The sequence below is a fragment of the Rhodococcus sp. ACPA1 genome, from assembly GCF_002300195.1.
Taxonomy (GTDB): Bacteria; Actinomycetota; Actinomycetes; order Mycobacteriales; family Mycobacteriaceae; genus Rhodococcus_F; species Rhodococcus_F opacus.
Map to the genome: position 1 here is coordinate 1 of NZ_NSDX01000004.1, position 115,343 is coordinate 115,343.

Genomic DNA, 115,343 nt, shown 5'->3' on the forward strand with positions numbered 1-115,343 from the left:
CGGAGTACCAAAAACATTTGGCACTGACATTCATCGACACACTGTTGAGTTCTCAAAGAACACGCACACACCATCACTTCTGGCACATTCGCCAGCCGCTCCGGGGCAACCGTTCCATCTTATCCTACCAGCCTCACCGGCGCAAGCCGAGACGCTGATCAGAATCTAACCGGGATGGAAGCACCACCGTACACGACGGTGAACTTCCGATTTACCAGGCGCCTTCGTCCAACCTCGTGTCCCCTGCCTTCCGGCCGGGGTCGGTGTCCGTGTCGCTCTGACCTGGAATAAGTTACGCGAAGGGAAACAAGAACACCAAATCGCCAGGTCAACGTCGCGAAACCGCCGATTCAGGGTACCCAGTACTTGGCAGCCAGCTCCTCGATCACCACATCACCGTCCGAGGCCTGCTCCAAAGCCGCGAGGTCGGAGTCGATGGAAACCAATCGTGGATCGTCCCCCTCCGCCTCCTGGACTGGGTGCCCCCCGTCCTCGGCCAGCTGGCGCAACAGCTTCTCGCGCACCCGGTCCTTCAGCGAATCGCTCATATCGAAATCATGACCGCGCGGCGGTGGGTTGTCGAGAGTGCACCGAACTCACTCCTCGGTCTCGTCCGGCGCCTTCACGTTGTCGCTCTTGCCGAAGACTCGCAGCGCGGTCGGAATGAGGACGATCAGCGCGCCCAGGATCGCGATCAACGAAAAGACCTGCATTGCCATCTGTGAACCGACTCTCTGTTTCGTGCCCGCGGCGACCAGGTGTCAGACCGGCGCGAGCCAGCTTCCCCAAGATGTGTTCCTGGTGACGGTAAACGCCGCAAGGAAAATGAGCACACCGACTGTCACTCGCGGACCGAACACGATCGTGCGATCGCGTCGTCCTCGCCAACGGCGACGTGCCCATCCGATCCAGGCGAAGACCATCACCGCGATGAAGGGGACGATCAGAACATTGCCGGCCACAGCCGCGCCGATGTCGAGGTTGGTGAGGTCGTGCACCGCCCTCAACCCACCACAGGCCGGGCACCACCACCCGGTCAGGGCGTAGACCGGACAGAAGCCGTACGAACCGGGCTCATGCGGATCCCGGAAGTGGAGGATCGCGGCAGCGACAACGGCACCGGCGGCCACAGCGGCGGGCGCACCGAGTGCGCGCAGACCGATCGCCGGCGTCGTCGGAGTTCCGCTCTGGGTGTCCACGTGTCCAGTGTTCACGATTCTTCCGGTCTCCGGTGCCGACAGTCAGGCGGGAAGCGAGTAGTCCAGCCACAGGCGGTGGGTGCCGTCCTCGTCGACGCGAATCCCACCCGCACCGGCAAGTCCCGCCAAGCCTCCGGTACCGCTGCTCGGCACGATGTGCAGCGCCATCGTCTCGACTGTGCTGTCCGACAGCACCTGCATGTGCACGAAGGCGAAGGAGCCGGCGATACCGTCGATCGAACCTTCGAAGCTCTCCCACGCCGCGTAGGCGCCCGCACTCTGATCCTCGGTGAGACCGCCGACGAATCTGGTGACCGACCGGCCCTCGATGTCGCCGGAGAAGTTCTTCACCATGTCGATGTCGGCCGGGGTGACGCCGGTGGCGACGGACGGAGACCAGTCCCGCGGGCTGAAATCACTGACGTCGAACGTGCTGGCGGCCTGACGAGCGGACATGGTGTGCCTTCCGGGACGGAGAAGTGAGTCGCCCCAGCATCGCGTGAACGATCCCGAATTTCTTGTACATATCCGACACGGCGAAGGTGTCCGGCCCCGGAGACGACTCTGGCCCTTCCCGACTGATCGGGAAGGGCCAGAGAAGCGCTGAGCTGCCTGAGAGAATCGAACTCTCGACCTTTTCATTACGAGTGAAATGCTCTACCGACTGAGCTAAGGCAGCGGTGCCTTTCGGCGGTGGCGAGTCTAGCGCCTCAACCCCGAGTATGCGAAAACGGCTCCCTGAACGCGTCGCCGAGAGTGGCCACCATGGCATCGACAGCCCACTGCGGCTTGACGTTGACGGTGATCGCCTCTCGGCACTCGAGGACGGCTTCGATGCACTTCAGAAGGCCTTCCGGGGTTGTTCGCGAGGCGAGGTCGGCCGCGCGATCCGCCATGTCCGGGTGGTTCGCGGCCGCGTTCGATTTCCATGCGACGGCGAGCGCGTCGCGGTAGAGACCAGCCAGATCGATCAGTGCACGGTCGAGTGCGTCACGGCCCGTGCGAGTGGCCCGGGACTTCTGGCGCTTCTCGAGATCCTTCAGCACGCCGGCCGAGCCTCGGAGGGCCCCGGCCGCTCCCTTACCAGTGCCGCCCGCCCCCAGAGCCGTGCGCAACTCCTCGGTCTCCTGCTCGTCCCTGGCCGCGCTCATTTCCTTCGCCTCCGCGTCGGCGGAACGCACCAGTTCCTCCGCCGCGGCGAACGCGGTGGCGGGCCGCAGTGCCGCGACAGCGAGATCCAGAGCGTCCTTGCGACGCACCTTGGCGTTCAGATCCGTCGCCAGACGCCGGGCTCGCCCGACGTGACCGCCGCTGATCGAGGCCGCCAGTTGCGCATCGGCGGGGTCCAGGCCGTCCCGCTCGCGCAGGACCTTGGCGATGGAGTCGGCCGACGGGGTCACGAGATGGACGTGCCGGCAGCGCGACCGCAGCGTCACGGAGATGTCCTGCGGGTCGACGGAGGGCGCACACAACAGGAACACGGTGCGGTCCGGCGGCTCCTCCACCACTTTCAGGAGAGCGTTGGCCGCACCCTCGGTGAGCCGGTCCGCGTCCTCGACGACCACGATCTGCCAGCGCCCGGTGCTCGGCCGGCGGGCCGCCGTCTGCACGATGGCGCGCATTTCCTTGACGCTGATGCTCAGGCCCTCGGGGACGACCTGCCGGACGTCACCGTGGGTACCGGCCATCGCGGTGGTGCAGGCGTGGCACACGCCGCAGCCGGGAACGCCGTCGCTGGTGCATTGGAGTGCGGCGGCGAAACACTGCGCCGCCACCGATCGACCCGATCCCGGTGGGCCAGTGAAGAGCCATGAATGCGTCATCGAGGAGCCCATCGCACCGACTCCACGACGGGCGGCAGTCGCCGCGGCCGTCAGCTCGACCTCGACGTCCTCCTGGCCCACCAACCGGTCGAATACCGTCACCGCGCCAGCCTAACCGGCACGTGCGACAACCCGACCGGCCCGAGGTACCGGCTCACGCCTTCTTGTCCGCTGCCTTCTTCGAGGCCGCTTTCTTGGCCGGCGCCTTCTTGGCGGCGGTCTTCTTTGCAGCCTTCTTGGCGGGCGCCTTCTTCGCGGCGGCCTTCTTCTTGACGGGACCGCGGGCACGCCGATCCGCCAGCAGTTCCGAAGCGCGAGCGTCGGTGATGGACTCCACCTCGTCGCCCTTGCGGAGGCTGGCGTTGGTTTCACCGTCGGTCACGTACGGCCCGAACCGGCCGTCCTTGATCACCATCGGCTTCTCGCTGACCGAGTCGACACCCAGCTCACGCAGCGGCGGGGTGGCGGCGGCCTGACGTCCGCGACGCTTGGGCTCCGCGTAGATCTTCAGAGCCTCGTCGAGGGTCACCGTGAACATCTGGTCCTCGGTGGCGAGGGACCGCGAATCCGTCCCCTTCTTCAGATACGGGCCGTAGCGACCGTTCTGCGCGGTGATTTCTTCCTTGGACTCCGGATCGACACCCACCACGCGCGGCAGCGACAGCAGCTTGAGGGCGTCGTCGAGAGTCACCGTCGCCAGGTCCATCGACTTGAGCAGCGAACCCGTCCGCGGCTTCGGACCGGTGGCCTTCTTCGCCGCCTTCTTCGCCGGCGCCTTCTTGGCAGCCGTCTTCGTCTTGGTCGTCCCGTCGCCCGATTCGTCGGTCACCGGCACCACTGCCGGTTCGGGCTCCGGTTCCGGCTCGGGAAGGATCTCGGTGACGTAAGGGCCGAAGCGGCCCTCCTTCGCGACGATCTCGTGCCCGGTCAGCGGGTCGACGCCCAGCTTGCGACCCTCCTGCGGGGTCGAGAACAGCTTCTCCGCGTACTCCGGAGTCAGCTCGTCCGGGGGAAGGTCGTCGGGCAGGTTGGCCCGCTGGGAGATGAGGTCGCCGTCGGGGTCGTCCGGGTTCTGGACCATACGCTCGAGGTACGGACCGAACCGTCCGACGCGGACGTGCACTTCCCGGCCCTCGGCGTCGTCGAAGAGCCTGATCGAGTTGACCTCGCGAGCGTCGATCTCCTCGAGGTTGACGCCGACCATCTTCTTCAGGCCGCCCTCACGGGCAACCGACCCCTCGGCGCCGTGATCGCCGCCGAAGTAGAAACTGCTCAGCCAGTTGCCGCGCTGTTCCCGGCCACCGGCGATCGCGTCGAGGTCGTCCTCCATCCCGGCGGTGAAGTCGAAGTCGACCAACCGCCCGAAGTGCATCTCGAGGAGGCCGATGACCGCGAACGCCACCCAGGACGGGACCAGCGCGCTGCCGCGCTTGTAGACGTATCCGCGATCGAGAATGGTCTTGATGATCGACGAATAGGTGGACGGGCGGCCGATGCCCAGCTCTTCGAGGGTCTTGATCAGGCTCGCCTCGGTGTAACGGGCGGGCGGGTTGGTGGTGTGGCCGTCGGGATCGAGCTTGGTGGCGGTGACCGCCTGGCCCTCGACGAGCACCGGCAGGCGCGACTCGGCGTCGTCGGACTGGCCGCCGGCCTCCTCGTCGACACTCTCCACGTAGGCCTTCAGGAATCCGGCGAACGTGATGGTGCGGCCCGACGCGGAGAAGGTGCACTCCTCGCCGGTGCCCGCGGTTCCCGTGATCCGCAGGGTCAGCGTCGTGCCCCGCGCGTCGGCCATCTGCGACGCCACGGTCCGCTGCCAGATCAGCTCGTACAGACGGAACTCGTCTGTGTCGAGGCGGGAGTGCAGCTGACCAGGGGTCTGGAACACGTCGCCGGCCGGGCGGATGGCCTCGTGCGCCTCCTGCGCGTTCTTGACCTTGCGCGTGTACTGGCGCGGTGTGTCGTGCACGTACTCGGCGCCGTACAACTCGGTGGCCTGCGCGCGGGCGGCAGCGATCGCCGACGACGACAGCGTCGTCGAGTCGGTACGCATGTAGGTGATGTAGCCGTTCTCGTACAGCCGCTGCGCGATGCGCATTGTCCGCTCGGACGTGAACCGGAGCTTGCGGCCCGCCTCCTGCTGCAGCGTCGACGTCATGAACGGCGCGTACGGCTTGCGGGTGTACGGCTTGCTCTCCGCGGAGGAGACGGTCAGATCGACACCGGCGAGGGACTCGGCCAGACGCTGCGCCCGCGCCTCGTCCAGAACCGTGACGGTGCTCGTCTTCAGCCGGCCGTCCGCGCCGAAGTCGCGGCCGGTGGCCACCCGGGAGCCGTCGACGCTCACCAGACGCGCCCCGAAACTGCGGGGGCTGGCCTCGGCGCCGGCATCGAGGGTGGCGGAGATGTCCCAGTAGGACGCCGAGCGGAAGGCCATCCGCTCGCGTTCGCGCTGCACGATGACGCGGGTGGCGACGGACTGCACGCGGCCAGCCGACAGCCTCGGCATGACCTTCTTCCACAGCACGGGGCTGACCTCGTAGCCGTACAGACGGTCGAGGATGCGGCGGGTCTCCTGCGCGTCGACCAGGTCGTTGTCGAGTTCGCGGGTGTCCTCGGCCGCGGCTCGGATGGCCGGCTCGGTGATCTCGTGGAAGACCATCCGGCGAACCGGGATCTTCGGCTTGAGCGTCTCGAGGAGGTGCCAGGCGATCGCTTCGCCCTCGCGGTCGGGGTCGGTGGCGAGGAAGAGTTCGTCGGCGTCCTTGAGCAGGCTTTTCAGCTCCGTGACCTTGGACTTCTTCTCCGGACTGACCACGTAGAGCGGTTCGAAATCATGGTCGACGTTGACGCCGAGCCGCGCCCACGACTCACCCTTGTACTTGGCCGGGACGTCTGCGGCTCCGCGCGGAAGGTCGCGAATGTGGCCGACCGACGCCTCGACGACATAGTTCTTTCCGAGGTACGGGGCGATCTTGCGGGCCTTGGTCGGCGACTCGACGATCACGAGGCGGCGAGGCTGGCCGGACGCTCCCGCCGCACCCTGTGCACTGCCGTTGTCCCCTTTAGCCACCTGTAGCCCGAGCCTTCCTGAAGTCGATCGCTGCCACTCGACAGTTGTGCAGACAAACCCTTTTATACCCGGTTCGTCTATTACTAGAGTGACATACCCGGAACCCATCCTCGCAGATCAGTACCGTCTACGCGGCTCTACACGTGGGGCCAACCGGTACGGTCGTCCAAATTTCCGGGCGCCTCACCGATGCTCTCGACGAGTCTGCCGAGCCTACGCCGACCCGAGATTCGGAGCCCCGGACCGGAGCCACGGGTACCGATCAGCGTCGGCGCGATGCCCGCTCTCATCAATGCCTGAGCCAACGGCGCGTGGGTATCCGGGGCGTGCGGATCGAGTCCGAGGACGAACCGCTCCCCCTCCGCTTCGCTCCTGCCGGACGCGAGAGCCCACACTCTCAGCTGACGCCCCGACGGCACCCAGCCGGAGGGCACCGCCTTGACCGCTCCCCTCGTCCACTGGTCCGCGAGAGGCCGCAAATCGACGACCGATGCGGTGCGGACCAGCGGGCTGCCCTCGTCGCTGCGCGTGATCTCGACCTCGAGTCCGGCCTGGGCGATCAACTCCGCAATCGCCTCCGCCCGCCACTGCGCGTCGACCACGATCGAGATGCGCGCACGCCCGGCCGATGTGACCACCTGACCCGTCGCAGCGAGAAGACCGCACAGATCGGTGACTGCCGGCGGCATCGCCTCCGCAGAGAAGAAGGAGAGCTGGCTCACTGAAGTACCCCCTTATGCCACGGCACCGTTGCCGTGAAAACGACTCGTCCCCCACCGCCTCAGGCGATGGGGGACGAATCAGACGCGGCCACGAGGACCCCGCCTATCTGATTTACGTGTTCACGAATGTGAACGGCAGAATCAGACTGCGCGAACGCCGGTAGCCTGGGGGCCCTTGGTGCCCTGGCCGACCTCGAACTCCACGCGCTGGTTCTCCTCGAGGGTGCGGAAGCCGCTGCCCTGGATCTCGGAGTAGTGAACGAAGACGTCAGCGGAGCCGTCTTCGGGTGCGATGAAGCCGAAGCCCTTTTCCGCGTTGAACCACTTCACAGTGCCCTGTGCCATGCTTTTCCTTCTCTTTCTAACACCGGATTCGGCGGACAGCACATACAGTCCGCCGGGCCGGTTCCGACCGCTGTACTTCTAGATTTCCCCCTCAGGAAAAGCAGAGCACCGCGTTCGCAACATCGATCCTGCGAACGTTCACTCTTTCAAGCCTACGAACACAGAAGCTGCGACCAGTTGTAGTCAACCATGAACTCCGCGAACGCAACAGTCGAAATCCGAACAATTCACACAAAAAGTTGATCTTGTAGCGAACAGGCACGAAACAGCGGATTCACGAGGGGGTCGCGACACCCCGGGCGACAGCCCCGGAGAGGCACTCGTTATCATCAAATGCGCAGGTCGTGGCGGTGTGGAAGCTACTCGCCCGTCCCCTACGACAGCCCGGAGACATCAGTGAGCACACCGTTTTCACCACGTGACGACAGTGGAAATACGGGCGAAACATACGGCCGAACGCTGCTCAACCGAGTCCTCGAGGGAGTTCCCCGAGACGAAAACCCGCTCACTTTTGCCGCGGAAATGCCGGCCCGGACTTCTCGACTGTCGGAATGGCCCACGTGGGCGCACCCGAGCGTCGTCCGGGCCATGCAGGAGAACGGGATCCCCCGTCCCTGGACCCACCAGGCCGCCGCCGCCGACCTGGCCCGTCACGGGACGAACGTCGTGGTGTCGACCGGCACCGCCTCGGGCAAGTCGCTGGCCTACCAGCTTCCGGTACTCACCACTCTGGCAACGGATCCGCGGGCGACCGCCCTCTATCTCTCTCCGACCAAGGCGCTGGGCGCAGACCAGCTACGGGCCGTGACCTCGCTCATCGACTCGGAAGTGCTGGACGCCGGGGACGACCTCCGGGGTGTGTGCCCGTGCGTGTTCGACGGCGACACGCCACTCGAGGTGCGGCACTGGGCAAGGGAGAACTCGCGGTGGCTCTTCACGAACCCCGACATGCTGCACATCTCCCTCCTCCGGACCCATCAGCGATGGGCGCACTTCTTCCGCAATCTGGCCTACGTGGTGATCGACGAATGCCACTCCTACCGTGGCGTCTTCGGCTCGAATGTCGCGCTCGTGCTGCGGCGGCTCCGGCGCATCGCGGCACGGTACGGCGCCGAACCCGTATTCGTCCTCGCGTCCGCTACCACGGCGGATCCCGGGGCGGCGGCGTCGCGGCTGATCGGAGCGCCCTGCGCCGAGGTCGTGGAAGACGGTTCACCACACGGCCCCCGGACGGTCGCGCTGTGGGAGCCCCCGCTCATGCGGGAGGTCACCGGAGAGAACGGAAGCCCCGTTCGACGGCCCGCCGGTTCGGAGGCCGCGCGCATCATGGCCGACCTGATGGTCGAAGGGGCCCGCACGCTCACCTTCGTGCGCTCCCGCCGGGGCGCGGAGCTGACCGCGATGGCGACCAAACGCCTACTCGGGGAGATCGATCCCGAACTCTCGGCGCGAGTGGCGTCGTATCGAGCCGGGTACCTCGCCGAGGACCGGCGTGAGCTCGAGGCCGCGCTCGCCGACGGCACGCTTCTGGGGGCGGCGACGACGAATGCGCTGGAACTCGGCGTCGACATCGCCGGCCTCGACGCCGTCGTGGTCGCCGGGTTCCCCGGCACGGTGGCGTCGTTCTGGCAACAGGGAGGCCGGTCCGGCCGACGCGGCGAAGGTTCGCTCGTAGTCCTGGTCGCGCGTGACGATCCCCTCGACACCTACCTCGTCCACCACCCGTCCGCGCTGCTCGACAAGCCCGTCGAGGCGACCGTCACGGACCCGAGCAATCCCTACGTCCTCGGACCGCAGTTGCTCTGCGCGGCAATGGAACTACCACTGTCCGACGCCGAGGCCGAGGCGTTCGGGGCAATCGACGTTCTCGGGAAGCTGGCGGAGCAGGGCCTGATCCGCCGGCGGGCCCACGGCTGGTTCGTCACCGCCGGCACAAATCCTCATGGCGCAGTGGATATCCGGGGTGGAATCGGAACCCAGGTGGCAATTGTCGTGTCGGAATCCGGACGCATGCTCGGAACCGTCGACACCGGCCGCGCTCCCGCCACGGCGCATCCCGGCGCCGTCCACATCCATCAGGGTGAGTCGTACGTCGTCGACGAACTCGATCTCGACCAGGGACTCGCCCTCGTGCACGCCGAGGACCCCGACTGGACGACCTCGGCCCGCGAGACCACCGAGATCACGGTCACCTCGGTTCTCGAGCAGAAGCAGTTCGGCGACGTCGAGGTCGCGCTCGTCGAGGTCGAGGTGACCCATCAGGTGATCGGATACCTCCGACGACTGTCTTCGGGCGAGGTTCTCGACGCGGTCGAACTGGACATGCCGAGGCAGACCCTCCCCACCCGCGCGGTGATGTACACGATCACCCCGGAACTTCTGCTGCAGGCTGGCGTTCCGGCCGAGCGCGTGCCCGGTTCGCTCCACGCCGCCGAACATGCCGCGATCGGGCTCCTGCCTCTCGTCGCGGTGTGCGATCGAGGCGACATCGGCGGCGTGTCGACCGCGTTGCACGCCGACACCGGACTTCCCACCGTGTTCGTCTACGACGGTCACGCAGGCGGCGCAGGATTCGCCGACCGAGGTCACGCCGAACTCACCCGCTGGCTCGACGCGACCCGCGAGGCGATCGAATCGTGCGAATGCACCTCGGGGTGCCCGTCCTGCGTGTACTCGCCGAAGTGCGGAAACGGCAACGATCCCCTCGACAAGGACGGCGCGATCCGGGTCCTCACGGCGGTACTGGCCTCGCTCGGCTGACGGTCCCCCGATCAGCGCAGATACAGCCGAACCTTGTCGATCACATCGCGGAGCAGGTGAATCTCCTCGCCGGTCGGCGGGGCGGTGACCGTGAGATCGTCCGCGACCTTCAGTTCCCAGCCGGTCTGCGCTCGCACGTCGTCGACGGTGACCCCCTCGTGCACGCTGACCAGCTCGAGTTCGTCGAACGGACCCTGCCGCGACAGCACCCCGAGGTTCGTGAACACCTTCGTCACCCCTCGGCCGCGAGGCATGATCCCGTCACCTGCCGCCCGGGCCCGGACGGGACTCGGCGACGTGCAGAAGTCGAGTTCCGCGGGGAAGGCGCTCGGGTCGTGTCGCCGCATCACCACGAAGATCTCGCCGGCGTTGGGCATGATCTCCACGGCGCCACCGGCACCGGGCAACCGGACCGTCGGCTTGTCCCAGTCTCCGATGATGCTGGTGTTGAGGCTCCCGTAGCGGTCGATCTGGGCCGCGCCGAGAAATCCGACGTCGACGTTGCCGCCCTGCAGCACGTAACCGAACAACGCCGACATCGACACCACCGACTCCGCGCCCGACACGACGACCGAGTCGGCGATGCCCTCGGCCATCGCGGCGGGGTGGGCGCCGCACACTCCCGATTCATAGATCAGTTCGACGTCCGGGTTGCTGGTCCGCTTGGCCAGATCGACGGCGAGCGTCGGGAGTCCGACGCCGGCGAAGACGCGCCCCTTCCCGGCGAGTTCGCGGGCCGCAACGGACACGATGACCTCGGTCGCCGAGATCGCTCCGACTGGTGCTGTGGTCATTTCCGGCTCCCGTAGTCGACTGGTTCGGAGAATCGAGGCTCGACGGCGAGGTCGTTCCAGTAGTCGCCGCCGAGTTTGTCCAGGTACTCGTCGTGATTCGCGGTGCCGTGGATCCACTCCTTCAGCCACGCCTGCAGGAGTGCGGAGTCCTTGCTGATCGCGGTCCAGCGCCGGTAGAACGCGCAGTCCCGGTCGTAGTAGCCCTGGACGTAGGAAGGATGCGCCCCGCGCGGACAGACGACGACGGCATCGACCGCGTGGGAAGGGATCAGCGTGCGGCTGGGGTCGGAGCGGACGACCTCGTCGTCGACGATCTCCTCGACGACCACGATCGCCTTCCCCGCGGCGTACACCGCTTCCTGCTGGACCCCGGAGATACCCCAGATCTGCACGTTGCCGTGACGGTCGGCGCGCTGCGCGTGAACGATGGTGACGTCCGGGTTCAGCGGAGGCACGACGTACACGGTGCCCTCGCCGTAGGGATCGTCCACGAGTCGAATTCGGGGATTGAGCCGCGGAAGGTCGCTTCCGGCGTAGGAGCGCAGCGGAAAGAACGGGAGGCGGGCGGCCCCCGCCTGATAGCGGCAGACCATTCCGTAGTGGCTGTACTCCTCGACCTCGAGGGCCACCGGATCGTGGTGCTCGATACGGCGTCGCAACTCGTGCAGGGATCCGGCGGAGCCGCTCGCGAAGAACGAGGCCACGAGTTTGGTGACACAACCGGCGGCCACGAGTTGATCCGACACGATGTCGGGAGTCATCCGGCACAGCGTGAGGTTCTGCCGCTGCTGCCGGATGATCTCGTGCGCAGCCGCGAACGAGATGAGATGCGAGAAGCCCTCGAGGCACACGGTCATGCCGTCTTCGACGTACGTTCCTATGGCTTCCGCCATGCTGACCACTTTGCTCATCGCCATGCCCTTCTCCGGAACGACGGGAGGTCGCCTCGGGACCTTCCCCACCGGATTACCGCCGTTTGACTCAATAGTGTTGACAAATCTGTTGCCGGAACTGCAATAGTTCTCCCGTGGAGATTTCTCAGATCACTGCCTTTCTCGCGGTCGCCGAGGAGTTGCACTTCGGCCGCGCCGCACAGCGCCTGCACTCGGCCCAGCCGCCGCTGAGCCGAACGATTCGGCAACTGGAAAAGCAGCTCGGAGCAACTCTTTTCGAAAGAAACACGCGGAACGTCCGGTTGACCTCCGCCGGTGAGGCACTGCTCGGCCCGGCGCGCGAGATCCTGGACGCGTGCCGGCTCGCGGAGATCGCCGTCGCCGCGGCCGGGCGCGGACAGGTCGGCCGGGTGCGTATCGGCTTCGCCGGAGTCTCGTCCCACCTGCTCATCGGGCGGTGGGCGAAACTAGTCCGGCACACCCACCCGGGGATCGAATTCGTTCTGGACAGTTCCGCTTTCGCCAGCGAAGCGCTGAACAAGCTCCTCGACGGAACCCTCGATATCGGTCTGGTCCGGTGGATCTTCACCCCGCCGGGCATCGCGTCCCGCGTCATCCTCAACGAGGACTTCGTGGTGGCCCTGCCCACCGACCACCCGCTCGCAGGCAGGGACGGCGTTCGCATCGAGGAACTGGCAACCGAGCCCTGGGTGACGCTGCCCGCCGATCCCGGATCGGCGCTGCGTGACTCCCTGCAGAGGGCGGCCCACGACGCCGGTTTCACGCCCCGGATCGTGCAGAGCGCCCCGGACTCGATGGCGCTGATGGCGTTGGTGTCCGCGGAGGTCGGCTGCGCGTTGACCGTCTCCTCCGTGGCCGAGAACGTGAACAACCCGGATGTCGTGTTCCTCCCGCTGGTCGGCGGTCCCAGCACCCTGCAACTGCGGATCGCGTGGCGAGCGGACGACGACAACGCCGCGTTGCGGGAAGTCCTCCGGCTGTCCGAGGAGGCATTACCCACTCCGGAATGACCTGCGCGGTCAGTTGCGGGCCGTCGCACGGGCCTGTCCTGCACTCGGAGCGGTGTCCACCGCATCGTCCTCATCGATGTCGAGCTGCAGTTCGTCCGCGTCGGATTGCTCCGCGGTCGACAACCGGCGCGCGTCGAATCCGGTGCGGTTCAGCAACAACAGAGTGCAGACCAGGGAGACGGCGGCATAACCGGCCGACACGAATGCAACACCGACGATGTTCCCGGACGTGTTGAGCATCCACTGCGCCAGCACCGGGGTGCCGCCGCCGACGATCAGCGAACACAGCTGGTAGGCCGCGGAAAGACCGGTGTAGCGAATGTTGGCGGGGAAGGCACGCGCGAGCACTCCGGCGATGGCGCCGTAGAACATCGAGTGCGGAATGGTCGCGAGGCACATCGCGACCACGGCAATGGCGAAGTCCTCGGTCCGGATCGCGAAGAACATTGCCGGCATCAGGACGAACTCGGGAATCACCATGATGCACATGGCTTTCCGCATGTCGATCCGCGACACCAGGACGGCGCCGAACGGCTGCACGATGAACTGGACCACGAGGGCGATGGCGATGGCGCCGAGGAACGCGCCCCGGTCGTAGCCGAGTTCGCTGGTGGCCCAGGACAACGCGAAGGTGTTCTTGAAGTACGTCACCTGGGCCAGGGGCAGCGCGCCCGCACCGAGGAGGACGAGGACCCAATGCTTGCGCAGCACCTCACCGATCGGCAGTGCGACGGTCTTCTTGCGCTTCAGCACGGTCTTCATCGCGTCCGACTCTTCGAGTTTGAGACGGATGATCATGCCGACGATCACCAGGGCCGCGGAGATCAGGAACGGGATGCGCCAGCCGTAGAGCACGAACGCCGGGGTGGGCATGGCGGAGAGCAGGAAGAACGCCATCGTCGCCAGGAGGTTTCCGGCGGGCGACCCCTGCTGGGCGAACGCCGAGTACAGAATCCCCTTCCCCTTGGGTGCGTTCTCACTGGCTATCAGGACCGCCCCGCCCCATTCACCGCCCACTGCCACACCCTGAACGACCCGGAGGAACACCAGCGCGGCGGGCGCCCATATCCCGATCTGCGCGTAGGAGGGCAGGAGTCCGATTCCGACGGTGGCGGTGCCCATCATCATGAGTGTGATGACCAGGGTGTTCTTTCGACCGATCTTGTCGCCGAGATGGCCGAAGACGATGCCGCCGATCGGGCGGGCGAGGAACCCGGCCCACAGGGTGACGAACGCGAGCAAAGTGCCCATGCCCGCCGGCAGGGTGTCGGAGAAGAACACCTGACCGAAGACCAGCGCCGACGCGGTGCCGTAGATGTAGAAGTCGTACCACTCGATCGTGGTGCCGATGAACGAGGCGATGCCCGCCCTCCGCGCCTTCGTCTCGGCCTCGGTCCGCTTCGGTGGTGCCGTGGTCATGTAATGCCCTCTCTCGCCAAAGGGAGTGGTGTGGATGAAAACCAGCTCGCATCAGTGAGACTCGCATCACAGGATCCATGCCGTCCAATACTTCCTGAGCGGGTGATTATTCCGAATCTGGTCATAATTGCCGAAACCTCCCACACGCTGGCGTGATGCGAGTCACCGGCCCGCCTCCTCGATTCGACATCACTCGGCGGGACCTGCCCTCGCCACGGCGCGGGCATCCCGGACACCCAGCGAGGACAGAAGCACCGGTGCGGTGACCGCGACCTCGACGTCCCAGCCGTCGACCTCACAGGACACGACTTCGGTGCGCATTCGCCCCGCGACCTCCCGGGCCGCGGCACACGCCGCGTCGGTGCCGCGGTCCAGCCCGACGGCCGCGGCGAGGGCGGCCAGATCTGCGGCGGACTGCGCCCGGTGCCGCACCGACACCGCCGAGCCGACATGCACCAGCAGCGCCGTGACCACTACCAGCGCCGCGAGCGCACAGCACGCCGTCACGGTCGCGGAACCGCGATCGTCGGTGACCCTCGAACTCACCGCCCTCCCCCGCTCCACCCGGGCACCGTGGGTTCGAGAGCCGCCACCGCCTCCGCGGAGATGTTCACCAGCGGAAGGAGTGGACTGCGCGCCCGCACGGTCGCGACGACGAACTCCCCCTCGGTCCGGACCGACACGTCCGCGCCGTCGGGTGCCACTCTCGCCGCCGTGGAAATCGCCGACTCGCGATCTCCACGGGCAGCGAGCCGCGCTGCCTCGCGGGCCGAGTCGACGCACCGGACGTGCAGTGTCGCCGCGGTGATCGCGCCGACACACAGCACGACCACCGCCACGATCGATGCGATTGCGATGGCAGCCTCGACCGTCACGCCGCCGGCCTCCGACCGGCGCAGGTTCTCGACAGAACTCATCACACCGCGGTGTTCAGCGCTTTGTCGATGATGTTCGTCAACGCCGTCACGATGCTGTCGCCGGTGACTACGAAGGTATGACTTGCACTGTCTAAATGACAACGGCCCCAGAGAGTGCGCCAACACTCGTCCAGGGCCTCAGCTTCTACGGAAAGTGCGTTTCCCGATGAGCCGTTCCCGAATCATATCTCTATCCACCCCCGCCGACAGGCTCGAGCTACTGCTCGCCTTCGTCGGCATCGTCGCCCTGATTGGGCTGTACGCAGCGACCATCGCCGTCCTGCGCCTGTGCATCGCACTCGGTTGGTACGTCTCATGAGCGGCCACACCGACGCCCAACTCGACGGATGGGCCTGCATCAAATGCGGGACCGACCTCCGCACGGTGGCCAAGTCCTACGCCATTGGGCACGGCCCGCGCGGGCAACTCTTCGCCTGCCCCGAGCACGCATCCCCCGCCGACCGCGCCCTTGACGCGTGGCGGTCCCTGTCTGACGACGAGCAAGCACGCGCGGTCGGCTACCTCTGCGCCCGCGTCCCCGATGCCGTGATCGAAGCGGCCACAGCAGCAGTCACGTAGCCACCCCGCCCGACGTCGTTTTCTGCGCGAGCCCGACGGTAACCAGCCGCGCCCAGTTGACAGTGCTGACAATCCCCCGCGACCTGGCCGGGGGAGCTTCCCGACCGACTGATCATCGGGTGGGAGGTCAACCGACAGCTCCCCACGCTCACAGCGACGGGGGGCTAGAGGTCGTGGGACGGACGACGGTCAGCGGAAATTGGGGCTCAGGCCTTGGGGGGTCCAGACCAAGCCGGGCCTTCAGTCCCGTCGTCTCTCGGTGCCGGCTGCCCGCTCAGGGTCGCCGCAGACTTTCAACGATCTGTTCGAGTGCGGCGACGCGTTGCTTCAGCCTCCGCACTTCAGATTCAAGGTTGCTGGCTTTCGCTCTCGGCCCGTCAGACGTGTAGGTATTGGTTTCCGGATCAAATTCCATGCAGGCGATCATCTCTGAAATTTCGACCCGCCGGCCGAGTACCGCAAAATCGAATCAGCGATCGTGAGTCCGAAAGCGCCCGGGGGTTCCGGCTCGCATCAAATGGAAAGCGCGCAAGCGCATAAGTCACCCGCGACGACGGCACATGCACATCGTGCGGTTCATCCCCGAACCCCATCCTGTGCCAGCGGTTCAAAGGGCAACAGCTATGCCGATGCCTCGAAGCGCCTGCTGGTGGTGATGACGACTCGGTCGCCTTCGCCACGCTGTGTGGATGTCGCAGGCGCGTACGGCGAGTTCGGCGACGGCCATCTCGTCACCGGGGTTGCCGCTACTGTACGGATTCAAAGGACTGGTCGACCCCGCGCCGTGCAGGACGAGCAGTCAGGCGATCACCGATTTGTATGCGACCGTCCCTGCCACGATCAGCAAACCGACCACTGCAATGATGGTGACCACCATGTCGAACGTCACGCACGTCCAATAGAACCACTTGCTGTCCGCCCGAAGCTTCGACACCCGGGTCTCGGGGCGATGATGCGAAGGGAACTGCGCGTGGGCGATCCAGCAGAAAAACCCCATGAACGGGTGAAATTTCATGAACGCGGACAACGCCATGGAACCGGCGTCGAGATTAGGCGCGAGATCGCCGTCCACGTCAGCCGTCCGCGGTGCATGCGTCATCGGTTGGCGCTCAGTGGGAATCGGCAGGGCGTCGGACTTCTTCACTTTCGGCGACGGTGGATCGTCCTCAGATTCGCTCGTCGCTGTAATTGCCTCACTCACCGCGCGCTAGACCGCCACCAGGGTGCGACGATACCTAAGCGCCTGCAACGAGACATCGAAGTGTGCCGCCATCGCGAAATCGTCCATACCGGCTTGCACACATGCAGCCATCTCGGACTGAGGCATCAACAGGCTCCCCGCGAACTCATTGGCATAGACCTCGGCAGGCTCCCCGCGAGTGTCATCGCTGCGCTTGTCGACGTAGGCCTCTTCCGGACTGAGCTTCGACGTCTGATCAACGTAGTGTCCGATTTCGTGCGCGCAGGTAAAGCGGAATCGTGCAGGCGCCTGATCCTTGTCCAGATAGATGTCCGCGCCAGCAGTCGAACCGACGAGCATCCCAAAGACGTCGTCACCCAGCTGAGCTGAGAACACCTCCAGCCCCAGGTCCCGCGCGATCGTTACCGGATCGACAGGCATCGGCTTATCTTCCCAATGGAGGCTGAGCACCGCATCCGCATCGCGACGAGCGCGATCGCGGATCTCCGCAACCGTACCTGCCATCTCAACCTCCCCTTCGAATCAGCTGCTGACCTGTCGCTTTGTCCTAAGTATGCACTACGCGCCCACGGTCGGACGTCACCCGGGCAACTCTCGTGGTCAGTAGTACCAGAGGCGTACGACAAATCCGCGCAGGAAGGGCAGCAACGCTGCAAGGCCGTCGTTCTCGTTTAGATGGCGTCGGGGGGCCTCGCGCCCATGCCAGCTCGCAAGCTCGCATGGGCTGATCGATCGATTTGTCGGTGAATTCTCGATCAACACGCCGGGTACGTCGTCGGGTGCCGCACCATCACGGCCGCGCCCGGGGGAAAGATCGCCAGAAACCGCGCCCACGGCGTTTACTCCCGGTGTCCAGAATCTACTGGGGAGAGAAGGGTCGTTGTGGCGGTTGGTTGCCCGTCGAAGCGGTGAGGGGGTACCCCCCCAGGGGGTCGTCGTCATGGCAGTACCGGCTCGGGATGCTGCCGCTTCGCTGCGGCGCGTCGCTGTGCGTGTTCGCGTTCGGCGGCGAGGCAGGCGTCGCAGGCTTGCTCTCCTGCCTTCCAGTGACGTAGGTACGCGGCGTGTGTCCCGCAGGGTTGTAGTGGCGGTCGGGGCTTCATTCCCTTGCGCCGACGCTGTGTGTCGTATTCACGCCGCGCTTGCTTGCAGGCTTCGCAGGCGGTTTGGCCGTAGTAGCGGTGACGGTAGAAGCCGGCCATTGTGCCGCATGGTTGTGGTGCTCGCATCGGATGAGGGCGACCTTCCGCATCGGGGGGTTGATGGGGGTCCAGAGTCCCCGGGGTGCTTCGATACGACGGGCCATCGTCGTTGTTCGAAGCTTCGCGCTCATGGCCGTGCGCTCGATGGGACGACCCCGGGGCTCTGGAAGTCAGTGCTGCATTGCGAAGGGGTTCGTGGGACCTTCGGGGAGCGAGTGGTTCCGATGTTCGAGCACTTCGCCGATGCGCAGGGGCGCCTCTGTTGTGGGCGGGTCGTAGCGTATTTCCTCGCGGTTCTCGCAGGGTTCTGCGGCGCAGAGCCTGATGAACTTGTGCACCTGTTCGCGCGGGCTTTGCCCTGGTTCGGGCAGTTTGTCGGGTCGCGCGTAGTGCAGACGATCTGGGTGAGCGTCGCGGGGGGTGTTGATGAGGCGGTACGTGCGGAGGTCGTCGGCAAGGACTTGCACCGTGGTCAGCCGGGTTGCTGCGGTTGTCAGTTCGGACCAGGCAGCCGCGACGGCGGCGCCGCTTCGCATCGCTTCCGTGGCGTTCCGTACGTCTTCGACGAGGTACGCATTGGTGCGGCCTGTTTCGCCGAGCCGTTTCGCTTCGTCGTCGAGCGCTGCCAGCAACGCGGCAGCTGCACCACGGATCTCGGCGAGCGCGAGCCCGTTCGCTTTGGTGGCGGCGGTGTCGAGCAGTTCGGTCACGGTCGCAGACATCTGAACCAGGTTCTGCTGTTCGATTGCCTGCGCGATCCCGTCGTCGAACGTCACGCGACCGTAGGCGACTTCAGCTGCGATTTCTGCCGTGCGGGAGGCGAGCAGCTGCGGCCTGCTGGTCGATTCGGTGGCGCACCGCTCGGCGTGCGCGATCTTCTCGCTGACCGCTTTTAGTGCCCGCGGCCGCAGCCCGAGCGCTTCGAACGCGTCGACGATGCCGCGTGCATGCCGTAACTCGAGGCGGGTGGTCGATTGGTAGCTTCGCATCGGTGCGATCTCCTACTGTCGGTCGTTGTGTTGGGTCAGCGTCCGATTCCGCGGGGGATCAGCGCTGCCAGCTGCTTCGGGTCGGACTTGCTACGCGTCTTTGCTGCGTCGTTTCCTCGCGGCGCATCGATTTCACCTGCAATGGTGGACTTTTCGTCATCCGAAAGTTCGGGGAGCAGGGTGAGAATCGCTTCGAGTGCAGCAGAGTTGTTGTCAGCCATGATGTTTCCTGTCTGTGAGTTCGTTACTTCTATGCCCAGCGTAGGAGTGAAATCGCGTTATGGGCCTTCGAGAGGCGTAGGTGTCACCCAAGTTGCGCTTCGACCTCGGCTGCGGCGGCAGTGTGCACCTCGAGCAGCACTTCCCGCGGAACGGCTTCGACATCGGGGTTCGCCGCCAACCACTCGTCGAGTAGCCGAGTGTGAGCGCTGCCGGCCAGCGTGTCGACGATCGCATCGATGTCGTCGAGCACCGTCTGCGGGACGCTGCCTGTACCGGGGTTTCGTCGCAGCCATTCGTTCATCAACTGTTGCCGGTCGTGCCGCTGCGCTGGTGTGTGGCTCATGACTTCACCAGCCGAAGTCGGCGGGGGTTCTCGATCAGATGCCGTATCGCACTGCGCCCCGGTCGCGCTTCGATCGCACCATCGGGCAGCAGCACCAGGTGATGGTCTGCCCGCCACAGCGAACGGTTGTCGGGGTCGCCTGCCCATCGGTTCAGTGCTTCGATGGTGGCGTCCGTCGACGTGCCCGCGTGAGCGAACAGCTCTAGGTGTGCGGCGAGCCGTTCGGCGTCGGTGAAGTCGTGCGTGTTCTCTGTCATGGTCAGCTCCTTGTAGATCGTGTGGGTTCGCCGTCGCGCTTCGTTGCGCGGGCGGGTGCAGCAGGTGGCCGGAACGTGGGGGTGCAAACGTGCAGCGGCCGCCCTGTCGCGGCGTCGGGGATGCGCTCAGCGGGCACGTACGCGCCGGTGAGCCAGTCGTACGCACCCGGCAACACTTCGGTGCGTGTGCGCCCCGTCGCGGGGTCGTAGTGCTCCTGCAACAGCACGACGGGTATCGGAATCGTCGCGCCCCGGGAACCGTCCCTGCGGATGGTCTCCGCTTCGTACCCGGGTGGGAGCGCGATCACGTTGATCGTGCGGTCGTTGTCGCTCATCGGTCGTTGGTTCCTCTCAGTTGGAGGTTGTGGCACCAAGCGGGACTGGTCGCGTCGCGGTGCACACAGGGTGGTTAGAGCCACTGAAAAGCGTCGGAAAGTCGGAACGAATTCCGACCCCGTGCGTGCGATTGCGCGTCCGCGCTCACTCGCCTCGAGTCTCGAAAACACTCTGACCTGTATAAACACACACACTCTCTCTTTCATATAGCGCGCGCGTGGGCTCTCAGAGTCGAAGGGTGTTCCGACATTCCGACGTTCCGACGCTTCTCGTCAGCAGCGCTCGTAGTTCTTGTCGTCGCGCAGCCGGATCAGTCCGTCGTCGACGAGAGACGCGAGCGCTGCGTCGAGTACCTGCCGTTCAGACCCCGCCAGCCGATTTCTGATTCCGCGACGGCCGCCCAGTTCCAGCGGGCCGTTGTCGTCGAGCAGTTTCAGCAGCCGACGGGTGACGCGCTGATGCAGTCGTTGCTCGGCGGCGTCCTCGGCGGATGCGTTCTCGATGCCCTTGAGCTTCCCCACTGCGGCCGCACGCTTCTCTGCGACCGCGGAGAGCTTGGACTGCACCCCGCCGCGCGTGTTCGCACTGACCGCCATGAGCACCGCCGACAGTTCCCAGTCCTGCTCGTTCATATCGGTGCGCCCGTCGAGCAGTGCCAGTGCGAACGCCACTTTCTCCCGCACGAACAGTGCGTGCCCGTCGAGTGCGTTCCCTTCGCCGCGGGAGCGTGCGACGTGCGCGTCCAGGATCGTCTGCTCGGCGGCCGGCGGGATGGTGATGCTGCGCGCCGAGGTCGCCCACACACTGCCGGCGGGGATCGTCAACGGTGCGGGTTCGGCGGGTCGCCGGCTACTGATCGTGGGGTCGGTGGTGGGCATCCACAGGAACCGCTGCGGGGTGCCGCCCCCGGCATCGTCGAGCAACGGCCCCGCCTTCTCGGGTTGCACACCGATCGCGACTGTCAGCCGGTAGTTGTGCTTTCCGACCTGCGGCCGCTTCGACGCGTCAGCATAGGAGAAGCCGATCTCTTCGCCACTGAACGCGTTGCGGAGTTTCGGCATAATGGTCGACCCGCTACGCCCGCCGATGCCGACGAGGGTGTCGACTTCGGCGATCGACAGCATGACCCCGTTGCGCATGCTCACCCATTCGCCTTCGTGCCCCTGGTTGCGGTCGCGTTGCTCCGCTTTCCGCATGAACAGGTGCGCCAACCCCTCCCCTGACCCTTCTGGTGCGACGTACACGTCGACGGGCAGCGCGTCCTCGGCGCAGGCTTCGGCTGTGCCCTTGCCCCCGCCGCTGTTGCCAACCAGGGCGACGAAGAAGTTCAGCGACCCGCGACCACCGATGATCGGGGGCAGTGTGATCCAGGACGGCACGGTGGTCAGCGCACGGCACAGCACCACGCCGAGGACCGACCAGGGTGAGCACATGCGGGCGGCCGCCCACTGTTTCACCGTGCTGAGACTTTCCCTGGACGACCAGAACTGTTCGATCGGATCATCGGCGGGGGTCACCCCGCCCGCCCGCTGTGTCAGAGCTGCCGCAATCTGCTGTGTGTGCCGCTGTTCTGTGGTGGTGCCGGCCATGTCGAGTAGCTGCGCGTTCAGTTCGGCGCCGTGATCGTCGGGGGTCGGGTCAGCCTTTACCGTGCGCAGCGCACCCCGCAGCATCGATAGGAATTCGTCCTCGGCGGCTGTCTTTCCACCGGGGCGCGAGTCGGCGAGCTTGTCTGCGAATGCGTCACCGAGTCGGTTCAGCGCATCATTGACACCGGGGCGTCCCTGTTCGGCGAACCGCACCAGCGCTTGCACGTGCCGCACCGTGCTGTCGTGGCGACTGCCGGCCGCGCCTGTCAGGTCGGCCAACGCGTCATCGAGTCGTTTTGCGACCGTCGCGTCCGGGGTGCCCGTGGGCATGCTTTCCAGAGCGGTGCGGATGTTCAATGGCCCCGACCATGCGGCCTTCGTGTGCGGTTCGACAGCGACCAGGTTCTGCAACCACAGCGGAGGCAGGTCGGGCAGGTCAGCAGGCTTCGGGACCCCGTCAGAGTTGAACCCGTCGGGTTCCACCCACTGATATGCGCGTCCTTCGGGATGGATCGACGGTGCAACGATCGCGTACCGGTGGGTGCGCTGCACGATGTCGATATGCCCGAGTCCTTCTGCGCGGAACTTGATCTCGTTCAGCAGTCGGGTTCCCGCAGGGACCCGGTAGAAGCGGATGCCTGATACGCCGTCGACGCGTGATGTGCTGATCCACGTCGGCGGTAGTGCACCCCACAACTGTTCTGCGTGGGCGAGTGTGCGGCCACCTGTCTTGTCCCCGTAGGCGTCGACATCCAGGCCGACCAGGTCATGTGGCATTCGCAGGGCGATGTTCGATGCTGGTTTGTCCTCGGTCCACGCGATGACATCGGGGTAGGACGGGTCTGCTCCGTCGTGCCCGGTGTATCCGCTGGGGATGGGGCTCTTCGTCCGGGGCTTGTTCGTGGGGAGCACACCCCGGAATCCCGCATCCCAGTACTTCGCCGCTGTGGCTGCGTACGGCTGTGTGTCACCGCGGACTGCGCTGGTCGCTGATAAAATCGACGCTGCGTTCTCAGTGCACGTCGGCAGCAGGGGCCCCGCTTCGGTGGGGCCTTTGGTGTCAGAAGGCATCGTTACCGACCCCCGGCCTGCAAGATGCCCGCGATTCGATCCCGCTGTTCAGCGGTCAGTGCGGGCGCTTTGGCGACGAGTTCGGCGATATGCGCGTCGATCGCATCTGCGGGTGGACTGACCGGCTGAAGCAGTTCGTCGAGTTCGTCCAGGTTTACGCGAATCAGCTTGGCCCCGAGTCGATGTGCGGTCAGCCGTCCGCTAGCAATGTAGCGACGAATGGTGAGGACGGACAGCCCAGCCCGTTCGGCGGCTTCAGCGACCGTGATGTATTCCCGCGATTCTGTGCGGGTACTGCGGTTCGGGGTGTGCGCCCACGATTCGTGGGCGTCGATACGGGAGAGGGGGGAACGCACAGCGGCGTCACGTGCGGGCATGGGAGACCTCCACAGCGATGTTTCGACTGTGGCGCGGCTCCGAGAGCGTGGCCGCCGACTCGACCGTTCTCCGTGATGCGCCGGGAATGCCTTCACGTCCCGTGGGTTACGTTCCCACCCCCTAGCGTCGGCTGCGTCAAAACGGGGGTGCTACCTGTTGATGCCAACCGTAATCGTAAGATCGCGAAAGCACAGTTGGATAGGCGTGGGTGTCACGTTAGCTACGCCACTCAATCGCCACGCGACCCACATCCAATCCCCCGCCCTTCGGGCGCTGCCCACTGCCCACCGGCAGAATCGTCACACTCATCAGGTGCGCGATCACCTTCCCGCGCACGTCGGCCGACAGCCGCTCCCAAACGGCTTGCAGCTCGTCGCCGGCCAGCACCAAGTCAGCGAGCGGCGACGACTGCCGCGCCGACGCCAACTTCCCGTCCAGCTCATCAATCTTCGCCTGCAAGTCAGCGCTTCCAGCCTTCAGCTGCATACCGTCGATCGCACCGCCCGTGAACAGCGTCGCCAGCTGATTCTTGCGAGACTGCAACCCGTCACGCTCCGCTTGCAAGGCGACGACATCGACACCCTTGCCGCGATCCAGGACCAGTGCGGCGTCTTCACGGGATAGACGCGCAACCACCACCCGGTCGATGTAGTCGTCGAGCGGCTCTTTACGTTGCGACAGATGCGGTTTCGCCGAGCACCGATAACTCTTGTACGACCCGGTCCCACCACCGCGCATGGTGTAGACCTTCATCGGCTCACCGCAGACACCGCAGCGGTAGATGCCCGCCCCCTGATGCTTCCGCTCGTAGGACGTGCTGACCCGCCGCGACGGGTCCGCGATAACCGCCCGGATCGCGTGCAACGTGTCGGCGTCGAAGATCGGGGGCCATTGTGCAGGGCCGACGATGCGATCACCCTGCTCGACGAGTCCCGCATTGCGCGCACGGCTGAGCACCTTGCGCAACGCTGTCACCGTCCACCTGGCGCCCCCGCGAGCGGTTCTGATCTCCGACTCTTCCCACTGCCGCGCGATCGACATCAGCGACACGCCGCGCAGGAACTGTTCCGCCGCATTGCGCAGCGCGTCGGCCTCACGCGGCTCGAGGTCCATGCCGCCGTCCTTGTACCCGAACGGTCGCGGACCGCCACGGAACTTCCCGTCGAGTGCCTGCTGCTGCTTCGCGCTCTTGATTCGTTCCGCCGACCGCTCGACCTCGTACCGCTGGATGCTCGCGAACATCGTGGCGTTCAGCCGACCCGTCGACGTTGAGAGGTCAATCTGCCCTGCCTTGACAGTGCGGATTTCGACATTGTTCGAGTCGCAGACTTCGACGAGCTTGGACAGGTCGGGGATGGAGCGGTACAGCCTGTCGGTGTGCCAGCTCAGCAGACCCTGATACTGCCCCGATTCGAAGGCCTCGAGCATCGCGACGTACTGGGGTCGCGGCTTGCTGCCGTATGCGCTGACGTCGTTGTCGACGTAGACGTGCGCGACGTTCCAGCCCAGCTGATCAGCGAGCACCCGGCAGTCGGCCTCTTGCCGTTCTACGCCGAGACCTGCCCCGGCGCGATCCTGGGAGATCCGGCAGTAGATCGCTGCGTCCATGCCGCTGACAGTATCAGTTGACATTCCGTGACGACCGAATACAGCACGGCGCCGAAGGCCGCGGCCGCGATGGTGCCGATGGCGTACTCCGCCGTCGACATACCGTCCTCGTCCGTCGCGAGCAGCGTCAAGCGAGCCGTCAGTGCCCGAACTCCCGCAAAGGCCCGAACTCCCGCAAAGGCCCGAACTTCCGCCAAGGCACGAACTCCCGCCAACGCCCCGATTCCGTGTTCCATGGTGTTCCCCCTTCAGAGTGTCCGGCGCAGCGGTTCTGCGCCGGAAGTGTCGATGCGTCACAACAGCCCGCCGTCCAGCACCCGCGAGGCCAGCCCGACGACGACCGGGATGATGCCGAGACAGATGAATGCCGGCAGGAAGCACAACCCGAGGGGGCCACTGATCAGCACCCCCGCGCGTTCTGCCGACGCCGCCGCCAGATGCTCGACCTGGATTCGGCCGTCTGCGGCGAGTTCCGTCATCGAACCGGCGAGCGACGATCCCGATGCGGCCGACCGGCGCGCCATGCGGGCAAGGGATTCAGTGGCCGGGTCCGACGCCGCCACCTCCCATGCGGTCGCCGCATCCGCCCCTAACGACAGCAGGTCTGCGGCGCGGCGAAGCGATTCCGACAGCGGCGCGGGCGCCGACCGCGACACGGCCTGCGCCGCGGTCGCGACGGGCAGTCCGGCGCGCAGGCACGCTGCCAGCAGGTCGAAGGCCGCGGCGATCGCGAGCGGGTCCTCGCGGCGCGCGCCGTCGTCCACCGCGGACGCCGCGTCACCCGGGCCGACGCCGTCGCCGCGCAGTCGCTGCGCCGGCGATCTAGGTGTGGGGAGGACCAGCACGGCGCCGGCGAGGAGAAGCACCGCACACCAGATCATCCCGTCACCCGTCCGGTGATCCGGTCGGTCCACAACAGGCCCGCGCACACCAGCCCCGCACCGAGCAGCAACAGGATTCCACCCACACCGCCGCCGAACAGCACCGTCAGAGGGGACGCCCCCATCATCTGGCCGAGACCGACACCCAGGAGCGGCAGCCCGGCCAGTACGGTCGCCGTCGCCCTCGCCCCGGCCAGCGACGCCTCCGTTCGCCGACGGAAGCGACTGCGCCCCAACAGGTCCGTCCGTGCCGCCTCGAGCAGTTCCGCCAGTGCGAGACCGTGCGCGTCGGCCACCGCCCAGATATCGGCGATCCGCTCCAACTCGGTACCGACGCGGGAGTCCGCGATCCGGAACCCGTCGGCGGCCGACCCTCCGAGCCGCGAGCGCGCCGACGCGGCCCGGAATGCTGCCGACACACTGCCTGCGGACTCGTCGGCCGCCGTCTGGCATGCAGCAGCCGGATGGGCGCCCACCCGAAGTTCCGCCGTCACCACTTCGAGAATCGACAGTACGACACGCAGATCGGCGTCCTTCGCTTTCGCCGCCTTGCGTCGAGACGACCTGAAACGCACTGTTGCACAGACGATCGTCGCGGCGAGGACCGCGCACAGTCCGCCCAGTGCGTACATGATCGGAATGCCGGCCAGCGCCGCCGGAACCACCCAGGGCAGACGCAACCGGCGACGGGGACCTCCCCTGCCCGACACCGCGAGCAACCGGGGCCGCGATCTCGCGGACGGCACCGTCAGCACCGCGCAGGCGAGCACCACCAGACCGGCGATCACGACGGCACCTCCGTTCCCGAATCCGCCGGTCCACGGCGAGAACACAAGCGGCGGAGCCGATCCACCGCCGGACCCTCACCCGTGTCGTGGCTCCAGGCGGGCACGATCGTGACGTGCCCGTACTCGTCGCGGGTGACGACACCGATCTGCGTCAGCCGACGCGCCCCGCTCGAGGCCCGGTGGACGTGCAGGACCACCTGCACGGCGGCGGCCAGCTGACTGTGCAACGCCGAGCGGTCCATTCCGCCCAGTGCCGCAAGCGCCTCGAGCCGCGCCGGAACCTCCTCGGGTGAGTTGGCGTGCACCGTTCCGGCACCGCCGTCGTGACCTGTGTTGAGTGCCGTCAGCAGGTCGACGACCTCAGCGCCGCGAACCTCGCCGACGACGATCCGGTCGGGGCGCATGCGCAGGGATTGACGGACGAGGTCCCGGACGGTCACCTCACCCACGCCCTCGACGTTGGGTGCCCGAGCCACGAGCCGGACCACGTGAGGGTGCGTCGGCGCCAGCTCCGCGGCGTCCTCGACGCACACGATCCGTTCCGCCGGGTCCACCGCACCCAGCAACGCGGCCAGCAGCGTGGTCTTGCCTGCACCGGTGCCGCCGGTGACCAGGAAGGCGAGCCGCGCGTGCACGATCTTCACCAGCAGGTCGTGGGCCGCCTCGGCCACGGCACCGCGGGCGACGAGCGCGCCGAGCCCCTGGGTGGCCGGGCGCAGCACCCGCAGCGACAGGCAGGTGCCGCCCTGAGCCACGGGAGCGAGGACGGCATGCAGCCGCACGCCGAACGAGCCGTTTCCGACGTCCCGCAGTCTTCCGTCGACCCACGGCTGAGCGTCGTCGAGGCGGCGTCCGGCGGACAGCGCGAGACGTTGCGCGAGCCGGCGCACCGCCGCCTCGTCGGTGAACCGGACAGCTGCGCGTTCGAGGCCGCGGCCTCGGTCGACCCACACGCGGTCGGGCGCGGTGACGAGCACGTCCGCGACTCCGGGTTCCGTCAGCAACGACTCGAGTGGGCCGGCGCCGGTGAGTTCGGTCATGAGCACCCGCAGCGCCCCGAGCAGGTCGGTGTCGCCGAGCACGCCACCGGACTCGGTGCGGATGGCAGCGGCGACCGTGGCCGGCGTCGGCTCGCCGGACGTGTGCGCGAGACGTTCGCGCACCCGGTCGAGCAGGTCGGGGGTGACGAGGGAACTCATGCCGCCCACTCCCGCGACCGCGGTCTGCTGCCGACCGTGTCGAGGACCGCCTCTGCCGCGGCGCCCAGCGGGGAGCGCCGGCCCGGCCTGAGTCCGCCGTGTTCGAGCATTCCGGTGAGCGCGCGCTCGGCGCGCATCGACGCGATCAGCGGCAGGTCGAGAACCTCCGCCACGTCGGCGCCGCGGAGCCCACCGGGTGCCGGGCCGCGGACCACGAGTCCCTGGTTGGGGTTCCTCTCGGTGATCCACTGCGACACCTTTCCCGCGGCGATGCAGGCCCGGACGGTCGCGGGCACGACGAGGACCACCAGATCGGCGAGTTCGAGGACGGTTTCCGTGACCGGGCCGGGGAACCGGGACACGTCGCACACGACCAGATCGCCCGCATGGCGGCCGGCATCGGTGACCGCACGGACCGCGGCCGCTGTCGGTCCGGCGCCGTGCCCGGTCCTGCTGCAGGCGAGCACCCGCAGCCGGTCGCCGCGGGCGGGGAGGGCGTCCCGGAGCGCACCCGAGGAGATCCGGCCGCCCTCGATCGACAGACCCGACCATCGCAGTCCGGGCACGTCCTCGATGCCCAGCAGCACGTCGAGGCCGGACCCCCACGAGTCGGTGTCGAGCAGAAGCGTGGGCTGCGGTCGCGATGCCGCGGTGAGGGCTGTCGCCGCCGACAGTGTGGAGGCACCCGCCCCGCCACATCCACCGACGACGGCGACGACGGTTCCGTCCGCCTCGGGACGCTGAGGTTGCTCGCCGAGCACGGCGACCAGCGCCGACTCGTCCTCGGGCACCGCGAGCACGTGTTCCGCACCGACCGCGGTCGCGATCCGCCACTCGTCGATGCCCGGCGGTCCGTCGCACAGCAGCACCACACGGCGCCGGCGTGGGAGACGGTTGCGGCACGCTGCGGCTGCGCGTGCGTCGAGCACGACGATCGGGGCACTTCCCCAGACGTGCCGGGCGCCGGCGACGTCGACCTCGTTCAGCGCCCGGTCGGCCGCTGCCGCCACGCGCCTGATGCTGTGCAACAGCGCCGGGTCGTCGACCAGAACCAGCACTTCACCCCCGCCTTCTGCGTCCATGCAGCGAGCGTGCCCGCTGCCGGAGACCGCTGGAAGGGGCTCGGCTCGAACTGTGGACAACTTCGGCCCTGTGGATAGAAACTGGTACTACCGCACCAATTTCGGGGTTCCGATTCGGGAGAGGCGGCCGACCTGCCGCAGACAGAGGACGACCCTCGCCAGGGGGGGGAGGAGGCGAGGGTCGTCAGTGTTCAGCCCCGGGGGGTCGGGCTGAACATCGTCCGGATCAAATCCGAACATCAGCAATACTACACCTCCCCCGATCAGTATTTGCAAGTTCAACTGTTGAACGATCCGTCGTGTCGATAGTGCCGAAAGACCCTTCCTCCGGCCGTTCATACGAGCCCCCACCTCACCCGAAGTCCGCATATCCTTGGGAATTGTGACCGCGAAGCCACAGAGAAGTGCCAAGACAGGTCGACACACCGAGACAGGTCGGGTTGCCGCATTCTTCGACCTCGACAAGACGATCATCGCGAAATCCAGCACCCTCGCGTTCAGCAGACCGTTCTTCGACCAGGGCCTGATCAACCGCCGATCGGTTCTCAAGAGCAGCTACGCGCAGTTCCTGTTCCTGCTGTCGGGCGCGGACCACGATCAGATGGAGCGGATGCGCGCCTACCTCACGAGCATGTGCGCGGGCTGGAACGTCGACCAGGTCCGGTCCGTGGTCGCCGAAACCCTCCACGACATCGTGGACCCCCTGGTGTTCGCCGAGGCCGCCGACCTCATCGCGGACCACAAGCTGCGCGGCCACGACGTCATCGTGGTCTCGGCGTCGGGCGAGGAGGTGGTGGCGCCGATCGCCGACGCACTCGGCGCCACACGCAGCACTGCCACCCGCATGGCGGTCGCGGACGGGCTCTACACGGGCGAGGTGGAGTTCTACTGCTACGGCGAAGGCAAAGTGGACGCGATGCGGCAACTGGCCGACGAATACCACTACGACCTGTCGGCATGTTACGCCTACTCCGACTCCGTGACCGATCTCCCGATGCTGACCGCGGTCGGCCACCCGACTGCGGTCAACCCGGACCGGGCGTTGCGGAAGGCTGCGGCCGGAAACGGTTGGCCCATATTGACTTTCTCGAACCCGGTCTCCCTCCGGGCACGCCTCCAGGCGCCGTCCGCCACCACCGTCGCGACCACGGCGGCGGTGAGCGTCGGGGCCCTGGTCGCGGGCGCATTCACGTATGGAGTGTTGCGCCGCAAGCGCTGACCGCCGCAACCCGCGACACGGTCACAAACCGAATTTGATACTTGCTGTGAGGGGGGTCACGGGGTACAAAGGAGTTACGGAAGAACGGAAGGCCAAGGTCGACCCAGAAGAGAAGGATCGATCTCCCGACCAGGATTCCCAGCACGGGCACTAGGTACCCACGCGAAGCATAAGCCACTATAAGGGCAGAAGCGTTGTGGGCCTGCGAGACTCGAGTCTTCACCGGCAAGGACCCTGCACAGGTTGCAAGGACGACCCGACGATATTCGGACTCTCGCCGAGGCCACCCACACAACCCACATTGCACGCTTGGTAACCGGTTGTCCGTGCTAACGGGCGGCGAAGTCGACAGCAGTCGGCAGCGCCGCCCGTTTCACATGTTCGGGACTTCTTGCAACACAGGAGATTTCGGCTAACTCGCTGCGGCCTCCGCGATCGACGTGGCCTCCCGGGCTCCGGCCTCCAGAGCGCCGCAGCAGAGGACGACCCAGCTGCCCACACCCTCCGGCTCGCCCGACGCGAACGCGGCAGCCCCGTTGCGGTACGCCTGCTGCCGGCGCAACCAGCTGACCTCCGGGACCCCGAGGTTGTGCGGATCGAGCCCGCTCGCCACGGAAACCAGACGTGACGCGGCGCGCGCGACGATACCGTCACCGACCCCGAACGGCTTCAGCGTCAACAATTCCCCGTGCACCACGGCCGCCAGAACCGGCGCGGGCGCAGCTGTTCCTCCCGTCACGAGCTGGGCGAGACCGTCGAGCCGCTCCGCGACGCCGGACCCGGCACGTGGCCTGCCGAGCAATTCCTGATCCTCCACGAGATCGGCCGCGGCCAGCAGATGCAGCCGCGCGAGGGCCTGCAGGGGTGCCCGCTGCCAGGTGGACTGCAGAAGCGTGAGGGCATCACCGTCGAGGGCCTGCCCGACCCGCAGCGCCCCCGACAGAATCGGGTCGCCGGCCTCGCCGGGCGCGGGTAACTCGGTGCTGCCGCCGTCCAGCGACGCCGAGGCGCGGGCCGCCCGGACCGCCGCCTCGGCCGCCGTGGTCGGCCAGCCGCGCCGGTTGGTCTTGTGACGGTGAACCGCACCGAGCGCGTCGCGCGCACGGTCCGCGGCTTCGCGGACGCCGGGAAGGTCGACGAGGGGCTGCAACGGGTCGCTCACGTACCGGAACGCTACCCGGCGCCGTCCCGCGTCAGGCGCCGAGCCGGATCGATCCGCCGGGAATCGCATCCAGCAGCTTCCGCGTGTACTCCTCCTTCGGGGACGTGAAGACCTCATCCGTGGTCGCTTTCTCCACGATCGCGCCGGTGGACATGACGAGCACGTCGTCGGCGATCTGCCGCACCACCGCCAGGTCGTGGGTGATGAACAGGTACGTCAACCCCAGCTCCGCTTGCAGGTCGTTCAGCAGCGTCAGGATCTGGTCCTGGACCAGCACGTCGAGCGCCGACACCGCCTCGTCGCACACCACCATCTCCGGCTGCAGCGCCAGCGCCCGGGCGATCGCCACCCGCTGCCGCTGGCCACCGGACAGCTCGTTCGGGAACCTCCGCATCACCGAAGCCGGCAGCGCCACCTTGTCCAGCAGGTCGCGTACCCGCGCTTCCCGCTCCGCCTTCGTCCCCACCTTGTGGGTGCGCAGGGGCTCCTCGACGGTGCGGAAGATGGAGTACATCGGGTCGAGCGTGCCGTACGGATTCTGGAAGATCGGCTGCACCCGGCGACGGAACGCGAGCGTCTCCCGGCGGTCCAGCGTCGCGACGTCCTTGCCGTCGAACACGACATTCCCCGACGTCGGCGCGAGAAGCCCGAGGACCATCTGCGCAACTGTCGATTTACCCGACCCCGACTCGCCGACGATGGCCGTGGTCGTCCCGCGGCGGACCGCGAACGAGACGTCGTCGACGGCGGTGAAGTCGGTGGACTTCCGTAGCCCGTGCCGGATCTTGAACACCTTGGTCAGCCCGGTGGCCACGACCACGTCGTCGGTGGCCTTACCGAACTCGACGCCGATCTCGCCGTGCTGTTCGGCCTCGCCGACCACCTCGAGGGCGTGCTCCCGGATGTCCGCCCGGGCCAGCGAAGAACTCCGGCGTTGCGACGCCAGTGACGGCGCCGCCGCCACCAGCTTCCGGGTGTACGGGTGGCGCGGCCGCTGCAGGATCTCCAACGCCGGCCCCGCCTCGACCACCCGCCCCTTGCTCATGACGATCAGGTGCTCGGCCCGCTCGGCGGCCAGGCCGAGGTCGTGGGTGATGAGCAGGACCGCGGTGCCCAGCTCGTTGGTGAGACCGTCGAGATGGTCGAGGATCTGGCGTTGGACCGTGACATCGAGGGCCGACGTGGGCTCGTCCGCGATCAGCAGTTGCGGGCGGGCCGACAGCCCGATGGCGATGAGGGCGCGCTGGCGCATGCCGCCGGAGAACTCGTGCGGATACTGGCCCAGGCGGTCCTCGGCGTCGGCGAGTCCGGCCTCCGCGAGCAGCCCGGCGGCACGCGCCTTCGCAGCCTTTCCCTTCTCGATCCCGTTGGCTTCCAACGCCTCCTCGATCTGGAAACCGACCTTCCACACCGGGTTGAGGTTGGACATCGGGTCCTGCGGGACGAGGCCGATCTTCTGACCGCGCAGCGCGACGAACTCGCGCTCGGGCGCCTCCGCGAGGTCCTGCCCCTCGAACAGGATCTGACCGCCGGTCACCTTGCCCGTCCCGGGCAGCAGGTTGATGATCGCGTGGGCGGTCGTGGACTTACCCGAACCGGACTCACCGACGATCGCCACCGTCTGCCCCGGATACACCGTGAGACTGACACCGCGCACCGCGGGCACGAGCCCCGAATGGGACTGGAACGACACTTCCAGGTCCCGGATCTCGAGCAACGGCACCTCGTCGGCCGAATTCTGCGGTCCGGCTGGTTCGTTCGTGGACACCGCGCTCACCTCTTCCGGGCCTTGGGATCGAGCGCGTCCCGGAGAGCGTCGCCCATCATGATGAAACCGAGCACCGTGATCGCCAGCGCGGTCGCCGGGTAGAACAGGATCGGTGACCCCTGACGCAGCGTGACCTGGGCCGTGCTGATGTCTCCGCCCCACGAGATCTCGGTGGACGGCAGCCCGATGCCCAGGAACGACAGTGTCGCCTCGGCCACGATGTAAATGCCGAGCGAGATGGTCGCGATCACGATGATCGGGGCGAGGGAGTTCGGCAGCACGTGCCGGACGAGGGTGCGCACGTTCGACACCCCGAGCGCCCGCGACGCCATCACGTAGTCGTTGTTCTTCGCCGAGATCACCGCGCCACGAGCAATTCTCGCCATCTGAGGCCACCCGAACAGAGCGAGGACGACGATCAGCGTCCAGATGGTGCGGTCGGCGAACAGCTGCATCAGGACGATCGCGGCGAGGATGAGCGGGATGCCGAAGAAGATGTCGGCGATCCGGGACAGCAACGAGTCGGCCCAGCCGCCGTAGAAACCGGCGACCGCACCGAACACCACGCCCACGACGAGCACGATCGACGTGACACCGACACCCACCAGCACCGACGCCCGCGCCCCGTAGATCGTGCGGGAGTAGATGTCGCAGCCCTGCTTGTCGAATCCGAACCAGTGCCCCGCCGACGGACCCTGCATGCTGAACGCGAGATCGCAGAACCTGGGGTCGGTGCCGGTGAACAGACCGGGGAAGCCTGCCACGGCAATCACCACGACGATGATCACCGTGGCGACCAGGAACAGCGGACGTTTGCGGAGGTCCCGCCACGCATCCGACCACATGCTCGTCGGCGGCTGGTCGATGTGGACGGCGTCGGTCTCTCCCGGCGCCGCCACTTCTTCGGGTGCCACGAAATGCGCCTGACGGGTCTTCCGGTCGCCCGTCCGAGGCGACTCGTTCTCCACTTTCTCAGACATAGCGAATCCTCGGGTCGAGCGCGGCGTACAGGAGGTCGACGAGCAGGTTGGCGAGCAGATAGATGACGATCAGCACCGTCACGAAGGACACCACCGTCGGCGCCTCACCGCGGGTGACCGCCTGATAGATCGTGCCGCCGACACCGTTGATGTTGAAGATGCCCTCCGTGACGATCGCGCCGCCCATCAGGGTCGCGAGGTCGGCGCCGAGGAACGTGACCACCGGGATCAGCGAATTCCGCAGCACGTGCACCTGCACCACGCGGCGCCGCGAAAGACCCTTGGCCGTCGCGGTTCTCACGTAGTCGGCGGTGAGGTTCTCCGCGACCGACGTCCGGGTGAGCCGGAGAACGTACGCGAACGACACCGACCCGAGGACGAACGCGGGCAGCAGCAGATTCTTGAAACTGGTGTTGCCCCCGACCGTCGGCGGCACCAACCCCCATTTCACGCCGACGAAGAACTGGGCCAGGAAGCCGATGACGAAGATCGGGATCGCGATGATCACCAGGCTCACGAGGAGGACGGAACTGTCGAAGATGCCGCCCTTGCGGAGTCCGGCCCACAGGCCGAAGCCGATACCGAAGATCCCCTCGATGGCGAGCGCCATCAGGGACAACTTGATGGTGATCGGGAATGCCTGCGCCAGAACCTCACTGACGGGGCGACCGGAGAAGGACGTACCGAAGTCGAGGGTGAAGATGCCCTTCAGATACAGGAGGTACTGCGTCAGGAACGGCTCGTCGAGGTGGTATCGCTCACGGAGTTGGGCCGCCACCGCGGGGCTGAGTGCCTTGTCGCCGGCCAGCGCGGCAATCGGGTCTCCGGGCAGTAGGAACACCATCGCGTAGATCAGGAACGTGGCCCCGAGGAACACCGGGATCATCTGGAGCAAACGGCGACCGACGTACCAGAGCATCGGATCACCTCCTATTCGTCGGGAGCAGTGACGTCAGGAATCCGTAGCCTCGGCTCGTACTCCCGAGCGGGGCCGCGAACTGACAGCTCGCGGCCCCACCCGTCGTCGAAGAATCTCCGGTGCGTCAGTTCTTCTCGATGTCGGAGTACATCGGGATGCCCTTCCAGTCGATGACCACGTTCGACACGTTCTCCGACCAGCCGCTGGCAGCGTTGCGGTACCACGTCGGGACGGCAGGCAGGTCGCGCAGGAGAACTTCCTGCGCCTGGTTCAGCAGTTCCTGGGCCTTGTCGGGGTCGACCTCACCCGCGGAGGCACGCAGAAGCCGGTCGAACTCGGGGTTCGAGTAGTCACCGTCGTTGGAGCTGCCGCCGGTCTGGTAGTTCTGCGCGAGGAAGCCGTACTGCTGCGGGTAGTCGCCCTGCCACCCCGAACGGAACGCGCTGGGGATGGTGCGGTTGGTGGCCTCGGTGCGGATCTGCGCGAACGTGGGGTACTCCTTGCCCTTCGCGTCGATACCGAGGGTGTTGCGGATGTTGTTGGCGGTGGCGTCGACCCATTCCTTGTGGCCGCCGTCGCCGTTGTACGCGATCTCGAAACTGCCCGACCACGGGGCGATGGCGTCGGCCTGGGCCCACAGCCTCTTCGCCGCCTCCGGGTCGTACTTCAGGTTGCCGTTGCCGACGAGCGAATCCGACCAGCCCTCGATGGCGGGGCTGGTGAAGTCGAGTGCGGGGGTGCGGGTGTTGTTGTAGATCTGCTGGGTGATCTGGTCGCGGTTGATCGCCATCGAGATGGCCTGGCGGCGCAGCGTGCCCTCCTCACCGCTGAAGTGCGGCAGACGGCCCGGGATCGTGAACGTCTCGATGGTCGCGGACGGCTGGTTCACGGTGCGGCCCGGCAGGTCGGTCTCGAACGTCGTGACCGCGCTCGGCGGCACCTGGTCGAGGACGTCGACATTGCCTGCGAGCAGATCCGTGTACGCCGTGTCGAGGCTGTTGTACATGACGAAGTCGACGCCGGCATTCTTCGGCTTACGGTTGCCGTTGTAGTCGGGGTTCACGACAGTGTCGATCCGGACGTTGTGCTGCCACGCTCCGGGGCCGGACATCATGTACGGACCGTTGCCGATGGGATTCTCACCGAACGCCGCCATGTCCTGGTACGCGACTGCGGGCAACGGGTAGTACGCGGCGAACCCGAGGCGGTCCGGGAAGGCGGACTCGGGTTGCTTCAGTTCGATCGTGAACGTGGAGTCGTCGACCACCTTCAGTCCCGACATGGTCTGCACCGTCGGGTTCTCGGCGGCCACCTCGTCGTAGCCCTGGATCGGGTCGAAGAACGACGCTTGGATCTGCGCATTCGTGGACAGCGCGCCGTAATTCCAGGCGTCGACGAACGAGGCCGCCGTGACCGGCGTGCCGTCCGTGAACGTCCAGCCGTCCTTCAGCTTCACGGTGAAGTTCTTGCCGTCGGTCGTCTCGATCGACTCGGCGACCTCGTTGTTCACCCCGCCGTCGGAGTCGTAGGAGACGAGCCCCGCGAACAGCGAATCGACGACGCGGCCACCCTGATTCTCGCTGGTATTGGTGGGAATCAACGGGTTCTGTGGTTCGCTTGCCCAGGCGTTGACGATTCCGCTACCACCCCCGCTCGTCGAATCACCGGACGAGCAGGCGGACAGCATCCCTGCTGCCAGGCCGACCGCCACAACAGCGGTTGCCACACGTGTGATGCGCAAAACGATCCTCCCAGATCTGCGTGGTTCCGGGCAGCGGTTCCGGGCGCAGCCCGAATGATGGGATGACGATAAGTCAACGTTTCAATCTGTGTAGCCACGACGGACGAAACTCGTGCAATCGGCACCTGATCGAAACATCGTCGGCACGGGGGGCTCCACTCGTCGCCCCCGATCGCCGTCCGTCGCGCCCAGTCGACCGATCGTCGCAGAATATGGGCATGCAACCCTCTGCAACGGTGCGCTCGGGGGACCATGTGACTACCCTCACACGTGCTAGAAGTGCCGAATTCGAGACTGGAAAGAAGGCCGGGCCACAATGACCAGTGCAGCACAGGCGAGCGGAGCGACGGAGAAGTCGGAACATTCTGATTCCGTCCCGCAGGTGTATCCGCCGAGCCCCGAGTTCACCGCAACGGCGAACGCCGGCCCCGACCTCCAGGCTGCCGCCGACGAAGACCGTCTCGCGTTCTGGGCGAAGCAGGCCGAGCGCCTGCACTGGCACGCCCCCTTCTCCGAGGTTCTCGACTGGTCCGACGCGCCCGTCGCGAAGTGGTTCGTGAACGGACGGCTCAACGTCGCCTACAACTGCGTCGACCGCCACGTTCTCGCCGGCAACGGCGACCGCGTCGCCATCCACTTCGAAGGCGAACCGGGTGACACCCGCGACCTGACCTACAACGACCTGCTCGCCGAAGTGAGCAAGGCCGCCAACACCTTCACAGGCCTCGGCCTCGTCGCCGGCGACCGCGTCGCGATCTACATGCCGATGATCCCCGAGGCCATCGTCACCATGCTCGCCTGCGCCCGCCTCGGCCTGACCCACTCGGTGGTGTTCGCCGGCTTCTCCGCCAGCGCCCTGCGCTCACGCATCGACGACGCCGAAGCCAAGCTCGTCGTCACCGTCGACGGGCAGTGGCGCCGCGGCCAGGCCGCCCCCCTCAAGCCCGCCGTCGACGAAGCGGTGGACGGTGCCGAGTCGGTCAAGCACGTGCTGGTGGTCAAGCGCACCGGGATCGACGTCGACACCACCGAGGGTCGTGACCTGTGGTGGCACGAGACCGTCGAGAAGGCGGAGGGCACTCATCAGGCGCAGCCGTTCGACTCCGAGCACCCGCTGTTCATCCTGTACACCTCCGGCACCACCGGAAAGCCCAAGGGCATCATCCACACCTCCGGCGGTTACCTCACCCAGGCGTCGTACACCCACCACAACGTGTTCGACCACAAGGCGGGCGAGGACGTGTACTGGTGCACCGCCGACATCGGCTGGGTCACCGGCCACAGCTACATCGTCTACGGGCCACTCTCGAACGGTGTCACCCAGGTGGTCTACGAGGGCACCCCGAACTCCCCCGACGAGCACCGCCACTTCCAGATCATCGAGAAGTACGGCGTCAGCATCTACTACACCGCACCCACCCTGGTGCGCACCTTCATGAAGTGGGGCAGGGACATTCCCGACGCCCACGACCTGTCCTCGATCCGGCTCCTCGGCTCGGTCGGCGAACCGATCAACCCCGAGGCCTGGAAGTGGTTCCGTGAGGTGATCGGCGGGAACACGGCCCCGATCGTCGACACCTGGTGGCAGACCGAGACCGGCGCGATCATGATCTCCCCGCTGCCCGGGATCACCGCCACCAAGCCCGGATCGGCGATGGCACCGCTGCCCGGCATCTCCGCGAAGATCGTCGACGACGACGCCAACGAACTCGGCGCCGGCGGCTCCGGCTACCTCGTGCTCGACAAGCCGTGGCCGGCGATGCTCCGCGGCATCTGGGGCGACATGGACCGCTACCGCGAAACCTACTGGTCCCGCTACCCCGAGCAGGGCTGGTACTTCGCCGGCGACGGCGCCAAGTACGACGAGGACGGCGCCCTGTGGGTGCTCGGCCGCGTCGACGACGTCATGAACGTCTCCGGGCACCGCATCTCCACCTCCGAGGTCGAATCCGCCCTCGTCGGACACCACGGTGTCGCCGAGGCCGCCGTCGTCGGCGCCGCCGACGAGACCACCGGCCAGGGCATCGTCGCGTTCGTCATCCTCCGCGAAGGCGTCGAGAACACCGGCGACACCCTCATCGCCGAACTCAAGGCCGAAGTGTCCCGGGAGATCAGCCCGATCGCCAAGCCCCGCCAGATCACCATCGTCCCCGAACTCCCCAAGACCAGGTCGGGCAAGATCATGCGACGCCTGCTCAAGGACATCGCCGAAGGCCGCGACCTCGGCGACACGTCCACGCTCGTCGACCCCAAGGTCTTCGACGCGATCCGCGGCAAGTAGGACGCTCCGCGCCCCGTGAGTGGTTGACGAGTCCCTGCACTCCTCAACCACTCACGGGCGGCGAAGCCGCCACAACGTCTGCTCCTCGCCGATTCCCTTCAGACCGGTCGTGAAGACGTCGCACCGGTAGTCCGATTCCGCCAGCAGCGGCGCCACCTCCGGGTCGTCGTGAACGGCCCCGGACAGGACGATGTCGCCGCCCGCCGCACAACCCTGCACCCGCGCCGCCAGGTTGACGGTCGCGCCGAAGTAGTCGATCCGGCCGTCGTTGTCGATCATCACCGCGGGCCCCTGGTGCAGCCCGACTTTCAACGCCACCGAGTCGTCGTCGCCGAGGTGCCCGCGACGGAAGTCGTCCCAGCCGGACTGCATCGACGCCGCCGCCGACCAGGCCTCCCGCGCATCCGCGAACGTCGCCATGACCGCGTCGCCCATCTGCTTCACGACGCCGCCGTTCTCGCGCACCACGGCGTCACGCAGGTAGCGGAAATGGCTCTGCACGAACGCGAACGCCCGGACGTCCCCGATGCGCTCGTACAGGGCGGTAGACCCGCTCAGATCGGTGAACAGCACCGCCAGGTTCGCGATCCCGATCTCGTCGCCGGGCGCCACCCCCTGGTCCGGGAACAGGTCCTGGAAACCGTCGAGCGACGTGACGAGCGCGCCGGTCGCCGCGGCGTCCCTCCACCGCTCCCGCTCGACCACCACCAGCGCTTCGCCGGGGAGCCGGTTGTCGACCTCCAGCCGGATCGCTCCGTCGGTGTCGGGTGAACTCCGCACCCGGAGGTCGCCCGGCCCGCACTCGACCCGCAGCGTTCCACCTGCCGGGCCGACCTCGCAGGCCACCGGGGAGCCCACCTGACAGCAGCGGAGCCGCAGCCACCCCGGGTCGAGTTCGAGCCGCTCCGAACGCTGCTCCCCCGGCTCGAGCCGCAGCTGAGCCACCGCAGACGGTGAATTCGCCGGACCACCGATGCAGTACCGGGCCCGCTCCGCCCGGCGCACGGCCGCATTGACGTCGAAGCGGATCTCCACCGACCGTGCCAGGTCGGTGTCGAAGGCGATGTCGCAGGTGTCGCAGTGGACACGGCTCGCCAACTGTGAAATCCGGCCGGCGTCCTCGCGGACGGTCCGGCAGACGGGGCACAGCACGCTCCAGCTCAGATCCAGCAGTCCGCTGTCCGCGGCGTGGAGGAAGACGTACAGCAGCTGCATCCGATCGACACCCCAACGGTCCGCCAGCTCGAACGGCCGCATGCCCGTCACCTCCAGGTCGGAGGCGGTCCGCAGGTGGGATGCCAAGCGCCCGATGAGGTTCGGGGCATCGTGAGATCGGGACAGCTGTGCTGTGCGGAGTTCCAGTCGGCCGGCGTCGAGTTGCTCCGGCGGCGGCAGCGCGGGCACGGCATGCGTCTGCGGGTCGCGAACGTGGAGTTCCAACGCGCGTGCGAGCGCCACCGTCTTCCGTATACCCGTGCGCGCCAGCAGGGTTCGCGCCACGATCACCCCGAACCAGGTCCGCGGAACGATCCGGGCGAACACCTCGATTTCGGTCTCGTCGGCGGCCGGACGAAGCCGGACACCCGTGGAGACCTCCGCGAGCGGACCGCGGGAGAACCGACGAAGGACCTGGTAGAAGCGGCCTTCGATCCACTCGAACGGGAACTCCTCGTACCGCACCCGCCGCCCGTACGAACGGGTCTCCGCCGAATAGTGTCCCTTGCGCCGCCGGTCCAGCATCGGAGCGAAGTGCACCGGTGACAAGTCGATGTTGCGGTTGAGGCGATCGGTATCGGCGAGGAACGACCACAGATCCTGCTTCGGCAGCCGGATCCGGGCCGTCCTGGACAGCAGCACGGCTTTCGCCATGCAAGAACTATAGGCCGCTGCGCGGCCCGTGAGTGGTTGACGAGCCCCTGGACTCGTCAACCACTCACGGGGACTACGCCCCTACGTCGTCGAGGGACTGATCGCGGGTCTCGCGCATGACGAGCAGCGCGACGAAGGTGAGTGCAGCGGCGATCAGCAGGTAGATGCCCACCCAGCCGACGCCGTACGACGTGGCGAGCCAGGTGGCGATGAACGGCGCGACGGCGGCGCCGAGGATGCTGGCGGTGTTGTAGGCGATCCCCGAACCCGTGTAGCGCACGTTGGTCGGGAACAACTCCGGCAGAACGGCGCTCATCGGCCCGAAGGTCATGCCCATCAACAACATTCCGATGGCCAGGAATACGAGCATGCGGGCGTTGCCCATGCCCTCCTGGTTCAGCATCACGCCGAACGTGAGCCCGAAGACCATGATGCACCCGGTGATGGTGAGCAGCGTGATGCGGCGACCGAAGCGGTCGGCCAGCCACCCCGACACGGGGACGGCGGCCGCGAAGAACAGGACCGCGATCAGCTGGAGGACGAGGAAGTCGGTGTAGTGGAAGCCGGCTCCGGTTCCGCCCTGGGCGGGGGTCTTGCCGGTGCCGTAGCTGAGCACCCAGGTGGTCATGATGTAGAAGAGCGTGTAGGTGGCGAGCATGACGAACGTGCCGATGATCAGCTGACGCCAGCTGGTCTTGAACACCTCGGCCAGCGGGGTCTTCACCTTCTCGCCCCGCGCGACGGCGCGGGCGAACACGGGCGTCTCTTCGAGCTTCAGCCGCACGTACAGACCGATCATCACCATGATCGCGCTGAGCAGGAACGGGATACGCCAGCCCCAGGTGAGGAACGCGCCGTCCAGGTCGGGGCTGCTGTTGTCGTGGTCCAGGAACAGCGTGATGATCAGGAACAGACCGTTGGCGAGGAAGAACCCGATGGGCGCGCCGAGCTGCGGCCACATGGCCGCCCAGGCCCGCTTGCCCTTCTGTGCGGTCTCGGTCGCGAGCAACGCCGCGCCACTCCATTCACCGCCCAGTCCCAGGCCCTGACAGAAGCGCATCAACGCCAGCAGTGCGGGCGCGACGAGGCCGATCTGGTGGTACGTCGGCAGCAGGCCGATCACGAACGTGGCGATACCCATGGTGAGCAGTGAGCCGACGAGCGTCGTCTTGCGTCCGATGCGGTCGCCGAAGTGGCCGAACAGGATCGAGCCGAGCGGCCGGGCGACGAAGGCCAGACCGAACGTGGCGAGGGACGCCAGCAGGGCGGTGGTGCCGTTTCCCTTGGGGAAGAACAGGTGCGGGAACACCGACACGGCCGCGGTGGCATAGATGTAGAAGTCGTAGAACTCGATGGATGTTCCCACCATGCTCGCGACGACGATCCGGCTTCTGGGTACGCCTGCGACGGTGGCCCCGCCGTCCGGTTCTGGCTTCGACGTATCGACGGCACTGCTCACTCGACTTACTCCTGCACGATGCTATTTCAACTATTGGGACGAGAGTCCATTCCTTAGGAATTGAACACCTCGTGTCTTTCGCTTGGCAAATTGGATAAGCTCTACTCGGTGCGCCGGGAAGTCTGGTCGGCAGAGCATTTGCCGTACCCGCACCACATCGAAAGCGAGCGCCCCCGGTGACCCAGCCCCTCCGCTCCGAACTCTCCCGCTACCTCCGCACCGAGACGGTCGGCGGTTCGATCCTGCTCGTCGCCGCGGCGGTCGCCCTCGTGTGGGCGAACTCCCCCGTCTCGGATTCGTACTTCGCACTGCGCGACTGGCAGATCGGCCCGGAGGCACTCCACCTGAACCTGACGGTCGGGACATGGGCGCAGGACGGGCTGCTGGCGGTCTTCTTCTTCGTCGCCGGCCTCGAACTGAAGCGAGAAATGGTGGTGGGCGAACTCGCCGACCGCAAACGTGCCCTGCTCCCGATCATCGCGGCCTGCGGCGGTGTGGTCGTGCCCGCGATCATCGCCGCGACGATCGGCGCCGGCACACCCGGCATGGAACGGGGCTGGGCGATCCCGGTCGCCACCGACATCGCGTTCGCACTGGGTGTGCTGGCGCTGACCGGGTCTCGCATCCCGGCCAGCGCCCGGGTGTTCCTGCTCAGCCTGGCCGTCGTCGACGACCTTCTCGCGATCGTGCTCATCGCGGTCCTGTTCACCAGCTCGATCGCCCTGCTGTGGCTGCTGGGCGCCGCCGTGTGCCTGGCCGTCTACGCGTTCGCCCAGCACCGGCGCATCACCACCCCACTGCTCTACGTTCCACTCGCACTGCTCACCTGGTACTGCATGCACGACGCCGGAATCCACGCCACGCTCGCCGGTGTCGCGCTCGGCCTCCTCACCCGGGTCCGGCGCGACCCCGGCGAGAGAGAATCCCCGGGCGCCCGCCTCGAGCACCGCATCCAGCCGCTGTCGGCAGGCGTCTGCGTCCCGCTGTTCGCCCTGTTCGCGTCCGGCGTGGCCCTGAGCAGCGAGCTCCTCGGGCAGCTGTTCACCAACCCCATCTCGCAGTCCGTGATCGCGGGGCTCCTCGTCGGCAAGACCGTCGGCATCTTCGGCATCTCCTGGCTCGCAATCCGCCTGGGTATCGCGAAGAAGCCGCGAGCACTGGGGTTCCGGGACATGTTTGCCCTCTCAGTGCTCGGTGCGATCGGGTTCACCGTTAGCCTTCTCGTAGCGGATCTCGCGCTTGCGGGAATCGGTGACGGCAGCGAGGCCGAAATAGCTAAGGTCGCGGTGCTCGTGACATCGTTGACAGCGTCGCTGATCGGATCAGCGTTACTGTGGCGACGCGGTCGGGCCCATGCGGCCCGGAAGGATGACTCGGAAGTGCAAGAGCTACCTGGAGGGGTCGACAAGTGAGCATCACTCACGGCAAGGGAGACAGCCCGCGATACACGGGAGACGGGGTGCCGAACACGGTGTCGTCGATCCCGCTCACGGACGTGGACGCTCAGACACCCGGCGAGGCGAGCCTCGGCACGCTGGTCAAGCATGCGACCGCGCAGGTGTCCACCCTGGTCCGCGCCGAGGTCGAGCTCGCCAAGGCCGAGGTCACCGGTGAGGTCAAGAAGGGCCTGCAGGGCAGCCTGTTCTTCATCCTCGCGTTCACCGTGCTGCTGTTCAGCTCGTTCTTCTTCTTCTTCTTCCTCGCCGAACTCCTCGACGTGTGGATCGCCCGCTGGCTGGCGTTCCTGATCGTCTTCCTGATCATGGTCGTGGTGACCGCGGTCCTCGCGCTGCTCGGTTATCTGCGGGTACGCAAACTCCGCGCACCGGAGAAGACCATCGACTCGCTGAAGCAGGCCAAGACGGTGCTCCCGACGTCGTACTCGGATGCGGAAGCCCATCTCGCGTCGTCCAGCGGACGTCACGCGCGGTAACTCGCTCCTGTGGCACCACCCGATCCGTCTACCGTCCGTTTCGACGGCCCCTGGATTCATCGCGACATCCATGCCAACGGAATCCGCTTCCACACCGTCGAGGTCGGCGCATCCGCACCGGATGCGCCGCTCGTCGTCCTGCTGCACGGATTCGCGGACTTCTGGTGGTCGTGGCGCCATCAGCTGACCGCGCTGTCCGCGGAGGGGTACCGGGCCGTCGCCGTCGACCTCCGCGGCTACGGCGATTCCGACAAACCGCCGCGCGGCTACGACGGGTGGACGCTGGCCGGCGACATCGCCGGCCTCATCCGGGCGATGGGCTACGGCGAGGCCACCCTCGTCGGGCACGCCGACGGCGGCCTCGTCTGCTGGGCGACGGCCGTCCTCCACGCTCGCCTCGTCCGGTCGATCGCACTGGTCAGCTCGCCGCATCCCGTCGCGCTCAAGCAGGCCGTCCTCCACGACCGCTACCAGCGCAAGGCCCTGCTGCCCTCGTTCGTCTCCTGCCAGGTGCCGTGGCGTCCCGAACGTCGCCTCACCCGCGACAACGGGTCGGAGGTCGAACGGTTGATCCGCGAACGCTCCGGACCCGCCTGGACGGAGAACCCGGAATTCGACGTCGTGATGTCACGGATGCGCTCGGCGATTCAGATTCCCGGGACCGCGCACTGCACCCTGGAGTATCAGCGGTGGGCGTTCCGCAGCCAGTTCCGCCCGGACGGCAGCCGGTTCATGGCATCGATGGATCAGACGCTGCGGATCCCGGTCCTGCACCTCCACGGCGACCTCGACCCGTACGTGCTCGCGGACACCGTGCGCCGCAGCCACCGCTTCGCACCCACCCAGCAGATGCACACCGTCACCGGTGTCGGCCACTACGCGCACTGGGAAGCCCCGGAGCGGGTCAACGCCGCCCTGCTGGACCTCGTCGCACCCCGCACCGTCTGACCGACGGTCAGAGGATGCACGCCCCGGTGTCCACGGCGACGGACGCCCCGGATGCCGCCTGCAGCTGACGCGACACCTCGGCGGCGGTGAGCACGAACCCGGTGTCGCTGTTGTCGACGGCGGCGCCGAACACCACCCCGAGCACCCGGCCGTCGCTGTCGACGAGCGGTCCACCCGAGTTGCCCTGCCGAATGGAACCGCGGACCGTGTACACCTCACGCTGGACCGTTCCCGCCCGGTAGATGTCGGGACCACTGAGGTCCAGGATCTCCCGGATCCGGGCGGCGCTGGCCGTGTACGGCCCGCCGCCCGGGTAGCCGAGCACCAGGGCGTTGTCGCCGGTCCGGGCCGGCTCAGGCGCGAAGTTCAGGACGGGGGCGTCCAGTCCGGGCACCTCGAGCACCGCGACATCGGCGGACGGGTCGAACAGCACGACCTCGGCGTCCATCGGCCCGTTCGCCGTGTCGACGACGATGCCCGCCGTTCCCGCAACCACGTGGGCGTTGGTCATCACCCGGTCGGGCGCCACGACGAATCCGGATCCCTCGAGCGCCCGCTGGCAACTCGGGGCCACACCCCGGATCCGCAGCACGCTCGACTGCAGCGAGGACGCGACGGGACTCTCCAGGACGCTGGCATCCGGCGGGTCGACGGTCGTGATGGGGGTGCGCCCGAACGGCCCGATGACGTCGGGAAGCCCGGACGTGTCGAGCAGGGCGGTGAACTCGGTGGGCAGTTGCCGCATCCATGCGGGCGCGATGTTGTCGACCGTTTCGAGGACGCTCGACCCGCGCACCGCCGCCGCCAGCTGAGGTTGGGACGAGGACGTGAGCGGGATCGCCAGCAGCCAGGCCGCGACGAACACCGCGACGGCCTGCACGCAGGCGCCGATCACGCTGTCGACGGACCGCGCGACCGGACTGTGCATACTTCCCCGCGCGGCGCGGCCGAGGACCATGCCCGCGACTTCGCCGACGATCACCAGCACCACGATCAGGGCGATACCGACCAGCACGCGACCGCGGCCCTCGTCCACGTGCACCAGCACGTGCGGGGCGATCAGGATGCCCGCCACCGCACCGAGCACGACCCCGATGAAAGCGAGCACCGACGCCACCGCACCCTGCCGCCAGCCGGACGTCGCGGCGACGAACGCGATCAGCACGATCGCCAGGTCGATCCAGTGCGAACCCGTCATCGCTCGGCCGCCGGCCGGCCGTGACCGTGGGTCAGATGGTCGTCGTCCAGATCGTTGTCGAGTTCGGCGAGGACGGTGTCGAGGTCGCGGATGTCGTGGCGGTCCCACTCCTGCTCCCAGCCGGAGACCGCGAACAGCGCGGCCAGGATGCCTGCCGTGAAACCCCAGACGAGCATGCCGTCGACGGCGAACGCGGGACCCTGGTATCCGGCCGGGTGCCGCACCTGGAACCGGTTCCGCGGATCGATCAGGGTGTGCACGGGAACCCGGGCGACGCGTTCCGCCTCCGCGGGATCGACCACGCCGACCTCGCTGGGCTTCTCCCAGTACGCGAGGACGGGAGTGACGTCGAAGCCGGACGGCGGGATGAAGATCTCCTCGAGCACGGCGAGCGGACGGACACCGGACGGGTCGAGTCCCGTCTCCTCCTGGGCCTCCCGCAGCGCGGTAGCGATGGGTCCCTCGTCGCCGGGATCGCTGGCGCCCCCGGGGAATGCCACCTGACCACTGTGCTGACGCATCGTGGACGCACGCTGAGTGAGCAGGATGTCCGCGTCGGCGGGCAGGCCTCCCGACATCAGCGGGTCCGCCTCGACGGGGCCGCCGAACAACACGAGCACCGCCGCCTCACGGGTGGTCGCGCCGCGGGGTGCGCGCCGATCGAGAACGGGGTTGATCCTGTGCGGGTCGGCCGGGGTCCGGTGCACGACCCTGCGCAGCCACGGCGGAACGGCGACACCGTCCACGGAGTTCGTCATGCCGCCACCCCCAGGTTCTGTTCGACGGCGTCCGCGATCTCGTCGACGCTGCGGAACGGCTGCGGCAGGACCTTCGCCACCGTGCCGTCGGGCCGGATCAGCACCGAGACGGGCAGGACCGGCGGGGCTCCGACCGCGACGCGGACGCGCCCGTCGCCGTCCTGCACACCGGGCAGGGTGACGGAGTAGTCGACGAGCCGGGACAGCGCGCTGGACTCGTTGGGATCGGTGTGCACCGTAAGCACGGTAACCGCGTCGCCCGCTCGATCCGAAAACTGCTGCATATAGGGCAGCTCCTCGGCGCAGGGGCCGCACCAGTAGGCCCACAGGTTCAGCAGCGCCGGTTTACCACCGAGCGCGGCGGCCAGATCCACCTGGCTGCCGTCGGCCACGCATTCCAGTGTGATGCCGGACAGCACCGAACCCGGCGCAGGCTCGGACGTGGCCGTCGAGGCCGGGCACGATTCCAGACCCGCCTGCGTCCTGAGTGCCGCGAGCGCGTCGGGATCGGCGCTCACCGCCGTCGGGGTACGGCCACCCGAACCGAACCGGTCCTGGTACGACGGCGTCTCCGCGTCGTCACCCCGCGGCCAGATCGCGACGACGAGAGCCACCACGACCACGAGGGCGGCCAGACTCCACCGCGCTGCGCTAGACACTCGTATCTACCCTCACCTGCCGGCCAGACGCAGCAGATGCTCCGTCTCCGGTCCACGAACCAGTTCGGCGGCGACGTCGGGGTCGATCGGGCCCAGCCCGTACGACGGACAGTCCTTGGCGAGCACACACACCCCGCAGGCGGGCTTGCGGGCGTGGCAGACGCGCCTGCCGTGGAAGATCACGCGGTGCGAGAGCAGCGTCCACTCCTTGCGCTCGATCAGGGCGCCGATCGCGTGCTCGACCTTGACCGGGTCTTCCTCCTCGGTCCACTTCCAGCGTCGGACGAGCCTCCCGAAGTGGGTGTCGACGGTGATTCCCGGCACATCGAACGCGTTGCCGAGGATCACGTTGGCCGTCTTCCGCCCGATCCCGGGCAGCGTCACGAGGTCCTTCAGGTTGCCGGGGACCTCGCCGTCGAAGCGTTCGAGCAGAGCCTGCCCCAGCCCGATCAGAGAATTCGTCTTGTTGCGGTAGAAGCCCGTGGACCGGATGTACTCCTCGAGTTCGGTGCGTTCGGCCTCCGCGTACGCCTTGGCGTCGGGATAGCGGGCGAACAGCGCCGGCGTCACCATGTTCACCCGCACGTCAGTGCACTGCGCGGAGAGGATGGTCGCGACGGCGAGGTCGAGTGGGGTGGTGAAGTCGAGCTCGCAGTAGACGTGTGGGAAGGCCTCGGCGAGCCGCCGGTTCATTCTCCGGGCGCGCCGGACGAGTCCGATCCGGGTTTCGTCCTGTTTCGCGGCCCGCGAACGGGTGCGTCCACGCACTTCGGAGCCGTCGCTGGGGGTCGCATGCACGGGATCAACTCTACGGATACCCGACCGATCCGAATCGCCGCTGTGTCGCTTCTGAGACATTTCCAGTGTTTACTTCCCGGTATGCAAGGTCTCGCTGTGGTCCTCTTCCCAGTGCTGCTGATGCTGTTTGCGCTGGCAATGGAGCGGGTGGAGTTCAGACTCCGCCGGCTCACGGTTCGTCAGCAAGAGGTGGAAGAGTTCCTCGACCAGGCAAGTCACGACGAAGTGGCCACCCTGGCCCACGAAGGTTTCCCCCACGCATTGGCACGCTTCCATCGACGTCGCAAGGGTCGGTCGGGCTTCGAATCCGACGACGCCGCCGTCACCGAAGTGGGCTCACGGCGCGCCAGCTGAGCGCTGGGCAGCCCCCGAATCAGCACACCGCAGGACGCATCCCCCGGTTAACTTTTGCGACTTCCGTGGTATCGGTCACTCAGACCGAGCCGTCTCAACGTAGACTTCAGAGCCGTACCTGTTGCACAGCGACACGCCGCGGATCACCGGGGCATCGTCGACATGCAGCAAATCGCGCACAATATGCATACAGACGAACAATATTCCCAAGGAGCGCACGTGGACGACGTCCTGGCAAGAGCCGGCATCTTCCAAGGAGTCGAGCCCTCAGCGGTAGCGGCGCTGACCAAGCAGCTGCAGCCTGTCGACTTCCCCCGCGGACATGTCATCTTCAACGAAGGTGAGCCCGGTGACCGCCTGTACATCATCGTTTCGGGCAAGGTGAAGATCGGCCGCCGCTCGCCGGACGGCCGTGAAAACCTGCTGACGATCATGGGCCCGTCCGACATGTTCGGTGAGCTGTCCATCTTCGACCCGGGTCCGCGTACCTCCACCGCCACGACGGTCACCGAGGTCCGCGCGGTCAGCATGGACCGCGAAGCGCTCAAGGCGTGGATCGACCACCGCCCCGAGATCGCCGAACAGCTCCTGCGGGTGCTCGCGCGCCGTCTGCGTCGTACCAACAACAACCTGGCCGACCTCATCTTCACGGACGTCCCCGGTCGTGTCGCCAAGGCGCTGCTGCAGCTCGCGCAGCGGTTCGGCACCCAGGAGGCGGGCTCGCTGCGCGTCACCCACGACCTCACGCAGGAAGAGATCGCCCAGCTCGTCGGCGCTTCCCGTGAGACCGTCAACAAGGCGCTCGCCGACTTCGCGCACCGCGGATGGCTGCGCCTCGAAGGCAAGAGCGTGCTGATCTCCGACTCCGAGCGCCTGGCACGTCGCGCGCGGTAGTCCCCGCACCTACGACTGCGGCCACCCCCTCACCGCGAGGGGGTGGCCGCAGTCGTTTCAGCGACTAGTCGAGGCTGCGCAGGTAGGCGAGCTGCACGTTGACGGACTTCTCCGCCACCGGCCACAACTTCGGGTCGACATCGGAGTAGACGTGCTCGACCACCTCGCGGACGGTGGGGGTGCCGCCGAGCTCGCCGATCGCGGCCCGCACCTGGTCGAGTCGCTCCTCGCGATGATCGAGGTACTCCTGCGCGACGACGTTCAGTTCGGGCAGTTCGGGTCCGTGGCCGGGCATCACCCGGTGTCCGGATCCGAGGTCCAGCAGGCGGCGCAGCGACGACAGGTAGTCGCCGAGGTCGCCGTCCGTGTCGTCGAGCACGGTGGTGCCGCGGCCGAGGATCGTGTCGCCGGTGAGGACGGTGCCCTCACCTTCCACGGTGAAGGACACCGAATCCTTCGTGTGCCCGGGCGTGGCGATCACCGTGAGGGTGAGCCCCGCGACGTCGATGGTCTCGCCGTCCACGAGGGTGTCTCCGCCGCCCCGAAGGAATTCGGGATCCACCGAACGCACGGGCGCACCGGTCAGTTCGAAGAACCGCTGCACTCCCCCGGTGTGGTCGAAATGACGGTGCGTGATCAGCGTCAGCGCGACCGGTCCGAGTGCCGCGACGCGGGCGAGATGCTCCTCGTCGGCGTCACCCGGGTCGACCACCACACACTCGTCCCGTCCCGGCGCACGCAGAATCCACGTGTTGGTTCCGTCGAGCGTCATCATGCCGGGGTTGTTCTCGAGCATCACCGAGACGATCGGGGTGACCTCCCGCACCTGGGCGTAGGCCGGATGGGCAAGCGTCATGGCACTACGACTCCGGCCGCACTTCGGCGATCAGTTCCACCTCGACGGGTGCGCCGAGCGGCAACTCCGCGACGCCGACGGCCGAACGCGCGTGGGCACCCGCGTCCCCGAACACCTCGCCGAGGAATTCGGAAGCGCCGTTCACAACACCGGGCTGACCGGTGAATCCCTCGGCCGACGCGACGAATCCGACGACCTTCACGATCCGCACCACCGAGTCGATGCCGACGAGCGCGTCGACCGCCGCCAGCGCGTTGAGTGCGCAGGCCCGGGCCGCGGCCTTGGCGTCTTCGTCCGACACGCCTGCGCCGAGCTTGCCCGCGATCGTCAGCTTGCCCTCGACGATCGGCAGCTGCCCCGACGTGTAGACGTAGTTGCCGGTGCGCACGGCGGGCACGTAGGCGGCCACCGGCGGAACGACGGACGGCAGCGTGATGCCGAGCTCGGCGAGGCGAGCGGACCAGTTCTGTGTCTCTGCCACGGCCGTCAGCCCTTCGGACGCTTCAGGTACGCGACGTGCTGCTCACCGGTGGGCCCGGGCAGAACCGTCACCAGTTCCCAGCCGTCGGTGCCCCACTGGTCGAGGATCTGCTTGGTCGCATGTGTGAGCAGCGGAACGGTGGCGTACTCCCAGGAAGTCAATTCACTCATGCCGGTGAGCCTATCCCCCGCACATCCCGGCTCCCAGACTTATAGGCTCGACCCGTGGTTGCATCCCCAGACCAGCTCACCCCGACGTGGCCCGAGAAGGCCGCGCAGGCCCGGCTGCACTTCGTCTCCGGAAAGGGCGGCACCGGAAAGTCCACGGTGGCCGCCGCGTTGGCTCTCGCGCTGGCCGAGGGTGGGCGTCGCGTGCTGCTGGTGGAAGTCGAGGGCCGGCAGGGGATCGCCCAGCTCTTCGACGTGCCCCCGCTGCCGCCGCAGGAGACGAAAGTCGCGGCCGCCGAGGGTGGCGGGGAGGTCATGGCGCTGGCCATCGACATCGAGACCGCGTTCCTCGAATACCTCGAGATGTTCTACAACCTCGGCTTCGCCGGTCGCGCGATGCGCAAGTTCGGCGCCATCGAGTTCGCCACCACCATCGCACCGGGGCTTCGGGACGTGCTGCTGACCGGCAAGATCAAGGAATGTGTGGTGCGCACCGACAAGTCCGGCAAGCGGGTGTACGACGCCGTCGTCGTCGACGCCCCACCGACCGGGCGGATCGGCAACTTCCTCGACGTGACGAAGGCGATGGCCGACCTCGCGAAAGGCGGGCCGGTGCGTTCGCAGAGTGAGGGCGTGGTGCGCCTGCTGCATTCCGACGAGACCGTCGTCCACCTCGTGACACTGCTCGAGGCGCTTCCGGTGCAGGAGACCACCGACGCCGCAGAAGAACTGGCCCGTGCCGATCTGCGGCTGGGCACCATCGTCGTCAACCGCACCAGCCCGCAGTTCCTGCCCGCCGAGACGCTGGCCGACGCCGCGAAGGGGCGCATCGACGCCGAAGCAATCCGGGCCGGACTGCAGAAGAGCGGGATCACCCTCGACGAAGAGGATTTCGCCGGGTTGCTCACCGAGACGATCGAGCACGCGTCCGTCCTCGAGGCGCAGGAGGAGAGCGCCGGTCAGCTCAGCGAAGTGGACGGGGCGCGACTGCATCTGCCGTCCCTCGCCGACGGTGTCGACCTGGGCGGGCTGTACGAACTCGCCGAATATCTGACGGAACAGGGTGTCCGATGACCCACACAACTGAACACGAGCGTCGCCGCACCGCCTCCGCTCTCGATGTCGCGGGGATCCTGAAGAACGAGGCGACGCGGATCGTCGTGTGTTGCGGCGCCGGTGGCGTCGGCAAGACCACCACAGCCGCATCGCTGGCACTGCGCGCGGCGGAGCAGGGGCGAAAGGTGGTCGTGCTGACCATCGACCCGGCGCGCCGGCTCGCGCAGGCGCTCGGCGTCGCGGAACTCGACAACACGCCTCAACCCGTGCAGCTCGGACCGGACGCGACGGGCGAACTGCACGCCATGATGCTCAACATGCGTCGCACGTTCGACGAGATGGTCATCGAACACTCCACGCCGGAGAAGGCGGAGCAGATTCTCGCGAACCCCTTCTATCAGACCGTCGCCACATCGTTTTCGGGAACGCAGGAGTACATGGCGATGGAGAAGCTGGGGCAGCTCGCCTCCAGCGACAAATGGGACCTGGTGATCGTCGACACCCCGCCGTCCCGCAACGCCCTGGACTTCCTCGACGCACCCCAGCGTCTGGGCGCATTCCTCGACGGTCGCATGATCCGGTTGCTCACCGCGCCGGGTCGCGGTCTCACCCGGCTCGTCACCGGTGCGATGGGCCTGGCGCTGCGCGGCGTCTCCACCATCGTGGGTAGTCAGATGCTGTCGGACGCCTCGAGTTTCGTGCAGTCACTGGACTCGATGTTCGGCGGCTTCCGGGAAAGAGCCACGCGCACTTACGAATTGCTCCGGCAGCCGGGCACGAAGTTTCTGGTGATCGCGGCAGCGGAGCCGGATGCACTGCGGGAGGCGGCGTTCTTCGTCGACCGGCTCGCAGGCGACGAGATGCCGCTCGCGGGCCTCGTCCTGAATAGGACGCATCCCACTCTCAGTTCCCTGTCGGCCGATCATGCGGTCACTGCCGCCGACCAGCTCGGGGACCAAGACCCCCTCACCGCCGCTGTGCTGCGAATCCACGCCCATCGGGCGGTGATCGCCAAGCGTGAGGTCCAACTGCTGAGCCGGTTCACGGCCGCCCACCCTCGGGTGCCGATCGTCGGCGTGCCCTCGCTGCCGTTCGAGGTGTCGGACCTCGAGGCGTTGAGAGCGGTAGGTGACCAGCTCACCCGCACGAGCTGATCAGCTCGCTGCCGGAGAACCGGTCACCCGCCTGTGGCCTGTCTGCGATTCCGATCCCCGAATTTCAGACAGCGGATTGGTGCTGCCGCTGAGCTTCGAAGAAGTCGGACCATGATTCCACCTCGGGGTGCTGCTTGAGCAACGCCCGGCGCTGACGTTCCGTCATGCCACCCCACACGCCGAACTCGACACGATTGTCGAGAGCATCGGCTCCGCACTGCATCAATACCGGGCAATGCCGGCAAATGGTTGCGGCCTTGCGCTGTGCTGCGCCGCGTACAAAAAGTTGGTCGGGATCGACTTCCCGGCAACGAGCCTGGGTGACCCAGGCGATTCGCGCTTCTGCTTGCTCGACGTCCAGACGGCTGGTTGGGGTGGTCATGTGCATTCGTTTCCCCTCTTCGAGTCTGCACACCCCAGCACCTAGCACGCCGAGGCTGCACCACATAAGCGATGGGGTGTTATCTCCATCACACTGTTCCAACAATTTAGGTAAAGAAACCGCAACGCGCAAGACGAAGAACACGCTTTTTTGGTACGCCCGTCCATACCCCGTGCTCAGGGCATTTTCCTGGCCGAATTCCGCGCCCAACCAGCGCACCCACAGACCCCACGTACTCTGTAGATCGTGTCGATTGCAAAAACAGTGGGGAAGCTCGCGGGATCCTCCGCCTTGGCAGGAGTGCTCCTCGCCGGCGTGATGTTTCCACTCGCCGGCGGGTTCGGTTACGCCTCCAACCGGGCGGCTGACACCGTCGACAACGTCTCCGCGGAACTGGTCGAAGGAACGGTTCCCGCGGTCTCGACGATGGTGGACTCGGCGGGCAATCCCATCGCCTGGCTGTACGACCAGCGGCGCTTCGAAGTCCCCAGCGACAAGATCTCGAACGAGATGAAGCTCGCCATCGTCTCCGTCGAGGACCGCCGGTTCCCGGAGCACAAGGGCGTCGACTGGCAGGGCACGATGCGCGCCTTCCTGACCAACACCACGAGCGGTGAGGTGCAGCAGGGCGCGTCCACCCTCGACCAGCAGTATGTGAAGAACTACCAGCTGCTCGTGGTGGCCAAGACCGACGCCGAACGCCGGGCGGCGATCGAGACGACGCCCGCCCGCAAGATCCGCGAGATCCGGATGGCGCTGACGCTCGACAAGGAACTCACCAAGGACGAGATCCTCACCCGCTACCTCAACCTGGTTCCGTTCGGCAACGCGTCGTTCGGCATCCAGGACGCCGCACAGACCTACTTCGGCATCGACGCGTCCGAACTGAACACACAGCAGTCCGCGATGCTCGCGGGCATGGTGCAGTCGAGTTCGGCGCTGAACCCGTACACGAATCCCGATGGCGTCCTCGAACGACGCAACGTGGTTCTCGACACGATGATCTCGAACATTCCCGAGCGCGCCGCCGAACTCCGGCAGCTCAAGGAGACGCCCCTCGGCGTGCTGCCCGAGCCCAACCGGCTGCCCCGCGGGTGCATCGCGGCCGGCGACCGCGGCTTCTTCTGCGACTACGCCCTGCAGTACCTGGCCAACGCCGGCATCAGCCGCGAGCAGATCGACAAGGGCGGCTACCTGATCAAGACGACGCTCGACCCCGCGGTCCAGGCGTCGACGAAGGCGGCGCTCAGCGCGAACGCCAGCCCGGGACTCGACGGCATCGCGAACGTCATGAACGTGGTCCAGCCCGGCCAGGATTCGCACCGGATCCTCGCGATGGGCAGTAGCCGCACCTACGGCCTCGACGCGAACGCCAACGAGACCGTGCAGGCGCAGCCGTACTCACTGGCCGGTCACGGCGCCGGGTCGATTTTCAAGATCTTCACGACGGCCGCCGCCATGGAGAAGGGCCTCGGCACGAACGCCATTCTGGACGTGCCCGGGCGGTTCGAGGCACGGGGCATGGGTAGCGGTGGTGCACGAGGCTGCCCCGCGTCCACGTACTGCGTCGAGAACGCAGGCAAATACCCGGCGGCGCTGTCGGTGACGGACGCGCTGGCACAGTCGCCCAACACCGCGTTCGTCAAGCTGATCCAGGCGACCGGCGTCGCCCCCACCGTCGACATGGCGGTGCGGCTGGGTCTGCGCTCGTACGCGCAGCCCGGCACGTCGGGATTCGACGACCGCAGCATGGCCGACTTCCAGAAGGATCAGAACCTGGGTTCGTTCACCCTCGGGCCCACGTGGATCAATCCGCTGGAACTGTCGAATGTCGCGGCGACGCTCGGCTCGCACGGCAAGTGGTGCCCACCCACCCCCATCGATTCGGTGTTCGACCGTGAAGGCAAGCCCGTCTCGGTCACCCAGCAGGCCTGCGAGCAGGTGGTCGAACCCGGCCTTGCGGACACGCTCACCAACGCCATGAGCAAGGACGACAAGCCCGGTGGCACGTCCGCCGGGGCGGCGGGCAGCGTCGGCTGGACGCTGCCGATGGCAGGCAAGACGGGTACTACGGAATCCCACATGTCCTCGGGCTTCCTCGGATTCACCAACAACTTCGCCGCCGCCGTCTACGTGTTCGGTGACTCGCCGACCCCGGGTGAGATCTGCTCGGCCCCGCTGCGGCCGTGTGGCGACGGCAACCTGTTCGGCGGAAACGAACCGGCGCGGACCTGGTATGCGGCGATGAACCCCATCGCCAACAACTTCGGGCCGACGACGCTGCCGCCGGTCGACCAGAAGTACGCGCGGGGTTCGCAGAACGGTCAGGTTCCGGACGTCACCGGGCTGAGCCAGTCGGCCGCGACGTCCCGTCTGCAGGGCGCGGGGTTCACCGTGAACGCGGTCACCACGGAGTCGCAGGCGGCCAAGGGAACGGTCACGAGCGCATCGCCGTCCGGTTCGGCCATTCCGGGGTCGACCATCACGATCTACGTCAGCGACGGGTCGGTGAAGGCCGCTCCTCCGCAGGCGCCGGCTCAGGGGATCCCCGTTCCGCCCATCCAGCTGCCCGGCCTGCCGCCGATCCAGCTGCCGCCCATACCCCGGTAACCCCCACGTGAGTGGGAAAGTGTGGCGGCGCACGCTTTCCCACTCACATGCGGGTCAGAGGCGGGACTTCACCGCGTGCGAGAGCCGCGAACCGTCGGCCTTGCCGCCCGCGAGTGCGCCGGCGGCCTTCATGACCTGACCCATCTGACGCATGCCGGGACGCTCACCGATCTCCTCGGCCACCTGAGCGATCGCGGTGTCCACGACGTCGACCAGTTCCGCGTCGGTCAGCGGCGTCGGGAGGTACTCGTCGATGATCTGCGCCTCGGCCCGCTCCTGCGCTGCCAGCTCACCTCGACCGTTCTCGGTGTAGATCTCGGCGGACTCGCCGCGCTTCTTCGACTCCTTCGCGAGGACCTTCAGCACCTCGTCGTCGGTGAGCTCGCGGGCTTCCTTGCCGGAGACCTCTTCGGTCTGCACGGCGGCCATCAGCATGCGGATGGTGGCGGTGCGCAGCGAATCCTTGGCCTTCATGGCGGCCGTCATGTCGGAGCGCAGTCTTGCTTTCAGTGAATCTGGCATGGGCGAAACGCTACGCGCCCCGATTCGTCCACTGCATCTCGATTGCGCTCATCAGTATCCTGGAAGAGTGTCTGACGAGTTCCGTGCCAACCTGACCCGCGCCGCCCTGGGTACGGCGGGTGCCGCCGCCCTCGGCATCGGCTACGCCTCGCTCATCGAGCGCAATGCGTTCGCGCTGCGTGAGGTCACTATGCCGGTACTCGAACCCGGGTCGTCGACGCTCCGTGTGCTGCACATCAGCGACCTGCACATGATGCCCGGACAGCGGCTGAAACAGAACTGGCTGCGGGAGCTCGACAACCTCGACCCCGACCTCGTCGTGAACACCGGCGACAACCTGTCGCACCAGCGGGCGGTGCCCGCAGTGGTCCAGGCGCTGGGGAATCTGCTCGCCCGCCCGGGACTGTTCGTCTTCGGCAGCAACGACTACTTCGCGCCCAAGCCGAAGAACCCGCTCAAGTACTTCCGCAAGGAACACAAGCGCGTCCTCGGCGAGCCGCTGCCGTGGGGCGACCTGCGGGCCGCGTTCACCGAGCGCGGCTGGTTCGACGTCACGCACGTCCGCCGCGACCTCGAGGTCTCGGGTGTCCGGATCGCGTCGGCCGGTGTCGACGATCCGCACCTCAAGCGCGACCGGTACGACACGATCGCCGGTCCGCCCAATCCGCTGGCCGATCTCCGGCTGGGCATCACCCACTCGCCCGAACCGCGGGTGCTCGACCGGTTCGCGGACGACGGTTACGACCTCGTGCTGGCGGGCCACACGCACGGCGGTCAGCTGTGCCTGCCGTTCTACGGCGCGCTGGTCACCAACTGCGACATCGACCGTTCGCGGGTGAAGGGTCCGTCCAAGTGGGGTGCGCACACCCAGCTGCACGTGTCCGCGGGGATCGGGACGTCGCCGTGGGCGCCCGCCCGCTTCTGCTGCCGCCCCGAGGCGACGCTCCTGACGTTGGTTCCGGCTCAGCGCGGCGGCTCGGACGCCGACGCCACGCGGGGTCGCACCGAGTCGTCGGAGAGCACCGTTATACGCAACTGACCAGGGGATTTAATGGTGACTGGTTGGGTAATGTAAGCTAGCCGAGGTTCAACACGGGGTGTGGCGCAGCTTGGTAGCGCGCTTCGTTCGGGACGAAGAGGTCGTGGGTTCAAATCCCGCCACCCCGACAGTGTGAGACACCGAGAAGAGGCCTTGACCGGTTCGCCGGCCAGGGCCTCTTCTGCATGGTGGGGGCGTTTTCCGGTTGCAGCGACCCCGCGACGATCCGCCCGTAACCTCAGGCTAGCCTCACCTCATGTCTTCGAGGCTCTACGTACGCGCCGGGCTGGTCGCCCTGGCCACCGTCTTTGTCGCCGCCTGCGGCACCACCGACACCGGGTCGTCCGCCGGCAACGCCGACGTCGCCACCGGCGGCCGCCAGTTCGCCACGGCGGACGCCGAGACCGCCAAGCTCGGCACCGACGCCGAACCGGGCGTCTTCCCCCGGACGATCACCCACGCGCTCGGCGAGACCGTCATCGAGAAGAAGCCCGAACGGGTGATCGTCCTCGACGGCGGTGAGCTGGACGACGTGCTCTCCCTGGGAATCACGCCCGTCGGGCTGGCCAGTCCGGAGAGCGCCGCCGGTCAGCCGTCCTACCTCGCCGACAAGCTGGCCGGGGTGCCGGACGTCGGGACCACCAACAACCTGAACCTCGAGGCGATCTCCGCTCTGCAGCCCGATCTGATCCTGGGCAGCAAGCTGCGCGCCGACAAGCTGTACCCGCAGCTGTCGTCCATCGCGCCGACCGTGTTCGGGATCCGCCCCGGTTTCCCGTGGAAGGAGAACTTCCTGCTGGTCGCCGACGCCCTCGGTGAGGAGACCAAGGCGGAGGAGGTGCTCAACGCCTATCAGACCCGCGCCGACGAGGTCCGGGAGTCCATCACCGGTGAGCCGACGATCTCGCTGGTCCGGTTCATGTCCGGCAAGATCCGCCTGTACGGCAACCTGTCGTTCATCGGCGTCATCCTGAAGGACGTCGGACTTCCGCGTCCGACGGTGCAGAACGTCGACGAACTCGCCGTCGAGGTGAGCCAGGAGACGATCGGAGAGGCGAACGCCGACCGGATCTTCTACTCCAGCTACGGCGCGCCCGAGACCACCGACGAGTCGACCGTGGTCGGCGGCCCGCTGTGGAATCAGATGCAGGCGGTGAAGGACGGCAAGTCCGTGCACGTGAGCGACGAGACCTGGTTCCTCGCGCTGGGTCCCACCGGGGCGATGATCGTCCTCGACGACCTCGAGAACATGCTCGCGGCCTGAGTCACTGCGGGGCAGGCATGAACGCGTCGTAGATTGCCTGCGGCGCACCGTCGATGGCCCAGATGACCATGAGTCCGACGGCCACCGTGAGGGCGGGCCCGAGCACGACCTTCTCGAAGGGCCCGCCCGCCCGGATGGACAGGAACGACGGGAGCCGGAACTCCCACCACCGTTCCTTCCCGAGTGTCAGGAACGGCGCGAGGAAGGGGACGCCCTCCTTGGTGATGGCGTCCCCGAGGCAGTGGGTGGCGCAGCCGAGGGCCACCGCGACTCCGAGTCCGGTGGAACCGGCCTCGGTGGGATACGACTGCCAGGTGAGCGCGGACAGCACCGCGGCGACCGCCGAAACCGCCAGCCAGCCTTTTTCTTTGGCCAGCTCCCCGGCCAGCCCGCGGAGCGCGAGACCGAGGCAGACGAACAGCGTCGCAATGATGGCAGGCTTGCCGAACTGGACGACCAGCGCGGACACCCCGGCCCCGATACCCGCGGCGAACAGGGCCGTGTGGGTGAGCGTGCGGTGCCCGCCCCGCCGCTTGCCGTCGCGTTTGCCCTTGGTGACGGTGTAGAACCCCAGCGACACCGCATCGACGCCCTTCGCGACGACGTTGCTGACCGGACCGAACGAGCGCGAGACCGTGGACTGGCTCGTGTCCAGGTCCGGGAGAAGCGCCGCTCCGGCGCACACCGCCGCGAACGTGAAGGTCTCGGCGGTCGAGGTGGGCCCACCCCAGTCGAGGGGCAGCAGATCTGCCACCGCCAGACCGACAGCCGCACCGGACATTGCATGGGTGGGACCCATCACCATGGAAGACAGCACCTTTCGACCCCGACTCGGGACACGGTCATCCGAGCCGGTGTCCTGACACCGCCCAACCTAGCAACAACATCCGACACACCCGCCACACCCCTGTGAGTACTTCTCAACCACGGGCGGTTGAGAAGTACTCACGGGCGCGAAGCGCAGTGGCGTCCGTCCCCGCTCGAGGTGGATGATGGAAGTGCACTGCGTGCAGTCGGGCGGAGGAGGGTCGTCGTGGAAACTGTGATCGTGTTCGTTCTCGCCGTACTGATCTATTGGTGGGGCCTGCTCTGAGCCTGCCCCACCAACGACCTCAGTTCTGGCTCTGCCCTTCCCGGACACCGATTTCCACTCGCTTGCCCAGGTCGGGGTCGACGCTCTTCCAGTAGTCGAAGACCCGCAGCAGAACCGGTTCGCTGACACCGCCGAGTGCGTGGCCGACGATGTTGTTCACCAGGCGGTCGCGTTCGTCGTCGCTCAGGACCTCGCGGACGAGCGTGCCCGCCTGCGTGAAATCGCCGTCTTCGGCGTGTTCGATGTAGCCGGCTCGCACCGACTCGCCGTCGAACGCCCACAGGCCCTCGTCGCCCGCGAGCGACGCGTCGGCGTGCGGGCCGCCGTAGGAGTTCGGCGCGTACACCGGGGTCTCGGGCGAATTGGTGGCGTACCGCATCGCACCGTCCTGCGAGTACGAGTTCACCTGGTTCTTCGGCGCGTTGACCGGCAGCTGCGCGTAGTTGGCGCCGATGCGGTACCGGTGCGCGTCCGCGTAGGAGAAGACCCGCCCCAGCAGCATCTTGTCGGGCGAGAAGCCGATTCCCGGAACGACATTCGACGGCTCGAACGACGCCTGCTCGATCTGCCCGAAGAAGTTGTCGGGGTTCCGGTTGAGGGTCCACTTGCCGACCTCGATCAGCGGGTAGTCCTTCTGCGACCACACCTTGGTGAGGTCGAACGGGTTGAACCGGTAGTCCTCGGCCTCGTCGACGGGCATGACCTGAACCTTCAGCGTCCAGCTGGGGAACTCGCCGCGCGCGATCGTGTCGTACAGGTCGGCGCGGTGATGATCGGGGTCGTTGCCGGCGAGGGTGTCGGCCTCGTCCTGCGTGAGGAACTCGATGCCCTGATCGGTCTTGAAGTGGTACTTGACCCAGAACCGTTCGCCGTCGGCGTTGACCCACTGGTACGTGTGCGAGCCGAAACCGTCCATGTGACGCCACGTCTTCGGGATTCCGCGGTCACCCATCAGCCAGGTCACCTGGTGCGCGGACTCGGGCCGCAGCGTCCAGAAGTCCCACTGCATATTGTGGTCGCGCAGACCGGATCCCGGCAGTCGCTTCTGCGAGTGGATGAAGTCGGGGAACTTGATCGGGTCCTTGATGAAGAAGACGGGCGTGTTGTTGCCGACGAGGTCGTAGTTGCCGTCCTCGGTGTAGAACTTCACGGCGAATCCGCGCGGGTCACGCCAGGTGTCGGGGCTGCCCTGCTCGCCGGCGACGGTGGAGAAGCGCACCAGCGACTCGGTCTCGGCGCCGGGCTGGAACAGCGCGGCCTTCGTGTAGCGGCTCACGTCGTGGGTGACGACCAGTTCGCCGAATGCACCGCCGCCCTTGGCGTGGACGACGCGCTCCGGGACGCGCTCGCGGTTGAAGTGGGCGAGCTTCTCGATCAGGTAGTGGTCGTGCAGCAGGATGGGGCCCTGTGTGCCCGCGGTGAGGGATTCGTTGTCGCTGGCGACGGGAATTCCGAAGTTGTTGGTGGTGGCGCGCTGTGTTTCAGGCATGGCAAAGCCTCCAGGTTGCATCGGGTGAGGGTGTAGCGGTGGGGAGGACTGGTTCAGGACAGGGCTGCTGCCGACCCGGTCCCGCTCTGCGCGCCGGTCTGGCACTGCGAGCAGAGCCCCCAGAAGACGACCTCGGCCTCGTCGATCTCGAAACCGTGGGCCTGCGAAGGGTCGAGGCACGGAGCCTCACCGACTGCGCAGTCCACGTCCACGACGGTCCCGCAGCTGCGGCACACGAGGTGGTGGTGGTTGTCTCCGGTACGGGTTTCGAACCGTGCGGGCGATCCCGCGGGCTCGATACGTCTGAGCAGGCCGGCCGCGGTGCACGCCTTGAGGACGTCGTATACCGCCTGGGTGGAGACCGATCCCAGCTCTTCACGAACTACGGCCGCAATGTCGTCGACGTCGGAATGCGGCCGTACGGCAACCGCATTCAACACTGCAACGCGTGGTGCTGTGACACGCAGGCCCACCCCGCGCAGCTGCGCTTTGGGATCCGTGTCGTGTCGCATGTGTTCCAGTATCGCGCCTTTTTGGAATTAGTCAAGAAAAGTATGTGTCGGAGATTCTTGACATGTCGGAAATCTCCGACATAAAGTCGCGGCGTGCCCGACGACGACGTCTTCATCGCCCTCTCGAACCCCGTGCGACGGCGCCTGCTGGAAATCCTGGTGGACGGACCACTCACCGCCGGAGACCTCGCCGGCCGGTTCGACCTCAGCCGCCCCGCGGTAGCAGAGCACCTACAGGTGCTGCGCCGGGCCGGACTCGTCCGCGACGAACCGTCCGGACGGCAACGGCACTACCACCTGACGGCCGAGCCGCTCGCCGACGTCGGCGACTGGCTGCACCCGTTCGAGCGGTTCTGGCGTGGCCGCTTGCGCACACTCGCCGACTTCCTCGAGGAGGACTCGTGACCGACCGCACCACCACCACCATGATTTCCGTCGACCAGTTCATCGCCGCGCCGCCCGCCAAGGTGTGGCGCGCCCTCACCGAGCCGGACCTGCTCGCCCGCTGGTGGGCCGCGGGCGACATCGCCGCCACGGTCGGGCATCGGTTCCACCTCGAGATGCCCGGCTGGGGCGCCGTTCCCTGCGAGGTGGTCGAGGTCGAACCCGAGCGGCGCTTCGTCTACACGTTCACCGAGAACTGGACGCTGGTCTGGCGCCTCGTTCCCGAGGGTGCAGGCACCCGCCTGTTCCTCGATCATTCCGGCTTCGATCTCGACGACAAGCGCAGCCGCGACGCGTTCGAGCGGATGGGTCCGGGCTGGCGCGACACCGTGCTGCCCCGTCTCGCCGACGTGGTCGCGGACATCGGACCACGACCTGCCTGATCATCGGGTCAGCGGAGCTGCGCGGGTCCCGTGGTCATCCGGCCGTCCGTGATCACGATGCCGTGGTGCGTGCCGGGCGTCAGCCAGGCACCGAGGGTGGGACCTTCGGCCGCCACGTCCACGCGGGCATATCGGAAGTGGCCCCGCAGTCGTGCGGATGCCGTCACGAGGCCGCGGTCGCCGGGCTGCGCGAACCCCAGCGCTCCGGCGATCGGCAGTCGCGGGCCGCGTGGCCGAGTGCTCGTGGTGACACGCCATACTTCGGACGACGCCTCGAAGTCGCCGTGCACGTCGCCGCCGAACTCGGCCGGCACCTTCGGCAGGCTCCAGTGCACCCGTCCGCCGTGAACGGAGGGTTCCGAATCCACGGCGATGAACGGGACCGCCATGCGGGGTAGGACGCCGATGCGACGACCGGGCGCGCAGAGCACCGGACTCGCGAGGATCTCCCGGTACGGGCCGACCGGCGAGTCCAGGTAGTCGACCATCATCGCCAGGGTCAACGGCACGGTGGCGCCGTCGGGTCCGAGCGCGCGGGCGGCCGCAGTGCTGCGATGCCACCACAGCGTCGCGCGGACTCCCGCCGGCCACGGGGGCGGCGAACTCTCGGGCCAGTCGGTGCGCTGGGTGGTCGATTCAGGCACGCTCCACATCGACTGTCTCCTTTCGGGTTGCGACCGTCAGCGGGAGCCGCAGCGCACCCGGCGCGTCGGCGGGCACCACCGGACTCCGGGGCGGCGACGGTTCGATACGTACGTATGGCTTGCCCGGTTCGGGCCGGGCATCGACCTCACCCTTGTTGGGCCACAACGCGAATGCACGCTCGGCCTGGGCGGTGATGGTCAGCGACGGGTTGACCCCGAGATTCGCGCTCACCACGGAACCGTCCGCCACGTGCAGGCCGTCGTGTCCGTACGCCCGCAGGTAGGGGTCGACGACACCGGTGTCCGGCGAGTCCCCGATAGTGCAACCCCCGAGGAAATGCGCGGTCATCGGAATGTTCACGACGTCGGCGAACGAACCGCCCGGGTCTCCCCCGATCCGCTCGGCCACCCTGCGGATGGCCGTGTGACCCTGCGGGATCCATTCGGGCGGTGGATCTCCGGGTCCGGGCCGGCTGGTCACCGCGCGGCCGAGGCGGCCCTTCCCCTTGGCCAGCTCGAGCGAATTGTCGTCGGTCTGCATCACGAGCGCGATCACGGTGCGCTCCGACCAGTGCCGTACCGACAGGCTGCGCACGAACGCCCCGGGGCGACGCAACGCCACACCCACTGTTTTCAGCAGCCGCGGGGTCCTGCCGCCGCCGTCGCTGAGGACCGTCTGCAACAGTCCGATCGCGTTGCTGCCCTTGCCGTACCGGACGGGCTCGATGTGGGTGTGATCGTCCGGGTGGAACGAGGACGTGATGGCCACGCCCTTCGTGAAGTCGGTGGCGCGGTTCCTCGCCGTGGCCGCGAGGACCGCCTCGGAGTTGGTGCGCACCACCGATCCCAGCCGCGGCGACAACCGCGGCAGCGCACCGGATTCCTTCATCGCCAGCAGCAGCCGGGCGGTGCCGTACGTGCCCGCGGCGACCACCACCTGGTCGGCGGTGAACGTGTGCTCCCGCTTGCGGATTCCGTCGGTGCGGCGGGTCCGCAGCTCGTAGCCACCACCCGATCGGGGGCGCAGCTCCTTCACCGTCGTCAGCGGATGTACCACGGCGCCCGCCTTCTCGGCGAGGTGGAGGTAATTCTTCACGAGCGTGTTCTTCGCGCCCACCCGGCAACCCGTCATGCAACTGCCGCACTCCGTGCACCCCGTGCGCTCGGGTCCCACTCCGCCGAAGAACGGATCGGCCACCCGCGATCCCGGTTCGCCGAAGAAGACGCCCACCGGTGTGGACGTGAACGTCTCGCCGGCGCCCATCTCCTCGGCCACCTCGCGCATGACGGCGTCGGCGGGGGTGAACGACGGATTGGTCGTCACGCCCAGCATCCGTTTCGCCTGCTCGTAGTACGGGGCCAGCTCCGCCTGCCAGTCGGTGATGTACGCCCACTGCTTGTCCTCGAAGAAGCGGCGCGGCGGCTGGTAAAGGGTGTTCGCGTAGTTCAGCGACCCACCCCCGACGCCCGCCCCGGCCATGACCAGGACGTCGGGGAGGAGGTGGATCCGTTGCACGCCGTAGCAGCCCAGCCACGGCGCCCACAGGTAGCGCCGCAGCCGCCAGCTCGTCTCGGGCAGCTCGTCGTCGGCGAAACGCCTGCCCGCTTCGAGAACACCGACCCGGTAGCCCTTCTCCGTGAGCCTGAGCGCCGCGACGCTGCCGCCGAAACCGGAGCCGACCACGATCACGTCGTAGTGCGTCACGCGACGGTCTCCTTCGCGGCCCTGCGTCGTGAGACGTAGTTCTCCTGGTCGAAGCGCTGCAGCTGGGAGCGGAACTTCCAGGTGAAGGTCGGCCACTGGACGGAGTTCCGTCCCTCGGAGTCGTAGTACCAGCTCGAGCAGCCGCCCTTGTTCCAGACGGTGGACTGCAGGTCGGACTGGATGCGGGTGTTGTACCGGCGCTGCGCCTCCTCGGTGACCTCGAAGGCGGTGATGCCGCTGTGGTGCATCGTGTTCAATGCGTCGGCGATGTACGCGGACTGCGATTCGAGCATGTAGACGATGGAGCTGTGCCCGAGGTTGGTGTTGGGACCGTACATCAGGAACAGGTTGGGGAACCCGGCGACGGTGGTCCCCTTGTACGCGCTCGGGCTCCCGTCCCAGTGCTCGGCGAGCGTGCGGCCGTTCGCACCGCGCAACGCGTGCGCCACAGGAGGTTCCGTCGGCGTGAAGCCGGTCGCGAAGATGATGGTGTCGACCTTGTGCACGCCCCCCACCGCGTCGACCACGCCGTCCGGCGTGACCCCGGCGAGTCCCGCGTCGACGAGCGTGACGTCGGGACGGTCGAGGGTCCGGAGCCAGTCGTTCGACAGCAGCATCCGCTTGCAGCCGATCGTGAAATTCGGCGTGAGCTTCCGGCGCAGTTCGGGATCGCGCACCTGCCTGCGCAGGTGCACCTTGGCTACCATTTCGAACACCGGCAGCAGCCCGGTCGCGTGTGCAAGCACACCACCCAGGGCCTCGCGGAAGCTGTACACGGACCCACGGACAGCCTTCTGCACCAACGGCAGTCGCCGGTAGAGGCCCTTCTCGGAGCCGGACAGTTCGCGGTCGAGGCGCGGGATCACCCAGGCGGGCGTGCGCTGGAACACGGTGAGATGCTCGGCCGCGGGCGCGATCTCCGGTACGAACTGCACCGCAGACGCACCGGTGCCGATGACGGCCACGCGCTCACCGGCGAGGTCGTGGTCGTGGTTCCACGTCGCCGAATGGAACGTGGTGCCGCCGAACGTCTCCAGCCCCGGCATGTCCGGGACGCTGGGCGTCGACAGCGCACCCGTCGCGGCCACCACGACGTCGGCCGTCAGCGTTCCGCGGCTCGTCCGGACGGTCCAGATGGCCTCGCCATCGTCCCAGTGCGCTTCCTGCAGTTCACAATCGGTCAGCACCCGGGACCGGACACCGGTGTCGGCCGCGACCTTCTTCAGGTAACGGTGAATCTCGGGTTGGCGGGCGAACGTGTGACTCCAGTCGGCGCTCGGCGCGAACGAGTACGAGTACAGCGACGTCGGAACGTCGCACGCACACCCCGGGTAGGTGTTGTCTCGCCACGTGCCGCCGACGTCGTCGCCGCGCTCGATGATCAGGACGTCGGCCTGCGGTTGCGTCTGCAGGATGCGCGCCGCCAGTCCCATACCGGCGAAACCCGCCCCCACGATGAGGGTGTGTACGTGCTGCGGAAGATTCACGACTTCTCCACCTTCGATTCCCACACGGGCAACAGCCGCGCGCGTAGTGACTGTTCGGCCTCGGGGGTGCGGAACAGTGCCGACACCGCCAGACCGCGAACCAATTCGATAGTGAGCTCGATGGCGTCGGCGTCGAACCGATCGCCGAACACCGCCGCCGACCCGCGGCGCAGAGCGTCGTTGACCTTCCGCTCGAGCGGAACCGTCGCCTCGTACAGCGCCGGGTCGGTGCGGGCGGCCACCCACAGCTCGAGGGCCGCATAGAACAGCGGGCCGGAGAAGGCGTCGGCGAGCACTTCGACGCCCCGACCAGCATCCACTTCGGCCGCGAGGATCTCCTCCAGCCGCTTGTCCACGAGATGTTCCACGGCAGCCACCACCAGCGACTCCTTGGTCGGGAAATGGTGTAGCTGCGCGCCGCGCGACACCCCCGCCCGCCGCGCGATTCCCTGCGTGGTGGTGCGGGCGTACCCGAGCTCGACCAGGGAGTCGACGGCCGCGTCGAGCAGCTTCGTGCGCATCGCCGCGGTCCGCTCGGCCTGCGTGCGGGTCGGCTTGGCTACTTCTGTGTCAGGTGTCACACCCAGCACTGTAGGCCGAAAAAAGAAAACAGTCCAGACTGCTTTTAAGTTTGCGCTACGCGCCTGTGAGTACTTATCAACCGCCGGACGTTAATAAGTACTCACGGGCCTAGGGCACCAGGCGGTACCGCAGCATCATGTCGTGGTCCTCGTGATCGAGCATGTGGCAGTGCCACACGTAGCCCTGCAGGGGATGCGACGACTGCTCCATGTGGCCGTGGCCGCCTTCGGAGTGATCCATCGTGTGCGCCGACATCCCGAACGTGGCGTCCGGGTCGAAGCCGAGTTCGTCGGCGGTCGGGAACCGGACGATGATCCGGGTGATCGAGTTCGCGTCCGCGATCACCGTGTCCTTGAAACCCGACTCCCACACCTGGGGCGAAAGGTTCGGCCCGAGCACGAACGGATCCGCCGACGGCGTCCACCGCATCCCGACCGCAGGCACCGGGACCGCCTGCATCAGGGCGTTCGTGTCGATCGCCTGCCGTCCGATCACCCGGAACGTCACCAGATGGAGGTGGATCGGATGCGGTTCGGGCGTGACGTTGACGATGTTCCACTGCTCGACGGTTCCCTGCCGCGGCATCTCGATGTCGTCGGTCGTGTAGCGCAGGTTGTTCAGCGACATCAGCGGCGACGGCTGACCGAGACCCTGCGCGAGCTGCATCACCGACACGTTGCGCACCACCGACGGCCGCGCGACGGGCGGGAGGACGGCGAGACCACGGCTTGCGCCCCGCAAAGTCTCCGGCACGCCACCGGTGAACCCGGCGGCGGTCCCCACCCGGAACCGGCAGAACCGCGGCATGATCTGCACCCCGCGCTGCGCGACCTGCGCCGGTATCGGCTCGTCGTTGCGGAGTTCCACCGTCGTTCCGGGTGCGAGGGTCCCGAAGTCGACGAGGAGGTCCACCCGCTCGCCGGGTCCGAGCCGGACGTGGTCGGTGGCGACCGGCGCGTCGAGCAGCCCGCCCTCCGCGCCGATCACCCAGAACCTCATCCGGTTCTCGAAGAACAGATTCCACACGCTGAACGATGCGGCGTTCACCATCCGCAGGCGGTACAGGCCCCGCGCCACCGACATTTCCGGCCACACCTTGCCGTTCACCACCCCCACGTCACCAGGTGTGGCTGCCTCCCAGCTGCCCTGCGGATTCAGCGGGTTGGATCGGACACTCTGCCGTCCGTCGTCGGTGAAGTTCTTGTCCTGCAACACCAGCGGAAGTTCGAATTCGCCCGACGGCAAACCCAGCGGGTTACCGCTCCGACCGGTGTCGTACTCGTCCCGCAGGAGGTACATGCCCGCCAGCCCGGCGTAGATGTTGAGCCGGGTGACGCCCATCGCGTGGTCGTGATACCAGAGCGCGCACGCGTCCTGCTGATTCGGGAACTCGTGCACCATTCCCTCCCCGGGCCGCATCGTGTCCTCGGGGTGTCCGTCGAACTCGGGGGGCGTCCGGCCGCCGTGCAGGTGCAGCGACGTCGGCACCTGGGTGCGGTCCTGCTCGCTCACGCCGTGGATCCGAGTGTCGACGTCGGCGGCGAGGGGGTTGCTCGCGATGTCGTTGCGATAGGTCAGCGAGGTCCGTTCGCCGACGTGAGCTTCGATCGTCGGGCCGAGGTAGTCCATTCCGCCGTAGCCGAGGGCCGGGGACGCCGGCAGGTCGGGATGGAACACGTGCGTCGTGCTGCTCGCGTGCACCTCGACGGAGCTCCCACCCACCATCGGCAACGGCGGCAACTGTTCCCGGAACGGCTGGAGCGGCGGCGAGGAGAAGACGAACGGCCGCAGCGGATCGATCCCGAACGGGTAGGCGCTCGCCGATCCCACCCCGACCGCACCGAGCCCGGCCGTCAGCGCCAGTCCACGAACGAACGACCTACGCGGAATCCGTCCATCCATTCGGAGGAGCCCCCTGCACGGTGAGAACAGCATTGCGAATCGAGTAGCCGACGGTACCGCAACCCCTGCCCCTCTCACCGGGTTTACGGGGCGTCCCTTCGCACGGCGGCCGTCGTCGTGCCAGTCTGACCCCATGACTGGTGCAGCTCCGAAGAACATGGCGTGGATCCCCGGGAGCACCTTCTGGATGGGTTCGGAGGACTTCTACCCCGAGGAACGGCCCGTCCACCAGGTGACCGTCGACGGGTTCTGGATGGACACGCACCAGGTCACCGTCGCCGAGTTCCGGCGATTCGTGAAGGCCACCGGTCACGTCACGACCGCCGAGATCGCCCCCGACCCCGCGCAGTACCCGGGCGCGGATCCGGCTCTGCTCGTGCCCGGTTCGCTCGTGTTCACCCCCACGGCGGGACCCGTCCCGCTCGACGACTTCACCCGCTGGTGGTCGTTCACCCCGGGCGCGGACTGGCGGCACCCGGAGGGTCCTGGCAGTAACGTCGGCGGACGCGAACGCCATCCCGTCACGCACGTGTCGTGGTTCGACGCCCGCGCCTACGCGGAGTGGGCGGGCAAGGACCTGCCGACCGAGGCCGAATGGGAGTTCGCTGCCCGCGGCGGCCTGGACCGGAAGCCGTTCGTGTGGGGCGAGGAGCACGAACCGGGCGGCAGGCCCGGCGGAAACGTCTGGCAGGGACGGTTCCCCTGGGAGAACCTCCTCGAGGACGGCTTCGCCGGGACGTCGCCGGTCGGCCATTTCCGGCCCAACGGTTACGAACTCAGCGACATGGCCGGCAACGTGTGGGAGTGGACCACCGACTACTTCACGGTGGATCACTCCGAGAGCGGGAAGAACGTCGCACCCACCAGTTCCTGCTGCATTCCGACCAACCCGAGAGTCGACACGGCACGCGCCGAGAACCCGGACGAGCCCTACGCGCGCCGCGTGATCAAGGGCGGCTCGCATCTGTGCGCGCCCAACTACTGTCTGCGCTACCGACCCTCCGCCCGGCAGGGTGACACCGAGGAGACGTCGACGTGCCACATCGGGTTCCGGTGCATCATCCGCCCGTGACGGGCGTTCTCACCTGACGCGGATGATGACAAGCGGGTCCGAAAGGTGTTCGCTCGAGATGTGCGGTCGACGAAACTGTCTGTGGCGCTGGCCAGGGAAGCTCTGGCCGCGCGCACCGAAACGGCCAACGGCTGGTTGCAGGGCACACCTCCCGGCCGTACCGTTCGGCGCGTCATCGACGGGCTGATCGAGATCGAGCTCGTCGACCGGTCGATGACGCTCGCCGCGAGGATCTTCACGTCGGTGCTGCCCGTGATGATTGCGGCGTCGACGCTGAGCGGTTGGAACGTGACCGCACGCACCATCAAGACCCAGTTCGGCTTCGACCCCACGGAGTTGTCGTCCACGTCCGGCACCGTCGACACCACCGACGCCTCCTTCGCCGCGTTCGGCGTGGTGGGCCTGCTGATGGTCGCAATCAGCGGTACGTCCTTCGCGAGGGCACTCGCCCGGATCTACGGAAAGATCTGGAACGTCCCGTCGATCAATCTTCGAGACGCCTGGCGGTGGCTCGTCGTCCTGTTCGCGGTCGCAATGTCGGGGACGGCGATCGGCGTGGCCAGCGAGCTTACGAGCATCCGATTCATCGGGCCACCTCTCGCAGTCGCCGGGGAGTTCGCGGTGTGGATGGCCGTATGGACCCTCAGTCCGTACCTGTTGACGATAGGCACCCTCAAGGGTCGCGTGCTCTGGGCGACGGGCGCGCTGACCGCCGCCGCGCTCACCGCTCTCCACGTCGGCGGACGTCTCGTCCTGCCCCGGATCACCGCCGCCGCGCAACACCAATTCGGGCCGCTCGGCCTGGTGTTCACCGCGATCAGCTGGCTGTTCGTCCTCTCCGTCGTCATCGTGGGTTCCGCGGTGATCGTCAAGGCCATCGCGCTCGACGAGGGTTACGTCGGGCATTACCTGCGCGGACCGGATGCCGTCGCGTCAGAACAAGCCGCCGAACCCCTTGCCCAGGACGACGGCGCCCATCACGAGTAGCAGCACGCTCATCACCGCGGCGTTGTTGGCCTGGAGCCAGACCTTGAGGTTGTCGAGGGTCCCGCGCAGCTTGTCGGCGGCGACGGCGTAGGCGATCACCGGGACGAGGACGGTCGATCCGGCCAGCACGGTGTACACGATCAGGGCTACCACCTGCTCGCCGCCGTTCACCCCGGCCGTGCCGATCCCGACGCCCGCGGACACGCAGAGCAGCAGGTTCTTGGGATTGATTGCCGCCAGCGCAAATCCGAGACCGGTGGATTTCACGAAGTTCAGGTCGTCGACGGCCTGCATCCACTTCGGTGGCTCCGCGTGGGCGTTGCGGCTTCTCCACTGCCGTCCCGCGAGCAGGAGCAGCAGCACACCGAGAACCACCTTCACCCAGGACGCCGTCGCGGAGGGACCGTCGGAGTCGGACGTGTCGATGCTGCCGGCGAGGAGCATGAAGATGCCCGTCGCGACGAGGATCCCCAGGATCCAGCCGACACCGAAGCCCGCGCTGGCACCGCCCGCACGCTTCGACAGCAGCATCAGGATGACGGCGATGATCGGTATCGGCGAGATCGCCACACCTACCGCGAGCGGTAACAGTTCTCCGATGACTGAGCCCATGTCCGAACCCTAGGGTCGGGGCGTCGTCTCCGCCTCGCACGTGTCGGGTGAACCGCACGTGAGTGGCAAAGTGTGCCGGGGGACGCAGTGGCACTCACGTGGGGAGGGTGCGGACCAGCCGTTTCTGCGCGTCGACGAACGCGCGCCGGGTCGATTCGCCGATAGTGTCGGTGGCCGGGAACATGTCCAGCGCGATTCCCTGACTCGCGAGCCGGTCGTCGTCCCAGTACTCGGACACCTCACTGCTCAGACCGCTGAGATATAGGCGTCCGCCGACAGCGGACAACCGGTCGGCGTAGTTCCCGATCACGGAGAAGAACGTGGCGCCCAGCGTCGTCCGGCCGCGCAACCGGAGAATGACCTCGGCGCCCTCCGCCTCGCCCGGATCCGGGAGAAGCACCTGCAGCGTGCGGGCACCGGCGTAGAACAGGCTTCCGTACACGTCGAGGACGACGATCTCGCGGCTGGCGAGCACCTTCGGCGCGGACGTCTCGAGGAACGTTCCGCGCGGACCCGGAACGAGGCGCACCACCTTGAGATCCACCGCTTCCTGATTGAGTTGCAGCAGCAGCGACAACGCCACCCCGATCCCCACCGCGGCGGTGACCGGGAGCAGCAGCGTCGCAACGAACGTCGTGATCAGTGCGATCTTCGAGCTGGGACCGCTGCGGAGGATTGCCGCGATCCGGGACGGGCGGATCGACCCGACCGCGGCAAAGATCAGCACCGCAGCGAGGGTCGGCATCGGCACCTTCCCCACCAGCGACGAGAACGCCGCGAGGATCACCGCCATCCACAGCCCGGAAAAAATTGCGGCCCAGCGCGTCTTGCCACCCGCCGACGTGTTGATCGCGGTCTGCCCAACCGAACCGCCGACCGGCATCCCACCGAACAGTCCCGACGCGACATTGCCGACACCCTGCGCGGTGAAGTCCTCGTTGGGTCTGGACCTCGTGCCGTCGAGGTTGGGTGCCGCCTCGGCGACGCCCGCACCCTGCACGAGCACGATCGCCGCGACCGCCGCCGCGCCGCCGATCAGGCTGGGCGAGAGCAGACCGAGGTCCGGGATCTGCGGCAGCGGAAGTCCGGTCGGGATGGTTCCGACGTCGGCGACGGACGCCACGCTGTCGAGGCCGAACGCCACGACGGCGACGGTCGGGACGAGCAAGGCGATCAGGGAACCGAACAGTGCCAGCCGTGTGCGTGCGAGGACGATCAGCAGGAGCAGCGCGGTGACGCCGATCGCCAGCGACGGCAGGTCGATCCGAGCCGGGTGGAGGAGGACGCCGAATGCCTTCTCGGCGGAGAACGACCCCTCGGCGTCGGCGCCGGCGAGGTCCGGGAACTGTCCGAACACGATGTTGACGGCGATGCCGGTGAGGAATCCGGTCATCACCGAATGCGACACGAATCGGGTGTATCGGCCGAGCCGCAGGAGCGCGGCGACGATCATGATGGCCCCGGCCAGCAGTGTGAGCAGGATCTGCGCCGAGGACTTGTCGGCGTCCGGCACCTCCGCCAGCGCCGAGCCGGCGGCCAGCGCGGATGCACTGGTCGTGGTGATCACCATGAGCTTGGTGCTGGTCTGCATCCCACCGAACACGGGACCGACGAGGCTGGCGTACAGGCCGTGGATCGGGCTGACTCCGGCGAGCACGCCCGACGCCATGCCGTCGGGCACGCTGGCGATGGCGCCCGGCAGTCCGGCGACGAGGTCGGCTTTCAGGTGACGCTTCTCGGGCAGACGCGCGCCGACCCACCCACGCACCGCGGCCCCGACGGGTTTCATTCGTCGAGTGTCGGTCCCGCGAAGCCGATTGTCGTCACACCTCGGAGGTGGAACCCAGTCGTCCCTGCGTGAGCGTCACCCGGCGGACAGGACGCGGTCCGCGAAGGCGAGGGAGTCCGGCATGGAGGCCATCAGTGATTCGCGGTGGTTCTCGGCGACGAGTTGCTGGTATTCGACGTTCGCGCCGTGCTGCTGCATCTCGGCGAGCTGCGCCCACGTCAACGGAATCGGCACCGACGTGTCGGACAGACTGTGCACCACCCGCAGAGGGCGGTCGAAGCCGTCGACGGGCACCTGCTGCATCTCCCGGAACAGCTCCCGGAACTGCTCGTTCCACAGCGGCGCCGCGAACAGGTCGCCGACCGAAGTGGGATGGGCGAGCAGGTACCGGCCGAGTTCCCGGCTGCACGTCACCTTCGCCAGCTCCATCAGTTCGATTCCCTTCGGCGACAGGTAACGCCGGATGTCGACCTCGGGCCGCTGGTCGTCGATGCCGGCGAGGGTCAGCAACGCGTAGTTCACGATTCCGGTTGTCGGCAGTGCCGGAATCGCGGGACCCGCGGCCGGGAAGAGCTGTTCGAGGTGCGTCGGCGCCGCCACGGAAACGGCACCCCGGTAGTCGAGTGCGGGTGCCCGGGCGGCGGCGTCGCGGGCGGCGAAGTAGGTCGCGTGCCCGCCCTGCGACAGCCCTGTGACGATCCACCGGTCGCTGAGCACGTCGCCGTAGATGTCGTGTGCGGCCAGGACGATGTCGACCGCGTTCGCGGCGGCCGCAGGGCCGTCGAGGTAGGCATTGACACCCGGCGTGCCGATTCCCGCGTAATCCGTTGCCGCGACGGCGTATCCGGCGGCGAGCCACTGTTCGACCGCGGGCAGTTCGACGTAGTTGAGCCCGGCGACCGACGGTGCGCACTGGTCGGCGATCCCGACCGTGCCGTGTGCGTAGGAGACCACCGGCCAGCCGCCGTCCGGTGGATCACCACGGGGAAGGAAGACCGATCCGGTCGACTCACCGGTCGCGGTCGCGGTGCGCAGCGTCGAGTAGCGGACCCGGACGCTGTCGCCTGCCTGGGTGGGGACTGCGGCGGGGGGAAGTTCTTCCTGCGACAGCAGGATTCTCGGCTGCGCGGAGGCCTCGTTGGCGCCGGTGAGCAGCAACAGAACCGCCGTCACTGCAGCACCGACGACTCTCATCGGCCCAGTATCCACCCGCAACCGACACGTGAGTGGCAAAGCGTGCGGGAGCACACTTTGCCACTCACGTGGGGGGGAGATCAGACCAGCAGTTCGGCGATCTGAATGGTGTTGAGGGCGGCACCCTTACGCAGGTTGTCGCCGGACACGAACAGTGCCAGACCGCGACCCTCGGGGACACCCGGATCCTGACGGATACGCCCGACCAGCGACGGGTCGCTGCCAGCGGCCTGGAGCGGGGTGGGGACGTCCACGAGCTGCACACCGGGAGCCTTCGACAGGAGCTCCTGTGCACGCTCCACCGACAGCGGACGCTCGAATTCGGCGTTGATCGACAGCGAGTGACCCGTGATCACGGGGACGCGGACACACGTGCCCGACACCAGCAGGTCGGGCAGGCCGAGGATCTTGCGGCTCTCGTTGCGGAGCTTCTGGTCCTCGTCCGTCTCACCGCTGCCGTCGTCGACGATCGAACCGGCCAGCGGCAGGACGTTGAACGCGATGGGTGCGACGTACTTGTTCGGGGCCGGGAAGTCGACGGCGCTGCCGTCGTGCACCAGCTTCTCCGCATCGTCGATGACGGCGCGGGCCTGGCCCACGAGCTCCTCGACACCGGCGATGCCACTGCCCGACACGGCCTGGTAGCTCGACACGATGAGGCGCTGCAGACCGGCCTCGTCGTGCAGAATCTTCAGCACCGGCATCGCGGCCATCGTGGTGCAGTTGGGATTGGCGATGATGCCCTTCGGCGGGTTCTTCGCCTGCTCCGGGTTGACCTCGCTGACGACCAGCGGGACGTCGGGGTCCTTGCGGAACGCCGACGAGTTGTCGACGACCGTGGCGCCGGCCGCGGCGAACCGCGGGGCCTGCTCACGAGAGAGCGTCGCACCCGCCGAGAACAGGGCGATGTCGATGCCCTTCAGGTCCTCGTCGGACGTCGCGGACGCGTCCTCGACGACGATCTCCTCGCCGCGGAACGGCAGCTTCTTGCCCGCCGACCGCGCGGAGGCGAAGAACCGCACCTTGTCCGCGGGGAAGTTCCGTTCCTCGAGGAGGGTGCGCATGACGATGCCGACCTGCCCGGTCGCACCGACGACAGCGATGGTGGTCATGATCTACCGTCCCGTTCCTGCGTGCACGACGGCTTCTTCGTCGCCGCCGAGCTCGAATGCATCGTGGATAGCCTTCACGGCCTTGTCCAGCTCCACGTCCTTGACGAGCACCGAGATGCGGATCTCGGACGTGGAGATGAGGTCGATGTTGACACCGGCCTTCGCGAGAGCCTCACAGAACGTCGCGGTGACGCCGGGGTGGCTCTTCATGCCGGCGCCGACCAGCGACACCTTGCCGATGTGGTCGTCGAACAGCACCTGAGTGAAGCCGATCTCGCCCTGCAGCTTGGTCAGCTTCTCGACGGCGCGCGGGCCGTCGGCGGTGGGCAGCGTGAACGTGATGTCGGTCTTGCCGGTTTCGACCTTCGAGATGTTCTGCAACACCATGTCGATGTTGATCTCCGCCTCGGCCACCGCGCGGAAGACCTGCGCGGCGTAACCCGGGGTGTCGGGCAGGCCGACGACGGTGATCTTGGACTCGCCGCGATCGTGCGCGACTCCGGTGATGATTGCCTCTTCCACGGGGATGTCCTCCATCGATCCGGACACGATGGTGCCCGGCTTGGTCGTGTATGACGAACGGACGTGCACAGGCACGTTGTATCGGCGGGCGTACTCGACGCAGCGGAGCATGAGCACCTTCGCGCCGCACGCCGCGAGCTCGAGCATCTCCTCGAACGACACCGTCTCGAGACGCTGCGCGTCGGGAACGATGCGCGGGTCGGCGGTGAAGATGCCGTCGACGTCGGTGTAGATCTCGCAGACGTCGGCCTCGAGGGCCGCTGCGAGGGCCACCGCGGTGGTGTCCGAACCGCCGCGCCCGAGGGTCGTCACGTCCTTGCTGTCCTGGCTGACGCCCTGGAATCCGGCGACGAGGACGATCGAGCCCTCGTCGAGCGCATCCCGGACGCGGCCCGGTGTGACGTCGATGATCTTGGCGTTGCCGTGAGCACCGGTAGTGATGACGCCAGCCTGCGAGCCCGTGAACGAACGGGCCTCCGCACCGAGCGAATGGATTGCCATTGCGACGAGAGAATTGGAAATGCGCTCACCCGAGGTCAGCAGCATGTCCATTTCGCGGGCGGGTGGGGCTGGGCACACCTGCTGAGCCAGATCGAGCAGCTCATCAGTGGTGTCCCCCATCGCTGAAACCACGACGACGACATCGTTGCCGGCCTTCTTGGTCTCGACGATCCGTTCAGCCACTCGTCGGATTCTCTCGGCGGTTGCCACCGAGGATCCGCCGTACTTCTGGACGACGAGAGCCACGCGTTTCTACCTCCAGGTCGATGAATCTGTACTGGTCCAGCTGTCGAGCTTACCGGCGGAGTCCAATCTGATCCCGGGTGAGTCCGTTCGGCGGCCTATCCGAACGCCGTGTTCGCGGCGTCCGCGACCCTCGCCACGGCCGCGCAGTTCGGCCCGTGAACAGTGACGACTGCACCCGCGTGACCGAGCCTGCGGGTGAACTCGTCGACGCCCGCCCCGGGCCGTGTGATGTCGATCGGCTCACCCATCGGGCTCGTCCACCGGCATCGGTCGCCGATCGTCTCCGGCTCGGCGGGAACGGGTGGTCGGTTTTCCTTGACCGGCGACATCGTGAACGACACGGTCACCTCGCTGCCGGGCACCCGATTCGGGTTCGGAAACAGGACGCAGTCGAACGGGGTGGGCGGCGACTCCGGATCGACGACGCGTCCGCCCGCCGTGGTCCTCAGCACGTCGAGCACTTCGCACGGGTCGTGGACCGCGAGCGCCACCTGATGCGGGGACGTTGGGTCGCGTGCGGGCAGTCCCGACCGCATGCTGTCGATCGCCGAGCCGAGCACCGCGTCGGCCAGCGGGCAGGCGTCCTCACCGGCGACGGTTCCGGCGCGGACGGACGCGAGCTGCGGTGTCACCTGCTTCTGGAGTGGTCCGAGGTTCAGCCGGAAGACGCGCTCGCACGTCCCGCGGGTCGGGTCGGCACCCGCGCCTCGATAGACGGTCACGCCGTCGACCGTGTCCGGCCCGGTCAGCGCCGCGTCGGACAGCATCGACGGCAGCAGCGACAACTCCACGTATGTGGTCGCGCCGCCGGGCCGGACCATCAGCACCGAACACACCGGCAACTGCACGGCGGACCCGAACTGCAGGACGGTCCCGGACTGCCGCACGACCGCCTCGTCGAGAAGCCCGCACGGATCGGCGGCGCGCAGGGCGTCCTCGACGGCGACGTGACGTTGCTGCACTGGACTCAGTTCGTCCAGCGGAGACGCCCCCGCCGTCCCCGACACGCTGTGCGCGCACCCGGACGTGATGACGGCGCACAGGAGCGCCGCGGCGACTTTCTTCACTCGATCCCCCCTCGAATCGGCGCGAACACTACCGCCGACTCGGGATCTTTGGGGAGAGGAAGGCCCCACCTCACGCCGTTCAGATCAACGCGAACAACCCCCGCAGCGCGAAGAGCGTGCCGAAACCGAAGAAGACGCCGACGCCGAGCGCCTTGTTGTGCCGCACCATCCAGGCCTTGGCGGCGCTCAGTCCTCGTTGTGCGCGCGTGCCCAGGATCGTGAAGATCCCGATCGGGATGATGAAGTCGAGCATCGAGGAGATCAGCAGCAGGACCGTTCCGAGGAGCGCACCCCCGACGCCGACGTGCGAACTCGAGATGATGGTCATCCCGGACAACAGGATGAAGACGTTGGGGTTGATCGTGCCGAGGGTCAGTCCGGCGATGAACGCGGTGCGCGGTGTGGCGGATTCGAGCGCCGACATCCACTTCGGTGCGGTGCCCGCGGGCTTCGGCCTCTGCGCGAGCAGGATCACGCCGACGACGAGAAACAGAACGCCCACGATCAGCCCCACCCAGTTGCTCACCGTCTTCGACGTCGCCGAGGGGTCTCCGGCGCCGCCGAGCAGCGCGGCGACAGCGATCTGCGAATACACCAGCAGGAACGCCGAACCGAACGCGAGGGCGTTGCGGACCGCGTTCGCCGACTCCAGCAGCAGCACGCAGCCGACGACGGCGGCCGGTGTGATGACCAGACCGATCATCTCCGGAACGAGGAGCCAGATCAGATCGCCCATCGATTCACCCCCGTCAGCCGACCTTGACGATCGGCGGAAGCTCGAAGGTCCCGTCGAACGCCTCCGGTTTCGGGCTGTACATCCGGAGCAGCGGCCGGAACCCGACTGCCGGTGTCGGCAACCAGTTGGCGCGAGCGACCGGATCCGCCGGAGCGGAGGCGCTGAACGTGATGGTCAGTGAGCCGTCGTCCGCGTACACCAGTCCCGGCGTCCGATCACCGACCGAGTAGCGATCGAGGGCATTGTCGACGAGGAAGAACTCGGGCAGGTCGTACATGGTGATCGACCAGAACGCGTCGACCGGCGGGGTCGGCGCGAATGTGAGTGTGTAGGTGTGTTCGCCGGAGAGTTCGTTGCCTTCGCTGTCGTGGTAGATCGGCGCGTACGCGGCCTCGTAGCCGTGGTTTCCCCACAGTCCCGCCATCGCGGCTCCGGCCCGCATGCCCAGCGCCTTCGACCGGTCCTCGATCCGCCACTCGGGTGAGTCGAGCGTGCCGACCTCGAAGAAGTCGTCGTTGTAGTCGAAGGCGTGGTACATCAGCTGCCAGCCGTTGACCACCTCTCCGCCGGCCCCCGATTTCAGTGCGGCGACGAGCGATTGGTGCCCAGCCTCGGCTCCTGCTTCGAGCACGGACGCGAGGTCCGGCGGCGCCTCGAGGTACGGCGACGGCCCGGTCTCGAGCAACCCGAGTGGGGCGAATGCCTGTTGCGCGACGAGGTCCTGCGCGGCGGGCGGGTACGCCTGCGAGTACACGCGCAGCTTCTCCCAGAACTGAAGTTCCTCGGGGACGTTCGGGTCGGGTACCGGCAGACCCTCCGCCGGTTCCTGGTCGCCGACGGGCTCCAGGGTGAGGGCCGACTGCAGTTCCTTCACCCGCTCCAGGTCGTCCTCGCCGTCGCACGCCCAACGACCGACGATGGTGCCCACCGCGGTCGGGAACGCGATCCGTGTCGCCCCGTCGGGGACCTCGCCGGACCAGCCGGGGCCGGTCAGCAGAAATCGACCGGCCGCGGTTCCCGTGGCGCGTTTGCCGACGTACGCGAAATTGTCGGTCCACGCGTCGACGAACTGCAGCACGTAGTACGCGCCACCGGTGTCGGGCACCCTCAGCAACTGCGGTCCGCGACCGAGGTCGATCTGGGCGATCGAATAGATGGTGTCGTTGTTGACCGAGACGAAGGTGTCGCGCGGCCCCGCGAGTGTGCGGGCGTGACTGAACGTATTGAAGGGTCCCGCATCGAGGCTCCCCAACCCCTCCGACACGAAGCGGTTCACCTGGTCGAGGTCGAAGACCAGCGGGAAACCGTACACCCACGCCTTGGCGGCGAGTTCCTGCAGTTGTTCACTCACGACGCTCTCCTGTCCCGCGGTCTCCGGTCCATGCGACCACGACGAGACAGGCCGGGGCTTCACCCGAAGAGTGTGAGCTGCGCCCGTGCGTGGTTGACGAGTTCAGAGACTCCTCAACCACTCACGGGCGCGAAGCGCCTACGGCGTCGTCGACGGTGTCGAAGATCTTTCCGCTCGACACGTACTCGCGACCGAGGTCGGTCCGAAGCACCGTTTCCCGATTGGCGCGGGGCAGTTCCGCGAAGAACACGGTGACACCGGCGTCCGTGAGTTCGCGGTGAAAGTCGAGGAAGCTGCGCATCACCGTCAGCGTCACCTTCTGCAGTCGCGAACAGTCGAGGACCAGCGTGCTCGGCACGGACGACCGATCCCCGTCCTCGACGACACCCGCCCGGACCCGGATCGCCGACATGTTGGCCCGCACGTTGGCGGTGTAGAGACCGGCGTTGAGGCGGAGGACCAGCGGGTCGGCGGGGACGGTCGGTGCGTCCTCCACCCCCGCCCGCCACTGACCGTGCGCATCCTTCTGCAACTGGACGATGTGCGGTCGGTTCAGTTCGCGCAGCACCAGATACAGCGTGAACAACACACCGACACCCACCGCGGGCAGCAGTCCGGCGACGAGCCCGATGAGCGCCGTCACCAGCGCCACCCAGAATTCGGTGCGATCGACCCTCCAGAAGCGCGCGAAGGAACCGAAGTCGAGCAACCCCAGCGTCGCGACCACCACCATCGCGCCGAGGGTGGCCTGCGGCAGATCGCTGAGCACCGGCGCGAGGAACAATGCGACGAGCACTGCGAGAGCGGCGGTGACGAGTCCGGCCAGCTGGGTCCGCGCGCCCGCCCGCAGCGCGACGGCCGTCTGGGAGAATCCACCCGCCGGCGGCAGGGTATGGAAGAAGGCACCGGCGACCGACGCGGCCCCGGTGGCGAGGAGTTCGCGGTCGCTGTCGATCGGGGGTTCGGTTTCCCGGCGCACACCCCGACCGACGGACACCGTCTCCAGGAAAGCCATGATCGCGATCGCCAGTGCGCCCGGCAGCAGCGCGCCGATGTCCGACATCGGCGGCAGTCCGGGAATCGGAATGCCGCGTGGCACTTCGGCGATCAGCGCGACCCCACGACTGTCGATGTTCGCGAGGACGACGAGGAGGATCCCGGCGACCGCGACGATCAGTGGTCCCGGCACGCGCGGAACGAATTTCGCCATCGCGTACAGCGCCGCGATCGATCCCGCCGCCAGCAGCACGGTCGCGGTGTTCGCGTCACCGATCTGGCGGAGCGCCGACCACAGCACGCGGAAGAATCCGGTGGCGTCGGGGTCGGCGGGCACCCCGAGTAGTTTCGGCAACTGGCTCGCGGCGACGGTCAGCCCGACGCCTGCCTTGATCCCGGACAGCGTTGCGTCGCTGATGTTCTCGATGATCGCGCCGAGTTTCAGGAGCCGGGCGAGGAGCAGGATCACACCGACCAGCAGGGTCAGCGTCATCAGGGCAGACTGGGCGTCGTCCGACCCCGCGGCGATTCCGGCGCCGATCAGGGTCGAGGCGGTGAGCGTCGCGATCGTCGAGGTGGTGGTGACGCTGACCGTGCGGGATCCGCCGAGCATCGCGTACACGACGACGGGAACCATGCACGTGTACAGGCCGACCTGCACCGGCATGTCGGCGATGGTGGCGTAGGCCATCGCCTGCGGAATGACGACGGCACCGGCACTGAGACCCGCGACGACGTCCGCGCGGAGCCATCGCTTGTCGTAGCCGACGAGGGTCGGGGCGAAGACGGTCATCACGTCTGCTTCACGACCCGTCGCCGGGGCGCTTCGGTTCCGCGAGTGCCTCGCGGACGGTGGAGTACAGGCCGACGGGTGTGGCGTCGGTGCCGGAGCGGCGGAGCGTGTCCCGGAACTGTCCGATGTCGCGCGCGACCCGCAGTTCGATACCCCTCCGCGCGAGCAGGTCCCGCAGCTGCAGCAGCATCTGCGCGGCACTGACGTCGACGAACGGTGACGTCTCGGCGTCGAGCACGACCACTCTCGTGTCGTCCGTGCACAACTCTTCGATGCGGTCCTTGACGTGGTCTGCGTTGGCGAAGAACAGCCCCGACTCGACCCGCACGACGAGCACGTGCGGAGTGGTCGGCAGGTCGGGGTGGCGTTCCGCATCCACCCACAGCGTTCCCTCCCTGGCGAGGGTCGCGACGTGGGGGCGCGACGCCCGGTACAGCAGCAACAGCATGGAGACGCCGATGCCGATGACCAGTCCGGGCAGTGTGTCGAAGAGCAGGACGCCCGCCATGGCAGCGAGCGCGGCGGCGAAATCGGCGCGGGCGGCGTGGCCGTAGATGCTCCCCAGCCGTTCGGTCCACACACCGTACAGCCGGCGCAGCGCGGAGATGTCGACGAGTTCGATGACGGCCGCGATCACCACCGCCGCCAACGTCGCTTCCGGCAGATTCTCGAAGAGACCGGTGAGAAAGAGCAGCGTGACGACGGTCAATACCGCCACGACGAGCCCACTGACCTGCGATTTCGCGCCCGCTCCACCGTTCACCGCGGTCTTGGAGAGGCTGCCGTTGACCACCATTCCCGAGCAAAGTCCGGAACCCAGATTCGCGGCGCCGAGGCCGAACAACTCGCGGTTCGCGTCGACCTCGTAGCCCTCCTTCGCCGCGTACGTCTTCGCGGCTCCGAGCCCCTCCGCGAACCCGATCAGCAGGACCCCCACGGCCGGGCCCATCAGGTCGACGAAGTCGTCGAATCCGACGCCGCCGGGCAACCCGAGCGACGGCAGCCCGGAATCGATGTGCCCGACGATGTCGACACCCTTGCCGTCGAGACCGAACAGCGAGACCGCGGCGATTCCGAGGAGAACGGCGAGCAGCGATCCGGGGACGAGGGGCAACCAGTGTTTGAGACCCAGCACCACCGCGAGACTGAGGCCGCCGACGACGAGCGTGCCCCAGTCGGTGTCCCCGAGGTGCGTGATCACCCCCCACGCCTGCTCGAAGAAGTTTCCCTTCGCCTTCTCGACCCCGAAGATCGCCGGCACCTGGCCGATGATGATGGTGAGGGCGAGGCCGACGATGAACCCCTTGAGCACGGGCTCGGAGATGAACGACGCGATGAAACCGAGGCGGAGCAGACCGGCGAGCAGGCCCACGATCCCCGTCGCGATCGCCAGGACCGCCGACAGCGCCGCGTACTTGCCGCCGTCGGCACCGGCGAGGGGTGCGACGATGGCCGCCGACAGCGCTGCCGTCGCGGACATCGGTCCCACTACGAGATGCCGTGAACTACCCGCCGCCGCATAGAGAATCAGCGCGGGTACCGCCGCGTACAGGCCGACGACGGGCGGTACCCCCGCGATGGTCGCGTACGCGAGGGCCTCCGGGACCAGAACAGCCCACACGGTCAGGCCCGCGATCACGTCGGGCCTGACCCATCCCCGCCGGTAATTCTGCAGCGAGCCGAAGACCGGCCACGTGCCGGTTGCGGACCTCACCACGTCGTCATCGACCTACTTGCCGGTGTCCCACGTGGTGACCGCCCAGATGACCACCACGTCGAGTGCGATGATCAGGATCGACCACAGCGGGTAGTACGGCAGCCACAGGAAATTGGCGAGAATTGACAGCGCTGCAATGCAGACGGCCACGACGCGGGCCCAGGTGGCACCCGTCATGAGGCCGATCGCGCTGATCACGAGGACGACGCCGAGAACGATGTGGATCCAGCCCCAGGCGGTGGTGTCGAACTGGTAGGTGTACTGGACGCCGATGACCAGTAGGTCATCGGACGCAACTGCGGCGATGCCCTGGAAGAAGGAGATCACCCCGACGGTCAGCAGCAATATCGCCGCTGCCAGGGACGTTCCTGCTGCAAAACCCTGCTTCACAGGGCTGTCCGTCCTGGACTCGGGAGTTGTCGTCATGTCCATGCCCTTCTCGAAAGTGTGTTTGCGAACAGTTGAATAGTCGGGCCTCGCCGGGTCGGGGGCATCATCCGCGCCGGGTGATCCTCATTCGCAACGGATGATGTGCGGCAGCGCGCCGAATGCGAGAGTCGACTCGGCCGACCTTTGCGAAGGGACACGCGATGACGGAACCTCAGGACCGGTCCGGCGAGCCGTCGGACTCTCGGTGGTCCATGCCGCGGGGACTGATCGTGATTCTCGGGCTGGCCGCGCTCGTCGTCACCGTGGCGGGGATCCAGGTGGCCGCGTCGATAGTCGGCCCGATCTTCCTCGCTCTCATGCTGACCGTCGCGGTTCACCCGCTGCCCGAATGGCTTCGCCGGAAGGGTGTCCCGGGATGGCTCGCGACGATCGCGGCGATCCTGGTCGTCAACAGCATCATTCTCGTCCTCGTGCTGTCGCTCGCACTGTCGGTCGCCCAGCTCGCGACACTGCTGCCGCAGTATGCGGACGATTTCACGAACCTCATCGACGACGCCCAGAGTTTCCTGAACCGCAACGGCGTGAACTCGACCGACGCCCAGACGCTGCTCTCCCAGGTGGATTACGGCAAGGTGTTCGGACTCGTGGAGGGAATCCTGCAGGCAATGCTGGGTGTCTTCTCGAATCTGCTGTTCGTCCTCGCCCTTCTGCTGTTCATGGCCGTCGACGGAAGCTCGTACGGTTCGCGGATGCCCATCGTCACGCGGATGCGTCCCGACATCGCCACCGCCCTCACCGCCTTCTCGGTCGGCACCCGCAAGTACCTGATCGTGTCCACGGTCTTCGGATTGATCGTGGCGGTCATCGACACCGGGGCGCTGTGGGCGTTGGGGATTCCGCTGCCGATCCTGTGGGGACTGCTGTCGTTCATCACCAACTACATCCCCAACGTCGGGTTCGTCCTCGGGCTCGTTCCACCGGCTCTGCTCGCACTGCTCGAAGGTGGTCCGGGACTGATGCTGACGGTCATCGTCGTGTACAGCGTCATCAACGTCATCATCCAGTCCATCATCCAGCCGAAGTTCGTGGGCGACGCGGTGGGACTGTCCGTGACGTTCACCTTCCTGTCGCTGGTCTTCTGGACGTGGATCCTCGGCCCCCTCGGCGCGATCCTGGCGATCCCGCTGACACTGATGGCGAAGGCGCTGCTGATCGATATCGACCCGTCCACGCGGTGGGTGAACACCATTCTCAGTAGCGCCCCTCCTCCCCCCACACCGGTCGCCGCCCCCACCCCACCGCGCCATGAGAAGGGACAGCCATGACACCCGACTTCGCCGACACCTCCGACTTCGAAGATGCGGACAGGGGGTTCGTCGACAAACTCGATCCGTGCACCGTCACGGCCGCGGACGGGCACACGGCCTGGGACATGGAGGAATACGCCTTCCTCGACACCGTCTGCCCCGACACCGCCGATCCGAGCCTGTGGCGGCAGTCGCAACTGTGCGCGAAGAACGGCCTCTACGAGGTGACCGAGGGGATCTACCAGGTGCGCGGCCTCGACCTGTCCAACATGACGATCGTCGAGGGCGACACGGGTGTCGTGGTGATCGACCCGCTGATTTCCCAGGAGACCGCGGCGGCCGGACTTGCACTGTATCGACGCAATCGGGGTGATCGGCCCGTCACGGGAGTGATCTACACCCACTCCCACATCGATCATTTCGGCGGCGTCACCGGAGTGCTGCCGGACGGCCGCAGCGACGTTCCCATCCTCGCACCCGAGGGTTTCCTCGAACATGCCGTCGCCGAAAACGTCTACGCCGGAACCGCGATGGGTCGCCGCGCCACCTACATGTACGGGGCCCTCCTCCCGAAGGGGCCGCGCGGGCATGTCGGCGCCGGCCTCGGCACCGTCCCGTCGTCGGGTGTGCCCGGACTGATTCCGCCGAGTGTGGACATCACCCACACCGGCCAGGAAGAGACGATCGACGGCGTGCGGATCGTCTTCCAGGTGACGCCGGGCACCGAGGCGCCCGCCGAGATGAACTTCCTGTTCCCTGACCACCGCGCACTGTGCATGGCAGAGAACGCCACTCACAACCTGCACAACCTCCTCACGCTGCGCGGCGCCTTGGTCCGCGACCCACGGGCCTGGGCGCGGTACCTCGACCAGGCCGTCGAGATGTTCGACGGCGGATACGACGTCGCGTTCGCCTCCCACCACTGGCCGACGTGGGGCCGCGACCGCGTCGTCACCTACCTGTCGCAGCAACGCGATCTGTACCAGTACCTCCACGATCAGACGTTGCGGATGCTCAACTCCGGGATGACGGGCATCGAGATAGCCGAGAACTTCCCTCTGCCGCCCGCACTCGAATCGGCCTGGCACGCACGCGGTTACTACGGTTCGGTGAGCCACAACGTCAAGGCCATCTACCAGCGCTACATGGGGTGGTTCGACGGCAACCCGACATCGCTGTGGCAACACACGCCGGAGAACGTCGCGACGCGGTACGTCGAGTGCATGGGCGGTCAGGACGAGGTCCGGGCCAAGGCCCGACGGTACTTCGAGGACGGCGACCTCCGGTTCGCGGCGGAACTCCTCAAACACGCCGTGTTCGCCGACCCCTCGGACGGCGAGGCGAAGGAACTGCTCGCCCGCACCTACGAACAGCTCGGGTTCGGCGCGGAGAACGCGACGTGGCGCAACTTCTACCTCACCGGCGCACTCGAATTGCGCGGCGGCATCGTGCCTCCGCCGATCGCCGAGCTCGGCGCCGACATGCTGAGCGCCCTCACCATCGAGCAGGTCTTCGACTCGGTGGCCCTGCGCATCAACGGCCCCCGGGCGTGGGACACGTCGCTGGTGGTCGACTGGCGATTCACCGATCCCGAAGTGCACTACCGGACGACGCTGTCGAACGGGGCCCTGATCCAGACCGTCTCCCCGCGGACATCGGTGCAGGCGGATGTCACCGTGACCCTGACCAAGGCGCAACTGCTCGGACTCTTCGCCGGGCAGGGCCTGGAAGACATCCAGTTCGACGGTGACGCGTCCAAGTTGCTCGCCCTCACCGCACTGATCGACGCGCCCGATCCGGCGTTCCCGATCGTCACGCCGTAGGGCGCTCCGCGCCCCGTGAGTGGTTAACGAGTCTCTGCACTCGTCAACCACGCACGGGCGGCGGAGCCGCCTAACCGTCGGTGATGAGCGGCCACAGGCCACGTTCCCCGGCCGCCGCCGCGGCCGCGACGAGCGCCTCGTCCCAATACCGGACCGAACCGTATTCCGAACGCCAGGCCAGCAACGCGTTCGTGTGCCGGTGCAGTTCGTGCTCCCTCGTGAAACCGATCGCGCCGAGACATTGATGGGCGTTGCGCACCACCACCGACGCCGCGTGGCCGGCGCACGACTTCGCGGCGGCGACGGCGAAACCGGCCTCCGAGCTACCGAAACCGTGTTCCTCGGCGATCGATACCGCGGCGTCGGCGGCGGCGCGTGCCAGGGCGCCCTCCGCAGCGATGTCGGCGACCATGGCCTGCACCGCCTGGAACTTGCCCACCGCGCGACCGAATTGCGTGCGCGCCGAGGTGTGCTCGACGACGAGGGCCAGGACGCGTTCCATGGTCCCGGCCATCGCGAGCGCCCGGGCGAGGGCGCCGCGCTGGAGGAACTCCGTTACGACGTCCGCGGGCACCGGCGTGCCCTGCTGCGCGGAGATGTCGACCCGGACGTGGTCCCGGGGCATCGACGCGAGGTTGGCCGCCTCCGTCACCTCGACATCCGAGCGGGCGAATTCGGTGACCCGCCATGTGCCGTCCGCCTCGCACAGGGCCACCAGCGCATGCACCGAGCGCGCCCATGGGACGTGCCGGGCGGTGCCGTCGGCGTCCAGCACGGCTGCGGTGCGGACCACGGCGGGGCCGGAGTTCGCGGTCGGGCATCCGGACCTGGCGAGCAGCCATCCCGCGAGCAGATCGTTCTCGGCGATCGGGAGATCAGTGGCGCCGGCGGCCGCGAGCAGGTACGCCGACTCCGTCCACCCGGCGTCGCTGCCACCCTCGGATTCGGGGCCGGTGAGCCTCGTGAGGCCGAGTTCGGCGAGCGTCGACCACAACTCTCGATCGAACTCCCGAGCCTCGCCCGGGGCCCGCCGATCTGTGGCGAAGACCTGGTCGAGCATGCGTGCGAACTCCCGCATCTCGGTGTCGGTTGCCGGTCCGGTCATCAGCGCATCCCCAATCCCCGCGCGATGACGCCGCGCAGAATCTCACTCGTACCGCCTCGCAGGGTGAATCCGGGGCGCTGCATCACGCCGGCACGGACCAGTTCGGCGAAGTGGTCGTCGCCTGCCTCCGGTTCGCCGGCCAGTTCCTCGACGAGGTCGGCGATGTCACCTTCGGTCTTGGTGCCGAGGACCTTCACCACCGAGGCGCCCAGCTCGGCGTCGTCACCACGCTCGAGTGCCTCCGACACCGCGCGGGACATGTGATGAAGGCCGAAGGTCCGGGCGACGAGCGCTCCGATGCGGGCATCGGCCGGTTGCCGTCCCTCCCGGATTTCCTCGGCCATCGCGGCGAGGATCGAGAACGTGGACATGAAACGTTCCGGACCACTGCGTTCGAACCCGAGCTCGGACGTGACCTGCTTCCAGCCTTCGCCGATGCGGCCGAGCACCAACTCGTCGGGCACGAACACCTCGTCGAGGATCACCTCGTTGAAATGGTGATCGCCCGACATCGAGAGGATCGGCCTGATCTGCACCCCCGGGGAGTCGAGCAGAACGATGAACTGGCTGAGTCCGGCGTGGCGCTGCGCCGGGTCCAGCGGAGCCGACCGCGCGAGCGCGAAGAAGGCGTCGGCACGGTGGGCGCCGGACGTCCACAATTTGGTCCCGGTGATCCGCCAGCCACCGTCGACCCGGACCGCTTTCGTGCGGACGCTCGCGAGGTCGGAGCCCGATTCCGGTTCGCTCATTCCGATCGCCCAGCTGATCTCGCCGCCCGCGATTCCGGGGAGGAACCGCTGCTTCTGTTCCTCGGTTCCGTAGGTGAGCAGCGACGGTGCGGCCTGCCGGTCCGCGACCCACTGTGCGGCAACGGGCGCGCCGACGGCCAGCAGTTCTTCGGTGACGACGAACCGCTCCATGAACGTGCGGCCCTGCCCGCCGTACTCCGCCGGGATCGTCATGCCCAGCCAGCCGCGGGCCGCGAGGGCCTTCGTGAAGTCCGGATTCCACCGGGTGAGCCACGTGTCCACACCGGGTGTGAACACGCCGGCGTCGATCTGCTCGCGCAGGAACGCTCGCACCTCGGCCCGCAACGCGTCGAGTTGGTGATCGGGTGGGCCCGCGGCCGGCACCACTTGTGTGTGCATGCTGTCTACTTCCGTTGACGAGTGTGTCGAATGCTTCCGCAGGCTCACGCCTGCAACGCGGCTTTGGCCAATTTTCCCGTGGGTGTCCGCGGCAGTTCCGTCACGAACTCGACGCTGCGCGGGCACTTGTACCCGGCGATACGCCCACGGCAGTAGTCGAGGAGTTCGGCGACGAGTGTGCCGTCACCCGCGACACCGGGAATGGGCTCCACCACCGCGTGCACCGACTGTCCCATGTCTTCGTCCGGCACACCGATCACGGCCACGTCGGCCACCTTCGGGTGGACCGCGAGGACGTTCTCGATTTCCTGCGGGTAGATGTTGACCCCACCGGAGATGATCACGAATTTCGCACGGTCGGTGAGGAACAGGTAGTCGTCTTCGTCCAGGAAGCCGATGTCCCCGGTCGTCACCCAGTCGGGGTGGCGGGGGTGACGCGACTGCGCCGTCTTGACCGGATCGTTGTGGTACTCGAACGAATGGCCGGGCCGGGCGAAGTAGATGAGCCCGACCTGTCCTGCCGGCAATTCGGTCCCGTCTTCTGCGCAGACGTGTGCCCGGCTGGTGGCACCCTGTCCGCGACCGACGCTGCCGGGTTTGCGCAGCCACTCCTGCGTCGTGATCACCGTGCTTCCCACCGACTCGGTCGACGAGTAGTACTCGTAGAGGATTTCGCCCCACCAGTCGATCATCGTCCGTTTGACCTCCGGTGGGCAGGGCGCCGCTGCGTGGATCGCGACACGCATGGACGAGAGGTCGTACCGGTTCCGCACCTCGTCGGGCAGCTTCAGCATCCTGATGAAATGTGTCGGTACCCATTGGCTGTGGCTGACGCCGTACCGCTCGAGGAACTGCAGACTCGACTCGGCGTCGAATCGGTCGGCCATCACCACGGTCCCGCCGAGAGCGTGGGCGCCGGCGCCGTAACGCAACGGCGCGGCGTGATAGATCGGAGCGGGAGAGAAATACACGGAATTCTCGTCGAAGCCGAAGTTACGCAGCAGCCCCACGAACTGGGGCCCCGGCTCGTCGCCGACCTGGTCGTCGGACGGGGCGACCACGATGCCCTTCGGTCGCCCGGTCGTCCCGGACGAGTACAGCATGTCCGAGCCGCGCGGCTGATCGCGCGGTGGTCGGGTGCTCAGGGACGCGACGGCACGGTCGTAGTCGTCGTGACCGGGCACCGCCCCGCCGAAGGCCAGCCTGCTGTGGACCTTCGGAGTCGAGTCGACGACGGCGGTCGCGAGCTCGGCCAGCGGGGCCGACACCACGAGGACCCGAGCGTCGCAGTCGTCGACGATGTAGGCGACCTCGGCCGGGGTGAGGTGGGTGTTGACGAAGGTCACGACCATGCCGGACCGCACGGCACCCCAGTAGATCTCGAATACCGTGGCGTCGTTGACCGACAGCACAGCGAGGTGGTCGCCGGGAGCGAGGCCCTGCCCCGTCAGCCAGTGCGCGAACTGCACGGATCTGTCCTCGAGTTCGCTGTAGGTCACGATCTTGCCGGTGGCGGCTTCGATGACGGCCGGCTTGTCGGGAGTGGTCGCGGCGTGGCGTCCGGGATACATGTGGTTCCTCCTTCGATCCGGTCTACAGCCCCAGGTCCTTGGCGATGATGGTCTTCATGACTTCGCTCGTTCCGCCGTAGATTCGGGTCACGCGGGTGTCGGCGTAAAGCCGTGCGATCGGGTACTCGGTGATGTAGCCGTACCCACCGTGCAACTGCAGGCACTTGTCGATCACTCGACCTGCGGTCTCGGTGCAGAACAGCTTGGCCCGCGCTGCGTCGGCCACGGTGAGCTCACCTCTGTCGAGGAGTTCGAGGGCGTTGTCGGCGAGGACCCGGGCCGCCTGGACTTCGGCGGAGCACTCGGCGAGCACGAACTTCGTGTTCTGGAACGAGGCAACGGCTTTGCCGAAGACGGTGCGGTCCTGCACGTACCGGGTGGCGTGCAGCATCGCCGCCTCGGCGTGCGCCACCGAGTTCAGTGCGATGCTCAACCGTTCCTGCGGAAGGTTGTGGGTGAGGTACCCGAACGCCTTACCCTCCTCACCCAGGAGGTTCGCGACCGGGACACGTACGTCGTGGTAGGACAGCTCGGCCGTATCCTGTTGATGCAGACCGAGTTTGTCGAGCTTGCGACCCACCTCGAATCCCTCGGACTCCTTGGGCACCCCGATGATGGACAGTCCGGACCGCCGGTTCTCCGGATCGAAAGGAGCTGTGCGGCAGACGGTCAGGACCAGGTCTGCCGTCACCCCGCCGGTGATGAACGTCTTGGCTCCGTTGAGCACGTAGTGTGTGCCGTCCGCGGAGAGCTTGGCGGTGGTGGTGATGTTGGCCAGATCCGAGCCCGTGCCCGGTTCGGTCATCGCGATCGCCGTCATCAATCGACCGGACGCGAAGTCCGGGAGCCACCGCTGCTTCTGTTCCTCGGAGCCGTATTCGAGGAGGTACCCCAGGATGATGCACGAGTGAACGGTGTACGAGCCGAACGACACTCCCGCCCGGGCGACCTCTTCGAAGACGATGGTGGCGAACTTGAAGCTCGTCTCGCCCCCGCCGCCGAACTCCTCGGGCACCGAGATGCCGAGGATTCCCAGTTCACCGAGTCGTTCGAAGAATTCGCGCGGTGGACGCCCGAGTTCGTCCCACTTCTCCCGGTTGGGTAGTACCTCGCGGGCGATGAATTCCCGGACCATCGTTCGGAACTCGTCGTGTTCCCGGTTGAAGAGTGTCCGCTTCACTGCGGGTCCTTTCGTTGCTGTACGTCGATGGGGTTGCAGAAGTCGCCGGGCGTCGTTCAGCTCCCGGTGAACTGCCCGGCCCGTCGCTCGACGAAGGCCGACAGGGCCTCGCCGTGGTCGGTGGTGTGATGCGAGAGCGCCTGCATCGCGGCGGAGAGTTCGAGCAGACTGTCGAGGTCCTGGCGTTGCCCCTCACGGAGGAGCTTCTTCGTCATCCGGAGGGCATGCGGCGGGTTGACCGCTACCCGCTCCGCCAGTTCGTGTGCCGTATCGAGCAGCAGTTCGGGGTCGACGACGCGCGAGACCATGCCCCAGTCGAGCGCGGTGGCCGCGTCCACCCGGTCGCCGGTGAACGCCATCTCGGCGGCGCGTGCGGCACCGATCGCCCGTGGCAGCAACCAGGCGCCGCCGTCGCCGGGGATGATGCCCAGTTTGACGAAACTTTCGGCGAAGAAGGCGTTGGTCGAAGCGACACGCATGTCGCACATCATCGCCAGATCGCAGCCGGCGCCGACGGCGGGACCGTTGACAGCCGCGATGATCGGGACCTCGCAGTGGTAGATCGCCTTGGGGAGCCGCTGAATGCCGCGGCGGTATCCCTCCCGCATCACGTGCGGGGCGCCGCCGAACATCCCGGCACGATCCGCCATGTTCTTGACGTTTCCTCCGGCGGAGAACGCGCTGCCGGCGCCGGTGAGGATGACGACCCGTGTGTCGACGTCCACGTTCGCCTCCTCGACGAGTTCGACCAGCCGATCGATGACGTCGTTCCCGGAGATGGGGTTGCGCGCGTCCGGCAGATTGATCGTCCAGGTGACGACATGGTCGCGACGGCTGGAGAGTACGACGTCGGCCGAGGTGGCGGTCATAAAACACCCTTCGAAGCAGAGGTTATTGACTATTCACTTTGTCCGACTTCTACCTGCATGTCAACAGAATCTTTCGGAATGTTCCGTGATTGCAGAATCGCTCGTCGGCAGAACGGCGTATCAGGTGTCCGCACGGCAGGCCGCCGCACGCAGGTCTCGCTTCAGCACCTTCCCCGCCGCCGAGACCGGAAGCGCATCGAGGAACTCGACCGTCCGGGGCACCTTGTATCCGGCGATGAGCCCTCGCACGTGTGCGCGCAGTTCGTCGGCGTCGGTACGTGCGCCCTCACGGAGCACGACGACGGAATGGACGCGTTCACCCCACCGCGTGTCCGGCACACCGATCACCGAGCACGCTTCGACTGCGGGATGGGCAGCGAGTGCGTTCTCCACCTCGGTCGAGTAGACGTTCTCACCGCCGGTGATGATCATGTCCTTGATCCGGTCGACCACGAAGAGATAACCGTGCCGATCCACGTAACCGATATCGCCGGTGTGCATCCAGCCGTTCCGCAACACGGCCGCGGTCTCCTCCGGTCTGTTCCAGTAGCCGAGCATGACGTGATCGCCTCGGGTCACGATCTCGCCGAGCACGCCGACGGACACCTCCCGGTCGTCGACGTCGACGACGCGAAGTTCGCAGTGCGGCAGTGCGCGACCCGCGGATCGGAGCACTTCACTTCCGGCCGCATGGTCATCCCGGCCGAGGACGGTGATGTGTGCCGTCTCGGTCATGCCGTAGCCCTGAGCGAAGCCGCTGTTCCGGAACACCGTCATGGCGCGTTGCAGCAACGTCGGCGAGATCGGCGACGCCCCGTACCGAACGGATTTCACGCTCGACAGGTCGTACGACTCGACATCCGGGTGCGCGACCAGCATCTGCAGCATCACCGGAACTGCCCCGACCGTGGTGACCCGGTGCCGTTGGATCGCCTCCAGCACGGCCCGGGGTGAAAACGTCGGCAGGAAGACCTGGGTACCACCCAGGAGGTTCTGCGTCGCCCAGGCCACGAGTCCCGCGATGTGGAACATCGGACTCACGACGAGGTTGACCCCACCCGGAAACACCGACTGGCACGCCGCCTGGGTGCCGAGCGCCGCTGTCAGCAGGTTCCGATGACTCACCATGACGCCCTTCGACACACCTGTCGTGCCACCGGTGTACAGCAGTGCGCCTATCACATCGCCACCGGTTCGCTTGTCCGGCGCCGGCTCGGAAGCGGCGATCAACTCCTCGTAGTCGGTCATCCCCTGCGCGGCCACACCGCTGCCGCAGTGCACCACCGCGCGGAGGTCGGCGCACTGTTCGCGGAACGCGGGCACCAGGTCAAGGAAGTCGTCGTCGACGAGCAGGACCACGGCCCCGGCATCCCGCAGAGAGTCCGCGATCTCCCGCCCGCTCCATCGAATGTTGACCGGATTCACCACGGCGCCCGCCCACCAGCAGGCGAGGAAGATCTCGTGATTGCGGTCGGAATTCAGCGTGAGGACGGCGACCCTGTCCCCTTCGGACACACCCAGTTCCTGCAGACCGCCCGACAGTCTCGCGACCCTGTCCGCGACGTCGCGGGTGGTGCGTACCCGGTCGCCGCAGATGGTCATCGGACTGTCGGGAGACTGCTGTAGTGCACGATGCAGGAACTGGGTCAGATACACGCGGACCTCCGGGTTCTCGGTCAAGGATGTAGTGGATCAGCAGATGTTGGTCCGTCACCGAAGTCATCTCAGATTCCCTGTTGCGGAACGTCGCCCGCGGCAAGCCCGCGAAGACGCCGCTTGTCGCGTTCGGGGTCGATGATCAGGGCGCCGAGAAGACCGGCCGCGACGGCCACGACTCCGAGGATCTGGAACGCCGTGGCGTAGCCCCCCGCCGACGTCGCGGCCGCATCGACGATGCGTCCCATCAGGTACGGCGCGATGAACCCGCCGATAGCCATCAGGGACAGGAAGACACCCAGTGTCCCCGCGACCTGCCTCGGGGGGCAGAGTTCGGCCACCGCGGCATTGAGCAACGGGAATACCGGTGAGCCGACCGCGTACCCGATCGAGACGACGAGCACGGCGAACACCGGAGTGGTGATGTACGGCAACGTCGCGAGGATGCACCCACCGATGACGAGACCGACCACCGGCATGATCACCCGCGCCGTTCTCATGCTCACGCCACGTACGACGAGACGATCACTGAACCACGTGGAACTCAGCATGATGACGAGTCCGAACAGGCTCGGGATGGAGAACATGGATCCGGCCTGCAACCGGCTGTAGCCGAGGCCGGTCTCGAAATACGACGGCAACCAGGTGAGCACGACGGACACCAGCGCATACACGCTGATCACGATCAGGGCTCCGCCGACAAAGGTGGGTGAGCGGAAGATCCGCGTCCACGGCACCGCCGGCTCGGCCTCGCCGTGGGGCGCGGCGGAGTCGCCGCCGCCGTCGGCAGGCGAAGTGTCGCGGCGCCGGTAGGGCCCCTCCGACCACACGAGTAGCCAGAGAACGCACCAGCCGAGACCGATGATGGACAAGGCCACCAGGGCGGATCGCCATCCCCACGCGACGGCGACGTACGCCAGCATCGGAGCGATCGCGATCTTGGCGATCGATGCCGCGCACGCGAGGAGCGCGCCGGGAAGGCCGCGGCGAGCGGGCGGATGCCAGGAATACGTCGCGGTGTACAACAGCGCCGAGTTCGGGCCCTCCGCCAACCCGAGAAGCATCCGGCTCGCCAGAAGCGTGGCGAACCCGGCCGCCACGATGAGCGGCAGCATGGCCACCGACCACAGGATCGCGAGAATCGCGAGGGCCCAGCGCAGACCGAGCCATCGGTCCAGGACGCCCGAGAGCAACCCGCCGAGCGACAGCATCAGGAAGAAGACGCTTCCCGCGAGACCGATCTCCGAAGAGGACAGACCGAGTTCGTGTGCGAGCGGTTGGGCGATGATCCCCAGCACCGCCTTGTCGGCGAAATTGACCATGTACATGAGTACGAGCACGCCCGTCAGCCCCCAGGCGGTGCGGCGGGATTCGCCGGCGTCCCCGAGAGCGGAGAGCCGCCTGGTGGTTCTCTGATCTGCAACCACAAAAACTCCTCGGTGGTGAGTATCGATTCTCGTACCAACGCCGGCCCGGACACGGAAGGCCTTCGACGTGACGGGCATCACATGCGGACTTTCAGTCCAGAAGTCAATCATTGAAACTGCTATCTAGCAAGTGCTATGTCGAGAAATGTGAATTTGCTATAACCTGACAGGCATCCGCCGATACGGCACCGGGAAGCGGTTCGCCTGCTCGCTGCCATCCACGGCAGCGGACAGCGGTAAGCCAATACTGAGGTTATTGACTGTTCACTTCCAGTAATCGCCCGGAGAACTGTCCGTGACCTGCACGAGGAGGAATTACATGCACGACGCTGTGATCGTCGACGCCGTCCGCACACCGGTGGGCCGACGGGGCGGAGCACTCGCCGGGATTCATCCCGTCGATCTGTCCGCGCACGTACTGCGCGCCCTGAGCGATCGGAACGATCTGGATCCGACTTCCGTGGACGACGTGCTGTGGGGCTGCGTGAGCCAGGTCGGCGAACAGGCGGGCGGCGTCGGCCGCTTCGCGGTGCTTGCCGCCGGCTGGCCCGAGTCGGTACCCGGCGTGTCGATCGAACGCGCCTGCGGGTCGTCTCAACAGGCCCTCCATTTCGCCGCGGCGAGCGTGATCAGCGGTCAGTACGACATCGCCATCGCCGGGGGCGTCGAGAGCATGAGCCGCGTTCCGATGGGATCGGCGCGCAATGCCGCGGGATGCGGCGCACCGTTCGGCCCACTCGTCCGGGAGCGGTACGACCACGTCGAGTTCAACCAGGGCGTCGGCGCCGAGATGATCGCCGAGAAATTCGCCCTGAGCCGGTCCCGGCTCGACCAGCATGCGCTGGACTCGCACGCGCGTGCCGCCGCAGCCATCGACGAGGGGCGATTCGAGGGGCAGATCGCCCCGGTCGAGGTGACCGGTCCGGACGGGGCGTCGTTCGTGTTCGATACCGACGAGGGTGTGAGGCGCTCGTCGACGCCGGAGCGCCTGAGCGCACTCCCCACCCCGTTCAAGGAGGACGGCCGGATCACCGCCGGCAATTCGTCACAGATCTCGGACGGCGCCGCAGCACTGCTCGTGACCAGCAGCGAGGTTGCCGCGCGCCACGGCTGGAATCCGCTCGCCCGCATCCACACGGTGGCCCTCGCCGGCGTCGATCCGGTGACGATGGCCACCGGCCCGATCCCGGCCACCGCCAAGGTGCTTGCCCGGGCCGGGCTGTCCCTCGGTGACATCGGGGCATTCGAGATCAACGAGGCGTTCTCGTCGGTCACTCTGGCCTGGCTACAGGAGACCGGCGCCGACTACGCGAAGCTCAATCCGCTGGGCGGCGCGATGGCGATCGGTCACCCGCTCGGCGGCTCGGGCGCCCGGCTGGCGACCACACTCGTACACCACATGCGCGACAGCGGAATTCGGTACGGCCTGCAGTCGATGTGCGAGGCGGGCGGCATGGCCAACGCGATGATCCTCGAACGTCTCTGATCGGAATCCCCCGTCGGAACACTGCGTCGTGAAAATTCTCGATCACCTCGAGCTCGCCCTATCCATCCTTGACATAGCGCTATGTGTAACGCAAAGTGAATATGCGCTAACCATCTGGTGAAGCTTGCACCGGGTAAGGCGCAGGCCCCGATCCTCGCGGCAGTCGCCGCCCTCATACACAAGGAGTTGCCGTGGCAAGTCTCGATCCCGGCGTCATCGGCACCCGGATTCCCGAGCACACCGTGGAGGTCGAGCGCGGGCGACTGTCCTTCTTCGCCCGCGCCACCGGGCAGGACGACCCGATCTACACCGATCCGAGTGCCGCGGCGGAAGCCGGCCACCGCGACCTGCCGGTGCCGCCGACCTTCCTGTTCTGCCTCGACATGGAGCGGCCGAGCCCCTCGACCTTCTACACGGACCTCGGCATCGACATCCGCACGATCCTGCACGGCGAGCAGTCGTTCACCTACCACGCCACCGCGTACGCCGGTGACATCCTTCACTTCTCGACCGAAGTCACCGACTGCTACGCCAAGAAGGGCGGAGCGCTCCAGTTCCTCGTCCGCACCACCGAGGTCACCCGCCACGGCGAGCCGATCGCCCAGCTCCGATCGACCACCGTCATCCGCGACCCGAGAGCGCCCGCGTAGCCGTACGGCACGACGCCACAGAATATTTCATTCATCACGAACCTCGAGGAACAACACATCATGGGAACTCTGGACGGAAAAGTCGCCCTCGTCTCCGGCTCCGGCCGCGGCATCGGCCGGGAAATCGCACTCAAGCTCGCGTCCGAGGGCGCCGCCGTCGTGGTCAACGACCTCGACCCCGCACCCGCCACCCAGACCGAGCAGGACATCAAGGCCGCCGGCGGACAGGCCGTCACCTGCGTCGAATCGGTGACGCAGGACGGATTCGCGGAACGATTCGTGAACACCGCCGTCGAATCGTTCGGCGGCCTCGACATCATCGTCAACAACGCCGGCTACACCTGGGACACCGTCATACAGAAGATGACCGACGAACAGTGGGACACGATCCTGGACGTGCACCTGAAGGCGCCGTTCCGGATTCTGCGTGCCGCCCAGCCGTACATCAAGGCCAACCCGACCGACTACCACCGCAAGGTCGTCAACGTTTCGTCGGCCGCGGGAGTGTTCGGCAATCCCGGACAGTCCAACTACGCCGCCGCGAAAGCGGGCGTCATCGGACTGACCAAGACCCTCGCCAAGGAGTGGGGCCGCTACAAGGTCAACGTCAACGCCGTCGCATTCGGTTTCATTCTCACCCGTATGACCGACGCGGTGTCGGGCGAAGACACGTTCGTCGAGATCGGCGGCCGCAAGATCAAGGCGGGTGTCAGTCAGGCGGTGATGGATCGGGTGAAGACGTCCAACCCACTCGGCCGCCCGGGTACGCCCGCCGAAGCCGCCGGAGCGGTGTACGTGCTCTGCGCACCGGAGACCGACTACGTCAGCGGCCAGTGCCTGAACGTCGACGCCGGTTCACGCTGACCCCCGGACCGATCCCCCTGCCAAGGAGCGCTTCTCATGAGCACTGACCCCACCACCGCCGCGAGCGGACCCCTCACCGGACTGCGGATCGTCGAGCTCGGCGGGATCGGGCCGGGCCCGTTCTGCGGTATGTTACTCGCCGATCAGGGCGCGGACGTGATCCGCATCGACCGGCACACCGAGGTCGGAAACCGAACCGGACATCCTGTGCTGCATCGCAATCGGCGGTCCGTCGCCCTGGATCTGAAGAATCCGCGTGACGTCGAGACCGTGCTGAAGATCATCGACACCGCCGACGCGGTGATCGAGGGCTTCCGGCCCGGTGTCACCGAACGTCTGGGCCTCGGGCCCGACAGCTGCCTGGCCCGGAATCCGAAGCTGGTGTACGGCCGCATGACGGGCTGGGGCCAGGACGGGCCGCTGGCGCAGGAGCCGGGCCACGACATCAACTACATCGCCTTGACGGGCGCCCTCGGCGCAATGGGCTCGGACGGTGACGTTCCCCCGGTGCCGTTGAACCTGATCGGCGACATGGGCGGCGGCGGAATGCTTCTCGCCCTGGGGATGACGACGGCAATGCTCCGGTCCCGTATCGACGGGCGCGGACAGGTGGTCGATGCGGCGATGACCGACGGCACCGCGGTGCAGCTGGCCCTGATCCACGGTCTGCTCGCCCGCGACCGGTGGGTGGACCGGCGGGCGTCGAACATGTTCGACGGCGCGGCGCCGTTCTACCGGACATACCGTTGCGCGGACGGACGATTCGTGGCCGTCGGCTGCGTGGAACCGCAGTTCTATGCCGCGATGCTCCGGGTGCTGGACCTGACCGACGACCTGCATTTCGCCAGGCAACACGACCGCGACGCCTGGCCGACGATGGCCGAACGACTGGCCCAGGTCTTCTCGACCCGGCCCCGCACCGAGTGGGAGTCGATGTTCGACGGACAGGGCGCGTGTGTCTCTCCTGTCCTGACCCTCACCGAGGCCGCCGCGCACCCGCACAACGTGAGCCGCGGAACCTTCGGCACCTTCGGTGACGGTTTCGTGCAACCCTCCCCCGCACCCCGTTACCTGGGAACGCCCGCTTCGGCGCCCACACCCGCGCCGTACGTCGGCGCCCACACCCGCGAGGTCCTCGCCGAGATCGGCGTCGACGCCGGCGCCGCGGCAGCCCTCGCCTGACGACTACACGAACAGGACGTACGACACCATGGGAACTCTCGACGGAAAAGTCGCCCTCGTCTCCGGCTCCGGCCGCGGCATCGGCCGCGAGATCGCACTCAAGCTCGCCTCCGAGGGCGCCGCCGTCGTGGTCAACGACCTCGACCCCGCACCCGCCACCCAGACCGAGCAGGACATCAAGGCCGCCGGCGGACAGGCCGTCACCTGCGTCGGATCGGTGACGGAGGACGGATTCGCGGAACGATTCGTGAACACCGCCGTCGAATCGTTCGGCGGCCTCGACATCATCGTCAACAACGCCGGCTACACCTGGGACTCCGTCATCCAGAAGATGACCGACGAACAGTGGGACACGATTCTCGACGTCAACCTCAAGGCGCCGTTCCGGATCCTGCGCGCCGCCCAGCCGTACATCAAGGCCAACCCGACCGACTACCACCGCAAGGTCGTCAACATCTCCTCGACGTCCGGCTTCTACGGCAATGCGGGACAGGCGAACTACGGTTCCGCGAAAGCCGGGCTCATCGGACTGACCAAGACCCTCGCCAAGGAGTGGGGCCGCTACGGGGTCAACGTCAACGCCGTCGCCTACGGCTTCATCGTCACCCGCATGACCGAGGTCACGGCCGAGACGAACACGACGCTGAACATCGACGGGCGCGACATCCGCGTCGGCGTCAACCCCGACCGCATGGCGGCGATGGCGACCACGAGCCCGTTCGGCCGGGGCGGCACCCCGAAGGAAGCCGCCGGAGCGGTGTACCTCCTCTGCACACCCGAATCCGACTACGTCAACAGCCAGTGCCTGGTGGTCGACGCCGGTCGGGTCTGAGCGACAACTGCGACGCAAGAAAGACGGCTGAGATGAATTCCGGAGACGCCCTCACCCTCGAACTACCGAAGATCACTCGCTCCACGCTCGCCCTGTACGCGGGCGCGTCGGGTGACCACAATCCGGTGCACATCGACAGCGACGCGTGCACCGCCGTCGGAATTCCCGACGTGTTCGCCCACGGCATGCTGTCGATGGCCTATCTCGCGCGATTGCTGACGAACTACGTTGCACAGGAACGCATCCGCTCGTACAGCGTCCGCTTCTCGGCGATCACACCGGTCAACTCGACTCCGTCTTGCACCGGGACGGTGGTGAAGGTCGAGAACGGTCTCGCCCACCTCGACCTCACCGTGACTCTGCCGGACGGAACGGTCACCCTCCAGGGGTCCGCCGTCGTCACGGCGAACTGAAAGGACATCAGAGATGAAACGCACGGTCTACAACGACGAGCACGAGGCGTTCCGGGACACCATCCGGACATTCATCGCCAAGGAGATCACTCCGCACTACGCGGACTGGGAGGCGGCGAACCGCGTTCCGCGCGAACTGTTCACCAAACTCGGCGACCTCGGCGCCACCGGCTTCGGCATCCCGGAGGAATTCGGCGGCGCCGGCGACGCAAGTTTCAAGTTCCAGGCCATCATGCAGGAGGAAGCCGCCCGCGCCGCCGTCGGATTCGGCCACTACTCGGTGAGCATCGGCATCGTGCTGCCGTATCTGCTGCGGTTGGCCGACGACGTGCAGAAGAAGCGGTGGCTCCCCGGAGTGGCCTCCGGCGAGACGATGCTGTGCATCGCCATGACGGAACCGGGCACCGGTTCCGACCTCGCGGGGATCAAGACCACGGCGAAGCTGTCCGAGGACGGCACGCATTACATCCTCAACGGCGCCAAGACCTTCATCACCGGCGCGGTCAACTCGGAACTCTGCGTGGTCGTGGCCCGCACGTCGGCCCCCACCGCGGACGATCGCCGTTTCGGTCTGAGCCTGCTGGTCGTTCCGACCGACAGCCCCGGGTTCGACTACGGCCGCAAGCTGGAGAAGCTGGGCCTGCGTGCCAGCGACACCAGCGAGTTGTCCTTCACCGACGTGGTGGTTCCGGTGGAGAATCTGCTCGGCGAGCAGGATCGGGGTTTCTCCTATCTGGGGCAGAACCTGCCCCGCGAGCGCCTGTCCATCGGAGTCGGCGGCGTTTCGTCCGCAGCCGCCGCGGTCCGCTTCGCGAAGGATTACGTGACCGAGCGCAACGTGTTCGGCAAACCGGTGTCGAGTTTCCAGAACACCAAATTCGTGCTCGCCGAGTGCGCCACGGATGTCGAGGCCGCGCAGGTTTTCGTGGACCGAGGACTCGAACTGGACGATTCCGGCGAGCTCACCGCAGCCGACGCCGCGCGGATCAAACTGTTCTGCACCGAAGTCGCGGCGCGCGTCATCGACAAATGCCTGCAGCTGCACGGCGGCTACGGCTACATGCTCGAATACCCCATCGCGCGTCTCTACGCGGACACCCGCGTCAGCCGCATCTACGGCGGCACCAGCGAGGTCATGAAGACCATCATCGCCAAGGACATGGGCCTGTAGGCCCGCACGTCCACCGCCCCAACCCCTGATCCCCTAGTACACCTGGAGTTCCCATGCGCGACGCAGTCATTGTCGACGCCGTCCGGACCGCGGTCGGCAAACGGGGCGGTGCACTGTCCCGAATGCACGCGGCCTCGTTGTCCGCCCACGTGCTCGGCGCGCTCGCCGACCGGGTCCGGCTCGATCCGGGTCTCGTCGACGACGTGGTCTGGGGCTGCGTCGGCACGCTCGGCATGCAGTCGGGCTGCATCGCCCGGTCCGCCGTGCTCGCCGCCGGCTGGCCCGAGCACGTACCCGGCGTCACCGTCGACCGCCAGTGCGGGTCTTCGCAGCAGGCCGTGCATCAGGCCGCCGCGGGGGTGATCTCCGGGCAATACGACGTCGCGGTCGCGGGAGGCGTCGAGATGATGAGTGCCGTCCCCCTCGGATCCGCCCGCGCCGCAGGTGACTTCGGGGAGCCCCACGGACCTCTCGTCTGGGACCGTTACGACGGGGTGCGGTTCAACCAGGGCATGGGCGCACAGCTGATCGCCGACGAATACGGTCTCACCCGCACCGAGTTGGATCAGCATGCTCTCGATTCCCACGCCCGGGCCGCGGCCGCCTTCGACGGGGGCCGCTTCAAGGACCAGATCACTGCCGTCGACGTCACCGACGCCGAGGGCAGCGCACATGTCTTCGACACCGACGAAGGCGTGCGGCGCGGCGGCACGCTCGACACACTGGCGCGGCTGCGTCCGGCGTTCGACGAAGACGGCACCATCACCGCGGCGAATTCGTCCCAGATCTCCGACGGGTCCGCGGCACTGCTCATCACCACCAGCGAATTCGCGAAGGAGCAGGGCTGGACCCCGATCGCCCGGATCCACACGGCGGTGGTCACCGGCACCGATCCCGTGACGATGCTGAAGGGGCCCATTCCGGCGACCGCCAAGGCATTGGCGAAGTCCGGGCTGTCCGTCGACGACATCGGCGCGTTCGAGATCAACGAGGCGTTCGCCTCGGTGTCCCTGGCCTGGCTGCGCGAGACGGGCGCCGACTACGAGCGGCTGAACCCCAACGGCGGCGCGATGGCGCTGGGGCACCCGATCGGCGGGTCCGGCGCCCGGCTCATGACCACCCTGGTGCATCACATGCGCGACGAAGGCATCCGCTACGGGCTGCAGTCGATGTGCGAGGGTGGCGGCATGGCCAACGCGACGATCCTCGAAGTGCTCTGACGGCGACGCGTCCTCGTTCGGGAGCTGCCTCAGTTGCCCAGCAGGACCGCGGTACCGATCTCGGCGAGGCGGTCCGCAAGATCCGGGCGACGCCGAAGCCTGCCGGTACGAACCGCGTTCTCCACCACGGTGAGTGCAGCGCTGACCGTGATCCTCGCCTCGGCCGTTGTGAGGCCGGGTTTCACCTCGTCCAGCACCTGCACCCACAGACCGAGATATTCGCGCTGACTCTGCTCGCACGTCTTGCGGAACTTGTCGGGTAGTTGGTCGAGTTCGCTGATCAACACCCCGAGGAGGTGGCGTTCGGTGATCGCGAAGTCGATGTGCGCCTTCAGAAGCCCGATCAGGGCCTCTTCCGGGCTACCGGCCTCCGCCATCGCCCGCGACGCCCCGAGCCTCCGGCGCTCTCCACCCCGTGACACGGCGGCGACGAGGAGGTCGACCTTGGCGTCGAAGTGGTTGTAGACGTTGGGACCTGTGGTGCCGGCGGCCTCACCGATCTCCTCGGTGTTCACGGACTGGTATCCGCGCTCGTCGAAGAGTCGGATCGCCTCGATCAGGAGCAGTTCGCGTCGCGGAAGAGCCACGGTGACAGAACTGGTCGGCGGCTGGTCCCGGGACTCCGTGACGCCCAGACTCGCCTGACAGGCCCTCTCGGCAAGGTCGTACAGCAGCGCCTCCATCTGCTTCCTCGCGAGCGCCACGCGGTGTCCCGAGACACTGCCGAAGACCGCGATCACGCTCCACCCGAGGAGGTACTCGTCGCCTTCGTGCAGTTCGGGACGCTCGGCGCGAATCAGCGAGGCCACCCGCGCGGCGACGTCTGTGACCTGCGTCCGCATGAGCTCGCGCTGTTCCGCCGGAAGGTGCCTGGCCTCGCGCTGCCACAGCAGCGACAGCCCGCGGCGCCGCGACACGGATGACGACAGATTGGTCAGCAGCGCCTTCAGGTCTTCGGATTCCGAGACCGTGGCGACCAGCGAGTCGATGCCTGCCTGGACTGCGTTGTGAAGCAGATCGGGTTTGTTGCGAAAGTGGCGGTACAGAGCGGGAGCGGTGATCCCGACTTCGGCGGCGACATCGGCTACGGACACGTTGTGGTATCCGCGTTCGCGGAACAGGTCTCCCGCCGCGACGATGATCTGCTGCTTGCGGTCGTGGGGTCTGCGTACGACCATGCTGGCATCCTCCGTGTCCCTGCGGAATCCCCTCGCCCGATGCCGATTTGCAACGATATGAGGTAAGATTCACTTATTCGCGAAAAGAGCAAGCTCTCTCGCAATTCTTCCCAATCATCTGGTTAGGGAATCTTACCTCACGTGCTGCCCGGCCCTGTCTCGCCGGAGCACTGACCGAAGGGACACCGACCGTGAAGCGAACCGTGTTCGACGAAGATCACGAAACCTTCCGCAAGACTATCCGCGAGTTCATCACCAGGGAGGTCACGCCGTCGTACGCCGAATGGGAGCGGGACGGCATGGTGCCGCGCACGCTCTACCGACGACTCGGCGAACTCGGAGTGTTCGGCATCGAGATACCCGAGCAGTACGGCGGGGCCGGGGAGACCAGCTTCAAGTACCAGGCGGTGATCCGCGAGGAAACGGCCCGCGCCGGCGTCAGCTTCGGCGCCGACGTGGTGCACACGTGCCTCGTGCAGCCCTACCTGCTGGAATACGGTACCGAGGAGCAGAAGCAACGATGGCTGCCACGGTTCGTCGCCGGCGAGATGATGACCGCCATCGCGATGACCGAGCCCGGCGCGGGTTCCGATCTGGCGGGAATCAAGACCACCGCCGCGTTGTCCGAAGACGGCACGCATTACGTGCTGAACGGCGCGAAGACCTTCATCACCGGTGGCGCACAGGCAGATCTGATCCTGGTGGTGTGCCGCACCTCCCCGCTCGATCCCGGCAACCGCAGAGGTGGCCTGTCCATCCTGTGCGTCGACACCGCCTCGGAAGGCTTCGTCGTCGGACGCAAGCTGGACAAGATCGGCCTGCGTGCGCAGGACACCGCCGAGTTGTCGTTCACCGATGTGTCGGTCCCCGTCGAGAATCTCCTCGGCGAGGAGGGCGCAGGATTCTCCTACCTGACTCGCAACCTGGTGCGGGAACGCCTGGGAGCAGCGGTGGGTGCCTACGCGAACGCGAGTGCGGCGATCGAATTCGCGAAAGCCTACGTGCTCGAGCGCCGGGTCTTCGGCACCCCGGTGGCGGCATTTCAGAACACGAAGTTCGTGCTCGCCGAGTGCGCGACGGAGGTGCAGGCCGCTCAGAGCATGGTCGACCGCGCTCTGGACCTCGACGAGATCGGCGAGTTGACGGTCGCCGACGCGGCGAAGATCAAGCTGTTCTGCACCGAGGTCGCCGGGCGCGTCATCGACAAGTGCCTGCAATTGCACGGCGGTTACGGCTACATGCGCGAGTACCCGATTGCCCGGCTGTACGCCGACACCCGGGTCAACCGGATCTACGCCGGTTCCAGCGAGGTCATGAAGACGATCATCGCGAAGGACCTCGGCGTGTAGGCGCTTCGCGCCCGTGAGTGGTTAACGAGTCTCTGCACTCGCTAACCGCGCACGGGCGGCGGAGCCGCTCACCGGGATCACCCTCCCCGGGTGATCCCGGTGACGGCACTGCGCGGTTAGCGTCGCCGGAGAGCCGCACACCTGTATTCGCGGGCGGGCCCCGACTGCCGCCCACATCAGCCGCAGAGAGGTAGCCATGGCAACCGATTCGACGGAGATCCAACGCGGAACCCTTCCGATTCCCGACCTCGAATACACGGGAACGGTGACGTACGACGCGACGGATCCGGACACGAGCTATCCGCCGATTCGCAGGCTGCTCCCACCCGACGGCGCCCCGAACGTGCTGGTCATTCTCGTCGACGACACGGGGTTCGGCGCGTCCAGCTCGTTCGGCGGGCCGGTGGAGACGCCGAACTTCGAACGCGTCGCCGCTCAGGGACTCAAGTACACCCGTTTCCATACGACGGCGCTGTGCTCGCCGACGCGCGCGGCTCTGCTGTCCGGCCGCAACCACCATACGGTCGGGATGGGCGGTATCACCGAAATTGCCACGAGTGCACCCGGTTACAGCTCACTGAGGCCCAACAACTGTGCCCCGCTCGCGGAGATACTCAAGCTGAACGGATACAACACGGCACAGTTCGGGAAGTGCCACGAGGTCCCGGTCTGGGAGTCCTCACCGGTCGGCCCCTTCGACCACTGGCCGCACCCGGGCGGGGGCTTCGAGTACTTCTACGGGTTCGTCGGCGGCGAAACCAATCAGTGGTATCCGGCGATCTACGAGAACACTTCGCCGCTCGAACCGTGGGGCACCCCGGAGGAGGGGTACCACTTCATGGCCGACATGGCGGACAAGGCGATCGCCTGGACCAAACAGCAGAAGGCCCTGGCACCCGACAAGCCGTTCTTCACGTATTTCGCGCCCGGCGCCACCCACGCCCCGCACCACGTGCCGAAGGAATGGGCCGACAAGTACCGGGGCAAGTTCGATCAGGGCTGGGACACACTACGCGAAGAGACCTTCGCGCGGCAGAAAGAACTCGGGGTGGTCCCGCAGGACGCCACCCTCACCGCCCGGAGCCCGGGCATTCCCGCCTGGGAGGAGATGAGCGAGAAACTCCGGCCGGCGCTCGCCCGCCAGATGGAGGTCTACGCCGGATTCCTCGCCTACACCGACCACCACGTGGGACGCGTTCTGGACTCACTGGAAGACCTCGGCGTCCTCGACGACACTCTCGTCTACGTCATCATCGGCGACAACGGCGCGTCCGCCGAGGGAACCATGAAGGGCACCACCAACGAGAGCTTCATCATCAACCACATGGATCATCTCGAAACCGAGGACTACATGATCGAGCACATCGACGACCTCGGCACCCCCGACTCCTACAACCACTACGCCATCGGCTGGGCACACGCGATGGACACCCCGTATCAGTGGACCAAGCAGGTGGCCTCACACTGGGGCGGTACCCGCAACGGAACGATCGTGAGCTGGCCGAACGGCATCGCGGCACGCGGCGAGATCCGCCACCAGTTCGCACATGTCATCGATGTCGCACCCACGGTCCTCGCGGCGGCCGGCATTCCCGAACCGAGCACGGTGCACGGCGTCACACAGCGCCCGTTCGAGGGGACGGCGATGAACTACTCCTTCGATGCCGCCGATGCACCGGAACAGCACGAGACGCAGTACTTCGAGATGTTCGGCAACCGGGCGATCTTCCACAAGGGCTGGACCGCGGTCGCCAAACACAAGGACCCGTGGCTCGCCTCGTCGCACGGCCTCGACGCCGACGTGTGGGAGTTGTACAACGTGGAAGAGGACTGGACGCAGTCGCACGACCTCGCGGACGAGTACCCGGACAAGCTGGCCGACCTGCAGCGACTGTTCCTCATCCAGGCGGCGCGATTCAAGGTGCTGCCCATGGATACGCGGTCGGCGGAGCGGTTCAACGACGAACTGGTCGGCAGACCCACGCTGATCCAGGGGACCTCCCAGACGTTCTATCCAGGGATGAAGAGGCTCAGCGAGAACTCCGTCATCAACGTCAAGAACAAGTCGCACTCGATCACCGCGAAGGTGACTGTCCCGGAATCGGGCGCGAACGGGGTCATTCTCGTCCAGGGCGGGGCGTTCGGGGGCTGGAGTGTGTACACGAAGGACTGCTACCTGAAATACACCTACAACGTCCTCGGTTTGAACGAGTACACGACCACCTCTGACCAGCCATTATCCCCCGGAGATCACGAAGTGCGCATGGAGTTCGACTACGAGGGCGGCGGTCTCGGTAAAGGCGGCACCGTCACCCTCTACGCGGACGGACACTCCATCGGTTCCGGGAAGGTGGAACGAACACTGCCTTTCATGTTCTCGATGGACGAAACGGTGGACGTCGGAATCGATGTCGCCTCCCCCGTCTCCAGCGAGTACGGCCCGACCGGAAACGGTTTCACCGGGGACATCGCGTGGGCACGTATCGATATCGGGGACGACGACCACAGTCACCTGGCCGATCCCGAGCACAGGATGACGATCGCGATGACGAAGCAGTAGTCCGAACGACATCACGAAAGCGTGGCATTCCCTTCGGTAAAACACGTTCACCCACACAAAACAACGCATTCTCGCTAAAATCATCGCACCGGCCTACGGCGTCGGGGATTGGCGTTTGTCGAAGATCGTTTCTCGGTGCAGCGAGAATTGGGGGTCGGCGTGACGGCAGTACCTCTCGGGGAATTTCATCTGAGTACTCGAATACCTTCGAGTGCAGGGGGTCGGACGGTTACCCGGACCCGCCTGCACACCATGCTCACCGAAGCGCTCACCGACGACGCCCACCCCTGCCCGGTGGCGCTCGTCTGCGCACCGGCCGGGTCGGGCAAGACGCGGGCCGTGGCCGACTGGGCACGGGAGGTGCTCGCCGCCGCCGACGCTCCGACCATTGCCTGGCTCACGATCGAGGAGCGGCACAACGACCTCGACGTCGTCCACCGTGCCATCCTCCGCTCACTCACCGACACCGGAAATCCTCGCCTGCAGAAGGCATGCGCCGGGCTCGATTCCGAGTCACCGGACCTCGGCGCGCAATTGTCTGCCGCGTTGCACGAACTCGGCGAGAACATCTGGATGGTCATCGACGACGCCCACCTCCTCCGCGACACCGACGTACTCACCGACCTCGAGTCGTTCATGCGCTGGCAACCTCCGATGCTGCGGACGGTCATCATCGGGCGATTCGAGCCGCCGCTCGCTCTGCAGCGACTTCGCCTGGACGGCAAGCTGTTCACGCTCACGGCGAAGGCTCTCGCTTTCACGTCCGCCGAGGCGGCCGAGATGCTGGACGAGCACGACGTCGTGCTGAGTCCGGCCGATCTCGACGCGCTGATGGACCGCACGGAGGGTTGGGCTGCCGGAATCCGCTTGGCGGGAATGTCTTTGGAAGGACACCCGGATCCGAGCCGACTGATCGCCGAGTTCACGGGCGACCGCCGGGCCGTTGCCGACTATCTCATCGAGGAGGTCCTCGCCGGCCAGACCGGCGAGATGCGCGAGTTCCTCCTGCGCACGTCCGTCCCGGCCTCGTTCACCGTCGAACTCGCGGAGAAGCTCACGGGCTGCACCGATGCGCACGGCAACATCGACTGGCTCGAGCACCACAATTTTCTGATCAGCCGAATCACCGACAGCCCCACGCACTATCGCTACCACCCGCTGCTGCGGAGTTATCTGCGGGCGGAGATCAGCCGGATCGGCCACGTCGAAGTCGAGCACCTCGAATTGACGGCCGCCCACTGGCACGACGAATTCGGGGACGCGCTGCTCGCCCTCGAACACGCGGTGAACTCCGGTGATCACGACGAAATCGTGGCGCTGCTCGCCCGGACTTCGCTGGCCCTGATCGTCGGAGGTCACGGCGAGGCCGTCGACCGGCTACTCGCGCGGGCACCCCGATCTTCGCAGGACCACCCGTCGGCGCGGCTCATCCGCGCCGCCGCGGCGCTCGCGTCGGGCAACATCCCGGTGGCCACGTCCACCCTCGAACTTCTCGACCGCAGACGGTCGGGATTGCTGGTGGACGGTGCCGCCGAGTCCCGGTTACACCTGCTGCTCCGCGAATCGCTCCGGGTGCAGACCGCGATCGGCACCGGCGACATCGAGACCGCCCTGAACCGGCTGCGCAGGGTGGGTGTCGGATCGAGCGGCGATCCCGATCTCGACGCGTTCGTCCTGCTCCAGGAAGGGCGTGCGCTGCTGTTCCTCGGGCGGAACGACGAGTCGGAGGTCGTGCTCGAGAAGTCGTTGGCTCACGCTCGCCTCGGTGATGCGTCGCTGGGCGTCATGTACGGCCTGGGGTCTCTCGCCGCCGTTGCGATGTCGCGGGGGGACGTCGTGCGAGCGTCCGCACTGGCGGACGAGGCACTCACGATCGGTCGGACGCATTCGGCAACGAGCGATCCGACATTCCACTTGACCAAACTCATCGACTCCTGGTGCCGCTACCTCCGGATGGATCCCGATGCCGCCCGCCTCGCCGCCGAATCCGCCGAGGCGCTGCGTCGGGCGAACACCGGGATCGCGGGCTTCGCCGACGGTGCCGCCACCCTGTTGGGTCTCGACGATTCCGGACACCGGCACAATTCGGTGACGACGCTGCACGCGGAGAGCCCCGTGTCGTCCTCGTTGCCGGTTCCGCCGGGGGTCCGGGCGGTGTTGCTGCCTGCCATTCAGTACGCGTATCTGTCCGCCGGCGAGACCGGGTGGGCGCACGAACTGGCGACCGAGACGCACGCTCTCCTCGGGCCCACCGGCGACACAGTCCTCGTCGAGGCGATCATCCATCTGCATCTCCACCGACTCGACTTGGCCCGCAAGACGCTCCAACCCGTCGTGGACGGTGAACTGGAGTGTGCGGCGGGAACCAATCTGATTGCGGCGTGGCTCGTGGACGCATCGATCGCGCTTGCCCGCAAACATGATTCACGTGCCCACAGCGCACTGACCGAGGCGTTGCGTCTCGCGGAGCCGCAGTCGGCATTGCGCCCCTTCCACGACTGCGGACCGCAGATCCGAGAACTTCTGGTGCGGAGCACCGGCCGGTTCGGTGTCCTCGAACCCTTCGCGGAGAGGCTCCGGGCGTCGTTCCCGCGGTCGGAGAGCGCTGCGTCCGACATGTTGACTCCCCGCGAACTGGAACTCCTCGTGGAGCTTCCGTCGTGGCGGACCGCCGAGCAGATCGCGGCAGATCTGTGTGTGTCGGTGAATACCGTGAAGACTCATCTCCGCGGGATCTACCGCAAACTCGGCGTCACCTCCCGGCGCGACGCCATCGCCGCCGCGCAACACAACGGCCTTCTCTGAGCCGGTTCACCACTTGCGGGTGAGGCGCGTTGCCGTTCTGTCGGTCACCCTGAAATCTACGGCTGACCGAGTTCTGGAACGACGATGCGAATGAAGGAGCCCGCCGTGGTGCGTCCTGAATCGAACTGGCCCGGCAAGGTCAGGTACGCCTTCCTGATCAGCGGCGCCCTGTCCGATCGGGTGCTGGCCGCGTTCCCCGAGTTGGATGTCTCGGACGTCACGACCGGCGACACCACGCTCTACGGTCCGGTCGACAGCCCGACAGATCTCCGTGGCATGCTGGCGCGCTTCGACGCGCTGGGACTGACCGTCATCGAGATGCGGCGGCTACCGGACTGACCCGGCGTCGGGGTTCAATGGTTGGAGGGTCCCGGGAGGCGGTGAAGCCGATGTGAGCGGCGAGTTCGAACCGGGCACGGTGTTTGCCGGCTACGTGATCGAACGGGTTCTGGGACGAGGCGGCATGGGCACCGTCTACCTCGCCCAGCATCCCAACCTGCCGCGCAAGATCGCGCTCAAGCTGCTCGACACGTCGTGGACGAACGACGACTACGTCCGGTCACGTTTCGAGTCGGAAGCAGACCACGCCGCGCATCTCGACCATCCCAACATCGTCACCGTCCACGACCGTGGCCGCGAAGGCGGCAGGTTGTGGATCGCGATGCAGTACGTTCCCGGCACCGACGCCAGGAAAGCGCTCGGTTCCGGCGCCCTGGACGTCGAGCGCGCCGTGCACATCGTCAGCGAAACGGGCAAGGCACTCGACCACGCTCACGACGCCGGGATTCTGCACCGTGACGTGAAGCCGGCGAACATTCTGCTCGCGCCGGGTGATCCCGAACGTGTGCTGCTCACCGATTTCGGCACCGCCAAAGCCCTGGACGAAACGCATCAGCTGACCCGCACCGGGATGTTGGTGGCGACCCTGCACTACGCCGCGCCCGAGCAGATCGAGGGCGAGAAACTCGACCACCGGGTCGACATCTACGCGTTGGGCTGCACCTTCTTCCACCTGCTCACCAACGAACCGCCGTACCCCGGTAACACCGCGTCCTCGGTGATGCACGGCCATCTGAACGGACCGATTCCCCAGCCGAGCGTGGTGCGCCCCGGGCTGCCCGCCGGTGTCGATGCGGTCGTCGCGCGCGCCATGGCCAAGAGCCGCGAAGATCGCTACTCGACCTGTCGTGAGTTCAGTGACGCCGTCCGCGCGATCGAGTGGACCGAGCCCGGCCAGGTGACCCGGCCTGCTGCCCTGGTCGACCCCGCCTCGACCACCCGCGCGAGCGGTCCGAACGTGACCCGGCCCGACACCGTGCCGGGTGCGGCGCCCACGAAACCGACACCGGTCGGGGGCTCGCGCCGGCGGACGCGCTGGCTGCTCGCCGCGCTTCTGGGCGTCCTCGTCGTCGCCGCCGTCGCCTATGTCGCCTGGCCGGGCGAGGAGTCGACGAGCGCGCAGGTCGTGCTCCCGCTGGCCGATCTACAGGGTCCGGCCGGGCTCGCGGTCTCGGGCACCGGGGACCTGTACATCGCGGACAGCGCGGCCAAACAGGTCCTGAAAGTGAGCGCCGGGACGTATGAGCAGACAGTTCTTCCCCTCACCGGACTCGAGGTTCCGCAGGGAGTGGCGGTCAGTGCGTCCGGCGATGTGTACGTCTCCGATCTCGTGACCAACACCGTGACGATGCTGCACGGCAGCACCCAGGTACCGCTGCCGTTCAGCGGCCTGAACCAGCCGTTCGGAATCGCACTCGGACCGGACGCCACGCTGTATGTCGCCGATACGCTGAACAATCGGGTGATGGCCCTGCACGACGTCACCGCAGCTCCCGTCGCGGTGCCGCTGACGGTGATCGGCCCGTTCGCCGTCGCCGTCAGTGAACACGGGGATCTCTACGTCGGCACGCCCAACAAGGTTCTCGCGTGGAACGCCGCCACCCATGCCCAGAGCTTTCTGCCCTTCACCGACCTCCAGAGCGTCGGGGGTGTCGCGGTCGACGACGAGGGAACCGTGTACGCCATCGATCAGAACCACAATCGCATTCTGCGGCTGGCCGCCGGTTCGGACGAGCAGGAGGTTCTCCCGTTCTCCGGGCTGGACCAGCCGGAGGGGATCGCCGTGTCGAGCCGAGGCGACGTGTACGTCGCGGACACCGACAACAGCAGAGTGGTCATGCTCCCGGCGGGCAGCTGACCGCTCGTGCTCAGGCCTGGCGCGCCAGATCGAAGCCGAAGGACTCCGCCACGGCCTCGTCCACCCTGCCGTGGTGAGTGGCGAGGAGTTCTTCGCGCTCGTTCGCGGAGAGTCCACCCCAGATGCCGTACGGTTCACCGACACTGAGCGCGTGTTCGCGGCACTGCACCAGCACGGGGCATCCGCGGCAGATCATCTTGGCGCGGAAGTCCCGCATCTCGCGGGCCCGGCCACGTTCGCGGTCGGGGTGGAAGAACGTGGACGACTCGTAGCCGCGGCATGCGGCGTCCCTCTGCCAGTCCCACACCTCGGCGACCGGAATGGGAAGACTCAACCGATTGGACATTGCACTCCTCCAGATACTCGTGAGCCGTTGTGTGCGAGCCCGAGAACTCGTTCCCGGGCCAGATCGGCGGCGCCGACGATGCCGACGTTCGCGCCGAGTTCAGCCAGTCGCACCTCGGCGACCGGTCGGTGTGCGCGTCCGGTGAGACGGTTCTCGAACGCGGCGGCGGCGGGACCGCGCAGCAGTTCGCCCGCCTCGCACACGCCCCCGCCGATGATGAACAGGTCGGGGTCGAAGAACGCGGCGATGTCCGCCATGCCGTGCCCCAGCCAGGAACCGATCACCCGGAAACACTCGAGTGCGGCGGGGTCACCCTCCTGCGCGGCCGCGGTGATGTGCAGGCCTGTGATGGCGTCCGCCCTTCCACCGGCGCGGGCGAGGAGATCGGCGGCGAAACCGGGCGAGACGTTCGCGAGATCCTGTGCTTCGCGGACGAGTGCCCGCCCACTGGCGTAACGCTCCCAGCAGCCGTGGTTGCCGCACCCGCAGCGGCGACCGTGCGGTTC

The 115,343-nt window shown here is 67.1% G+C and carries 108 protein-coding genes, 2 tRNA genes and 1 pseudogene (1 of these 111 running past the window's edge); 36 read left to right on the top strand and 75 right to left on the bottom strand.

Features of this window, described 5'->3' with window-relative positions:
* Positions 1–350 precede the first annotated feature (350 nt).
* The 9 genes from CJ177_RS17860 to CJ177_RS17895 all read right to left on the bottom strand — a co-directional run bounded on the left by CJ177_RS17860 (position 351) and on the right by CJ177_RS17895 (position 7,162).
* The gene (locus CJ177_RS17860) at positions 351–548 is read right to left on the bottom strand and encodes a hypothetical protein (protein ID WP_005248440.1); all 198 of its coding nucleotides are present in this window, start codon (positions 546–548) and stop codon (positions 351–353) included.
* A 48-nt stretch (positions 549–596) separates the two neighbouring features.
* The gene (locus tag CJ177_RS48335; RefSeq protein ID WP_005248443.1) at positions 597–719 is read right to left on the bottom strand and encodes a hypothetical protein; all 123 of its coding nucleotides are present in this window, start codon (positions 717–719) and stop codon (positions 597–599) included.
* 42 nt (positions 720–761) lie between these two features.
* On the bottom strand, positions 762–1,199 hold the full coding sequence (locus tag CJ177_RS17865; RefSeq protein ID WP_025431730.1) for a DUF2752 domain-containing protein: 438 nt from the start codon (positions 1,197–1,199) through the stop codon (positions 762–764).
* Positions 1,200–1,241: 42 nt separating this feature from the next.
* Positions 1,242–1,655 (bottom strand): DUF3224 domain-containing protein, encoded by a 414-nt coding sequence (locus CJ177_RS17870; protein ID WP_005248445.1) that lies wholly within the window; start codon positions 1,653–1,655, stop codon positions 1,242–1,244.
* A 150-nt stretch (positions 1,656–1,805) separates the two neighbouring features.
* Positions 1,806–1,878: transfer RNA gene (locus CJ177_RS17875), tRNA-Thr, on the bottom strand.
* Positions 1,879–1,909: 31 nt separating this feature from the next.
* Positions 1,910–3,124, bottom strand: coding sequence for a DNA polymerase III subunit delta' (locus tag CJ177_RS17880; protein WP_095868256.1), 1,215 nt, complete (start codon positions 3,122–3,124; stop codon positions 1,910–1,912).
* A 52-nt stretch (positions 3,125–3,176) separates the two neighbouring features.
* Positions 3,177–6,095, bottom strand: coding sequence for a type I DNA topoisomerase (topA, locus tag CJ177_RS17885; RefSeq protein ID WP_005248447.1), 2,919 nt, complete (start codon positions 6,093–6,095; stop codon positions 3,177–3,179).
* 137 nt (positions 6,096–6,232) lie between these two features.
* Positions 6,233–6,817 (bottom strand): hypothetical protein, encoded by a 585-nt coding sequence (locus CJ177_RS17890; protein ID WP_005248448.1) that lies wholly within the window; start codon positions 6,815–6,817, stop codon positions 6,233–6,235.
* A 141-nt stretch (positions 6,818–6,958) separates the two neighbouring features.
* A complete protein-coding gene (locus CJ177_RS17895; RefSeq protein ID WP_005248460.1) occupies positions 6,959–7,162 on the bottom strand; it encodes a cold-shock protein in 204 nt (67 codons plus the stop codon).
* 396 nt (positions 7,163–7,558) lie between these two features.
* Between CJ177_RS17895 and CJ177_RS17900 the strand changes: the two genes are divergently transcribed.
* Positions 7,559–9,922 (top strand): DEAD/DEAH box helicase, encoded by a 2,364-nt coding sequence (locus tag CJ177_RS17900; RefSeq protein WP_005248461.1) that lies wholly within the window; start codon positions 7,559–7,561, stop codon positions 9,920–9,922.
* Between the two features lie 11 nt (positions 9,923–9,933).
* Here CJ177_RS17900 and CJ177_RS17905 read toward each other — a convergent pair whose 3' ends face one another.
* Together CJ177_RS17905 and CJ177_RS17910 are read right to left on the bottom strand one after the other, a co-directional pair.
* Positions 9,934–10,716, bottom strand: a complete 783-nt coding sequence (locus tag CJ177_RS17905; protein ID WP_005248462.1) for a 3-oxoadipate--succinyl-CoA transferase subunit B — start codon at positions 10,714–10,716, stop codon at positions 9,934–9,936.
* The gene (locus CJ177_RS17910) at positions 10,713–11,633 is read right to left on the bottom strand and encodes a CoA transferase subunit A (RefSeq protein ID WP_005248463.1); all 921 of its coding nucleotides are present in this window, start codon (positions 11,631–11,633) and stop codon (positions 10,713–10,715) included. Before CJ177_RS17910 ends, CJ177_RS17905 begins: the two co-directional genes overlap by 4 nt.
* Positions 11,634–11,743: 110 nt before the next feature.
* Between CJ177_RS17910 and CJ177_RS17915 the strand changes: the two genes are divergently transcribed.
* On the top strand, positions 11,744–12,640 hold the full coding sequence (locus CJ177_RS17915) for a LysR family transcriptional regulator (RefSeq protein ID WP_005248464.1): 897 nt from the start codon (positions 11,744–11,746) through the stop codon (positions 12,638–12,640).
* Positions 12,641–12,649: 9 nt separating this feature from the next.
* Here CJ177_RS17915 and CJ177_RS17920 read toward each other — a convergent pair whose 3' ends face one another.
* The 4 genes and pseudogenes from CJ177_RS17920 to CJ177_RS48340 form a co-directional block, all read right to left on the bottom strand.
* Positions 12,650–14,059 (bottom strand): MFS transporter, encoded by a 1,410-nt coding sequence (locus tag CJ177_RS17920; protein ID WP_061698199.1) that lies wholly within the window; start codon positions 14,057–14,059, stop codon positions 12,650–12,652.
* Positions 14,060–14,248: 189 nt separating this feature from the next.
* A complete protein-coding gene (locus CJ177_RS17925; RefSeq protein WP_061698198.1) occupies positions 14,249–14,605 on the bottom strand; it encodes an Rv3654c family TadE-like protein in 357 nt (118 codons plus the stop codon).
* Positions 14,602–14,976: a TadE family type IV pilus minor pilin gene (locus CJ177_RS17930; RefSeq protein WP_005248467.1), complete on the bottom strand. Its 375-nt coding sequence runs from the start codon at positions 14,974–14,976 to the stop codon at positions 14,602–14,604. The genes CJ177_RS17925 and CJ177_RS17930 overlap by 4 nt, the downstream gene beginning before the upstream one ends.
* A pseudogene (locus tag CJ177_RS48340) lies at positions 14,976–15,047 on the bottom strand (DUF4244 domain-containing protein); the annotation flags it as partial. The gene CJ177_RS17930 and the pseudogene CJ177_RS48340, both read right to left, overlap by 1 nt.
* A gap of 95 nt (positions 15,048–15,142) precedes the next feature.
* Here CJ177_RS48340 and CJ177_RS47415 point away from each other — a divergent pair.
* Both CJ177_RS47415 and CJ177_RS17935 read left to right on the top strand, forming a co-directional pair.
* Positions 15,143–15,295: a hypothetical protein gene (locus CJ177_RS47415; RefSeq protein WP_179443249.1), complete on the top strand. Its 153-nt coding sequence runs from the start codon at positions 15,143–15,145 to the stop codon at positions 15,293–15,295.
* On the top strand, positions 15,292–15,555 hold the full coding sequence (locus CJ177_RS17935; protein ID WP_095868257.1) for a hypothetical protein: 264 nt from the start codon (positions 15,292–15,294) through the stop codon (positions 15,553–15,555). The genes CJ177_RS47415 and CJ177_RS17935 overlap by 4 nt, the downstream gene beginning before the upstream one ends.
* Before the next feature lie 799 nt (positions 15,556–16,354).
* On the opposite strand, the gene CJ177_RS17940 is transcribed toward CJ177_RS17935, so the two are convergent.
* The 15 genes from CJ177_RS17940 to ssd form a co-directional block, all read right to left on the bottom strand.
* Positions 16,355–16,699, bottom strand: coding sequence for a hypothetical protein (locus CJ177_RS17940; RefSeq protein ID WP_095868258.1), 345 nt, complete (start codon positions 16,697–16,699; stop codon positions 16,355–16,357).
* Between the two features lie 63 nt (positions 16,700–16,762).
* Entirely contained in the window at positions 16,763–17,260 is a 498-nt protein-coding gene (locus CJ177_RS17945) for an ImmA/IrrE family metallo-endopeptidase (protein ID WP_095868259.1), read from the bottom strand.
* Between the two features lie 868 nt (positions 17,261–18,128).
* Positions 18,129–18,947 (bottom strand): hypothetical protein, encoded by an 819-nt coding sequence (locus CJ177_RS17950; protein WP_095868260.1) that lies wholly within the window; start codon positions 18,945–18,947, stop codon positions 18,129–18,131.
* Between the two features lie 35 nt (positions 18,948–18,982).
* Entirely contained in the window at positions 18,983–19,168 is a 186-nt protein-coding gene (locus CJ177_RS17955; protein WP_095868261.1) for a hypothetical protein, read from the bottom strand.
* 83 nt (positions 19,169–19,251) lie between these two features.
* The gene (locus CJ177_RS17960; protein ID WP_095868262.1) at positions 19,252–19,512 is read right to left on the bottom strand and encodes a hypothetical protein; all 261 of its coding nucleotides are present in this window, start codon (positions 19,510–19,512) and stop codon (positions 19,252–19,254) included.
* Entirely contained in the window at positions 19,509–19,769 is a 261-nt protein-coding gene (locus CJ177_RS17965; protein ID WP_095868263.1) for a hypothetical protein, read from the bottom strand. The genes CJ177_RS17960 and CJ177_RS17965 overlap by 4 nt, the downstream gene beginning before the upstream one ends.
* 2 nt (positions 19,770–19,771) lie before the next feature.
* Positions 19,772–20,104 carry a hypothetical protein gene (locus CJ177_RS17970; RefSeq protein ID WP_095868264.1) on the bottom strand — a complete coding sequence of 111 codons (333 nt, stop codon included), beginning with the start codon at positions 20,102–20,104 and terminating at the stop codon, positions 19,772–19,774.
* A 273-nt stretch (positions 20,105–20,377) separates the two neighbouring features.
* Positions 20,378–22,765, bottom strand: coding sequence for a bifunctional DNA primase/polymerase (locus tag CJ177_RS17975; RefSeq protein ID WP_095868265.1), 2,388 nt, complete (start codon positions 22,763–22,765; stop codon positions 20,378–20,380).
* Between the two features lie 2 nt (positions 22,766–22,767).
* A complete protein-coding gene (locus CJ177_RS17980; protein ID WP_095868266.1) occupies positions 22,768–23,142 on the bottom strand; it encodes an excisionase family DNA-binding protein in 375 nt (124 codons plus the stop codon).
* A gap of 217 nt (positions 23,143–23,359) precedes the next feature.
* Positions 23,360–24,775 (bottom strand): recombinase family protein, encoded by a 1,416-nt coding sequence (locus CJ177_RS17985; RefSeq protein ID WP_257014582.1) that lies wholly within the window; start codon positions 24,773–24,775, stop codon positions 23,360–23,362.
* A complete protein-coding gene (locus CJ177_RS17990) occupies positions 24,691–24,987 on the bottom strand; it encodes a DUF4244 domain-containing protein (protein WP_373560052.1) in 297 nt (98 codons plus the stop codon). The genes CJ177_RS17985 and CJ177_RS17990 overlap by 85 nt, the downstream gene beginning before the upstream one ends.
* 57 nt (positions 24,988–25,044) lie before the next feature.
* A complete protein-coding gene (locus CJ177_RS17995; protein WP_025431728.1) occupies positions 25,045–25,632 on the bottom strand; it encodes a type II secretion system F family protein in 588 nt (195 codons plus the stop codon).
* The gene (locus CJ177_RS18000; RefSeq protein ID WP_179443250.1) at positions 25,629–26,420 is read right to left on the bottom strand and encodes a type II secretion system F family protein; all 792 of its coding nucleotides are present in this window, start codon (positions 26,418–26,420) and stop codon (positions 25,629–25,631) included. Before CJ177_RS18000 ends, CJ177_RS17995 begins: the two co-directional genes overlap by 4 nt.
* Positions 26,417–27,619 (bottom strand): TadA family conjugal transfer-associated ATPase, encoded by a 1,203-nt coding sequence (locus tag CJ177_RS18005; RefSeq protein WP_095868795.1) that lies wholly within the window; start codon positions 27,617–27,619, stop codon positions 26,417–26,419. The genes CJ177_RS18000 and CJ177_RS18005 overlap by 4 nt, the downstream gene beginning before the upstream one ends.
* The gene (gene ssd, locus CJ177_RS18010) at positions 27,616–28,701 is read right to left on the bottom strand and encodes a septum site-determining protein Ssd (protein WP_095868269.1); all 1,086 of its coding nucleotides are present in this window, start codon (positions 28,699–28,701) and stop codon (positions 27,616–27,618) included. The genes CJ177_RS18005 and ssd overlap by 4 nt, the downstream gene beginning before the upstream one ends.
* A 382-nt stretch (positions 28,702–29,083) precedes the next feature.
* Here ssd and CJ177_RS18015 point away from each other — a divergent pair, with 382 nt between their 5' ends.
* A complete protein-coding gene (locus CJ177_RS18015; RefSeq protein WP_025431725.1) occupies positions 29,084–29,920 on the top strand; it encodes an HAD family phosphatase in 837 nt (278 codons plus the stop codon).
* A 412-nt stretch (positions 29,921–30,332) separates the two neighbouring features.
* Here the strand turns inward: CJ177_RS18015 and CJ177_RS18020 are convergent, their stop codons facing one another.
* The 5 genes from CJ177_RS18020 to CJ177_RS18040 all read right to left on the bottom strand — a co-directional run bounded on the left by CJ177_RS18020 (position 30,333) and on the right by CJ177_RS18040 (position 36,490).
* The gene (locus CJ177_RS18020) at positions 30,333–31,082 is read right to left on the bottom strand and encodes a hypothetical protein (RefSeq protein WP_009477388.1); all 750 of its coding nucleotides are present in this window, start codon (positions 31,080–31,082) and stop codon (positions 30,333–30,335) included.
* Positions 31,083–31,113: 31 nt separating this feature from the next.
* Positions 31,114–32,859, bottom strand: a complete 1,746-nt coding sequence (locus CJ177_RS18025) for an ABC transporter ATP-binding protein (RefSeq protein ID WP_095868270.1) — start codon at positions 32,857–32,859, stop codon at positions 31,114–31,116.
* Complete coding sequence (locus tag CJ177_RS18030) at positions 32,856–33,830, bottom strand: ABC transporter permease (RefSeq protein WP_061041863.1); 975 nt, start codon at positions 33,828–33,830, stop codon at positions 32,856–32,858. The genes CJ177_RS18025 and CJ177_RS18030 overlap by 4 nt, the downstream gene beginning before the upstream one ends.
* Entirely contained in the window at positions 33,823–34,749 is a 927-nt protein-coding gene (locus CJ177_RS18035) for an ABC transporter permease (protein ID WP_005248477.1), read from the bottom strand. Before CJ177_RS18035 ends, CJ177_RS18030 begins: the two co-directional genes overlap by 8 nt.
* 124 nt (positions 34,750–34,873) lie before the next feature.
* Positions 34,874–36,490 (bottom strand): ABC transporter substrate-binding protein, encoded by a 1,617-nt coding sequence (locus CJ177_RS18040; RefSeq protein ID WP_061041862.1) that lies wholly within the window; start codon positions 36,488–36,490, stop codon positions 34,874–34,876.
* Between the two features lie 316 nt (positions 36,491–36,806).
* On the opposite strand from CJ177_RS18040, the gene acs reads away from it, so the two are divergent.
* Positions 36,807–38,771, top strand: coding sequence for an acetate--CoA ligase (gene acs, locus CJ177_RS18045; protein WP_095868271.1), 1,965 nt, complete (start codon positions 36,807–36,809; stop codon positions 38,769–38,771).
* A gap of 51 nt (positions 38,772–38,822) precedes the next feature.
* Here acs and CJ177_RS18050 read toward each other — a convergent pair whose 3' ends face one another.
* Both CJ177_RS18050 and CJ177_RS18055 read right to left on the bottom strand, forming a co-directional pair.
* Positions 38,823–40,640, bottom strand: coding sequence for an adenylate/guanylate cyclase domain-containing protein (locus tag CJ177_RS18050; protein ID WP_095868272.1), 1,818 nt, complete (start codon positions 40,638–40,640; stop codon positions 38,823–38,825).
* Positions 40,641–40,713: 73 nt separating this feature from the next.
* A complete protein-coding gene (locus tag CJ177_RS18055; protein WP_005248481.1) occupies positions 40,714–42,099 on the bottom strand; it encodes an MFS transporter in 1,386 nt (461 codons plus the stop codon).
* Between the two features lie 176 nt (positions 42,100–42,275).
* On the opposite strand from CJ177_RS18055, the gene nhaA reads away from it, so the two are divergent.
* The 3 genes from nhaA to CJ177_RS18070 are packed head-to-tail and all read left to right on the top strand — an operon-like array spanning position 42,276 to position 44,980.
* Positions 42,276–43,511 carry a Na+/H+ antiporter NhaA gene (gene nhaA, locus CJ177_RS18060; protein WP_005248482.1) on the top strand — a complete coding sequence of 412 codons (1,236 nt, stop codon included), beginning with the start codon at positions 42,276–42,278 and terminating at the stop codon, positions 43,509–43,511.
* A complete protein-coding gene (locus tag CJ177_RS18065) occupies positions 43,508–44,032 on the top strand; it encodes a phage holin family protein (protein WP_005248483.1) in 525 nt (174 codons plus the stop codon). The genes nhaA and CJ177_RS18065 overlap by 4 nt, the downstream gene beginning before the upstream one ends.
* Positions 44,033–44,041: 9 nt before the next feature.
* Positions 44,042–44,980 carry an alpha/beta fold hydrolase gene (locus tag CJ177_RS18070; RefSeq protein WP_061044128.1) on the top strand — a complete coding sequence of 313 codons (939 nt, stop codon included), beginning with the start codon at positions 44,042–44,044 and terminating at the stop codon, positions 44,978–44,980.
* Positions 44,981–44,987: 7 nt separating this feature from the next.
* On the opposite strand, the gene marP is transcribed toward CJ177_RS18070, so the two are convergent.
* From marP to nth, 4 genes are read right to left on the bottom strand one after another with little or no spacing between them, the layout of a single operon-like run.
* Complete coding sequence (gene marP / locus CJ177_RS18075) at positions 44,988–46,178, bottom strand: acid resistance serine protease MarP (RefSeq protein WP_005248485.1); 1,191 nt, start codon at positions 46,176–46,178, stop codon at positions 44,988–44,990.
* Positions 46,175–46,936: a CoA pyrophosphatase gene (locus CJ177_RS18080; protein ID WP_025431724.1), complete on the bottom strand. Its 762-nt coding sequence runs from the start codon at positions 46,934–46,936 to the stop codon at positions 46,175–46,177. Before CJ177_RS18080 ends, marP begins: the two co-directional genes overlap by 4 nt.
* Positions 46,933–47,595, bottom strand: coding sequence for a TlpA disulfide reductase family protein (locus CJ177_RS18085; RefSeq protein WP_025431723.1), 663 nt, complete (start codon positions 47,593–47,595; stop codon positions 46,933–46,935). Before CJ177_RS18085 ends, CJ177_RS18080 begins: the two co-directional genes overlap by 4 nt.
* 12 nt (positions 47,596–47,607) lie before the next feature.
* On the bottom strand, positions 47,608–48,453 hold the full coding sequence (gene nth, locus CJ177_RS18090) for an endonuclease III (protein WP_043943640.1): 846 nt from the start codon (positions 48,451–48,453) through the stop codon (positions 47,608–47,610).
* 21 nt (positions 48,454–48,474) lie between these two features.
* Here nth and CJ177_RS18095 point away from each other — a divergent pair, with 21 nt between their 5' ends.
* Both CJ177_RS18095 and CJ177_RS18100 read left to right on the top strand, forming a co-directional pair.
* Positions 48,475–48,747: a hypothetical protein gene (locus tag CJ177_RS18095; RefSeq protein ID WP_005248489.1), complete on the top strand. Its 273-nt coding sequence runs from the start codon at positions 48,475–48,477 to the stop codon at positions 48,745–48,747.
* A gap of 219 nt (positions 48,748–48,966) precedes the next feature.
* A complete protein-coding gene (locus tag CJ177_RS18100) occupies positions 48,967–49,641 on the top strand; it encodes a Crp/Fnr family transcriptional regulator (RefSeq protein ID WP_005256089.1) in 675 nt (224 codons plus the stop codon).
* Positions 49,642–49,705: 64 nt separating this feature from the next.
* On the opposite strand, the gene CJ177_RS18105 is transcribed toward CJ177_RS18100, so the two are convergent.
* The 3 genes from CJ177_RS18105 to CJ177_RS18115 are packed head-to-tail and all read right to left on the bottom strand — an operon-like array spanning position 49,706 to position 51,148.
* Positions 49,706–50,497, bottom strand: coding sequence for an MBL fold metallo-hydrolase (locus CJ177_RS18105; RefSeq protein WP_095868273.1), 792 nt, complete (start codon positions 50,495–50,497; stop codon positions 49,706–49,708).
* Between the two features lie 4 nt (positions 50,498–50,501).
* Positions 50,502–50,978 (bottom strand): RidA family protein, encoded by a 477-nt coding sequence (locus tag CJ177_RS18110; protein ID WP_095868274.1) that lies wholly within the window; start codon positions 50,976–50,978, stop codon positions 50,502–50,504.
* A 5-nt stretch (positions 50,979–50,983) separates the two neighbouring features.
* On the bottom strand, positions 50,984–51,148 hold the full coding sequence (locus tag CJ177_RS18115; RefSeq protein ID WP_005248493.1) for a DUF4177 domain-containing protein: 165 nt from the start codon (positions 51,146–51,148) through the stop codon (positions 50,984–50,986).
* A 54-nt stretch (positions 51,149–51,202) separates the two neighbouring features.
* On the opposite strand from CJ177_RS18115, the gene CJ177_RS18120 reads away from it, so the two are divergent.
* Positions 51,203–52,219 carry an ArsA-related P-loop ATPase gene (locus CJ177_RS18120; protein ID WP_005248494.1) on the top strand — a complete coding sequence of 339 codons (1,017 nt, stop codon included), beginning with the start codon at positions 51,203–51,205 and terminating at the stop codon, positions 52,217–52,219.
* Positions 52,216–53,355, top strand: coding sequence for an ArsA family ATPase (locus tag CJ177_RS18125; RefSeq protein WP_005248495.1), 1,140 nt, complete (start codon positions 52,216–52,218; stop codon positions 53,353–53,355). The genes CJ177_RS18120 and CJ177_RS18125 overlap by 4 nt, the downstream gene beginning before the upstream one ends.
* A gap of 64 nt (positions 53,356–53,419) precedes the next feature.
* Here CJ177_RS18125 and CJ177_RS18130 read toward each other — a convergent pair whose 3' ends face one another.
* On the bottom strand, positions 53,420–53,743 hold the full coding sequence (locus tag CJ177_RS18130; RefSeq protein ID WP_005248496.1) for a WhiB family transcriptional regulator: 324 nt from the start codon (positions 53,741–53,743) through the stop codon (positions 53,420–53,422).
* A gap of 258 nt (positions 53,744–54,001) precedes the next feature.
* Between CJ177_RS18130 and CJ177_RS18135 the strand changes: the two genes are divergently transcribed.
* Entirely contained in the window at positions 54,002–56,347 is a 2,346-nt protein-coding gene (locus CJ177_RS18135; protein ID WP_005248497.1) for a transglycosylase domain-containing protein, read from the top strand.
* A gap of 54 nt (positions 56,348–56,401) precedes the next feature.
* On the opposite strand, the gene CJ177_RS18140 is transcribed toward CJ177_RS18135, so the two are convergent.
* Positions 56,402–56,869: a GatB/YqeY domain-containing protein gene (locus CJ177_RS18140; RefSeq protein WP_005248498.1), complete on the bottom strand. Its 468-nt coding sequence runs from the start codon at positions 56,867–56,869 to the stop codon at positions 56,402–56,404.
* Between the two features lie 67 nt (positions 56,870–56,936).
* On the opposite strand from CJ177_RS18140, the gene CJ177_RS18145 reads away from it, so the two are divergent.
* The 3 genes from CJ177_RS18145 (at position 56,937) to CJ177_RS18155 (ending at position 59,172) form a co-directional block, all read left to right on the top strand.
* Positions 56,937–57,908: a metallophosphoesterase gene (locus CJ177_RS18145; RefSeq protein WP_005248499.1), complete on the top strand. Its 972-nt coding sequence runs from the start codon at positions 56,937–56,939 to the stop codon at positions 57,906–57,908.
* 54 nt (positions 57,909–57,962) lie between these two features.
* Positions 57,963–58,036, top strand: a tRNA-Pro gene (locus CJ177_RS18150).
* 128 nt (positions 58,037–58,164) lie between these two features.
* Positions 58,165–59,172, top strand: a complete 1,008-nt coding sequence (locus CJ177_RS18155; protein WP_005248500.1) for an ABC transporter substrate-binding protein — start codon at positions 58,165–58,167, stop codon at positions 59,170–59,172.
* Between the two features lies 1 nt (position 59,173).
* Here the strand turns inward: CJ177_RS18155 and CJ177_RS18160 are convergent, their stop codons facing one another.
* From CJ177_RS18160 to CJ177_RS18170, 3 genes are all read right to left on the bottom strand, one after another.
* Positions 59,174–59,977 carry a metal-dependent hydrolase gene (locus tag CJ177_RS18160; RefSeq protein WP_061044124.1) on the bottom strand — a complete coding sequence of 268 codons (804 nt, stop codon included), beginning with the start codon at positions 59,975–59,977 and terminating at the stop codon, positions 59,174–59,176.
* A 307-nt stretch (positions 59,978–60,284) separates the two neighbouring features.
* On the bottom strand, positions 60,285–61,754 hold the full coding sequence (locus CJ177_RS18165) for a catalase (RefSeq protein ID WP_061701143.1): 1,470 nt from the start codon (positions 61,752–61,754) through the stop codon (positions 60,285–60,287).
* A gap of 53 nt (positions 61,755–61,807) precedes the next feature.
* Positions 61,808–62,266: a Fur family transcriptional regulator gene (locus tag CJ177_RS18170; protein WP_005248503.1), complete on the bottom strand. Its 459-nt coding sequence runs from the start codon at positions 62,264–62,266 to the stop codon at positions 61,808–61,810.
* A gap of 93 nt (positions 62,267–62,359) precedes the next feature.
* Here CJ177_RS18170 and CJ177_RS18175 point away from each other — a divergent pair, with 93 nt between their 5' ends.
* Both CJ177_RS18175 and CJ177_RS18180 read left to right on the top strand, forming a co-directional pair.
* On the top strand, positions 62,360–62,671 hold the full coding sequence (locus tag CJ177_RS18175) for a helix-turn-helix transcriptional regulator (RefSeq protein WP_005248504.1): 312 nt from the start codon (positions 62,360–62,362) through the stop codon (positions 62,669–62,671).
* Positions 62,672–62,691: 20 nt separating this feature from the next.
* Complete coding sequence (locus CJ177_RS18180) at positions 62,692–63,093, top strand: SRPBCC domain-containing protein (protein WP_179443273.1); 402 nt, start codon at positions 62,692–62,694, stop codon at positions 63,091–63,093.
* Between the two features lie 8 nt (positions 63,094–63,101).
* Here CJ177_RS18180 and CJ177_RS18185 read toward each other — a convergent pair whose 3' ends face one another.
* The 5 genes from CJ177_RS18185 to CJ177_RS18205 all read right to left on the bottom strand — a co-directional run bounded on the left by CJ177_RS18185 (position 63,102) and on the right by CJ177_RS18205 (position 69,446).
* Complete coding sequence (locus CJ177_RS18185; protein WP_061701145.1) at positions 63,102–63,746, bottom strand: hypothetical protein; 645 nt, start codon at positions 63,744–63,746, stop codon at positions 63,102–63,104.
* Positions 63,730–65,442 (bottom strand): FAD-dependent oxidoreductase, encoded by a 1,713-nt coding sequence (locus CJ177_RS18190; protein WP_095868275.1) that lies wholly within the window; start codon positions 65,440–65,442, stop codon positions 63,730–63,732. Before CJ177_RS18190 ends, CJ177_RS18185 begins: the two co-directional genes overlap by 17 nt.
* Complete coding sequence (locus tag CJ177_RS18195; RefSeq protein WP_095868276.1) at positions 65,439–66,929, bottom strand: NAD(P)/FAD-dependent oxidoreductase; 1,491 nt, start codon at positions 66,927–66,929, stop codon at positions 65,439–65,441. Before CJ177_RS18195 ends, CJ177_RS18190 begins: the two co-directional genes overlap by 4 nt.
* The gene (locus CJ177_RS18200) at positions 66,926–67,519 is read right to left on the bottom strand and encodes a TetR/AcrR family transcriptional regulator (protein WP_005248509.1); all 594 of its coding nucleotides are present in this window, start codon (positions 67,517–67,519) and stop codon (positions 66,926–66,928) included. The genes CJ177_RS18195 and CJ177_RS18200 overlap by 4 nt, the downstream gene beginning before the upstream one ends.
* Positions 67,520–67,619: 100 nt before the next feature.
* Positions 67,620–69,446 carry a multicopper oxidase family protein gene (locus CJ177_RS18205; protein WP_061701148.1) on the bottom strand — a complete coding sequence of 609 codons (1,827 nt, stop codon included), beginning with the start codon at positions 69,444–69,446 and terminating at the stop codon, positions 67,620–67,622.
* Between the two features lie 100 nt (positions 69,447–69,546).
* Between CJ177_RS18205 and CJ177_RS18210 the strand changes: the two genes are divergently transcribed.
* Positions 69,547–70,485 (top strand): formylglycine-generating enzyme family protein, encoded by a 939-nt coding sequence (locus tag CJ177_RS18210; protein ID WP_095868277.1) that lies wholly within the window; start codon positions 69,547–69,549, stop codon positions 70,483–70,485.
* A 60-nt stretch (positions 70,486–70,545) separates the two neighbouring features.
* A complete protein-coding gene (locus tag CJ177_RS18215) occupies positions 70,546–71,472 on the top strand; it encodes a hypothetical protein (RefSeq protein WP_025431721.1) in 927 nt (308 codons plus the stop codon).
* On the opposite strand, the gene CJ177_RS18220 is transcribed toward CJ177_RS18215, so the two are convergent.
* From CJ177_RS18220 to CJ177_RS18270, 11 genes are all read right to left on the bottom strand, one after another.
* The gene (locus tag CJ177_RS18220) at positions 71,419–72,084 is read right to left on the bottom strand and encodes a GAP family protein (protein ID WP_061044119.1); all 666 of its coding nucleotides are present in this window, start codon (positions 72,082–72,084) and stop codon (positions 71,419–71,421) included. The genes CJ177_RS18215 and CJ177_RS18220 overlap by 54 nt on opposite strands.
* Positions 72,085–72,178: 94 nt before the next feature.
* Positions 72,179–73,873, bottom strand: a complete 1,695-nt coding sequence (locus CJ177_RS18225; protein ID WP_257014583.1) for a SulP family inorganic anion transporter — start codon at positions 73,871–73,873, stop codon at positions 72,179–72,181.
* A 75-nt stretch (positions 73,874–73,948) separates the two neighbouring features.
* Positions 73,949–75,067, bottom strand: a complete 1,119-nt coding sequence (locus tag CJ177_RS18230) for a lipase family protein (protein WP_095868278.1) — start codon at positions 75,065–75,067, stop codon at positions 73,949–73,951.
* An 80-nt stretch (positions 75,068–75,147) separates the two neighbouring features.
* Entirely contained in the window at positions 75,148–76,179 is a 1,032-nt protein-coding gene (locus tag CJ177_RS18235) for an aspartate-semialdehyde dehydrogenase (RefSeq protein WP_061044117.1), read from the bottom strand.
* 3 nt (positions 76,180–76,182) lie between these two features.
* Complete coding sequence (locus tag CJ177_RS18240) at positions 76,183–77,448, bottom strand: aspartate kinase (RefSeq protein ID WP_005248517.1); 1,266 nt, start codon at positions 77,446–77,448, stop codon at positions 76,183–76,185.
* A gap of 95 nt (positions 77,449–77,543) precedes the next feature.
* A complete protein-coding gene (locus tag CJ177_RS18245) occupies positions 77,544–78,515 on the bottom strand; it encodes a hypothetical protein (RefSeq protein WP_095868279.1) in 972 nt (323 codons plus the stop codon).
* 79 nt (positions 78,516–78,594) lie between these two features.
* Positions 78,595–79,251 (bottom strand): GAP family protein, encoded by a 657-nt coding sequence (locus CJ177_RS18250; protein ID WP_095868280.1) that lies wholly within the window; start codon positions 79,249–79,251, stop codon positions 78,595–78,597.
* A gap of 13 nt (positions 79,252–79,264) precedes the next feature.
* Entirely contained in the window at positions 79,265–80,602 is a 1,338-nt protein-coding gene (locus CJ177_RS18255) for a DUF1254 domain-containing protein (RefSeq protein WP_005248520.1), read from the bottom strand.
* A 121-nt stretch (positions 80,603–80,723) separates the two neighbouring features.
* Positions 80,724–82,391 carry a SulP family inorganic anion transporter gene (locus tag CJ177_RS18260; protein ID WP_095868281.1) on the bottom strand — a complete coding sequence of 556 codons (1,668 nt, stop codon included), beginning with the start codon at positions 82,389–82,391 and terminating at the stop codon, positions 80,724–80,726.
* 10 nt (positions 82,392–82,401) lie between these two features.
* A complete protein-coding gene (locus CJ177_RS18265) occupies positions 82,402–84,108 on the bottom strand; it encodes a SulP family inorganic anion transporter (protein WP_005248522.1) in 1,707 nt (568 codons plus the stop codon).
* Between the two features lie 12 nt (positions 84,109–84,120).
* Positions 84,121–84,540 (bottom strand): hypothetical protein, encoded by a 420-nt coding sequence (locus tag CJ177_RS18270; protein WP_005248523.1) that lies wholly within the window; start codon positions 84,538–84,540, stop codon positions 84,121–84,123.
* 158 nt (positions 84,541–84,698) lie between these two features.
* Between CJ177_RS18270 and CJ177_RS18275 the strand changes: the two genes are divergently transcribed.
* Positions 84,699–85,823 (top strand): AI-2E family transporter, encoded by a 1,125-nt coding sequence (locus tag CJ177_RS18275; protein WP_095868282.1) that lies wholly within the window; start codon positions 84,699–84,701, stop codon positions 85,821–85,823.
* Positions 85,820–87,628: an alkyl/aryl-sulfatase gene (locus CJ177_RS18280; protein ID WP_095868283.1), complete on the top strand. Its 1,809-nt coding sequence runs from the start codon at positions 85,820–85,822 to the stop codon at positions 87,626–87,628. The genes CJ177_RS18275 and CJ177_RS18280 overlap by 4 nt, the downstream gene beginning before the upstream one ends.
* Before the next feature lie 70 nt (positions 87,629–87,698).
* On the opposite strand, the gene CJ177_RS18285 is transcribed toward CJ177_RS18280, so the two are convergent.
* The 7 genes from CJ177_RS18285 to CJ177_RS18315 form a co-directional block, all read right to left on the bottom strand.
* Positions 87,699–88,733 (bottom strand): acyl-CoA dehydrogenase family protein, encoded by a 1,035-nt coding sequence (locus CJ177_RS18285; protein WP_095868284.1) that lies wholly within the window; start codon positions 88,731–88,733, stop codon positions 87,699–87,701.
* Positions 88,733–89,881: an acyl-CoA dehydrogenase family protein gene (locus CJ177_RS18290; RefSeq protein ID WP_005248527.1), complete on the bottom strand. Its 1,149-nt coding sequence runs from the start codon at positions 89,879–89,881 to the stop codon at positions 88,733–88,735. Before CJ177_RS18290 ends, CJ177_RS18285 begins: the two co-directional genes overlap by 1 nt.
* 44 nt (positions 89,882–89,925) lie before the next feature.
* Positions 89,926–91,452 carry an acyl-CoA synthetase gene (locus tag CJ177_RS18295; RefSeq protein ID WP_095868285.1) on the bottom strand — a complete coding sequence of 509 codons (1,527 nt, stop codon included), beginning with the start codon at positions 91,450–91,452 and terminating at the stop codon, positions 89,926–89,928.
* Between the two features lie 22 nt (positions 91,453–91,474).
* Positions 91,475–92,632 carry an acyl-CoA dehydrogenase family protein gene (locus tag CJ177_RS18300; RefSeq protein WP_005248529.1) on the bottom strand — a complete coding sequence of 386 codons (1,158 nt, stop codon included), beginning with the start codon at positions 92,630–92,632 and terminating at the stop codon, positions 91,475–91,477.
* A 56-nt stretch (positions 92,633–92,688) separates the two neighbouring features.
* Positions 92,689–93,501, bottom strand: a complete 813-nt coding sequence (locus CJ177_RS18305; RefSeq protein WP_005248530.1) for a crotonase/enoyl-CoA hydratase family protein — start codon at positions 93,499–93,501, stop codon at positions 92,689–92,691.
* Between the two features lie 120 nt (positions 93,502–93,621).
* Positions 93,622–95,157: a long-chain fatty acid--CoA ligase gene (locus CJ177_RS18310; protein WP_179443274.1), complete on the bottom strand. Its 1,536-nt coding sequence runs from the start codon at positions 95,155–95,157 to the stop codon at positions 93,622–93,624.
* A gap of 68 nt (positions 95,158–95,225) precedes the next feature.
* Positions 95,226–96,584 carry an MFS transporter gene (locus CJ177_RS18315; protein ID WP_095868287.1) on the bottom strand — a complete coding sequence of 453 codons (1,359 nt, stop codon included), beginning with the start codon at positions 96,582–96,584 and terminating at the stop codon, positions 95,226–95,228.
* 319 nt (positions 96,585–96,903) lie between these two features.
* On the opposite strand from CJ177_RS18315, the gene CJ177_RS18320 reads away from it, so the two are divergent.
* The 8 genes from CJ177_RS18320 (at position 96,904) to CJ177_RS18355 (ending at position 104,402) form a co-directional block, all read left to right on the top strand.
* A complete protein-coding gene (locus CJ177_RS18320) occupies positions 96,904–98,070 on the top strand; it encodes a thiolase family protein (protein ID WP_095868288.1) in 1,167 nt (388 codons plus the stop codon).
* Between the two features lie 191 nt (positions 98,071–98,261).
* On the top strand, positions 98,262–98,720 hold the full coding sequence (locus tag CJ177_RS18325; protein ID WP_095868289.1) for a MaoC family dehydratase N-terminal domain-containing protein: 459 nt from the start codon (positions 98,262–98,264) through the stop codon (positions 98,718–98,720).
* A 60-nt stretch (positions 98,721–98,780) separates the two neighbouring features.
* Positions 98,781–99,584 (top strand): SDR family NAD(P)-dependent oxidoreductase, encoded by an 804-nt coding sequence (locus CJ177_RS18330; RefSeq protein WP_095868290.1) that lies wholly within the window; start codon positions 98,781–98,783, stop codon positions 99,582–99,584.
* Between the two features lie 36 nt (positions 99,585–99,620).
* Positions 99,621–100,766: a CaiB/BaiF CoA-transferase family protein gene (locus CJ177_RS18335; RefSeq protein WP_095868291.1), complete on the top strand. Its 1,146-nt coding sequence runs from the start codon at positions 99,621–99,623 to the stop codon at positions 100,764–100,766.
* A 28-nt stretch (positions 100,767–100,794) separates the two neighbouring features.
* On the top strand, positions 100,795–101,598 hold the full coding sequence (locus CJ177_RS18340; protein ID WP_095868292.1) for an SDR family NAD(P)-dependent oxidoreductase: 804 nt from the start codon (positions 100,795–100,797) through the stop codon (positions 101,596–101,598).
* Positions 101,599–101,630: 32 nt separating this feature from the next.
* Positions 101,631–102,011 carry a MaoC/PaaZ C-terminal domain-containing protein gene (locus tag CJ177_RS18345; RefSeq protein WP_005248538.1) on the top strand — a complete coding sequence of 127 codons (381 nt, stop codon included), beginning with the start codon at positions 101,631–101,633 and terminating at the stop codon, positions 102,009–102,011.
* A gap of 13 nt (positions 102,012–102,024) precedes the next feature.
* Positions 102,025–103,182 (top strand): acyl-CoA dehydrogenase family protein, encoded by a 1,158-nt coding sequence (locus tag CJ177_RS18350; RefSeq protein WP_095868293.1) that lies wholly within the window; start codon positions 102,025–102,027, stop codon positions 103,180–103,182.
* A gap of 53 nt (positions 103,183–103,235) precedes the next feature.
* Positions 103,236–104,402 (top strand): thiolase family protein, encoded by a 1,167-nt coding sequence (locus CJ177_RS18355; protein ID WP_005248540.1) that lies wholly within the window; start codon positions 103,236–103,238, stop codon positions 104,400–104,402.
* A gap of 29 nt (positions 104,403–104,431) precedes the next feature.
* On the opposite strand, the gene CJ177_RS18360 is transcribed toward CJ177_RS18355, so the two are convergent.
* Complete coding sequence (locus CJ177_RS18360; protein WP_095868294.1) at positions 104,432–105,580, bottom strand: TetR/AcrR family transcriptional regulator; 1,149 nt, start codon at positions 105,578–105,580, stop codon at positions 104,432–104,434.
* Between the two features lie 191 nt (positions 105,581–105,771).
* Here CJ177_RS18360 and CJ177_RS18365 point away from each other — a divergent pair, with 191 nt between their 5' ends.
* The 5 genes from CJ177_RS18365 to CJ177_RS18385 all read left to right on the top strand — a co-directional run bounded on the left by CJ177_RS18365 (position 105,772) and on the right by CJ177_RS18385 (position 114,491).
* Positions 105,772–106,929, top strand: coding sequence for an acyl-CoA dehydrogenase family protein (locus CJ177_RS18365; protein ID WP_095868295.1), 1,158 nt, complete (start codon positions 105,772–105,774; stop codon positions 106,927–106,929).
* A 196-nt stretch (positions 106,930–107,125) separates the two neighbouring features.
* A complete protein-coding gene (locus tag CJ177_RS18370; RefSeq protein ID WP_061698470.1) occupies positions 107,126–109,489 on the top strand; it encodes an arylsulfatase in 2,364 nt (787 codons plus the stop codon).
* 252 nt (positions 109,490–109,741) lie between these two features.
* Positions 109,742–112,294: a LuxR C-terminal-related transcriptional regulator gene (locus tag CJ177_RS18375; protein ID WP_095868296.1), complete on the top strand. Its 2,553-nt coding sequence runs from the start codon at positions 109,742–109,744 to the stop codon at positions 112,292–112,294.
* Between the two features lie 90 nt (positions 112,295–112,384).
* Positions 112,385–112,633: a hypothetical protein gene (locus CJ177_RS18380; protein WP_005253439.1), complete on the top strand. Its 249-nt coding sequence runs from the start codon at positions 112,385–112,387 to the stop codon at positions 112,631–112,633.
* Positions 112,634–112,685: 52 nt separating this feature from the next.
* Complete coding sequence (locus CJ177_RS18385; RefSeq protein WP_025431715.1) at positions 112,686–114,491, top strand: serine/threonine-protein kinase PknD; 1,806 nt, start codon at positions 112,686–112,688, stop codon at positions 114,489–114,491.
* A gap of 10 nt (positions 114,492–114,501) precedes the next feature.
* Here the strand turns inward: CJ177_RS18385 and CJ177_RS18390 are convergent, their stop codons facing one another.
* Positions 114,502–114,837, bottom strand: a complete 336-nt coding sequence (locus CJ177_RS18390) for a WhiB family transcriptional regulator (protein ID WP_025431714.1) — start codon at positions 114,835–114,837, stop codon at positions 114,502–114,504.
* A protein-coding gene (locus CJ177_RS18395) for an ROK family glucokinase (RefSeq protein ID WP_005248548.1) crosses the window boundary here: on the bottom strand, positions 114,822–115,343 show its 3' portion. It continues 483 nt past the right edge of the window; only the last 522 of its 1,005 coding nucleotides appear in the window; its start codon lies beyond the right edge, outside the window; its stop codon occupies positions 114,822–114,824. Before CJ177_RS18395 ends, CJ177_RS18390 begins: the two co-directional genes overlap by 16 nt.

Bases quoted from the DNA above. Each gene is read 5' to 3' on its own strand.
- CJ177_RS47415 (WP_179443249.1), top strand. From the start codon at position 15,143: ATGAGCCGTTCCCGAATCATATCTCTATCCACCCCCGCCGACAGGCTC.
- CJ177_RS18350 (WP_095868293.1), top strand. From the start codon at position 102,025: ATGAAACGCACGGTCTACAACGACGAGCACGAGGCGTTCCGGGACACC.
- CJ177_RS18130 (WP_005248496.1), bottom strand. From the start codon at position 53,743: ATGCACATGACCACCCCAACCAGCCGTCTGGACGTCGAGCAAGCAGAA.
- CJ177_RS18140 (WP_005248498.1), bottom strand. From the start codon at position 56,869: ATGCCAGATTCACTGAAAGCAAGACTGCGCTCCGACATGACGGCCGCC.
- CJ177_RS17930 (WP_005248467.1), bottom strand. From the start codon at position 14,976: ATGAGTTCTGTCGAGAACCTGCGCCGGTCGGAGGCCGGCGGCGTGACG.
- CJ177_RS18155 (WP_005248500.1), top strand. From the start codon at position 58,165: ATGTCTTCGAGGCTCTACGTACGCGCCGGGCTGGTCGCCCTGGCCACC.
- CJ177_RS18375 (WP_095868296.1), top strand. From the start codon at position 109,742: ATGCTCACCGAAGCGCTCACCGACGACGCCCACCCCTGCCCGGTGGCG.
- CJ177_RS18165 (WP_061701143.1), bottom strand. From the start codon at position 61,754: ATGCCTGAAACACAGCGCGCCACCACCAACAACTTCGGAATTCCCGTC.
- CJ177_RS18260 (WP_095868281.1), bottom strand. From the start codon at position 82,391: ATGACCGTCTTCGCCCCGACCCTCGTCGGCTACGACAAGCGATGGCTC.
- CJ177_RS17905 (WP_005248462.1), bottom strand. From the start codon at position 10,716: ATGACCACAGCACCAGTCGGAGCGATCTCGGCGACCGAGGTCATCGTG.
- CJ177_RS17945 (WP_095868259.1), bottom strand. From the start codon at position 17,260: ATGGCAGGTACGGTTGCGGAGATCCGCGATCGCGCTCGTCGCGATGCG.
- CJ177_RS18335 (WP_095868291.1), top strand. From the start codon at position 99,621: ATGAGCACTGACCCCACCACCGCCGCGAGCGGACCCCTCACCGGACTG.
- CJ177_RS18185 (WP_061701145.1), bottom strand. From the start codon at position 63,746: ATGTGGAGCGTGCCTGAATCGACCACCCAGCGCACCGACTGGCCCGAG.
- CJ177_RS18330 (WP_095868290.1), top strand. From the start codon at position 98,781: ATGGGAACTCTGGACGGAAAAGTCGCCCTCGTCTCCGGCTCCGGCCGC.
- CJ177_RS18285 (WP_095868284.1), bottom strand. From the start codon at position 88,733: ATGACCGGACCGGCAACCGACACCGAGATGCGGGAGTTCGCACGCATG.
- CJ177_RS18390 (WP_025431714.1), bottom strand. From the start codon at position 114,837: ATGTCCAATCGGTTGAGTCTTCCCATTCCGGTCGCCGAGGTGTGGGAC.
- CJ177_RS18230 (WP_095868278.1), bottom strand. From the start codon at position 75,067: ATGAGAGTCGTCGGTGCTGCAGTGACGGCGGTTCTGTTGCTGCTCACC.
- CJ177_RS18220 (WP_061044119.1), bottom strand. From the start codon at position 72,084: ATGGGCTCAGTCATCGGAGAACTGTTACCGCTCGCGGTAGGTGTGGCG.
- CJ177_RS17935 (WP_095868257.1), top strand. From the start codon at position 15,292: ATGAGCGGCCACACCGACGCCCAACTCGACGGATGGGCCTGCATCAAA.
- CJ177_RS17870 (WP_005248445.1), bottom strand. From the start codon at position 1,655: ATGTCCGCTCGTCAGGCCGCCAGCACGTTCGACGTCAGTGATTTCAGC.
- CJ177_RS18225 (WP_257014583.1), bottom strand. From the start codon at position 73,873: ATGAAACCCGTCGGGGCCGCGGTGCGTGGGTGGGTCGGCGCGCGTCTG.
- CJ177_RS18005 (WP_095868795.1), bottom strand. From the start codon at position 27,619: ATGAGTTCCCTCGTCACCCCCGACCTGCTCGACCGGGTGCGCGAACGT.
- CJ177_RS17860 (WP_005248440.1), bottom strand. From the start codon at position 548: ATGAGCGATTCGCTGAAGGACCGGGTGCGCGAGAAGCTGTTGCGCCAG.
- CJ177_RS17965 (WP_095868263.1), bottom strand. From the start codon at position 19,769: ATGACAGAGAACACGCACGACTTCACCGACGCCGAACGGCTCGCCGCA.
- CJ177_RS18305 (WP_005248530.1), bottom strand. From the start codon at position 93,501: ATGACCGCCACCTCGGCCGACGTCGTACTCTCCAGCCGTCGCGACCAT.
- ssd (WP_095868269.1), bottom strand. From the start codon at position 28,701: ATGGACGCAGAAGGCGGGGGTGAAGTGCTGGTTCTGGTCGACGACCCG.
- CJ177_RS18380 (WP_005253439.1), top strand. From the start codon at position 112,385: ATGAAGGAGCCCGCCGTGGTGCGTCCTGAATCGAACTGGCCCGGCAAG.
- acs (WP_095868271.1), top strand. From the start codon at position 36,807: ATGACCAGTGCAGCACAGGCGAGCGGAGCGACGGAGAAGTCGGAACAT.
- CJ177_RS18270 (WP_005248523.1), bottom strand. From the start codon at position 84,540: ATGGACATGACGACAACTCCCGAGTCCAGGACGGACAGCCCTGTGAAG.
- CJ177_RS17955 (WP_095868261.1), bottom strand. From the start codon at position 19,168: ATGGCTGACAACAACTCTGCTGCACTCGAAGCGATTCTCACCCTGCTC.
- CJ177_RS17920 (WP_061698199.1), bottom strand. From the start codon at position 14,059: ATGACCACGGCACCACCGAAGCGGACCGAGGCCGAGACGAAGGCGCGG.
- CJ177_RS18295 (WP_095868285.1), bottom strand. From the start codon at position 91,452: ATGTATCCCGGACGCCACGCCGCGACCACTCCCGACAAGCCGGCCGTC.
- CJ177_RS18360 (WP_095868294.1), bottom strand. From the start codon at position 105,580: ATGGTCGTACGCAGACCCCACGACCGCAAGCAGCAGATCATCGTCGCG.
- CJ177_RS18250 (WP_095868280.1), bottom strand. From the start codon at position 79,251: ATGGGCGATCTGATCTGGCTCCTCGTTCCGGAGATGATCGGTCTGGTC.
- CJ177_RS18275 (WP_095868282.1), top strand. From the start codon at position 84,699: ATGACGGAACCTCAGGACCGGTCCGGCGAGCCGTCGGACTCTCGGTGG.
- CJ177_RS18320 (WP_095868288.1), top strand. From the start codon at position 96,904: ATGCACGACGCTGTGATCGTCGACGCCGTCCGCACACCGGTGGGCCGA.
- CJ177_RS18290 (WP_005248527.1), bottom strand. From the start codon at position 89,881: ATGCACACACAAGTGGTGCCGGCCGCGGGCCCACCCGATCACCAACTC.
- CJ177_RS18125 (WP_005248495.1), top strand. From the start codon at position 52,216: ATGACCCACACAACTGAACACGAGCGTCGCCGCACCGCCTCCGCTCTC.
- CJ177_RS17975 (WP_095868265.1), bottom strand. From the start codon at position 22,765: ATGCCTTCTGACACCAAAGGCCCCACCGAAGCGGGGCCCCTGCTGCCG.
- CJ177_RS18030 (WP_061041863.1), bottom strand. From the start codon at position 33,830: ATGTCTGAGAAAGTGGAGAACGAGTCGCCTCGGACGGGCGACCGGAAG.
- CJ177_RS17990 (WP_373560052.1), bottom strand. From the start codon at position 24,987: ATGGAACACGGAATCGGGGCGTTGGCGGGAGTTCGTGCCTTGGCGGAA.
- CJ177_RS17895 (WP_005248460.1), bottom strand. From the start codon at position 7,162: ATGGCACAGGGCACTGTGAAGTGGTTCAACGCGGAAAAGGGCTTCGGC.
- CJ177_RS18210 (WP_095868277.1), top strand. From the start codon at position 69,547: ATGACTGGTGCAGCTCCGAAGAACATGGCGTGGATCCCCGGGAGCACC.
- CJ177_RS18370 (WP_061698470.1), top strand. From the start codon at position 107,126: ATGGCAACCGATTCGACGGAGATCCAACGCGGAACCCTTCCGATTCCC.
- CJ177_RS17950 (WP_095868260.1), bottom strand. From the start codon at position 18,947: ATGCGAAGCTACCAATCGACCACCCGCCTCGAGTTACGGCATGCACGC.
- CJ177_RS17970 (WP_095868264.1), bottom strand. From the start codon at position 20,104: ATGAGCGACAACGACCGCACGATCAACGTGATCGCGCTCCCACCCGGG.
- CJ177_RS18205 (WP_061701148.1), bottom strand. From the start codon at position 69,446: ATGCTGTTCTCACCGTGCAGGGGGCTCCTCCGAATGGATGGACGGATT.
- CJ177_RS17980 (WP_095868266.1), bottom strand. From the start codon at position 23,142: ATGCCCGCACGTGACGCCGCTGTGCGTTCCCCCCTCTCCCGTATCGAC.
- CJ177_RS18105 (WP_095868273.1), bottom strand. From the start codon at position 50,497: ATGACGCTTGCCCATCCGGCCTACGCCCAGGTGCGGGAGGTCACCCCG.
- CJ177_RS17985 (WP_257014582.1), bottom strand. From the start codon at position 24,775: ATGTCAACTGATACTGTCAGCGGCATGGACGCAGCGATCTACTGCCGG.
- CJ177_RS18355 (WP_005248540.1), top strand. From the start codon at position 103,236: ATGCGCGACGCAGTCATTGTCGACGCCGTCCGGACCGCGGTCGGCAAA.
- CJ177_RS17995 (WP_025431728.1), bottom strand. From the start codon at position 25,632: ATGATCTGGTGTGCGGTGCTTCTCCTCGCCGGCGCCGTGCTGGTCCTC.
- CJ177_RS18280 (WP_095868283.1), top strand. From the start codon at position 85,820: ATGACACCCGACTTCGCCGACACCTCCGACTTCGAAGATGCGGACAGG.
- CJ177_RS18035 (WP_005248477.1), bottom strand. From the start codon at position 34,749: ATGCTCTGGTACGTCGGTCGCCGTTTGCTCCAGATGATCCCGGTGTTC.
- CJ177_RS17960 (WP_095868262.1), bottom strand. From the start codon at position 19,512: ATGAGCCACACACCAGCGCAGCGGCACGACCGGCAACAGTTGATGAAC.
- CJ177_RS18160 (WP_061044124.1), bottom strand. From the start codon at position 59,977: ATGGTGATGGGTCCCACCCATGCAATGTCCGGTGCGGCTGTCGGTCTG.
- CJ177_RS18180 (WP_179443273.1), top strand. From the start codon at position 62,692: ATGATTTCCGTCGACCAGTTCATCGCCGCGCCGCCCGCCAAGGTGTGG.
- marP (WP_005248485.1), bottom strand. From the start codon at position 46,178: ATGACGGGTTCGCACTGGATCGACCTGGCGATCGTGCTGATCGCGTTC.
- CJ177_RS18050 (WP_095868272.1), bottom strand. From the start codon at position 40,640: ATGGCGAAAGCCGTGCTGCTGTCCAGGACGGCCCGGATCCGGCTGCCG.
- CJ177_RS18095 (WP_005248489.1), top strand. From the start codon at position 48,475: ATGCAAGGTCTCGCTGTGGTCCTCTTCCCAGTGCTGCTGATGCTGTTT.
- nth (WP_043943640.1), bottom strand. From the start codon at position 48,453: ATGTCTCAGAAGCGACACAGCGGCGATTCGGATCGGTCGGGTATCCGT.
- CJ177_RS17910 (WP_005248463.1), bottom strand. From the start codon at position 11,633: ATGGCGATGAGCAAAGTGGTCAGCATGGCGGAAGCCATAGGAACGTAC.
- CJ177_RS48335 (WP_005248443.1), bottom strand. From the start codon at position 719: ATGGCAATGCAGGTCTTTTCGTTGATCGCGATCCTGGGCGCGCTGATC.
- CJ177_RS18340 (WP_095868292.1), top strand. From the start codon at position 100,795: ATGGGAACTCTCGACGGAAAAGTCGCCCTCGTCTCCGGCTCCGGCCGC.
- CJ177_RS18235 (WP_061044117.1), bottom strand. From the start codon at position 76,179: ATGACCACCATCGCTGTCGTCGGTGCGACCGGGCAGGTCGGCATCGTC.
- CJ177_RS18170 (WP_005248503.1), bottom strand. From the start codon at position 62,266: ATGCGACACGACACGGATCCCAAAGCGCAGCTGCGCGGGGTGGGCCTG.
- CJ177_RS18080 (WP_025431724.1), bottom strand. From the start codon at position 46,936: ATGACGAACTCCGTGGACGGTGTCGCCGTTCCGCCGTGGCTGCGCAGG.
- CJ177_RS18345 (WP_005248538.1), top strand. From the start codon at position 101,631: ATGAATTCCGGAGACGCCCTCACCCTCGAACTACCGAAGATCACTCGC.
- CJ177_RS18115 (WP_005248493.1), bottom strand. From the start codon at position 51,148: ATGAGTGAATTGACTTCCTGGGAGTACGCCACCGTTCCGCTGCTCACA.